A 111,276-nucleotide genomic window follows, 5' to 3' on the forward strand; every position below is an offset into this window, starting at 1 on the left:
CCTTTTCCTTGCTTGCGGCAATGTCCTTGCGGATCGAGGGCCGTTCCTCCCGCTGCAACTTCTTGGCCGTGAACTCCTTGAACGCCTGTTCCATGTTGTCGGCGTCCTTGGCCTTGAAAATCACGATGTAGTGCGGGGGCTGGGTAGTGGCGTCTTTCCGCAGCGTGAAGTCCACGCCGTATTTCTTGGCGCAGGGCTTAAACAGTCCAATGTTGGCGTCGGTGATCTCGATATTGGACAGGGCCGCCCCGTGCTTTTTGAGCTGCTTTAGGCTCTGCTGGCCGTGGTGCAGCTTGGTCTTGCCCTTGTTTTGGGTTTCCAGAAACTTGCGGGCCGCCGCTTGCAGCACTTGGATTGTCAGCTTGGCCGATTTGATGGAAAAGGCTATTGTCTTTTGGGTTACTTCCTCCTGCAATCGCTATCCCTCCTTTCGCAGAAGTGCGGCGGGACGGTTAAGGTGGCACCGTCAGCCGCCGCAGGAAACAGAAAAGGGACAGCCGCTTGCGCCGGTTGTCCCCGATTAAATCCTCACCCGCAGGCCGGAAAGATCGTCGGCACGGATGCCAACCAGATACCAGTTGGCCCCGTACTCAATGCGGGTGGGCTTCCACCTGCCGCCCACCATCACATCAAAGGTTTCCCCACAGTGCAGGCCGCCGTAGTAGTCCGCCAGATCAAAGCGAATGTCGTAACGGTCGCTGCGCTCGTCGAAAATCAATGCACCCTGTTTCATAGGGCCGTCCTCCTTTCAGATTTTGCCGGTGTTCATGTCATGGGCCACCAGCGCGGCATAGTAACCGTTGATCGTGCTGGGCGCATTGAACAGCATAGCCAGCAGGTATTTCTTGATGTTGCGGATTTCCGAAGTGTTCTTGCTCAAACAGTCAAAGACAAACTCGATGTGAGAGCTGTCCAGTTTCATAAACTTGGATTTCACCAGCTCTGCCGGGTAATCGTCCCCGGCAATGCGGATAGTCTTGCGGGCGCTGCATACGGTTTCCACCAGCAAGTCCACAATCTCGTCCAGCGTTTCCCGGTCAATGCCCTTGACGTGCTGGCAAAGGTGTTCGTACTCAATGTTGTCCATGATGATTTGACGATAAATCTCTATGGCGCTCTGTGATTTCGCTTCCGTTCCTTTCCGTTCCGGCGGCTGTGCCGCCTCGTCCTCCAAAGGAGAGGGTCGGGAAAGGATAGGAATGGGATCGGTAATTGATACATCAGTAATTGATTTTTCTTTACTTGATATATCTTTATTTAATTGCGTTGGTTTTCCCAACGTAGGCTTTTCCTGCGTTGGATTATCCAACATTGGATTTTCCAACGTAGGTGAATCCGGCACAGGCTGGGGCTGTTCATAGATCACATAGTCCGCGCCGCGCAAGCGCCCTTGGCTGTCGCGCTCACGGGATCGGACGATGTACCCGGCCTGTTCCAGCTCCCGGATTGCGGCCCGGATCGCGTCGATCTGCTCCCGGTTGATAAGGGACAAACCTTTCAGCGTATAGTCCCAATCTTCCGGCAGGGAGAGCATTTGCGATAACAGGCCCTTGGCTTTCAGGGATAAGTCCTTGTTCCGCAGGTGGTGATTGGACATCACCGTGTAGCCCTTGTTACGCTCTACACGAAATACTGCCATATTCTCAACTCCTTTCACTCGAAATGTCACCGCGTCGTAGGCGGTCAGCTTGCCCGGCTGGTAGGGACATTCCGCATAGACGCAGAATTGATATTTCCAGTGCGGGCGATAAAAGCGGCAGGTGCCGCAGTCCTCCGGCGTGACCGCCTCGCCGCTGTCGTAGTGGTCAAAACCGGGCTTGCCCTGCATGAGCTGTTCAAAGGCCCGATCGCTGCCGGAAGTGAAGTACATAGGCCGTCGCCTCCTTTCTGCTTTTGGGCAAAAAGAAAAGCCGCAGACTTTTTTCAAAATCTGCGGCTTGGCCGGGGAACAGAAAAGGGCGCTGTCATGCTTGACAACACCCTGTTTCTGTCTGATTATTCAGTTGTTTTGACCTGCCCCGTTTTCCGCTGCCCTAAAAAACATTGATTTTACTGGGTTTTTTCATGTTTTCTTATGGCACCACGGTTAAAGGCCCTCCTTTTTTGGCAAACCGTTCTTTATGAACTGAAAATAAGAACAGCTACCATTGTTAATTTGATTTCTATTCTAGCATAAAAATTTTCTTTATACAACGTATTGTGGTAATGACTTCCATATCTGAAAATGTGAAGTTGACAGCAAAATCAAAGAAATACAGGGGATTTTCTTTGCTCTTCCCGGAGAAGGCGCGGAAGCATATGAACAGGCTGACATGAAGTATGGAAAAGAGGGAAAAGCAGACAGAAAGAATTGTTTATTTTTTATCAAACTTTTCGTTAAAAGTTTAACTATTTTGCGCTTTTGTCTATTGCTTCTGAAGGGGAAGGTTCGTATAATAGTAGATGTTAAAAGATTAACAAATTCTGCGCAGTCAGAAATGATAGAAACAGGAGGCATACCACAATGAAAGATAAAGGCGAGAACAAAGTGGAAATAAAGGTGGATGAAGGAGATAAAGTACAGCAGATGGTGGACCGTCTGGTACGCAATGCGGAGCAGGCACTGAAGGAGTATATGGAGCTGGACCAGCGGCAGGTGGACGAGATCGTCAAGGCGATGGCGCTGGCGGGTTTGGACAATCATATGCGTTTGGCGAAGCTGGCGGTGGAAGAAACAGGCCGCGGCGTATATGAGGATAAAATCATCAAGAACCTTTTTGCCACAGAGTACATCTATCATTCCATCAAGGCCCAGAAAACGGTGGGTGTGGTGGAAGAAAACGAGATGGAAGGCTATGCCGAGGTAGCGGAGCCGGTAGGTATTGTGGCGGGCGTTACACCGGTAACCAACCCCACCTCCACCACCATGTTCAAGACCCTTATCTGCACCAAGACCCGGAATCCTGTTATTTTCGCCTTTCATCCTTCGGCGCAGAAATCCTCCGCTGAGGCGGCCAGAGTGCTGCGGGATGCCGGTATTGCGGCAGGAGCGCCCCAGAACTGTGTCCAGTGGATCGAGCTGCCCTCGATGGAAGCCACTCATGCTTTGATGAATCATCCCAATATTTCGCTGATTCTGGCCACCGGAGGCTCCGGCATGGTACGTTCCGCCTACAGCGCCGGAAAACCGGCATTGGGCGTTGGCCCCGGAAACGTTCCCTGCTATATCAACAGCAACGTGGATGTGGAACGGGCCTGCACCGATCTGATCCTCTCCAAAACCTTTGACAACGGTATGATCTGCGCCAGTGAGCAGGCGGTCATTGTGGACGAGGCCATCCAGCAGCAGTTTGAAACTTATATGAAGAAAAACCGCTGCTATTTCCTCAATGAGGAGGAGACCCAAAAGGTCTCGGATTATGTGATCAACAGCGAAAAGCAGGCAGTCAATTCGGCGGTGGTAGGCAAGCCGGCCGCCTGGATCGCCGCCCATGCGGGGATCAGCGTACCGGAAGATACCAAAATCCTTCTGGCCCGCCTGGCTGATGTTGGCCCTGACTATCCTCTTTCCCGGGAGAAGCTTTCTCCGGTGCTGGCCTACTATGTGGTCAAGGACTATCGGGAGGGCTTCCAGAAAGCGAAGAAGATGCTGGAGCTGGGAGGTCTGGGACATTCCGCTGTCATTCATTCCAATGACCTGGAGCTTTGCTCCGCTTACGGTGAAGAGATGAAGGTGGGGCGTGTCATCGCCAATTCTCCTTCCTCTCAGGGCGCCATCGGTGATATTTACAACACCAACACCCCCTCCCTGACCCTGGGCTGCGGTTCCTTTGGACGCAACTCCACTACCGCCAACGTCTCCTCGGTCAATCTCATCAACAAGAAACGCATCGCTTTCAGGAAGGTCAATATGCAGTGGTTCAAGGTTCCCAGCAAGATCTATTTTGAGAAAGATTCCGTTCAGTACCTGGAGAAGATGGCCGGCATCACCCGGGCCTTCATCGTCACTGACCCCACCATGGAAAAGCTGGGTTATGTGGACAAGGTACTTTACTATCTCCGCAAGAGGGCGGAATACTGCCATAGTGAGATCTATTCCGACGTGGAGCCGGATCCCTCCGTGGAGACCATCATGAAGGGCGTGGAGGCAATGAACCGCTTCCGTCCCGATGTGATCATTGCTTTGGGCGGCGGTTCCGCCATCGACGCGGCCAAGTGCATGTGGCTGTTTTATGAGCATCCCGAATCCTCTTTCAGCGGCATGAAGCTGAAGTTTATGGACATCCGCAAACGGGCCTTCAAGTTCCCCACCCTGGGCAAGAAGGCGGCGCTGGTGGCCATTCCCACCACCTCCGGTACAGGCAGTGAAGTTACCTCTTTCAGTGTCATTACCGACAAATCCAACGGCAACATCAAATATCCTTTGGCGGACTACGCTCTGACCCCCACAGTTGCCATCATCGATCCCCAGTTTGTGATGAGTATGCCTCGCACCATCACCGCCGATACCGGTATGGATGTTCTCACCCATGCCATTGAAGCCTATGTTTCGGTATTGGCCTCCGACTTCACAGATGGTCTGGCCATGAAAGCCATCGAGCTGGTGTTCAAGTATCTGCCCAGAGCTTATGAGAACGGCAGAGATGAGCTGGCACGGGAAAAGATGCACAACGCCTCCTGCATTGCAGGTATGGCTTTCACCAACGCTTTCCTGGGCGTGAACCATTCTCTGGCCCATAAGCTGGGCGGAGAGTTCCATATTTCTCATGGCCGGGCAAACGCGGTGCTGCTGCCTTATGTCATTGCCTACAACGCCTCCACTCCCACCAAGTTTACCATTTTCCCCAAGTATGAGAAATTTATCGCCGATGAAAAATACGCCCAGATCGCCCGTTACCTGGGACTGCCTGCCTCCACTACAGAGGAAGGGGTCCAGAGCCTCATCAAAGCGGTGCTGGAACTAGAAGCCAAGCTGAACATCACGCCCACCATCCAGTCCTGCGGCATTGATGAGAAAGAGTTCCTTTCCAAAGTGGATCTGCTGGCAGATCACGCTCTGGAGGATCAGTGCACCACAGCCAATCCCAAATATCCTCTGGTTCGGGAACTGAAGGATATCTACCTGAAAGCCTATTACGGCAAATAAAAATTGCGTTCTTCTCTACTTCCCCCTTTTTCTCTCTCCGGCTTTCGCCGCTTGCAGGGGCGAAAGCGGGAGGAAGGGTGGGCAGTCTGTCAGACTGCCCACCCTTCCTCTTTTGTATGGCTTACCCTTCATAGGTCCACCGGGGGAACATTAAAAATGGACACAGGTAGGAGGGAAGGAAAATTTTCAGCGCCTCTCAGGAGTGCTGTTGCAAGCAATTTCAGCATTTGCAAAAACAGCTCAGCAGGCAGCAAATCTTTGTTTTAAACTGCAAATTTCCGGGAGATATATTTTCGCACAGTTCTTACACCATCTCTGGCAATGACAGGAAGAAAAATGATATAATAAAATCAAAATATTGTTCTGAAATTCAGAACAGCAAAAATCAAAGCAGCCCCCCTTTCCATACATAGCTGCCCCTCTGGATAAAAATGAGATCATCTGCAAGCGTGTTATTTTTGAAAAAGGCTGATGGATATACCGAAACAAACAGGAGGTAATGAATGATGGAGTTTTGTTTTCCTTACGGTAAGCAGCAGCTGACACTGCAGCTGGAAGAACAGCACATACAGGGAGTTTTGCTCTCTCAGATTCATCATTACAAAGCAGCCAAAGGCCCCGCTGAATTGGTGGAAGACGCCTTGAAGCATCCTGTTGGAACGCTCCCTCTTTCCCAGCTTGCAGAGGGAAAGAAAAATATTGTTGTTATTGCCAGCGACCATACCCGCCCGGTTCCCAGCAAGGTGATTATTCCGGCCATGCTGCGGGAAATCCGGAAGGGAAGTCCTGATGCCCATATTACGATTTTGATCGCCACAGGCTGCCACAGGGGGACTACGCAAAAAGAACTGGTGGAAAAGTTTGGCCCCGAAATCGTTGCCTCAGAAGACATTGAGGTTCATGATTGCGATCGCTCGCCCATGGTTTCCATCGGTACTTTGCCCAGCGGAGGGGACTGTGCTGTCAACCGCCTTGCGGTGGAGGCGGATCTGTTGGTTTCTGAAGGATTTATAGAGCCCCATTTCTTTGCCGGTTTTTCCGGCGGACGAAAGAGTGTGTTGCCTGGTATTGCAAGCCGTTCTACAGTGCTGGCAAACCATTGCTCCGAGTTTATCGCGGATCCCTGCTCCCGCACCGGAATTTTGGAAAACAACCCCATTCATAAGGATATGCTTTGGGCCTGTAAAAAGGCCAGGCTGGCCTTTATTGTCAATGTGGTGCTCAACGCGGAAAAAGAGGTCATTTACGCTGTGGCGGGTGATGCGGAGCAAGCCCATCAGGAGGGATGCCGTTTTCTGTTATCCCTTTGTCAGGTCCAGTCCAGGGCGGCTGACATTGTGATTTCCACAAACGGCGGTTATCCTTTGGATCAAAATATCTATCAGGCGGTAAAAGGGATGACAGCCGCGGAGGCTACTGTCAAGCCGGGAGGAGTCATCATCATGGCGGCCAAATCCGATGACGGGCATGGGGGAGAGCATTTCTATCATCAAATGGCGGATGAGAAGGACATAGGCAAAACACTTTCTCTGTTTTTGGAACGCGGCCGAAATGAAACACAGGCCGATCAGTGGCAGAGTCAGATATTCATTCGTGTCCTTCATCGAGCCACCGTTATCTACGTGTCCGATGCGCCGGATGAGATGGTGCGGGGGCTGCATATGATTCCGGCCCATTCTCTGGAAGCGGCGATGGAATTGGCCAAAGATATCGTCAGAAAAGAAGACTATACAGTTACGGTCATTCCCGACGGCGTGTCCGTGATCGTTCGGTGAGTGTTGTTTTTCCCTTTGCTGGTATCAGGGGCAACCCCGAATACTGCCTCTCAATTTGATTGATACGCCGATATTTTGGACGATATCATTTGCGGAAAAGCTGTCGCTGCCTCCTTGCCGGAAGGCGAGGAGAAGGGCGACAGAAAAAATAAGGCTGGTAAGCAGATGGGCATTCTGCAAAAGCATCCAGCAAATCTCTGCAAGGGATTTTGAGGACCTTGCCGGCAGCATTGTACAGTATGATTTCATAAGAGAGCATAATCTTTGATCTAAGTTTTTTGACCAAAAAGAAAGCGGATGGGTTATCGAACCATCCGCTTTTCCTTTGCTGTAAACGCAAAGACAATTTATTAATTTTAGGGTGAAGATGGAAGGGGATGAGCCCAGCAGGATCAAGACAAAGATCCAAGACGCTCCATGGCAGCTTTTACTGGTAACGGCGCAGTGTTTCCTGGTAGGATTCCACAAGGTCATGGAGAATGTCGGTTTGGGCGAAATCGCTTTGATAGGCCAGATTGATTTCCCGCACCATACTCAGATTCTCCACCGGCAGCACCGCAATGGACTTTTTCTTCAGTTCTCCCAGACAGACGCTTCTGGGAAGAATGGATACACCAAAATCCCTTCGGATCAGGTCTTTGATGGTGGCGATGTTGTCCAGCTCCAGAATCACGTTGAAGTCGTTGATGCTTTGGTTATTGCTCTCCAGATGGGCCGCGAAGAGATTACGGGTGCCGGAACTGGGCAGACGCAGGATCATCCGTTCCTTTTTCAGCTCTTCCAGGGTGACCATGGCACGTTTGGCAAATGGATGATGCACCGACACTGCCAGCACCAGATAGTCGGTGTCCATCAGCAGGTAGCGGATCTCCGGGTCGGGAATCCTGCCCTCCACAATGGCCAGATCGATTTCATAGGACTTCAGCTTGCTATAAAGTTTATTGATAGTCCCTGTAATCATTTTAATCATAACATGATCGTTTTGGGCGCCGTAGTTTGCCAGAGCCTCTGCGATGGGATTGCTCTCCGCTGTATGGGTCACCCCCACGGTCAGGTGAGAAACCAAGCGGCGGCTGTCGCTGAGATCCTGCCGAAGGCTGTTATAGAGGCCAAGCATCTTTTTTGCGCAGTTGATGACTTCTTCACCTTCCCGCGTCACAACTACTTTCCCGTTGCTTCGGTCAAAGATACAGACATTCAGCTCTTCCTCCAGCACTTTGATGTGGTGGCTGACGGCAGGCTGGGTGATGGAAAGCTTGCGAGCCGCGCCTACAAAACTTTTGCATTTATAAACTTCCAGCAGCGTGTACAGCTTCGGATCCAGCATCTCAAAGACCTCCTATTATGATTTTTTATAGGTGCTTTCAAAATCTTCATTTTACATAATGGGTATCTGAGGCTATAATAACCACTATAACTAAATTCACCCCTGAAATCAAGAGGAGTAAATGATATGTATATCAGCAATGGATTTGAAGGTGTATACAGCTCTCCGGCAATGCAGTCGGCCCTTCGGCTGTATCTGCCCCGACAGGAAAAGACGTTTTCCCAGCCCCATCTGGATCTGAGCCCTCCCCAAAAGGCTTCCCCTAAAAGCGCCTGTCAGAAAAAGAAACAATAAAGCTTGTTAAGGAGAGTTTGCATCATGACCCTGACCCAATATATCAACAGCCAGTTTTCTGTGATCCAGGAACTGGATTTTTTTGCGCGTATTATTTTGGCCTGCATTTGCGGCGCGTGTATCGGCTTTGAAAGAAGCCGCCGCTTCAAGGAAGCGGGCATCCGCACCCATATCATAGTCTGCTGCGCAGCGGCGCTGCTGATGATCGTGTCCAAATATGGCTTTGCGGATCTGACCGGCTCTTTGGGAGATGTGTTCAACGGCACCAGAGGAGCGGACCCTGCCCGTGTTGCGGCTCAGGTGGTCAGCGGCGTCAGCTTTTTGGGCGCGGGGGTCATTTTTAAAAATGGCAATACCATCAAGGGCCTTACCACTGCTGCCGGACTTTGGGCCACTGCCGGTATCGGTTTGGCCATCGGTTCGGGGCTGTTTGTTTTGGGGATTTTTACAACAGCTGTAATAGCTGTGCTGCAGATCATCATGCACCGTTACACTGTAGGGGTGGACGCCATGGCGCTGAGCCGGTGGAGATTCAATGTTTCAGGACATGTGAACTTTATCCGCCAGTTGGAGGACTATGCGGCAAAGCATAGGCTTCAGATCGTGGAGAGCACTGTTACCCAGGAGGATAACGGTACCACCAGATATGAAATCGTTCTTCGTTCCCCTCATGATATGGATTTGGGAGATTTGGAGTTTTTCATCCAGTCCCATGAGGTTTCCAGCATCACCTGTGTTCCGGTGGGATAAGCAGAGAAATTTTGGGGACAGGAAGCAGCAGAAAAAGGGGGCCCTTTGTATAAGTTTGGGATATGGTTTCTTTTGTGGGCCGCAATTTGCACGGGGGATAATTTTTTAGATAAAAGAAGTTGTTTGGAAAAAAACAGCGTGTCCCTTTAGTGGGTTCCCCACAGATGATAAGTGGAGAACAGCATTAATGGCACCGTCCTGAATCAAAACAAATTTTCCCCTTGGCCCCCCTAAATATAAAAGGTGCCTGCTGTGACTGAAGCGGGCACCTTTTATACTATAGAAAACCCTGGTTTCAGGAACAAATGAAATTGAAAATCATAAAAATCAGGACATGCGCCTGATTTTTATACCACGACCCGCGCCCACCGGGGCGCGAAACCGGGGGTATCGCCGCTGGTTTCATCAGGAACCAAGCGGCGTATCCAGGGGGTATGGGATACCCCCTGGAAGCGTGTCGAACTTTTTCGACACGCTCAAAGGTGCCTGCTGTGATTGAAGCGGGCACCTTTTTAAGTTTAGGGTGTTGTATAGCAAAGGAGGCCGTTTTGGGGTATCTTCACATCGCTTTCTTTTGCACATTTTTCTATAAACTGGGCGCAGCTTGCTTTCAGGCCTGCGCCCAGATTTTTTCTGATGTCGGGAACATCATATCAGCCGGATAAAGCGGGAGGCGGCATATCCAGGCTGTCCGCCATCCTGCACTACATACCAGTCCGGAAGGGTTCCTACTACTGTCAGCCGGTGACCATTGGGGACGCAGCGGAGGATGGTGGACTTGGTATTGGGGCGGGAGCGGATATTCAGGCAGCCGGAGGAGACCTGCACCACGGCGGAGCGGGGCGGCTGGGCCTGGACGAAGGGAATGCCGAAATATTCCGTCAGCGCTTCCACGGTGGTTTTGGCGAGAAGGGGGATGTTGTTGCGGATCCAGGTGGCGTCCTGGCAGTTGTCGTGGAAGGCATATTCGATCAGTACACCGGGGGCTTTGGTTTTCAGCACCTCACCCAGGTAATCGGTGGGTTGGGCAGAAACCAGGTCCGGCTGGGGATAGATCTGACGAAGGTAATCCGCCAGAATTTCGGCAGCCCTCTTGCTTTGAGACCGGTCGGGATTGTAGAAAACGATGCTCCCTTGAAGGGTTCCAGCCAGGGCGGGCGGAGCGGCGTTGGAGTGAAGGGCCAGATGCAGGTCGTAGTTGCCCTCATTGGACTGAGCGATGGAACTGGCGGCAGTCATATCCGGCGTGTTGCGGGTAAAGGAGATGCCGTTGGAAATGAGCCAGGGCTCCATTTCGTCCGCGATGAGGTTCATGTACATTTCCTCATTGCCGCCGCAGATGTAAGGGTTGTATTCCTGTGTGGAGGGACTGAGATAAATGCTGGGCATAACCATCTTCCTTTCCGTGATCTGGAGTGTTTTCCTTTCATCTTATGCGGGGTGGGAAGGGTGAAGTCCATGAAACAGGGATAAATGGTGAATTTTGCTTCTTTATCAGTGGGGAGTGTTCCATCAGCGGCAAATAGCGGAAATCTGTGACCGGTTCATCGTGAAAGTTGGAAATATATGGTTCCCCTCTTTTAACAGGGCTCGGTGGAAAAAATCCATCTCTCCCATGTCAAAATAACTCGCCTGCGCCGATTTTTTGGTAAAACGTTCTTTTATGGGAGAATATGGTGCGCTGGGTGCCTTCTGGTTTGTCGCAGCTGATGTTTTCGCCTGTTTTCAGGAGAAGGGGATGGATTTTTTGTTCCGCAGGGCAGCGGAAGACCAGGAAGGTTCTTGTATAAAATCTGGTTTTGCGGTATCATTAAAGAATCGACACAATTCATTCCGGCTCCAGGCCGGCGGAAAGGAAGGCGAGCGGCTGTGAACAGAAAAACCGGTTTTTACCCCGCTGACATTTTGCTGCCAAAAACAGAGCTGGAGCGCTGGAGCGTGGTGGCCTGCGACCAGTTTACGTCGGACCCGGATTACTGGAGAGAGGTGGAGGAGCGGACTGAAGGCGTCCCATCCTCCGCCCATATTATCTTTCCGGAAGCAAAGCTGGGAAAAGTGGACTTTGAAGCCACGCTCCGGCAGATCCGCCGGGAGATGGACCGGTATCAGCAGGAGGATGTGTTCCGCCTGCTTCCTCAGGGAATGATCTATGTGGAACGCACTTTCGCCAGTGGAGCGGTGCGTCATGGGATTCTGGGGCGGCTGGACCTGGAGGAGTATGATTATCACACAGGTTCCGGCTCCCTCATCCGGGCCACGGAAGGAACGGTGCTGGACCGGCTTCCCCCCCGGGCGGCCATCCGGGAAGCGGCTTCTTTGGAGTGCCCTCATATCCTTACCCTCATTGATGACCCCGCCTGCTGTATTGTGGAAGGCTTGGCGGCGGAGAAGGACCAGATGGAGCTCCTTTATCATTTTCCCCTGATGATGGGAGGGGGTTCGGTGGCCGGCTGGCTGCTGACCACCGGGCAGCAGGGGCGGCTGATGGAACAACTGGAGCAGCTGGCAGATCCCCAGGTGTTTTCAGAAAAATATGGTCTTACCGGCGCTGCGCCCCTGGTTTACGCCATGGGGGACGGCAACCATTCCCTGGGAGCCGCCAAGAACTGCTGGGAGAAGATCAAAAAAACTCTTGCCCCACAGCAGCGTCAGACCCATCCCGCCCGGTATGCTTTGGCAGAGCTGGGAAACCTTCATGACCGGTCCCTGGTGTTTGAGGCGATCCATCGGGTGGTGTTCGGAGTGGATCACCATCATTTTCTGGAGGCGCTGGAAAAGTGGACAGCATCCCGGAATGGAAGCTTTTCCCCTCAGCGCTTCACCCTTTTGGCTGACGGCCAAGAGCGGGAGATGACCATTTCTGCTCCGGAGCATAGCTTGACCGTGGGCAGTATTCAGCGGTTTCTGGACGATTACCTGGCGGCCTACGGCGGTACGGTGGACTATATCCACGGCAGGCAGACGGTGGAGCGGCTGGCCCGGGAAGGGGCGGTGGGGCTGCTGCTGCCGGTAATGGATAAGGAGAGCCTGTTCCCGGCGGTGATTCAGGACGGAGCCTTGCCCCGAAAGACCTTTTCCATGGGGGAGGCGGAGGAAAAGCGCTATTACCTGGAATGCAGGAGGATTCTCCCCTGAAAAATGAAAAAGGAAGGCACGGAATACAGCAATGATCAATCAAAACTTGGAGCCTTTTTTGCAATGGGCAAAGGAGCGGGGCTGGCAACTGCGGCGCAACCGGACAGGACAATGCCAGCTGGACGGGAGCGTAACAAAGCGCTATCAGGTGCCTGAAAGCTACCTGGAGTTTCTGGGGGCTGTAAGGAGCTGCATCAGTCCCCAGGATACGGCGTGGTTTCTCTGTGAGGAGGATTATGCAGGAGGACAGGAGCTGATGTTCCGCTGGAATGAGCTGGAGCTGATGTCTCTGGCTGCCGCGGAGGACAAGGGGAACAAGGCGCGGATGGAGCGCATCGTCCGCTTCTGGGATGGCGCCATGCCCTTTTTTGTTTCTGTGGGAGGGGGCTACGGCTTTTTCGCGTTGGACACAAAGGAGCATCCCGGAGCGGTGCTTTATGGCTGTGAGCCTTATTTTGAGAAGGCGCAGCAGGTGGCGGAGGATCTGGATGGATTTCTGTCACTGCTGATGAAGGGTGAGATCGAGCTGGCGGAATGACCGCATGATTTCAGGAAAGGAAGGGGATTTCAGATGAAGATTTCCATTCTCTATTACAGTAAAACCGGTAAAACAGCAGAGATGGCACGGGAGATCGCCGCGGGAGTGGAGCAGGAGCCCGGCTGTCAGGCGGGCGTCTTTTCCCTGGAAGAAATGGACCTGGACTTTGTCCGGGACAGTGCCGCTGTGATGGTGGGGACCCCCACCTGGGTGGCCAGCACCACCTGGCATGTGAAAAAGTTCTTTGATGAGGACAGCAAGGATTGCGCGCTGGCAGGCAAGCTGGGCGGCGCTTTCGCTACCGCCAATTATCCTCAGGGGGGAGCGGACATCGCGATCCAGACCATTCTGGAGCATATGCTGGTAAAGGGAATGGTGGTTTATTCCAGCGGCGCGTCTTTGGGCCAGCCCTATATCCATCTGGGACCTGTGGCACTGAAGGACCAGTTTGAAGAGAGCCGGGAGCTGTTCCGGATTTATGGACGCCGTATGGCCCAAAAGGCCAGGGAGCTGTTTGGAGAATGATGGGGCAGGCGGAGAACCGTTTTTCCGGTGGATTTGACAGCTGTCAGGAGGCGGTGGAGTATATCCACAGCCTTCACCGCTTCAGCCGCAAGCCGGAACTGACCCGGATGGCCATGCTGATGGACAAGCTGGGGCATCCGGAGAGAAAATGCCGCTTCATCCATGTGGCCGGCACCAATGGAAAAGGGTCGGTTTCCGCTTTTCTGGCTGCGATGCTGCGGCAGGCGGGATATCGTGTGGGGCTGTATACCTCCCCCTTTATTGTGGATTTCCGGGAGCGCATCCAGTTGGATGGCCGGATGATCCCGCCGGAGGTTCTGGCGCAGCTGGCCGGAGAGGTCCGGATGGCTGGGGATCAGGTGGCCGAGGAGCTGGAAAGCCCCCGGGAGTTTGAGTTTATCACCGCTGTGGCGCTGCTGTACTACAGCCGGACGCCCTGTGATGTGGTGGTGCTGGAGGTGGGCCTGGGAGGGCGTTTTGACGCTACCAACATCATTCCGGCCCCATTGGCGGTGGTCATTCCTTCCATCGGCCTGGACCATACCCAGCTGTTGGGGGATACCATCCAGGAGATTGCCTTTGAGAAGAGTGGTGTCATCAAAGGGGGACATCCGGTGGTGGTAGGTCCGGGGATGGACCCTCAGGCGCTGAAAGTGATTCGCCGCAGATGCCGGGAAACAGGCAGCCCCTTGGTGGAATCCACTTGCGCCCATCTGTGCCGGGTGGTCTGTGACCGGGAGGGCAGCCGGATGCGGTACCGGGGGATGGACCTGACCCTGGGGCTGCGGGGCTCCTATCAGACCGGCAACTGCATGGCTGCCGTGGACACCGCTTTATGTTTGGAAAAGCAAGGCCTCCCCGTATCGGTGGAGGCGATTAAGGCGGGAGCAAAGACCGCCTTTTTGCCGGCGCGGCTGGAACAGATGGGTTGTGCTCCTTTGGTTTTGCTGGACGGGGCCCATAATCCTCCCGGCGTGGCGGCTCTCCGGGACAGTTTGATGGAGATGGGCGCCCGGAACATCATCGCTGTGGTGGGGATGATGGCGGATAAAAACTGTCAGCAGGCGCTGGACCAACTGACCCCTTTCCTCAAGGGATGTATCGTGACCGCACCCCCGGATAATCCCCGGGCGCTGGAGCCGCAGCAGCTGGCGGTGCTGGCAGAGCGGTGCTGCAGCCGTTTGGAGGTGGAGCCGGATTGCCGCAGAGCGTTGGACCGGGCGCTGTCTCTGGCGGGGCCGGAGGATACTGTACTGGTATTTGGTTCCTTGTATCTTGCTTCTGCGCTGCGTCCCGCCCTTCTTGAGCTGCGGGACGGTGGAAAGGATGATGGGCGATGAGAAACAAGCTTTTACGGATGGGTTTTGCCGCGGTGATGGCGGCTGTTTTGGCCGGATGCAGTTTTGGCCCTCAGCCCGCTGCGGTGGAAGAATCCGTTTCAAGCCAGATGACAGAAGAGGAGTTTGTGCAGGAGCTGGAGGAACTGCCCTTGCTGGTGGCGGCCAACGCCCTGCCGGAGGATCAACTGTTCCAAACGGCGGATTTTCGCTTTTATACCCAGCAGGATTCCTTTGCCACCTATGATATCTGGCAGCTGGAGCAGTGTCAGCAGGAGCTGGCGGCGCTGGTGCTGGGAGAAGAGGTTACTGATCCAGCCCAAATGGAGCGTCTTTCCCAGGCCAGCCAGGAGGTCTGGATCTATGGAGACCGGATGGACGGCTACAGTTATCAGATTCTGCTGCTGCAGGATGGGGAAGAGTATTTTTTGGTTACTGATATCTGGGGTGGGGAGGAATTCCGTCTTTTCCCGCTGGAAGATACAGATAACTTCCGCCGTATGGTGGAGGAGGCCCGTCAATCAGCTCAGCGCTTTGTACAGGGGCGGGATGTATTCACCGCTCCTGCGGGAGAGCTGACAGCCATTGGGGAGACGGGGATTCTTCACTGGATGGAGGCTTATACCAGCCAGGATGTGGTTACCTGGTATCGGATGGACAACTGCCAGGCTCAGCAGGTATCCCTTGTGGCGGGAGATGCCAGTGAATTTTGTGTTTCCGCCCATCTGAGCTATCAAAGCTACAGTCCCGCTCATCTGAGCGCCAACGGCCTGGGACAGCAGCTGGAGGGCGGAGCGATCCAGTGGGATGACTGCTATACCGAGTTCCGCATTGTCGCCAGAGGCGGGGATCAATATGAGATCCTCACGACTGGTACCGGCGGTGGGGGACAAGGCCTGGTACCGGCGGATGAGCAGGGTAATTTGATACCGCCCGCGGCGCCCACAGTGATGAATGAACAAAAAGCGGCACAGCTGCTGGCAAAGCCGGAGGAATTTCAGAGCCAGGCGCTGGCATATGGTTACGTTACCGAAGTTCCGGGAAAGACGGTAAATCTGGCGCTGGCGGAGCAGTGGGCTGATGGGTCGCAGCCAGGTGAGCTGGTGTATCTGTCGGCAGGAGAGAAGCCGGCGGTTTATGTCTTTGTTCGGGACGATCGGCCGGGTTATACCATCTGCTGGTACAATGCGGAAGGCTTCGGAAGCAGAAGATGCCTGTGGATCACAGAAGGAGGACAGACACTGCTGTTTGGAGCGGGGCTTTCAGGGGAAGGAGCGGAGGTATCCATCTCCAAAACAGGCAGCTGATTGCCGGGAGAGAACGGTTCTGTGACGGCGCCGTTTTCTTCAGCAATATTCCTTTGAAACTTCAGGCGGGAAAGAGGAACAAGATTGGAACAAAAACAGAAAAATGATTTTTCTCAGGGCAGCGTTGTGGGCAATATCATCCGGCTGGCTGTCCCTATGACTTTGGCCCAGCTGGTCAATGTGCTGTACAATGTGGTGGACCGGATGTACATCGGGCGCATCCCGGAAAACGCCACACTGGCGCTGACTGGTTTGGGGCTGTGCCTGCCCATCATCACCATGGTCATCGCCTTTGCCAATCTGTATGGTATGGGCGGCGCTCCTTTATGCTCCATCGCCCGGGGACGGGGAGAGGCAGAGGAAGCGGAATCCATCATGGGCAATTCCTTTACGCTGATGATGCTGACCGGCGTGGCGCTGATGGTTTTTTGTTATCTGTTCAAAAAACCAATGCTTTATCTCTTCGGCGCCAGCGATGTCACCTATCCTTATGCCAATGACTACCTGACCATTTATTTGCTGGGCACCCTGTTTGTCATGACCGGCCTTGGCATGAACAGCTTTGTCAATTCCCAGGGCTTTGGCCGTGTGGGAATGCTGACAGTGGTGCTGGGAGCGGTAGCAAACATCATTTTGGACCCCATCTTTATTTTTGTACTGGATATGGGAGTGCGGGGAGCGGCTATCGCTACGGTCATTTCCCAGATGCTTTCCACCATCTGGATTCTGACCTTTCTCACCGGTCCCAGGGCGATTTTACGCCTGCGGCTGTCCGCCATGCGGCTCAAGCTGGACCGGGTGCGGCGCATCGTCACCCTGGGCACTGCCGGCTTCATGATGTCTGTGACCAACAGCCTGGTGCAGATTCTCTGCAACGCCACCCTTCAGTCCACCGGCGGCGACTTGTATGTGGGAGTGATGACCATTCTCAACTCGGTGCGGGAGGTGATCCAGCTGCCCATCAGCGGTTTGACCAACAGTGCCCAGCCGGTGATGGGATTCAACTACGGCGCCGAGGAATATGGCCGTGTCAAACAGGGCATTCGTTTCCTGTCGGTGGCTACCATCGGTTATACTGTGACCGCCTGGGGGCTGGTTCATCTGTTCCCGGTGTTTTTCATTCACCTGTTCAACCATGAAGCGCAGCTGGTGGAGGCGGCGGTGCCTGCCATGCGGATCTATTTCTTTGGATTTTTCATGATGGCACTGCAAATGATAGGCCAGAGCGTCTTTGTAGCGTTGGGAAAATCCCGTCAGGCCATCTTCTTTTCCATGCTCAGGAAGGTGATCATTGTAGCGCCGCTGACGATTTTGCTGCCGATGATTCCCGCACTGGGGACAAATGGTGTTTTTCTGGCGGAGCCTGTTTCCAATTTTATCGGCGGGGCCGCCTGCTTTTTGACCATGCTGCATATTGTCTGGAGGGAACTGACCAGACGGGAACAGCTGGCCGGTCAGGTGTAATTCGGCCTGTTTGGGAGAGCGTTTTTTGCCGGGGGAACTTTCCCTGAAATAAAATCTGTTACAGTAAAATAGACAAAAGTGATAGGAGAGCCTGTATGGAACCATCCGTCAGTATCATTGTCCCCGTTTATAACGCGGGTAAAACCATCTCTCGCTGTGTGGACAGTATTTTGAAACAGACCTGCCGGGATTTTGAGCTGCTGCTGATCGATGACGGCAGCACGGATCATTCCGGCGCCATTTGTGATGATTACCAGGCCAGAGATTCCCGGGTCCGGGTATTTCATCAGCAGAATTCAGGGGTTTCCGCTGCGCGGAATTTGGCGCTGAGGGAAGCGAAAGGAGAATATCTCCAGTTTGTGGACAGCGACGACTGGATCACCCCCGATGCAACCGCTTCCCTGCTGCGGGCAGCCAGAGATAATGACTGTGATATGGTCATTGCGGATTTTTACCGGGTAGTGGGGGAGCGGGTCTCTCCCAAAGGGGATATTGAGGAAACCGGCGTTATGACCCGTCAGGAGTTTGCCTCCCATATGATGGAGAATCCGGGGGATTATTACTATGGGGTGCTGTGGAACAAGCTGTACCGGCGGCAGCCTGTGATGGAACACCGGCTGGAGATGAATCCCGCCATCAGCTGGTGTGAGGATTTTATGTTCAACCTGGAATATATCCGTTATACCCAGCGAATCATCGCTCTTCAGGTTCCCATTTATTATTATGTGAAAACCAAGGGCTCTTTGGTCAGCCAAAGTGTCAGCCTGTCCAGAGTGGTTCGCATGAAGCTGGCAGTGTTTGAGTACTACAATCAGTTTTACCGGACAGTGCTGGATGAGGAAGCCTATGAGAAAAGCAAGCTGAAAATTTACCGCTTTTTGGTGGACGCGGCTGGAGATGGCGTGGTGCCTCCGGGGATTTTACCTGGTTCTGCCAAGCTGGGAACAGAACGTTTCCATGTGAATAATGATATTCTGGCGGGAGAGGGACCGCTGTTTGATCAGTTCCGGCGGCGCAAGCTGATGGACCGCTACCTGGAGACCGCCGCCCTCAAGCATGGGCTGACCCTTGCGGAGATGCGGCTGATGCTGTATTTGCGGCAGATTCCGGCAGAAATCACCAGAGGAGATCTGGCAGACTTTGTTTCCCTGCCCCTTCGTACTTGCTGGGCGCTGCTGCAAAAGCTGGTTTCACGGGGCCTGGTGGATGTGTCCCCGGAGGGAAGCACCCGGGAAAAGGGTGGGAAAAAGCTGTTTCGGATCACCTTTTCCTCTCAGGCGTCCCCCATTCTGGCGGATTTGGCCACCACCGTGTTGGATTACCGTATGACGATGATGGCGGGGCTTTCTCAGGAGGAGATTGGGGCTTATAATGCCACCAGTGAAAAAATCCAAAATAACATCCGGCAAGTGCTGTAATGCCGCTGTGGAACTGTTTCATAGTTCCAATGGAGTTGTCAAAGCTCCGGTCCTGCTCATCAAAAGGTGAAAGGGACCGGGGCTTTTTTGCATCTGGCGAAAGCCATGAGCGTGGCAGAATGATGCGAATTCAGGACCAATGACAGCTTGGCGAAGCGGGTGAAAATAACTTTCTGTGGAAGAGGGATCCTTTTAATAAAGGACGCGCGTTTTTAGATATTTCCCTTCCCCCTTGCTTCGACCAATTTTTCGCCGGTCCTCCGTTATCCTTGAAAAAGGGACGGAGGACCGGCTTTTTTTGCGGAATCGGAGCTCCGCTCAAAGAAAGGACGACGAAACGATGGCAGTCAAAATCACAGTGGAGGAAGAACAGATGACCGCGCGCCTTGCCGGTGAGATCGATCATCACGCGGCCCAGCAGCTGCGGGAGGAGATCGACAGCCGGGCGCAGCAGTGCAGGCCGCAGCGGCTGGTATTGGATTTTGCCCGGGTGGAGTTTATGGATTCCTCCGGTATTGGTCTGGTACTGGGGCGCTACCGGTTGATGGAGGAGCTGGGGGGACAGCTGATCGTCACGGGACTTCCCCGGCACCTGAGAAAAGTGATGCGTGTGGCGGGCATTGAAAGCCTGCCGATTCAGCTTCGGGGAGGTGAGGACGAATGAAGGCGCTCAACAGTGTAAAGGCGGTATTTCCAAGCCGTTCGGTCAATGAAGGCTTTGCCCGATCAGTGGTAGCGGCGTTTGCCTCCACCGTGGACCCTACAGTGGACGAGCTGTGTGATATTCGTATGGCGGTGTCCGAGGCGGTGACCAACGCCATTGTCCATGGCTATCGGGATACATTGGGAATGGTGTACATAACCGTTTCGCTGTATCCAGGAGGGCTTTTGAGGATCAAGGTACAGGACAAGGGGTGCGGCATACCGGATGTTCAAAAGGCCATGGAACCGCTGTATACCACCTGCCAGACTGGAGAACGGGCGGGCCTGGGCTTTGCGGTGATGGAGGAAATGATGGACCGGGTACGGGTGAAATCCCAGGTGGGCAAGGGAACCACCGTAACCCTGGATAAGAAACTGACCACCCGGGGCGAGTGAAAAAACAAGGCAGGAAGGGGGAGACAGAATGGCGGCGGAAGCAGCTCCGGTGCTGGAACGTTCAGAGCTGGTGGAACAGAATCTGGGGCTGGTGCACGCCTGCGCCCATCGCTTCAAGGGGCGGGGAATCGAGTATGATGACCTGTTCCAGGCGGGATGTGTGGGACTGGTGAAGGCAATCGATGCCTTTGATTCCGGGCGGGGGGTCATGTTCTCCACCTACGCGGTGCCGGTGATACTGGGAGAGATCCGCCGGCTGTTCCGGGATGGAGGAACGGTCAAGGTCAGCCGCAGCATCAAGGAGCTGGGGATCAAAGCCCTGCGGTGCAGGGAGCGGCTGAGCGGCGCCATGGGGCAGGAGCCCACTGTTTCCCAGGTAGCCGACGCCATGGGCAGGCCGATGGAGGAGGTGGCCCAGGCCATTGCCGCCACCACGCCGCCGGTTTCCCTCACGGAGCAGGAGGATGAAGGGGGAGGACAAATCGATCTGCCCACAGAATCGCCTGAGGAGCGTGTGTCCGACCTGCTCACGTTACAGCAGCTGTTGGAGGAGCTGGAGCAGCGGGATCGGGAGCTGATCCGCCTGCGGTATTTTGGCTCCATGACCCAGAGTGAGACCGCCCGTCGGCTGGGAATGACACAGGTGCAGGTTTCCAGAAGGGAAAAGAAGCTGCTGGAGTATTTCCGGGGCCGGATGCTGTGAAAGGAAAAGACCATGGACCAAGGGCGTTTTTTCTGAAAAGCAGACTGCATTTTTCTCTTGTCATTTTTAAAAGCGAGGTTTTCCAGGCTGAAACCGGTTTGGAAAACCTCGCTTTTTGTGGTGTTTTGATTTTGGGTAAGACTGCCTAATTGTTGAGGATGGAAGTGGAGGTGCTCTCCTGGATTTCAAAGGAAGCGGTGGAATGTTCCTGATAGCGTCCGGGCCAGAGGATGGGATTGCCGGAACCATCTGTGCAGGAGAGAAAGGCTTGGTAGAGAAAATGCTCCTTGCTTTCCAGAGAAATGGAGAAAAGAAAATAGGTATGTCCATCTCCGGCGGTGAACAGGGCGTCCTGCCCCACAGTCTTTTGAATGGTGCCGGCGGGGATCCATTCTTGCCCACCGTCTTCCGATACAAGGGTCAGGGTGCAGGTGAAAGTGGATACATTGGGATCGTCTACCCTGCCGTAGAGATATACCATTTTTCCGCTCCGGTCCGATACCATATGGTAGCCGGGCTGTACCGGCAAACCTTCTTTCACTGCCACAGCGCCCTTCCAAAATCCGGACCATCCCATCAGAGGATGAAAGCGGGAAGCGGTCAGCAGCAGAGCGTCTTCATTGGCCATCAGATAAATTCGGCTGGTGCGCATCCCCACCAAAGTGGGGTCGTAAAAGGACTTCACCACTTCCATGGGGGCGATTCCCGCACACTGGCGCATATATTCCGCTCCCTGTCGGGGCAGCAGGGGATAAATGCCGCAGACACTGAAAAAGAGCATCAGCGACACCAGGGCGCCCAACCATTTTAAGGCGGTCCGGCGGCGGGAGGGAGGAGTTTTTCTTCGCTTTTTCATGACAGCACCTCCCACTTGAGGGGAATTTCCGTGGACAGTTCCATGCCGTACCAGGATAGTTCCAGGGTAGCCGACGGGATATCCGGTTCCACCTGGATCACATTGGTCCAATAGGCGGCGCCCCCGCTGCTGCTTCCGCCGCCACCTCCGCTCCGTCCATTGACGGTAATGGATTGCCGGAGGTTATCCGGTGCGGGTCCCAGGGGGTTTTTGTTATACACACAGGAGGAAACACAGATGTAAGCGCCGTTTTCATCCTTTCCCAAACCGATGCGGTAGATGGATATCATATACTCTCCTCCATCCAGCAGGATGGGCTCCCACTCCTGCCAGACTGCGTTTTGGGTGCTGCCCAATTGGTAATCGCCACCCTTGAGAGGGAAGAAGCGGGCAGTAAGGTTATCCACCAGAATGCTGCCGGAAAGCAGAAGAGGCATGATCAGCGTCAGCACCGTCAGCAGCAAAAGTCCCTGGCAAATCCTTTTCAGCCACAGCCAGAAGCGGGAAAGCTGTGCGTTCCAGTCACGGCCGATGGCTGCCGGGTCTCCCATGGCTTCCACCGCCCGGTTTCGGGCCTCCTCCACAGGCCAGCCGCTTTCAGTGAGGGCCTCAGTATGGTCCTCCAGATGGGCGGCCAGTTCCTCCAAAAAAGAAGCTGCCTCTTTTTCCGTCGCACGGTTCAGCTGATGCTTAACAGCGTCCAGAAAGGCTGCGAAATCTTCCATAAAAGCCGCCTCCTAGTCCAATACCGCCAGCTTTACCACGCTGCTGACCCCCTGCTGATAAGCTTCCCACTGCCGTGCTTCCTGCCGCAGCAGCAGCTTTCCGGAAGCGGTGAGGTGATAATACTTTCGGATCCGCCCGGAAGGAGCCTGCTGCTCATAGGAGCGGACAGCGCCCTGGTTTTCCAGCTTCCGCAGAACCGGATAAAGGGTGCCCTCCTGCATGGAAAAGGTGCTGTCAAACTTTTGCTCCAGTCTGGAAATCATTTGATAACCGTACATATCCTCCGTTGACAGCAGCGACAACACCAACAAAGCGGTATGCTCCACAGCCTTTTTGCCCATAAAGATCCTCCCTTCAGATATACCTGGAAATTCTATGCTTCTGCCATTAGTATACCTGGAATATCAAGGTATGTCAAGACAGGAAAATCATTGCATTTCAGCTGTGAGCGCCATATAATAAAAGTGGAAGAAGAGATAAACCGTCAAAGGAGGGAAAAGGATGCGCTGTCAACGCTGTGGTCATCAGGTACAGGAAGGAAATTTTTGTCCTGTCTGCGGGGCTCCCCTCAGAGAAGCTCCCTTTGGGCCAGGTGGAAGTTTTTATCAGCATGTGCAGCGGCCGGATTTGGGAAGCAGATTTTCTCCGCCGCCGCCTCCGCCGTCAAACAGCTGGTGGAGGAGAGACAACCAGAAAAAGAGACTGCCGGTTGCGGTAGTGATTTTGGCTGCGGCAGCAATCATTTTGATGGTGCTTGTGGGATGGGCTGTCAGTTTCCGCACCGCATGGGAAGCTTTTGAGTATGAAATGGGCGGAGGCTACAGTGACGAATATGATGGGGATCTGTTCCGCTACTATTATGATTACGGCTATGGCTTTGACGACGGTGATGATTACGGTTACGGCTTTAATTACGGCTATGGCTTTGATGACGGTGACGATTACCGTTATGAAGATGATGATGGCTATGGTTGGGGAGAAGATTCGCACCAAATGTGTTCTTTTCGGGGAAATTCAGGCGTTATTTACAATATAGCCCTTGATTTTGAAGATGCTTTTTGATATGTTTAAAAGCGATGACAGAATAATCCCTTGATGTCTGCGAAAGGCGGCGTAGGGGCGAGAGAAAGAGGTGACGTCGGTTGAGATTTTGTCATAAAGTAACGGCGGGGATACTGCTTTCGGTGCTCTTTGCCACCAATGCCTGGGCAGTGGAACCCAGGACGCCATCTCCGGCGCAGACGGAAGTGGAGCCGGAGGCCATCACTGCAACCTGGTCCGGACGGGAAAAGGATGAGGTCTGGAATACGACTTTTCACCGCATTCAGGCGGCGGACAGCAGTTTGATCATTGATGTCAACGCTTCCGGCTGTTCGGGATTGCCCTGGAGCGTGATGGAGGCGATCCGTCTTAAAGGGGTAGGCTTGGACATTACATGGAGCGGTGGAACCATTATTATACCTCCCGGTTCTGCCAGGGCGCCTGAAACAGGGCGGATCTATTGGCCTTTTGAACTGTTGGGGAGTATGTACCGCAATACCAGTACAACGGTTTATGCTCAGGTGCGCAATCCGGAAACCGGGGGACCTGGTCCGGAGGCTTGGATGGAGAACCTTTGAACAGCAGAATTTAAAAAGACACCTGAAGAACAAATACAAAAGAGGGATGACACGGTTTGCCAGTGTCATTCCTCTTTTTATATGTGGAAGGATATGGTAAAAACGGCGTAAGCTGCTCCAGACAAAAGGAATGATCTGAACGATTTAACGGCATTTTTGAATACAAAAGTCCTTGTATGATGGATATTACGCTCAAAAACACTGCACAATAGGGGCTCCTTTTTCGGAAAAAACGGAGAAAAATCCTTGTAGATTGGCTTTTTAAGCGGATTTGTGCTATAATAAACAATAACAGAAGAAATATCGCGGCATTTGGTGAAGCAGCTCCGCAAGGGAGAGGCGGAAATTTTTGTCGCTGTATTTTTCTGGGATCAAGTGTGGCAACGGTTCAAGCAAAGAAGAAAAAAGGAGGGCTTTCCAATGGACAGTACGATGGAGCTTGTTCGGATGAAGAGCAAACTGGCAGTGTATCGAAATGGCCTGCACCGTGCAAAGGAAAAAGGTGACATGGACGCGGCGAGAGACTGGCTCAATAATATGGTCGAGCTGAAAAAAGAGATCGCCCGCCTTTCCTCCCAGTAACGATTGACAGAGTGTGGGCACAATATCAAAATCCAGGTTTGCAGCCTGGATTTTTTCTTTTGCAGTCAAGTCAAAAGAGAACGGCCGCCCTTTTGTCAAAGAGTTGAAAAGGACCTTTCATCACAGCTGCCTGGGGAAATATGAGCGGAGGATCCCGGCGAAAAGGATATTGGGAAAGGGTGGCTGCGTTCTTCCCATTACTTCCCGGTGGCGGGAGCGCGTCCTGTGCGGTATACTGAAAACAGCCCCTGTTGGGCAGAAACAAAAAGGAGGGAATGTATATGGAGCGCAGCTCATTTTACAGTGAGATAGAGATGGATGGACAGCTGATCCGATGCAGCTACCGGGTGATTGAGGAAAGAAAGGGTACATATGGTTTGCTTTGCAGCCAGGAAGGTATGGAAAAGGGAGAACTATGCCGCTTGCGCAGTGTCTTCCGGAATGAGGAAACAGCAGAGGCTATGGCGGAATTTTTGGCTCAAAAACAGGTGATGCCGGTACATATACGGGATGTGCTCCAGGATCTGCTGCCCTGAAGACTTTGACATACTGTGATTCCAGCCTTTGGCAGGGCGGGAGAATATGATTTTCATAAAGCATACAAGAAAAAGCCCCCGACAGGCCGGCAGTATAACCGGTCTATCGGGGGCTTTGCAGTGACGGAAAGGGAGCTTCAGGAGAAACTTAGTCCTCCTCTTCCTCCTCAGGAGGATTGCCCCAGTTGTTCCAGACGTTCTGAACATCGTCGTTGTCGTCCAGCAGGTCCAGCAGCTTGCTCATCTTTTCCCGCAGCTCAGGATCGTCGATATTGGTGGTGGTAACAGGCAGATACTCCACCTCGCCGGAAGAGAGTGTGTAACCTTTGGCTTCCAGACCTTCCCGGACGGCGCGGACGTCGTTGACGCCTGTGAGGACCTGAACGGAACCATCAGCAAAATCCACATCCTCGGCGCCTACATCGAAGCAGTCCTCCAGTACCTTTTCCTCATCCAGTTCACCGTCGGGATCGTCGATGACCACAACGCCCCGGGGATTGAACAGGAAGGAAACGCTGCCGGTCTGTCCCAGATTGCCGCCGCATTTGTCGAAGTAATGACGCAGATCACCGGCGGTACGGTTGCGGTTGTCGGTGAGGGTCTCCACGATCAGGGCTACGCCGGAAGGTCCGTAACCCTCATACATCAGTTCCTCGTAATTGTTCTTGTCATCGCTGCCCGCGGCCTTTTTGATGCAGCGGTCGATGTTATCGTTGGGCATATTGACGCTCTTGGCCTTGGCGATGCAGTCCCGCAGCTTGCCATTGACGGAAGGATCAGGACCGCCCTCCTTTACCGCCACGGAGATCTCACGGGCCACTTTGGTAAAGATTTTGGCGCGCTGGGCGTCGGAAGCGCCCTTTTTCCGCTTAATATTGTTCCATTTGGAATGTCCAGACATAGGTTACGTTCCTTTCTCGTTGGTTTCCGCCCAAACAGCAGGCTTCACAAGGTTTTATTTTAGCACCGTGTCCATAGCCTTGTCAAGGCGGCAAAACGGCTTTCCATGCCGCCGCAGAGCAAGTACAGGGAGGAAAAAGCCCCCCTCGCCTTTGCCGGAATGGAAGGGTCAGCCCATGATGTTTCTGGGATGCCCCTCCATCCACAGCCGGACATTTTCAAAGACCATCTCGCCACGGATTTCCATGCTCTCCGCGGTGGCGAAAGCCACGTGAGGGGTTAGAATGGTGTTGGGCGCGCCGGTGAGAGGATGATCGGCAGGAATGGGAGGCTCCATCTCAAAGACGTCGATACCGGCCCCCGCCAGTTTTCCTGCCTTCAGCGCATCCGCCAAAGCGGCGTTATCCACCACCACGCCCCGGGCGGTGTTGATCAGCAGGGCGGTGGGCTTCATCAGCGCCAGCTTTTCTTTGTCAATAAGACCTTTGGTCTCTGCGGTGGCGGGAACGTGGAGGCTGACGATATCGCTCTGGGTCAGCAGCTGTTCCAATGTCAGGTATTCCACGCCATCCACTGTTGTACCGGCAGCCACAGAACGGCGGTTGGCCACCACACGGCAGCCGAAAGCTTTGGCCAGCTGGGCCACCCGGCCACCGATGGCGCCGGCGCCTACCACGCCGAAGGTCTTTCCCTTCAGTTCAAACCCTACCAGACCAGCCTTGGTACCGCAGCTGCGGGCCGCGGTATCGCAGGCAGAGATACGGCGCAGCAGGCCGAAAACCAATCCGAATACCAGCTCTGCCACCGAATCGGTGGAGTATCCGGCACAGTTGCATACCAGGATACCTTTTTCCTTGCACAGCTCCATGGGCACATGATCCACGCCGGTAAATGCCACCGAGATCAGCCGCAGTCTGGGACAGGCATCCACCACCTGGGGCGGCAGGGGAGAATTGGCGATCATCAGCACATCGGCGTCCTTGGCCCGGCGGATCAGCTCATCGGTATCCCGACAGCCGTCGTCATAGGCAGTAAACTGATGGCCCTGAGCCTCAAAGGGAGCGGCCAGCTGAGACAATTTTTCCCGGCTGATGGCCAGGGATTCCAGCAAAACGATATTCATGGCAAAAGACCTCCAGCACCGGTATCCCGGTACATATTTTCAGGCGGCTACCGCCGCAGCAGTTCCAGCATAAGGCTTCCCGCAGGGAAAGTCAAGAAATGTTCCCGATGAAAAAAGTCCTTTTCGCCGGGAGGGAAAATCAGTTGTTTTCTTCAGAAGGAGGCATCCGGTATCCCACCCCGTTTTCTGTGAGGATATAACAGGGCGTACCGGGACAGGCCTCCAGCTTGCGGCGAATATTGGTGACATTCACCCGGAGGATTTTATTGTTTTCATTGTGATAGGGGCCCCAGATCCGCTCCATAATGAGCCTGTGGCTGAGGACCCGGCCGCTGTTGCGGGCCAGAAGCTCCACAATGCGGTATTCAATGGGCGTCAGGCGGACAGACTTGTCCCCCAGCTGAACCAGACGGCGGTGAAAGTCGATCAGTAGATCTTTGTAACGGTAACCGCCGGTGGGATTGTCTGCCTCCATCAATCTGCGGCTGAGACGAATGGCAGCACGGATATAGGCAGGAAATTGGAGAGAATCCCAGGGAGAGGAAAGAATGCTGTCCACGCCAATATCCAGCAGCAGAACGGTTTCTGTTTCCGACAAAGGAGAAGAAAGGATCAGAATGGGACGCAGATACCATTCCCGCAGTTTTTCCACCAGCCATCGGGGATCCATAGAGGTCATCTCCAGGTCCAAAACAATGGCGTCCGGCAGATGGGAAATGGCCAATGTCAGCGTCTCCTGGCCGCTTTTTGCACAGATGGGAAGAAACTTCGCTTCCTCCAAAAGTGCGGAAAGACACTGAAGCTTATGGGGATTTTCAGACGAAAGAAGGATTTTTCCTGTAACCATAGCTGAATTACCTCTCATCGGGCCTGCTTTTGTTTACTTTCGTGGTCGCCTCGGAAAAGGGGAAAAAATAAATCAGCTTCGCTCCATGGGCAGAGAAAAAGGATAACAGAAAGAATGGATCAATAAAGTTGCCGGTTTTTTAATCAAAAGGCTCTGGGCGTCTGTTTTTTTGGTTTGGACATAAGAAATGATTCTTTTTATATTAATATTATATCATCAGAAAAGGTTTGGGGGCAATGTTTTCCTGATGGAAAGGGGAGAATGTCTTCCAATCGGAGAAAAAATAGAGGTTGGAAAACAAAAACTTGCATTTTTAGCAAATTCTTAGCGTTTTAGGGCTGTACGAGGGCAAAGTTTTCCACTATAATTGATATCAAATATTTCTAAATCTTGTTCCAAATATGAAAAAACAATCGTTATTATATGACAAAATCAGATATATTTTGTTTTCACTGTGGCCTACGAGACCGCGATGAAAGAATAAAGAACCCTGAAAGAATTGAAGGAGGAACCTGAGTATGACCAAGAAGCTGATTTGCCTTGCAATGGCTGCCATGATGATTTTCACAGGCTGCCGCGGCGCTGAGGCTCCCGCTGAATCTGCCCCTGCCTCCACCCCTGCTTCCAGCACCGGTGAGGCCCCTGCTGAATCTGCCCCTGCCGCAACCGAGAACTTCAAGATCGGTATCATCACCGGTACCGCTTCCCAGGGTGATGAGGAGATCACCCAGGCCAACAAGATGAAAGAGAAGTATGGCGATATGATCGTTACCGCCACCTATCCGGATAACTTCACCACCGAGACCGAGACGGTTATTTCCAACGCGGTGGCCATGGCTTCCGACCCTGACGTCAAGGCCATTGTCTGGTGTCAGGCTGTTCCCGGTACCGCCGCTGCCATCGATAAGGTGCGGGAGACTCGCCCCGACATGATCTTTATCGCCGGTACCCCTGGTGAGGACCCTGGCGTTATCGATCCCAAAGCGGACATTGTGCTTCAGGTAGATGAGCCCGGCTGCGGCATCACCATTCCTCCCCAGGCCAAGATCCAGGGTGCCAAGACCCTGATCCACTACTCTTTCCCCCGGCACATGAGCTATGCGCTGATCGTTGCCCGCCATGAGAACCTGAAAAAGTACTGCGCTGAAAATGGCATCGAGCTGGTGGACGTCACCGCTCCCGATCCCACCGGTGACAGCGGTGTCCCCGGCGCTCAGCAGTTCATCCTGGAGGACGTTCCGCGCCAGATCGAGAAGTATGGCAAGGACACCGTGTTCTTCACCACTAATTGCAGCATGCAGGAGCCTCTGATCCGCAAGGTCTTTGAGGAAGGCGCCATCTACACCCTCCAGTGCTGCCCCTCTCCCTTCCATGCCTTCCCCGCGGCGCTGAACATTGATATGTCCGGCCACGAAGCGGATGTCAACTACCTGCTGGAGCAGCTGAAGACCAAGGTGGATGAGGCTGGTATGACTGGTCGTGTTTCCACCTGGGGCGTTCCCTGCAATATGCTGTTCATTTCCGCCGGTGTTGAGTATGCAAAGAAGATCCTGGAAGGCCAGACCAACGGCACTCTGGATGACGCGGTCCTCCGCTCCACCATTCAGGAGTGTGCTGAAGAGTTCTATCCCGGCATCCAGATGACTGTGGAGAACTATGAGGAGAACGGAAACTCTGTGGCCAATCACTATCTGGTTATGTCCGACTTCGTTACCTTCTGATCCATTGGCGTATATCCTGAACTCAAAACAGATCTGAACAACAGGACCCGCCAGCTGGCTTTTACAGGCTGGCGGGTCATTTTGTTGGAGGGTCTGCATGAATAACAGAAAAGCAAGTGATAAGGGAGGTATGACATTGGAGCGAAGCTACGTCCTGAAGATGGACAATATCTCCAAGGAATACAGCGGCAACCGGGTGCTCAAGGGGGTCAGCCTCCAGGTGCGGCCCGGTGAGATCCATGCCCTCATGGGAGAAAACGGTGCGGGCAAATCTACGCTGATGAACATTTTGTTCGGCATGCCGGTGATCCATTCCACCGGCGGCTTTGAAGGCACCATTGAGGTGGATGGTCAGCCGGTGAAGATTGATACGCCTGTCAAGGCCATGGAGCTGGGCATTGGCATGGTCCATCAGGAATTTATGCTGATTCCCGGTTTTACCGTCACCGAGAATATCAAAATTGGCCGGGAACTGAGCCATCCCAATCTGGTCAGCAGGCTGGTGGGAAAAAGTATGGAGATCCTGGATCGGGCAGCCATGAAAAAGGATGCTCAGGCGGCGCTGGACACCATTGGCCTCAAGCTTTCCCCCAGTCAGAAGGTGGGAGGGCTGCCGGTAGGCTATATGCAGTTTGTGGAGATCGCCCGTGAAATCGACAAGACCGGTATCAAGCTGCTGGTATTCGACGAGCCGACGGCGGTGCTTACCGAGAGTGAGGCTGCCCGTTTGCTGGAGACGATGAAAGTGATTGCCTCCCGGGGAATCGCCATTATCTTTATCACCCACCGTCTGGATGAGGTGATGGAGGTGGCAGACAGTCTGACGGTATTGCGTGACGGCGAGTTTGTGGCCCGCCGGGAGATCGCCGAGACCAGCGTGGTGGAGATCGCCGAGCTGATGATCGGACGCAAGGTGGAGAAACTGGTGGAGGACCAGGGGGAGGATACCCGTGTCCTTTCTGACGACAACATTGCCGTCAGCCTGCGCAACTATGTGGTACATATGCCCGGCGAGCTGGTCAAGGGCGTTGATCTGGACATCCGCAAAGGGGAGATCTTCGGCATCGGCGGTCTGGCAGGCCAGGGCAAGCTGGGTATTCCCAACGGCATCATGGGATTATATACCGCGTCAGGTGAGGTGCGGGTCAACGGAGAGCTGCTGGATCTGAGCCGTTTGGGTGAAGCGCTCCACCATAAGGTGGCCTTTGTTTCCGAGGACCGCCGGGGCGTGGGCCTGCTGCTGGATGAAAGCATTGAAAAGAATATTGTTTTCTCCGCCATGCAGGTGAACAATGACTTTTTCCACAAGTATGGATGGATTCGCCTCCACAATGGCAGCGCCACCCGGCGTCATGCCGAGGAAATGGTCAAGAAGCTGGATATCCGCTGCACCGGCATCCGTCAAATGGCGGGACGCCTTTCCGGCGGCAATCAGCAGAAAGTATGTCTGGCCCGGGCGCTGACCTTGAATCCCGAAATCCTGTTTGTATCGGAACCTACCCGAGGCATCGATATCGGCGCCAAAAAGCTGGTGCTGGAATATTTGGTGAAGCTCAACCGGGAGCAGGGAATGACCGTTATTGTTGTTTCCTCCGAGCTGGCGGAGCTGCGGTCAGTCTGTGACCGGATCGCCATTGTGTCCGACGGCCGCCTGGCCAGCATCCTGAAGCCCGATGATTCCGACGCCGATTTTGGCCTGGCAATGTCCGGCGGTCTCAAGCAAGGAGGTGGACAGCGTGCGGGATAACGCAAAAGTATTGGTCCGGCAGGTGGGTCTGCCCCGCATTATCATCGCGGGATTCTTCCTGCTGCTGCTGGTGGCGGCAGGAGGCTTCCAGATGGATCTGCTCCAGCTGTGCAGCGACTTCCTCCGCCGCTGGGGTATGTATGGCGTGCTGGTGTTGGCGATGGTGCCGGCTGTTCAGTGCGGCATCGGCCTGAACTTTGGTATCTCCATGGGTATTGTGGGCGGCCTGTTGGGCGGACTGATCGTCGTTGAGTTCCGTCTGGCCAACATTCCCGCCCTGGTGGCGGTCCATCCGCTGCTGGCCCAGTGGGTGGGTATTCTCATCGCCATCCTCATTGGCGTTGTATTGGCTGCCGGAATCGGCTGGCTGTATGCTCTGCTGCTCAACCGGGTCAAGGGGTCTGAAATGACGGTGACCACCTATGTAGGCTTTTCCATCATCGCCTTCATGAATATCCTGTGGACCATCCTTCCCTTCCAGAGTGGTGAGCTGATCTACCCCAACGCCGGTCAGGGACTGCGGAATACCATCTCCCTGGCGGATTCCTATTCCGGTGTTATGAACAACACCTTCGCCATCACAATCGGTTCCCTCACCATTCCAACCGGCTTGCTGCTGTTCTTCTTCCTTATGTGCCTGCTGGTGTGGCTGTTTATGCGCTCCAAAACCGGCGAGGCCATGAGCGCCGCCGGCGCCAACCCCAATTTCGCCCGGGCCAACGGCATCAATGTCAACCGGATGCGGTTGGTAGGCACCATTCTTTCCACCGTTCTGGCGGCTGTGGGCATTCTGGTTTATGCCCAGGGCTTCGGTTTCATGCAGCTGTATAACGGTCCCATGATGATGGGCTTTACCTCTGTGGCAGCGGTCCTCATCGGCGGTGCTTCTCCCCGCAAGGCCCGCATTTCTCATGTGCTCATCGGTACCTTCCTGTTCCAGAGCATCATGGCTCTGGCGCTGCCGGTGGCCAATCAGTTCATCCCCGAGAGCAACCTCTCCGAGGTGATGAGACTGATCATTTCCAACGGCATCATCATCTATGCCCTCACGCAGACAGGAGGTGGCGACCGTGAATAAAAGAAAGATCATGGATCAGCTCTTTGAACAGAAGGTAGTCATTCTGTTTGTGATTTTGTGTGTGCTGACCATCATCGCTTCCAAACAGCCGCTGACCTTTGTGGCAAATGAGCTGTTTACCCGTATCGCCCGAAACTCTTTTTTGGTGCTGGCTCTGATCATCCCGGTGCTGGCCGGTATGGGACTGAACTTCGGCATCGTCATCGGCGCCATGGCGGCGCAGATCGCCGTTTTCCTCACCACCCACTGGGGCTTTGTGGGCATCGGCGGATTTTTGCTCACCGCGCTGCTGGCTACTCCTATGGCGGTATTTTTCGGTTTCCTGGTAGGCAAGCTGTTCAACAAAGCCAAGGGCTCCGAGATGATCTGCGGTCTGGTGCTGGGCTACTTTGCCGACGGTCTGTACCAGCTGCTGTTCCTGTTCATCTTCGGCGGTGTTATTCCCATCAATAACCCCAAGCTGATGATCGCTACCGGTGTGGGCGTCAAGAACACCATCGACCTGAAGGATACCATCAAGTATTCTCTGGACACCGTTCCCATGCTCACCATTGTGGAGATCGGCTTTTACATTGTGGTGGCGGCCATTGTCCTTTCCGCCCTCATCAAGCTGATTCAGAAACAGCCGGTCAACTGGAAAAAATCTTTGATTTCCCTGGTGGTGGCCGGTGCGGTTTATGCCGTTACCTTTATCCCCGCGGTGGAGAGCTTTTTGGCCGCCGACCGTCTGCTGCTTCTGTGGGCGGTGGAACTGTGGATCGCCATTGTGCTGGTTTGGCAGATTGCAAAATTCCTCTGGCTCAAGGTCATCCGCAAGGAAGACGTGAATGTCAAACGGACTTTGGCCATCTGCGTTGCGGCGGTGCTGGTTTATGCCATTACCTACATTCCCGCTGTATATGAGATCCTCATCTATGTGCGGCTGCCTGTGATGACCTACCTGTGCATTGCCGGCCTGTGTCTGTTCAATACCGTTCTGATGCGTACCCGTTTGGGCCAGAATATGCGCACAGTGGGACAGAGCCGCGTGGTGGCAAACGCGGCGGGCATCAATGTGGACCGTACCCGTATCACCGCTATGATCTTTTCCACCGTTCTGGCCAGCTGGGGTCAGCTGATTTTCCTGCAGAACGTGGGTACCTTCTCCACCTATGGCGCGCACACCCAGGTGGGTCAGTTCGCCATTGCCGCGCTGCTGGTGGGCGGTGCTTCAGTCCAGAAGGCCACCAACAAACAGGCGATTCTGGGCGTGGTGCTGTTCCATACCCTGTTTATCGTGGCGCCGCTGGCAGGCAAGGAGCTGTTCGGCAACGCCATGATCGGTGAGTATTTCCGCGTCTTTGTCTCCTATGGCGTTATTGCTCTGGCTCTGGCCATGCACGCCTGGAAGAAGGTGGCCAAAGTGGGACCCTCCACTGAATTTGCCCCCGCTTCTGCCGGTGCTCTGGGTGGCGGATCTTCCGCTTCTGCCGCCTCCGGTGGAACAGCGGGATAAGGTGCTTTTTGGGACCCGTTTTAACACCATATTCCAAAAGTAAAAACCAGCCGCTGCTTTCCAAAAAGGAAACAGCGGCTGGTTTCAGTGTCGGTATGCTTTAGTGAAACAGTACTCCCAGCTTAGCTGGGGGCCCAGACGGGCAAAGACCTTTGTGAAGCAGGCCCGACTTTTCTCCGTCAGCGAAAAAGCCTGACGATTTTTCACAGTGAGCCTCAGCCCTTCAGACCCCGTGCCTGACGGTCCATGTCCTCAATAACGATATCATAGATTTCTCCCAGGGTAGCGCAGTATTCCAACACCTTCCAGGGTTCGTTGGTGTGGTAATGAATCTTGATCAGATCCTCATCACCTACTGCCAGCAGACAATCTCCCGCAAAATTTTCTGTAAAGTAGTCGTTGATCGCGTCCTCATCAAGATTTTCGCCCTCAATGAGCAGCTGAGTATCATATTTATATTGGAGCATACTGTTTTCCCCTTTCCATGATTTTTTCTTTATCTTACAACATCGTATGGTACTTTTCAAGATGAATCCTGCCGGAGAGGCAGTCTGGGAGCAAGAGAAAAGAGAATATGAGGCGGACAGCAGCAGACCCCGGACTAAAGTGCAAAAAGGGCAGTGATGAATCCCATGGAAAAAAGCCTGAAGCAAAAGGGAAAAGGCTTGACAATAAAAGTTTGCAATGATACAATATACAAGCACGTTATGAGACGTGTTCCAATAAAATGTGGGCCCGTAGCTTAGCTGGGAAAGCGCTGCGTTCGCATCGCAGAGACCGAGGGTTCGAATCCCTTCGGGTCCACCATAAAATCAAAACGGTATAGATGCCACTGGCGAAAAGCCAGTGGCATCAACCGTTTCCGGGCTTTTTCAGCTCAAAAATTCACGGATGATTCCATAGATGCCAACCGCTGTTTCCCCCTAACTGGTGGGATTCGAACCCCCTCTTCTCGGAGGTTGGCAAAACCAGAAACCATGTAGCGCCCTTTTTGAAGCATCAATTTTCAAAAAGGGCGCTATTTTTCTATCAATAGAATACACAAAATTTGAGGCGTCAATTTGTTGGTCACGACGGGCCATCAGATTGGCGCCCTTTTTGCTTTCAGACAAATTCAAAAAGGGCACTAAATATCAGGAGGTAGTAAATGAACCGAGAACAGTTTTTTCAGGAGCTTCGCACCGCTCTCCACCGTGAGGGATTCACTCCGCAGCCGGAACAGGATGAATTGCTTCCTGTGGAGTGGGATGGTCTCCCCCTCTGCCGGATCACAGCGGACGGAGGCGTTCGCTACTGGCAGGAGGATGTAGCGACGCCGGAACGGGAACGAGCCTGTGAGCGAGCCACCGATCTGGCCTGCACCGTGCGGGAGTACATGACGCTGCTGGAACAGGCTCCGCCCCTGCAAGCCCAGAGCCTGACCGGTGACTACCGCCTGCTGGCTGACTTCAACGGAGCCGTGCTGGCTGCCCATCCCACCCGGCTTGGCGTCCAATTCGTCACATGGGACTGGAGCTTCGACCGCACAGGTCTCAACCAGGGCAATTACTTTCAGGAAAACTATGCAGGTGCCAAGCAGGACTTCGCCATCCGCGCCGGCCTCATTTCCAAACAGCAAATCTTCAATCAGGAGCAGCTTATCGAAATCTACCGGTGCTGCTCTGACACCTTAGACGCTGGTTATGACTTGACTGCCGAGCAGGAAAAGTGCATACGGGGCGTTCAGGAGCAGATTGCCATTGCAGCTCCCGATGCTCTGGAGCGCATAAGAGAGCAGGAGCAACACCCCATGGAACCCTACAACCAGGAACCGATCATGTAATATTCAGGCGCCGGAGTTTTAGAAATAAGACTCCGGCGCTTTTTTATTGCCTCAAACCAGACAGGAGGATTGAAGATTGGATCAAAAGAACGAACAAAAAGCGCCGCTGCGCATCAAAAACCTGGCTGAGTTGAAACGCTGTATCCGCCCCGGGACAGAGTTGGTGGCAACCAGCCATAGCAAGCACCCTACCCTGGTCGGGCTTGTACGGGTGGTGACTGAGGTTCAGACCAACGCTTACTATTCCGTGGTCAAGGATCAGCCGACTCATCAGTATTCGACCTGTAATTACGGGAAGGGATTCCGCTCTGATTTCGAAAAGGCATCCAACTATTTATTTGAGGGCACGACCATCAAGGTTCTTGACCGTAGAAGCGGTGATAACAGCGTGCTGTACGAAATGGAGCTTTATCCGGGCGAATGCCTTATGCCCGGCCAGAAAAGCGATACGGAGGAGAATGAGGGAATCAGGGAAGACGATTGCGAAATCAAGCAGAAAGGGATGGGCATGACCTTATGACACGCTACTTCATGCGGGATACACCGCTGTGCCAGATGGAACAGCAGATGATGACCCCGCCCTATTTCAAGCCCAGAGGCCATGGCCGATACTATCCCGGTTTTCAATATAGCAGAGATGACATGGAGTGCCCATACTGCATGAACTTCAGACGCAATCATCCCTGCCCTTTGGAGCAGTGCGTCTGTCTGGATGAACGGATCGTGGCTGGTGCGATTGACCTCAACGAGTTTGTCAGGGATTGCTTCTTCCCTGAAGCTGGAGCGCAGCTTCAGGCCCGGTTAGAGAGGAGTTTCAATGGCTGCTCCATTGAATTTTTCCTGAGCGATAGTCATCGTGAGCGCTGGCAGCACTGGCGTGAGCGCTGTTTTCGAATGCCGAACCGTAACCTGGCCGCACTGTTTCTTCTCACGGCGTATGGGGACATCTGGCGCAGGATGATCTGGAAGTTTGATGCCAGTGGGTTTGACTTCCAATCTGTCCAGCTCGCCGGCATCCAACCGGAGCTGTACAGTGTTTATCAGGCGGCCAAAGCCATCTCCACCGGCAGCCGCAATATCACTCTTGCCGATCTCGCATCCCCCGAATTGGTCACAGATGAGGCGTTCCACCTGATTGTCTGCGCTCTGCTTCTGGCCAAGTACGGAGATGCGATTTTGAATTTTGAAGGAAAGTAACTATGTGATGCATCAGTCCTTCAGCATAGTGTTCTGCCTTGGCGCTGTAGTCCTCGATGGCCTGCTGAAAGGCCTTGAAGGAGTACACGGTCTGCTGAAAGATCTTGACCACCGGAATGCCGCGCACATACTCCGTGCCGGATTTGGTCATGCGGTCCTGAGCCGCCTGGTATTCTGCCATCAGTGCGGCATTCTTGCCGCCCATCATGCTGCACATGGCGAGTATGGAAATCACCGCCGCCAGCAGGCAGGCCGCGCCCATGCGCCAGTCAAACACGAACATCAGCACCAGCATGGCGAGAAACAATGTAATCGTGCCTACAATGTCCGCCAGATTGTGGGCCAGCAGCGTTTCCGTGTCGGCGGCCGCCGCATCCAGTTTGCTACGAATCAGACCGGAGGCATTGGCGTCAAAATAACCCAACGGTGCCTGCATCACATGGGCCATGCCCTGCTTGCGGATGTTGGCTGCCGTGCGGAACGCAGCCAAGTGGGTACACATCAGGCCAAGGAAGTAGATGAGGATACCGCCTACCGCAAAAGCGAAGGCGATCCAACCGTAGTCCGTCACACTCCGGGCCTGAGTCCAGTCCGGCGCCACAGCGATCAGATCTCGTGCCGCCAGCCAAATGCAGAGGTACGGGATCATGCTGCACACCATGGACACCGCCGACAGTCCCAGCCCCAGAAGGGTAAGCCGCCGATGGCTGCCTGCGTATTCCAGCAGGACAGACAGCGCGTTTTGCTTCTTTTGCTTCACAAATACTCCTCCTTTTAAGGTTAGCATTAACTAACTAATTGCGTAAAAAGAAAGGGGCGAAGCCCCGATCTTCCAAAAAAGATTGGCGGTATGTTACTGCCCGATCAGCTTCAGCCACCCGGCAGTGTAGAAATCCCGCAGCTGATCCACATAGTGCATGGCCTGCTCCTTGGGCATGTCGTGGACGACGATCTCAAAGATGCCATTGAACATCCCGCTGGCGATGATGTGGCACAGCTGGGCATCCAACTGGGGGGACTCATGCCCCAGACGGTGCAGAACCTCCAGGTATTGGAGGGTGTATTCCACTTCGACCTCCACCATATTGTGGACGAAATGCTCATAGCTGGTGCCCTCGGCCTTGCACAGCAGCAGCTTCACGGGCTCCCGGTGGTCGCAGATGTAGTCCACCATCCAATGGACGCACTGGCTGGACTCCAGTCCCATGTGTTCCGGCTGCTCCTGCTCGGGCATCTCGGCAAAGGCGGTCTGTGCCTCCATGAACCGGCCCATCAGCGCAGCGGCGTGAGGCTCCACGATGGAGGCAAAGAGCGCCTCCTTGCTGGAGAAATAGCCATATAGTGCGCCGGTGGTGACACCGGCCTGCTTCACGATCTGCCGCAGGGAGGCACCCTGAAAGCCTTTCTCCGTAAACTCCTCCATGGCGGCCCGCTGGATTTTTTCCAGGGTCGCGGTAGACTTCTCTTCCATCTGCGCCTCCATATAACAGTGATATATAACACCGTTATAATAGAGCCTACGGGATGATTTGTCAAGGGGAAACGGCCACCTCCGTGCAAAAGCCGACCGGAAAACTCCGGCCGGCTTTTGACGAAGGCATCATTCGGCTGCCAGATGGACCATTTTGACCATCCAAAACCGGTCCGAAACCGACATACTGATCTTTGTGGACAGCTTCAATCCGGTTCGGGGGATATAGCGGTAATAAGGCTCCTCAGCCAGCACCCTGACCCCGCTGCCGATTTTTCCGGCCAGCACCGATGCGGAATCCACATAGAAGAACATCTGCGCATCCCCGTGGCCCACTTGCTTCATGTACTTTTTTCGCATCATGGCCATACCGCTTTTACTCACGGAGTCAAAGACGATTTCAATCTCTCCAAACCCCGTGAGCATCCGCAGGAGGCCCACAACCTTGCTTTCCTCAAAATAGTGGAACAGGCCTCCGGCGGTGACCAGAATAGGAGCATCCGGCACATCGGCACGGATCTGCCTGATCCAGTCCTCAGCAAAGGCATCTCCGGCAAGATAGGTCTCCCGCTCCGGCTCCGGCAACAGCTCCCGCCGGTACTCCACCACATGGGGCAAATCCACGGCATACCAGCGCGACCTTCCGTTGTCGCAGCGGGAATATGTCGTCTCCAGACCGCAGCCGAGCTGAACGACCACGCCGTTCGACCTGTGCTCCAGAAAGGTCCGGATGATCCGATCCATATTGGCAGACCGAGCGGCGGAAGCCAGCAGGGTATACTGACTCTGGCCGTTCTGCTCCGGCAAGCCGGATGGCAACCTCTTTTTCAGTTCCAGCGCCTTTGGATCGTACAGGATCTGCGGGCAATACTCGCTGGCATAGATCCTACCCAGCATGGGGACAAACAGCGTGTCCTCTACAACGCCCAACTTGGACATGGTCAACCCTCCTATTTGGACGAATTACTTTCTGCCCACAAGTAACCGGGATGAGCCCAGCATCATCATAGCTGCCCGCCGGCGGGAGCCAAAGACTTCTTCGGCTGTATCCACCAGCCGTACCTCCTGATAGCCCATGTCCCGCAGCTCCTGGGCAAATTCCTCCACATCCCCATACATCCGGGGCTTCATCTCATCGTTCAGCGCAAACACGCCGCCCTTTTTCAGAACCCGCAGCGTTTCCATCAGAAGCGCCCGCTTGTCCGCTCTGTTGATGTTGTGATACACATAGTTGCTTACCACGGCGTCAAAGCTCTCATCCGGAAAATTCAGATGGTTGGCGTCCCCATGCTGAAACTGGCACCGGGCCGCTACGCCTTCACCGGCGGCATTTCTCTCGCACATGATCTGTCCGTAGCCATAGGCTGCACCCCAATAGTCGATGCCTGTGACTTGGGCATCCGGCCAGATGAGCGCCGCCCGGATGGACAGTGCGCCGGAGCCGCAGCCCACGTCCAGAAGCTGTCCCTGTCCGTCAAAATCCAGATAGGAAAGGACGGTGTGGTGGACGCGCTCCATCATTCCTCCACCGCCGAACGCGTACTGCCGCCGGATCCAGCCGCACCAGCAGAGCAACAACAGCAGTGAAATCGCGGCGATTAACGCCAATCCGCTCAGCACCGTGACATGAAACACTGTGGATGCCAGGGAAGCCACCGCTCCCGTCACCACGAGAAGCCCTCCGATTGTATATAAGACCGGGTTTGACATCCAGTTCCCGTAATCTTCACCATGGGTGCCAAGGTGGATCATGTTTTGCTGCTTTTGCTTTTCTTTCATTGGGAACATCTCCTGTTCATCCTATTTTTTGCAACAGCAGGCCCAGCCCCGCCTGAGCCGCCGCCAGGATTGGGCAAAGGATGAGCGGCCACTGGAGCAGGTGCTCCGGCAGAGCGTAGCTCTTCATCCATGCCTTGAACCCATAGCCGGGATGCCCCTCCGTACCGGGGATGACAAACCTGGCTTTCACTTTTCCCTGGATCAGCCAGAAATCCAGAAAGAACAGGTCACAGAAATTGACCATCATCCACTGGATATAGGCCCTCAGAACCAGAACCCAGAATCCGGTTTTCCCGCCCTCCACAGTACTGACCGCACCATAAAGAAGGAGAGGCAGCAGCTCTCCAAAGCAGATCCATAGCCAGTAAAAACGGTTTTCCACCCCGGTGGGCGGATCTTTCGCCGCCTTGATGATGGCGGGCGGATAACAGGGGAACATCAACCGGGGTTTATACAGCGCCACAAATCCGGCAAACAGGTTAAAGTAGGCCGCCATAGCAAACCCGTCCAAAACGGTGCGCGTCCAGTTCATACACATCCCCTATCACGATCATCTGCTCGTATTCCGGGTGGAAAAAATCGGTTAGGTATCATCATTCCGCAAAGTCGATCCGGACGATCTGCAGATGCATCGGTCCGTCAGCCAGCCTTGCCAGCAGCCGGTGGACGGGCCGGACCGCCGGATCGTGAAGGGATTGATAGCCCAGCATATAGCCCCGGCTGGAAACAGAAAAAAGCGGCGACCAGGGCTCCAGCTCCCCCTTGGCGTCCTTGACGGAGAAATAGGCGCCCACATCCCGGATGCCCGCCTGCTTCACCCAGGTTTTCAGCATCAGCCGGACAGCCCTTTGCCCGGCCGCGTCAAAGACCAGCCGCCCTCCTGGGAAGCGTTTCGCGGCGCCTGCGGCCAGAGCTTTCACCTCTTCCGTCGTGAAGTAGTAGAAGACCCCGGCGGCAAACAGCACCGCTCCATCCTCAGGATCAGTGCGGACGGCATCCATCCAGCGCGGGTCTTTCAGATCAAAGGCCAGGTTTTTCTCCCGCTCCCCGGCGGGAAGCAGGCGATCCCGCAGCTCGATCACATCCGGCAGATCGATGTTCCAGATGCTGCACCGGCCGTTGTCGCAGGCCCGCCCGGTGTTGTCCAGACCGCAGCCCAGATTGATGACAGCGGCTCTGGGATGGGCATTCAGATAGTCCTGCACCTCCCAGGCAAGGTCATTCTGGCGCATGGCTACCTCCAGCGCACCGAAGGTCTGCATCAGGCCGTTTGCCTGCCGCTCCAAAGGGGAGAAGTCGTAGTCCACCTTCTCCATCAGCATGGCCGCCGTCGTATTCTGATACAGTCCGGGAAACCGCCGCGAGCAGAGCCGCCGGCCATACAGCGGGATGATGAGCGTCTCCTGCACGGAGTCCTTCTCGATTTTGTACTTCTCCATAGGCCCTCCTCAAAAGGAACGGTACTCTATGTTTGATTATAGTTAGTAATCGCTAACCGGTCAAGTCATTTTCGCTTTGAAGTATCAATTACCCTCTCAAGCGCAATCTCCCGGACACAACAGGAGTGCCGCCACCGGAATGTACCCGGTGACGGCACTCCTCTTTTCATGATGGTTTAGGCGCTCCTCCTCTTAGAGCTTCCACTGACCGGACTCTTCACGGCCGGATACGAACGCTTGATACAAGCCCTCCTGGGCCATGAGCTGGCTGTGTGTGCCTCGCTGAACGATCTGTCCGCCGTCCAGCACCAGGATCTGGTCGGCGTTACGGACCGTCTTCAGCCGGTGAGCGATCATCAGAATGGTCTTGTCCCGGGTCAGGGCTTCGATGGCCTTTTGCAGCCGGTCCTCATTCTCCGGGTCTACATTGGCGGTAGCTTCATCCAGAATCACGATGGGAGCATCCTTCAGGATAGCCCGGGCAATGGAGATGCGCTGCTTCTCGCCGCCGGAAAGACTGGAACCGCCCTCACCGATGACGGTGTCATAGCCTTGGGGCAGGGTGAGAATGAAGTCGTGGCAGCAGGCCTTCTTCGCCGCAGCCACCACTTCCTCGTGGGTGGCATTGGGGCATCCAAACTTGATGTTGTTTTCCACCGTGTCGGCAAAGAGATAGACCTTCTGGAATACCATGGAGATCTGATCCATCAGGCCCTCCAGGGTATAGTCCTTCACATTCTGACCGCCCACAAGGACGGCGCCGCTCTCCACATCCCAGAACCGGGCGATGAGATTACACAGTGTGGTTTTCCCGGAGCCGCTGGGGCCCACGATGGCGGTGGTGGTTCTGTCCGGGATGGTGAAGGATACATCCCGCAGGATGGGCCGCTGGTCATAAGAGAACGAAACATGGTCGAAGGTGATGCCGTGCTCCCTGGGCGTGCCGGCCCGACCGGTCTCTGCCAGCTGGGGCATGGCGTCCGTCTCATCGGCATGGGCCATGCAGCTGCTGACGATACGCAGCAAGGACATGCCGCTGCCCGCCGAGGAGATCTGGGCAAAGACCAGGAAGGACATGATGACCACCATCAGAGCATTGGCCAGAATCATCGTTCCGGAGAGATAGAACCATACCGCCGCAAGCATCATGGCCACGCTTCCCAGCTGGAGCGCGATCCCCTGCGCCATAATATAAGGGGTGAACATCTTTTCGATGTTCAGGTTGCTGCGGCAATTGTATTCCAGGGCTTCCTGCAAGGTGCGGTCACCCCGTCCGGTGAGGTTGAAGGACTTCACCACGCTCATGCCCTGCACATACTCCAGTACCGCCTCAACCAGCTTGGCCTCGGATTTCTGACGGTGCGGGGCGAGGGCGGCGGATTTTTGCTCCATGGCAGAGGTGATGAACAGATAAACCACGGTGGCCGCCACCACAATAAGACCGATCCGCCAGTCAAAAATCAGGATCATCACCGTAAAGACCAGAGCGTTGAGCATCCCGCCCAGCATGGTCACCAACACCATGGGGGCCACAGTCTCCACATTGTCCAGTACAGTGGTGCAGACCCCGGTGAGCTCTCCCAGGCTGTTGTCGTTGAAGTAGCCCATGGGGACGGATTTCATCCGCTGCCCGATGGCCACGCGCTTATTGGCCGCCATGAAGTACCCGGCGTGGGTCTGCTGGAGTTGGGAGAAATACTTGGTCACGGCGCTGCCCAGAATACTGACTGCCAACAGACCCAGCGCCTGCCACGCCGTGGCAGGGCCGGTTTTTCCATCCAGCAGAGCCAGGATGGTGTAGTAAATGGCGGCGATCTCAAACATATGGAACACCGCGTTGAAAAAGCAAGCGATCACCGAGCGCCGGATGTTGCGCTGTTCCTCACCGGCAAACCGCCAGATACCTCTGAATGTCTCGATCATACCGTTTCTCCCTCCTTTACACCCATGTGAGCCTGCCACAGATCGGCGTACAACGGGCAATGGCGCAACAGTTCTTCATGTCTGCCCTGTGCCTCGATGCTTCCGTCCTTCACCACCACGATCTGATCCGCGCCGGTGATGGTGGACAGGCGGTGGGCAATGACGATGACCGTCTTACCCTCCACCAGTTTTGCCACTGCCCGCTGGACCACCGCTTCATTCTCCGGATCAATGTAGGCGGTGGCCTCGTCCAGAATCACCACAGGGGCGTTTTTCAGCATGGCCCGGGCGATAGCGATACGCTGCCGCTCTCCTCCAGAGAGATGGGCGCCTCCGCCGCCCACCCGGGTGTCATAGCCATGATCCAACTGGCGGATGAAGCCGTCGCATCCGGCGGCTTTGGCGACTTGTTCCACTTCCTGATCCGTGGCATTTACCCGGCCCATACGGATATTTTCCCGGATGGTATCGTCAAAGAGGTAATTGTCCTGAGAAACAAAGGCCACCTGGTCGTAGAGTTGTTCCAGCGGGATACGGCTTTCCTCCACGCCGCCCAGGGTAATGCGGCCCTCGGTCACATCCCAGAAACCGGCGATGAGCTTGGCAATGGTGGACTTGCCCGAACCGGAGGGTCCAACCAAAGCGGTGAGGCTGCCGGCCGGAATGGTGAGGGAGATGTTGTGGAGGATCTCCTTGTCCTGAGCATATCCAAAGGAAACATGATCCAAGGCGATATCCGGTTTTCCCAGCTGTGCCGGCTGTGTTCCGTGATCCTGCTCCGGCTTCAGGAGGATCTCGTCCACCGAGCCCACGATGGTACCTACCTTGGCAAGATTATCCACAAAGCCCATGGCGGCAATGAGAGGTCCCACAATACTCATGGACAGGATGATGGTGGTGAGAAATACCTCTGCGGACAAACTGCCGTCCGTGTAGAAGCTCCAGCCCACAGGCAGCACCGTGATAAGGGTGGTGGGAGCGATGGCATAGGCCAGCGCCATTCCAAACTGGCATTTCTTCATCCAGTTGTAGTAGTAGGTAGCATTGGCCCGTACCCGGGAGGAGAACTTCTCATAGGAGTTCTTTCCCTGATTGAAGGCCTTGATGACCTCAATGCCGCCGATGTACTCCACAATGGTCTCGTTCATAGCCTGGGTCGTCTCCACCGCACCCTGATAGTCCTTGCCATAGCTGCCCATAATGGCCATCATAAAAGCCATGCCCACAGGAATGGACACCAGACTCAGCAATGCCATACGCCAGTCCAGCGTAAACAGATACACGAGAACGCATACCGGCGCCAGCAGATTGGAGGTCATCTCTGGCAGCAGGTGAGCCAGCGTCGTCTCCATACTCTCCACCTGATCTACCACGATCTGTTTGAGCCGTCCGCTGGAGGTATCCAGAATGTCACCCAAGGGTAAGCGAGGCATTTTGGACAGAACCATCTTCCGGATGTCCCGCAGGATTTGGAAGGTGGCCTTGTGGGAGAGGGAAAGTGCCAGATTGTAAAGCAGGGTTTTGGCCAGATAGCCCCCCAGAGCCACCATACACCACAGAAGATAGAAGTTCCAGTCCTGCTGCCCGGTCAGAAGCGCTACCAGGATGTGCCCCGCCGAGAGATACGGCAGCAGCCCCAGCAGGACACCCGCCACCGCGCAGAAGATGGCGGCGATCAGGCCGCCGTGATGTTCCCTGCCCAGCTGCCACAGCCGCAGCAGCGGGCTTTGCGTTTTCTGCATAAATAAGCCTCCTTTAGTTAGTTATTGCTAACCTTTGGTTCTATGAAAAGGCCGCCGGGAAAGCGGCCTTTTGCACTACCGGAAGTTTTCAGGATGAAAAATCGTTTCAAATCCTGCCATGTGATAGCGGTTGAGCTGGCGGATATAGTGGAGCGCCCGGGCCTTATCCATGCGGTGCCGCACCGGCTCAAACATTCCGTTGAAGTAGGCGGTGGTAACGATATGGATCAAGTCCTCGGTGACCTGACCGGAGCGGACGCTCTCACAGCCGATGACCTCCATGTATTTGTAGGTGTAACTGACTTCGATCTCCACCAACTCGTCAATATAGTGGGCATATTCCGTCCCGGCGGCCCGGCGGAGCAGCAGTTCAAACTCCGGCAGGTGCTCATAGATGTAGTCAAACAGTCCCTCCTGGGCATGGGCAGTGTAACGCCCCATCTCCTCCTGCTGGGTTTGGCCGTCAAACCGGTGAAAAGACTCCTGAATCTCCAAAAAACGGCGCTTCAGCTCTCCGGCAGCAGGCTCCACCAGGGCCCGGAACAATCCCGCCTTGTCGGTAAAGCGGGTATAAATGGAGCCGGTGCTGGTTCCCGCTGCCTTGGCGATGTCCCGCAGGGAGGCCAGAGCAAAGCCTTTTTCCAAAAATTCCTGACGGGCGCAGTGGAGTACATTTTCATAGACCCCTTCGATCTGCTTTGCCATGGTATCGCCTCACAATCAAAACAGTGTTTCATAACGATGTTTTGAATATACAACCAAAAAGCGAGTTTGTCAAGAGAGGATTTCCCCTTGACAGGGGCAGAAAGGGATGCTATATTGATAATCAGATTATCGGTAATCAAATTATCATTTGTCGGGAGGGGTGTTATGGCAAGACCGGATACTTCCATCGACCCTCGGATCATGGACAGTGCCAGAGAGGAGTTTCGGACGCTGGGCTTTGAGCAGGCTTCCCTGAAATCCATCTGCCAGCGGGCTGGGGTGACAACCGGCGCCCTTTATAAGCGTTACGCCGGAAAAGAGGAGCTGTTTCGCGCTGTGGTGGCGGATACGGTGGCGGATTTGGATGCTGTTTATGAGGAGCGGACGGCGGTGCCGGCATCCGCCCTCTCCGACGAAGACCTGATCCGGGCGTGGTATATGGATGAGGAATACATGCTGTGGTGGTTCCGCTTTCTCAATGAGCGGCGGGATGGCTTTGTGCTGCTGCTCACCGGAGCGGAGGGCACCGCTTACGCCAACTTCCAGCACGACTGGGTGGAGAAAATGACGGAAGGCACCTGGACCTACTACGCCGAGGCCAGACGCCGGGGCTTGTGTACTGTGGATATGACGCAGGAGGAGCTCCATGTAGTCCTGTCCGCCTTCTGGACCACCATTTACGAGCCCTTTATCCACGCCTTCGCCTGGCCGGAGATCCAACGCCACTGCACTTTGGTCTGCCGTCTCTTTGACTGGTACGCTGCCCTGGGATTCCCCAAGGGATGAAAAAACGCCTCTGCGGAGGCTTTTTTCTCGCTAACAAGTTAGCAATAACTAACTAAAAAGGAGTGATACTGTGTTTCAAAAAGTCCTGCGCTACACTGGACGCCACCGGAAGACGACTTATGCCTCCATTCTGGTACTGGTGGCCGGCGTGGCCATGAGCGTGCTGCCTTATTTCTTCCTCTACCGCCTGCTGAGACCCCTGCTGACTGGGGGCAGTCTCACATTGGAGGAAACCCTGACGAGCGCCGGGGCCATGGCTCTGTGCATGGTCCTCTACGGCCTTCTCTATGTGGAGGGGCTGGCTCTGTCTCATCGCTCCGCCTATCATACTTTGGAAAACCTCCGGCTCCATCTCCAGAGCAAGCTGGAAAAGCAGCCCCTGGGCGCAATCCAGGAGAAGGGCGTTGGAGTCTGGAAGAAGATGTTCATTGACGACATTGAGAGCATGGAACTTCTGCTGGCCCACGCCCTGCCGGAAGGGCTGTCCAATCTGGCGGTGCCGGTGGTGGTATTTGCGGCCATGTTCCTCACGGACTGGAAGCTGGGTCTGCTTTCCCTCTGCTCCCTTCCGCTGGGCGTGCTGGCCATGGGCATGATGTACCGCTCCGGCATGAGCAAGATGGGAGACTACTACGCCGCCGGGCAGAAAATGAACAACACCATCGTGGAGTACATCAACGGCATGGAAGTCGTGAAAGTCTTCAACCGGGACGGAGAGTCCTATCACCGCTTTGAGACCGATGTAAAAAACTACCGTGATTTTACTCTGGATTGGTTCCGGGCCTGCTGGCTGTGGATGGCCCTCTACACCAGCATTTTGCCCTGCGTGGCGCTGGTGCTGCTGCCGGCCGGCGGCTATCTGGTACTCACCGGCGCCTCTACCTTGCCGGATTACGCGCTGGTATTGTGCATGTCTTTTTCCGTGGGACCGCCTCTGATCCGAGCCATGAACTTTATGTCGGTGCTGCCCCAGCTGAGCTACAAGATCGATCAGATGGAAGCGCTGTTCAACATTCCGCCCCTGAAAGAAGGAAAAACGGATTTCAACGGAAACGATTTGCAGATCCGCTTTGAGAATGTGCGGTTTTCTTATGAAAAGGACGAAGTCCTCCACGGCGTCTCCTTCTCTGTCCCACAGGGGAGCCTCACTGCTTTGGTGGGAGAATCCGGCAGCGGGAAATCGACCCTTGCCAAACTGCTGGTTCACTTTTACGACGTGACGGACGGACACATCACACTGGGAGGGCAAGACCTGCGAGAGATGTCCCTCGCCTCTCTGAACGAGCAGATTTCCTTCGTTGCTCAGGAGCAGTTCCTGTTCAACACCAGCCTGTTGGAGAACATCCGGCTGGGAAGACCCGGCGCCACCGACGAGGAGGTGCTGGCGGCGGCGGAACGGGCCCAGTGCGGAGAGTTCCTGGAGCGGCTGGAAAAAGGGATCTATACCATGGCCGGCGACGGCGGCAAAGGGCTTTCCGGCGGGGAGCGACAGCGGATCGCACTGGCCCGGGCGATTTTGAAGGACGCTCCCATCGTGGTGCTGGACGAGGCCACCGCCAGCGTGGACCCGGAGAATGAGGAAAAAATGAACGCCGCCATTGCCGAGGTGATCCGGGGCAAGACGGTCATCGTCATCGCCCACCGGCTTCAGTCCATTGTAGGCGCCGATCAGATTGTGGTGCTGGATCAGGGCAATGTGGCAGGGATTGGCCGCCACGATACATTGCGAAAGACTTGCCCCGCCTATGAAAAACTGTGGCGGGCTGCCGAGGGAGCCGCTGCCTGGCGTGTCTCTGCGGAGAAAGGAGGCGACGAGGCATGATCGCGCTGATGAAACGAATCCTGTCCGTATCCGGCCCCTATCAGGGGCGGATCAAGCTGGCCTTTGTCTTTGCGTTCCTGAAGGCCATGCTGTCCAAGGCCCCCATCGGTCTGTCCTTCTTGGCCCTGAGCGCTTTTCTCCAGGGAACCATGACGGCACGGCTGTGCCTGTGGCTGGCGGTGGGCACGGTGGGCTGCGTTCTGCTGGAGTGCCTGTGCCAGAACATCGCCGACCGGCTCCAGGCCGCGGCGGGCTATATGGTATTCGCCGATCTGCGCATGGAGCTGGGACGGCATCTGCGCCGCCTGCCCATGGGCTATTTCACAGAGGGCAACATCGGCAAAATCAGTTCCGTTCTGTCCACCGACATGGTGTTCATTGAGGAGAACTGTATGCACGACATTGCCAACATGATGAGCTATACCTTTGCCCAAGCCATTCTTGTGCTGTGGCTGGCCTTCCTGAATCCCTGGCTGGGACTGGCCGCCTTGGTGGTGGTAGGGATCATTTGGCAGCTGGGCCGCGCTTCCCTGGGGAGCACCCTGGCTCACTCTGATGTCCGACAGGAGCAGAGCGAGGCTCTCACACGGGCAGTGCTGGACTATGTGGAGGGCATTGGTATTGCCAAGACCTTCAACCTGCTGGGAGAGCGTTCCGAGCAACTCACCGAAAATTTCGCCCGGAGCCGCAAGGTCAGCATCGAGTTCGAGGAGAGCCAGGCTCCCTGGATGCGGGCCCTCTATCTGGTGTGCGGTCTGGGCTCGGTGCTGATAATTCCCCTGTCTCTCTGGCTCTATGGCCGGGGGCAGCTCTCCATCACCTTCCTGCTGGGTGTCCTGCTCTTCGTCTTTGACCTCTTCGGCCCCATTAAGGCACTCTACAGCCAAGCCACACGCCTGACGGTGATGAACGCATGCATGGATCGGATCGAGGCGGTACTGGCCCAGCCGGAGCTGCCCGACCGGGGCCGGGAGGCCTTACCCAAAGCCGGCAGTGCCCCAGAGGTAGAGTTCCGAAATGTCACCTTTGCATACGGGGAGAAAGAGGTGCTGCATGATGTCTCCTTCACGCTGGAGAAAAACCGGATGCTGGCCCTGGTGGGTCCCTCCGGCGGCGGCAAGAGTACGGTAGCCAACCTGCTTTCCCGGTTCTGGGATGTGAAACAGGGGCAGGTTCTGGTACGGGGCAGGGACATCCGTGATATTCCTCTCTCTGATCTGATGGATCAGATCTCCATGGTGTTCCAGCGGGTCTATCTCTTCCAGGATACCGTCTATAACAATATCGCCATGGGACGGACAGACGCCACACGGGAGGAGGTCTATGAGGCAGCCAGGAAAGCCCGATGCTATGACTTCATCATGGAACTGCCCGACGGCTTTGACACTGTTATCGGCGAAGGTGGAGCCAGTCTCTCCGGTGGAGAGCGGCAGCGGATCTCCATTGCCCGCTGCATCCTGAAGGATGCCCCCATCGTCATTCTGGATGAGGCCACTGCCAGCGTGGACGCCGACAACGAGAGCTACATCCAGGAGGCCATCACCCAGCTGTGCCGGGGCAAGACCCTGCTGGTCATTGCCCACCGGCTCAATACCATTCGCCACGCCGATGAGATCCTGGTTATCGACCAGGGGCGCATCGTTCAGGCCGGCGACCATGACAAACTCATGGCGGAGGAGGGCATTTACCGCCGCTTCATCACCGCCCGCTCCAATCCCACCGGTTGGTGCCGGTAAACACAGTGAGCCGAACGAAACGGAAAGAATGGCCGGGAGATGTATCCCGGTCATTCTTCGTTCTCGCTTCTTCCCTTAATTTATCCCAGAGAACATGCAAAACCAATATGGCGGCATCTTGCAATTTCGTGCGACAAAGAGTATGATGTAGTTAGCAAATGCTAACCATTGTTGAGGTGACCATATTGATGGATGACAATAAGCAGTTTTGGGAGCGGTTTTCACGGCACTACTCTGGTTTCATGCGCCGCTCTCAGGCAACCTATCAACAGATATGCAAAGCAATGCGTCCTTTTCTGAAACGGGACATGGATGTGCTGGAGTTGGCCTGCGGAACAGGTCAGCTGTCTGTGCCGCTGTCTCCATGCGTTCGGAGCTGGGAGGCAACCGACTTTTCAGCTGAAATGATCCGTCAGGCCAAAAAGCAGGTGCATTCGTCCCGGCTCCATTTCTCCGTCCAGGACGCCACCAAGCTGCCCTACGGTCCGGAGAGCTTCGACGCAGTCGTGATCTCCAACGCCCTCCATGTCATGCCTCACCCGGAAAAAGCTCTGACGGAAGCCTGGCGGGTTCTGAAGCCGGGGGGATGGCTGTTCGCCCCCACCTTTGTCTGGGGCAAAAGCCGAAGCGCCAGACTCCGGCTCTGGTTCATGGGGCTGTCAGGCTTTCGGGTGTACCACGTCTGGACTGCCGGGGAGCTGATGGCATACCTGTCCGAGCGGAGATATTCCATCGTTCGCCATCAGCTTCTCGGAAGTTCGTTGGCGCCGCTGTGCTGTCTGATAGCCAGGAAGATCCCGGATGAACGGACTGCGGCACGGCAGGCTACCGTCCGGTCCGCGCAGCTCGATGATCCAAAAGTCAAGAAGGAGTGAGAGAACATGTGGAAGTACACAGTGGAAGTCAACGGAATGATGTGCGGGATGTGCGAGGCTCATGTCAATGACACCGTACGCAAAGCCTGCCCGGTCAAAAAGGTAAACTCCTCCCGCAGCAAAAACCAGACTGTAATCCTCTCTGAAACAGAGCTGGACACGGAGGCTCTTATGAATGCTATTCGCAGTACAGGGTATGAGGTCGGCACGATCCAGAAGGAGCCGTACAAAAAAAGAGGATTGTTCGGTTGAGTTCGTTGGCGGCAGCGGTCAGAAAAGAGGCGTGAATATGAACACGGCAATGCAGTCGTTTGGATATGGATTAGTGGCTCTGCTGTTTTGCATCGCTATTTTTAGCGTGTGCCATAAAATCAAAAAAGCTGCCCGAAAGGTTTTGAAAAGCCAGCAGACACATAAGGGCGATCTATCGCAAAAGTTTTGATTTATGGCACAAGATTGCTTAGTTGTGAACTTACCCCTATCAAAAAATAAGCGGTGGATGCGTTGTTGCATCCGCCGCTTTATATGTTGCTTATCATCCTTCCCGGTGGTGTTACCCACGCACTTGCGGGATGTTGCATTGCTGCTATTATTATTCCAGTAACTCCAACGGCACCACGCAAAGTTAAAAAGCCGCCTTTGATCAATCTGTTCCATGGTTGGTCTCCTGATAAAAGCATGATCGGTATCGAATGTCATTTCAACGCAGAGGACAAGCAGCCCTTTCCACAGTTTAATCGGCACAGGTTCCCCCAGTCGAATGGTTGGTATATTCTTTTTTGAGCCGCTTTAATCTCTCAAAGGATTCCGTGCTGATTGCGTGTTCGATGCGACAGGCTTCCTTTTCCGCGGTTTTTGGGTCAACACCGGCCTCCATCAGCATCGCAGAAAAGAATTGGTGCTTTTCCAGTGTGATTTCGGCGACAGAACGGCCCGCTTCTGTCAAAATCAGGAAACGACGCTGGTCCATTCGCAGGAATCCTTTCGCACGCAGAGAGGCAACCGCGTGGCATACACTTGGCTTCGATACCTCCAGATGCTGTGCTACATCCACAGAACGTACCACCCCCATTCTCCTCTGAAGGAGTAGGATAGCTTCCAGATAATCTTCCGCTGACGCACGCACTTCCAATTCCATCACTCCTTGTCTATCCGGCAACCACTATGGTTTTGAGCCAAGTCCAGACCATCTTTTTATGGGAAGACTGTTGTCTGAATTCAATATAAGCAAAAGAATCCAATTGGTTAGCAAACGCTAACCAATTGGATTCTATCATACACCGATACTGTTGTCAATGTGTGTATCCCGTCTGCAACCCCTTGTCCTCTCAGCAGGGGGCGGCCTGTAACCTGGGAGTTCAGAACGCCTGTCAGCGGTGTGGCTTTCTGAGAATCAGTTCTGCACTTCTAAGGATTCCACATCTGATGTTTTTGCCTGATTCAGGTGAGCCCGCATAGCGGCGAAGGATTTTTCGCTGATCACATGCTCGATCCTGCAGGCATCCTCTGCGGCCGTTTTTTCATCCACGCCAAGACCCTTGAGCATTTCTGTCAGTACCGTATGCCGGGTATACATGGTCTCAGCAATGGCGAGACCTTTTGGCGTCAGGGTGATTGCTCCCTCTCCGTCCACCTCCACATAGCCGTCTTTTTTCAGAATAGACAAGGCACGGCTGACACTGGGCTTGGTATAGCCCATTTGTTCTCCTACATCAATAGCCCGCACAAAGGATTTTGTTTGCCTTAAAATATAAATGGTCTCCAAATACATCTGACCAGATTCATGGATTGCCATATAAGACCTCCATTGGATAAAGCATTTTGATTATTATAGCATAGTCCGGAAAAATGAACCAGCCTGTTTATCGGAAACGGAGATTTCTTTGCTGAATATAGGTTCCCGCTTGACAATTGATTGGGCATGGTATATTATAGCAGAGGGTTAGATGCTGCTAACCTGATTTTTTCGCGGTCTGGTTTCCTATCGCTAACCAGACCATGAGCAAATGATTGAATCAACTCTGAAAAGGTGATGGATATGACATTGTTGGATGCTCTGGATGGACAGGAATATATCATCAAGCAAATCAATACGGATGATGAGGAGCTGAATGCGTTCCTTTTTTCTTTAGGTTGCTATGTGGGAGAGCCGGTGACCGTGGTGTCCCACCTCAAGGGCGGCTGCGTGGTTTCCATCAAGGATGGCCGCTACAATATTGATAACCAGCTGGCCTCAGCCGTTGAGATATAAGATCTGGAGACTTAGTGCGCCCCGGAGCCCCATATCTAAGGTATTCATTCATGTTTATTCTGCCAAACGGTTAGCGTAGGGCAACCGCTGAGTTGTGAATAAAGTACATCGCACACATAGAGAAGGAGGAAATGTCATGCGTATTGCCTTGACTGGCAACCCGAACTCCGGCAAAACCACCATGTACAACGCCCTCACCGGGCGAAATGAGAAGGTGGGCAACTGGGCCGGCGTGACGGTTGAAAAAAAGGAGCACCACATTAAGAAAGCCTACTGCAGTGGGACGGAAGATTTGATCGCCGTGGATTTGCCCGGCGCCTACTCCATGTCCCCGTTCACATCGGAGGAGAGCATCACCAGTTCCTATGTAAAGCACGAACACCCCGATGCTATCATCAACATTGTGGATGCCACCAACCTGAGCCGCAGTTTGTTCTTCACGACTCAGCTGCTGGAATTGGGCATCCCCGTGGTGGTCGCCCTGAACAAGAGCGATATCAATGCAAAAAAGCAGACCGTCATTGATGTAGCGTCTCTCTCCGCCAAACTGGGCTGTCCCGTGGTGGAAACCGTCTCCACCGCCGCGGAAGGGCTGAAGGCCGTAGTGGATGCCGCTGTTGCACAAAGCGGTAAAATCCAAAGAGCTCCTTATGTCCAGGGCGACATTGATCTGACTGACAAGAAGGTTGTGGAGGAAGCCGACCGTAAGCGTTTCGCGTTTGTCAATTCCCTGGTCTCCCAGGTGGAGAAGCGGAAGGTCCTCACCAAGAACAAGGGCACGGGGGACGCCATTGACGCCGTGCTGACCAACAAGTTCCTGGGCATTCCCATCTTTGCCGTGGTCATGTTCCTGGTGTTCCAGATCTCGCAGGTCTGGGTGGGTCCGCTGATTGCGGACACGCTGGTGGCCTGGATCGAGACCTTCCAGGGCTACGTCGGCGAGGTGCTGCTGGCTGACGCCAACCCTCTGCTGACCGCGCTGCTGGCCGACGGCATCATCGGCGGCGTGGGCGCCGTGGTTGGTTTCCTGCCCCTGGTGATGATCATGTATTTCCTCATCGCCCTGCTGGAGGACTGCGGCTATATGTCCCGCGTGTCCGTAGTGCTGGACCCCATCTTCAAAAAGGTTGGCCTGTCCGGTAAGTCCGTCATCCCCTTCGTCATCGGCACCGGCTGTGCCATCCCCGGCGTCATGGCCAGCCGCACCATCCGCAACGAGCGGGAGCGCCGGGCCACCGCCATGCTGACCCCCTTCATGCCCTGTGGCGCCAAGATCCCCGTCATCGCCCTGTTTGCCGGTGCTTTCTTTGACGATGCCGGCTGGGTAAGCTTCCTCATGTACTTCACCGGCATCGTGCTTATTTTCCTGGGTGCCCTGCTGGTCAACAAGATCGCCGGCTACAAGAACCGGAAGTCCTTCTTTATCATCGAGCTGCCGGAGTATAAGGTACCCTCTCTCTGGTTCGCCTTCAAGGCCATGTGCGCCCGGGGCTGGGCCTACATCGTGAAGGCCGCCACCATTATTCTGCTGTGCAACACCGCCGTGCAGATTATGCAGACCTTCAACTGGAGCTTCCAGGTGGCGGAGACCGCCGACAGCTCCATTCTGGCCTCCATCGCTCATCCCTTTGCCTATCTGCTGGTGCCCATCGTGGGCGTTCTCAGCTGGCAGCTGGCAGCCGCCGCCGTCACCGGTTTCATTGCCAAGGAAAATGTGGTGGGCACGCTGGCCGTCTGCTTTGTGGGTCTGGAGAACCTCATCGACACCGATGCCCTGGAGATGATGGAGGGCGCCGGCGCCGAGGTAGCGGGCGTCATCGCCATCACCAAGGTGGCGGCCTTGGCCTACTTAATGTTCAACCTGTACACACCTCCCTGCTTTGCCGCCATCGGCGCCATGAACTCCGAGATGAAGAGCGCGAAGTGGCTGTGGGGCGGTATCGGCCTCCAGCTGGGTACCGGCTACACAGTGGGCTTCCTGGTCTACCAGATTGGCACCCTGATCACCACCGGTTCCATTGGCGCCGGCTTTGTCCCCGGTCTCATCGCTGTAATTGTGTTCGCCGCAATTCTGGTGTGGCTGTGCCTGAAGGCGGATAAGGATCTGAAGCAGGAGTATGCGCTGAATGGAGCGAGAGCCTAATGATCGACTATATCGTAATTGGCATTCTTGTGGTAATCATTGCAGCCGCCGCATTCTATGTCTATAAGGCAAAGAAGAGCGGCAAGAAGTGTATCGGCTGCCCGGATGGATGCTCTTGCAGTTCCAAAAAGGCAGACCAGCATCACTGCTGCTGCAGTACCCATGAGAAATAGAAAAGATGCGGGGGCCTTCCGTTTGGATGGCCCCCGCTAATCATTTCATGTATCCATGAACTTTCCTATTGACAAACACGATGTGATATATTAAAATCAGAATACGGGTTAGCTATTGCTAACTGCCGGGAGAAATCCCGATTATTTTTTGAATATAGGTTAGCGTTTGCTAACTTCCTACTTTGGAAGCGACGTACCATACAAGGAGGCGTGTTATGTCAGAGGATCTGCTGATTCGTCACTGCTCTCCCACCCTGGCGGGAATCAAGACGGGAAACCTCTTTTCCTGTGCCTGCCCCAGCCGGAAGGATCTGACGAAAGACTTGTGTCGACTGAACAAGAAACTGGTTCCCAGAGGAATACGCGTCCTTCCGCTTCGGGTTCGCAAAGGCCGCGCTTTGATCTATGCCTACCGGCCCAATGCATTGGAGAGCGATCTGACCGACCAGCGGGCCAGAGCCTTGCTTCTCAAATACGGCTATGTGCCGGAAAACCCCAATGGCTGCGTGGTTCACCTGATCCACCGGCTCCGGAGCGAGGGGGAATTCCCCCATGAGATCGGACTGTTTTTGAGCTATCCACCGGAGGATGTGCTGGGCTTCATCTGCAATCGCGCGTGTAATCACAAGTGCGTGGGCTGCTGGAAGGTCTACGGCGACGAGCAGGCCGCCAGAAACATCTTTGAGAAATACGAGATGTGCAGCAAAATCTACTCCCGGCAGTGGCAGCAAGGGAAATCCATCGAGCAGCTCACCGTGGCTGGTTGATGTTTCTACCATAACAAATCCAGAAAGAAAGGTCGCTAAAGTCTTATGAGTAAAGTTGCAGTTGTGTATTGGAGCGGCACGGGAAACACCGAGGCCATGGCCATGGCGGTGGCCGAAGGCGCCAAGGGCAAGGGCGCCGAGGTGTCTGTGATTGCTGCCGCGGAGTTCTCTCCGGAGCAGGTCGGCGAGTATTCCGCCATCGCTTTCGGCTGCCCCTCCATGGGGTCGGAGCAGCTGGAGGAGAGCGAGTTCGAGCCTATGTTCACCGCCTGTGAGGGCAGGCTGAGCGGGAAGAACATCGCTCTGTTCGGCTCCTACGGCTGGGGGGACGGCGAATGGATGCGCAGCTGGGAGTCCCGCTGCAACGATGACGGCGCCAATCTGGCCTGTGAGAGCGTGATCTGCAACGAGGCTCCGGACGATAACGCTCTGGCAGCCTGCCGCGAGCTGGGCGCATCTCTGGCCTGACAAAAACACCGCAGAAGGCAGGAGGATCTCGTCTCCTGCCTTCTCTCTGTATCCCCAGCCAGCATAGGCGAAACCAATTTCGAACTCAGAGAAACAGGTCGTGAGAAATCATGCTGAAGGAATATTTATTGAGCCAGGGCTCCGGCACGGGCCGTTGGGGCCACGGTATGCCGGGGGTGGAGATCTGCCGCTTTTCCTTGCCGGAGCAGGAACCTCTGCGACCTATCCCAGTGTGCGGCGCACCGCTCCAGTTTGAGGTGCTGTTCTGCCTGACCGGCCGCCTTACTGTCCGAGCGTTGCAAGGTACTTCCTACACGGTGGAGGCTCCGGCCATCTTCCTCCTCTCCGACAGCTCCGCTCTCCGCTCGTGTCAGTATAGCGGAAATCTGGGCGGCATTTTGATCGCCGTAGACGCCAAAGCCGCAAAAGAAAGCCTTGTGACGGTCTGCTCCACCCTGGGGATGAGGTTGGACACCAGGATCGTCAAGGAGAAGATGACGGCGAGGAACGGCTGCATGGCCCTGTGCGGCACACCTTGGACGCAGTCATTTTTTGAAACGGTTCGCTATCTGTCCGAGCAGGAGCAGGAACGCTACTCTGTTTTCAAGTCGGTGGAACTGCTGTATCTGCTCTGCACCGAGGTATCTGAATCGGACGAATCTTTCTCCGGCTCAGGCTGCCCAGTATCCCACAGTCTGTTGGAAGTCAAGGTATACATCCAGACGCATCTGTCTGATAAGCTCACCATTGCGTTCCTCTGCAAACAGTTTTCCCTTTCCCCGACCTTCTTGAAAGAAGGTTTCCGCCGCGCCTATGGCATGCCGATTCACAGCTTTTTGGTTCAACAGCGCCTCCGTCGGGCACAGGAGCTGATCTGCACCACCCGGATGCCCATTCAGCAAATTGCGCAGGCTGTGGGGTATGAGGGTATGAGCCAGTTCAACGCAGCGTTCAAGCGGGAGTATGGCATGACCCCCGGCCAGTACAGAAAAATGTCGGAAACCGCAACTCTGCGTCCGTTTTGACAGCGACAAACACCCACCTTTTCTGCTACAATAATCAGACATTCCAAAGCATTCAAAGGAGTGACAGCGATGAAACAGCATCGTTTTTGGGCGTGGGGCGCTGTGATCTGCATGATTATGGTCATGGTCACCGGCTACAAACGGAAATAAGGGAAAGGAAGGATCACAATGAGCGTTTATACGAAACTTGCCTGCTTTGCGGGTGGTGCGTTGTTTGGTTCTTTTGGCATCAAGCTGCTGTCCAGCAAGGACGCCAAGAAAGCCTATGTCCATGTCACGGCCGCCGGCCTGCGGATGAAGGACTCGGTCATGGGGACTGTGACCACGGTGCAGGAAAACGCCGCGGACATTCTGGCCTCCGCCAAGGAGCTGAATGAGGACCGGGCTGCAAAGGAAGCGGAGGAAGCCGCCGCTGCCAATCTGGAGAGCGAAGAAGCCTGATTGACCCAGAGGGAGCCGCCAGCGGCTCCCTCTTTTCGTGAAGGAGGAACCTATGAACGCAACCATATTGCACGAAAGCCGGGGGCGCATCCGGTTCCGGCTGCGGCAAAAACAGATGACGCTCGCTCAAGCGGATCTGCTGGAGGCATGGATTCAGGGAAAGTCCTGGTGCCGGCAGGTCACCGTCCACGAGCGCACCTGCTGCGTCATCCTGTACTACGACGGGACTCGCCAAACCGTGCTGAACGAAATTCGGCATTTTTCTTGGCAGGAGGCGGAGCAGACCACCGCGCTTCCCGCCCACAGCAGCCGGGCGCTGAACCGGGAATTTGAGGAGAAGCTGGTGGCAAAGGTGGTGTGCAAGGCCGCCTGCACCCTGTTTCTCCCACCTCCATTGCGGATTGCCCGCATACTCTGGCACATGATCCCCTTTGTACGGCGGGGACTGCGCTGCCTGCTGCGCCGCCGCGTCAAGGTGGAACTGCTGGATGCCCTGTCTATTTCCATTTCCGCCTGCAGAAGGGACTTTGGAACCGCCGGAATGGTCATGTTCCTGCTGGAGGTGGGCGAACTGCTGGAGGAGTGGACAAGAAAGAAATCTGTGGCGGATCTGGCCCGGTGCATGTCGCTGAATGTGGACCGGGTCTGGCTGCGCACAGCCCAGGGCGAAGTGCTGGTTCCTGTGTCCCAGATCCAGCCGGGGGATGCGGTAGTCGTCCGCGCCGGCGGCATCGTCCCCGTGGACGGGCTGGTGCTGGAGGGGGAGGTCACCGTCAATCAGGCGTCCCTCACCGGCGAATCCATCCCGGTACCCAAGCGCCCCGGAGGCGCAGTCTATGCCGGCACCGTGGTGGAGGAGGGCGAGTGTGTGCTGGAGGTGAAGCAGGCCTCCGGTCAGAGCCGCTATGACCAAATCGTTCACATGATCGAGCAGTCGGAGCAGATGAAGTCGGAGGCTGAGAGCAAGGCTGCCAATCTGGCGGACAAGCTGGTGCCCTATACCTTTGTAGGGAGTCTGCTGAGCTTCGTCCTCACCCGGAATGTGGCACGGGCTTTGTCGGTGCTGATGGTGGACTTCTCCTGCGCACTGAAACTGGCTATGCCTCTGGCCGTCCTCTCCGCCATGCGGGAGGCGGGACGGGCCCATATCACCGTCAAGGGCGGCAAGTTCCTGGAAGCGGTGGCTGCCGCCGACACCATCGTTTTCGACAAGACCGGCACCCTGACCCACGCCTGCCCCCGGGTGGCTCAGGTGGTGTCCTTCGGCGGCAAAGAGGAAGCCGAAATGCTGCGGCTGGCCGCCTGTCTGGAGGAGCACTTCCCCCATTCCATGGCCAACGCCGTGGTGGAGGAGGCCAAACGCCGGGGCCTGCGCCACGAGGAGTACCACTCCAAGGTGGAGTATCTGGTGGCTCACGGCATCGCAAGCACCGTCGATGAGGAGCGAGTCCTCATCGGCAGTGCCCACTTTATTTTTGAGGATGAGGGGTGCGTCATTCCAGAGGACGAACAGGAACGCTTTGACGCCCTGCCGCCGGAGTATTCCCACCTGTATCTGGCAGTAGGGGGGCAGCTGGCCGCCGTGATTTGCATCTCCGACCCGCTGCGGGAGGAGGCGAAGGAAGTTCTGTCCACCCTCCGTGCTCTGGGGGTCACCAGTACCGTTATGCTCACCGGAGACAGCTACCGCACCGCCGCAGCCATTGCCGCCCAGGTGGGAGTGGATGACTTCCGCGCCGGAGTCCTTCCGGCGGACAAGGCGGAGTATGTGGCACGGCTCCGTCGGGAGGGGCATACTGTCCTGATGGTGGGCGACGGCATCAATGACTCACCGGCCTTATCCGAGGCGGATGCGGGCATTGCCATCAGCGACGGCGCCGCCATCGCCCGGGAGATTGCAGACATCACCATTGCCGCCGACAGCCTCTGGGAGCTTGTAGAGCTGCGTCGGATCGCCATGGCGCTGATGGCGCGCATCCACTCCAACTATCGCTTTGTTATCGGCTTCAACGGCGCCCTGATCGCTCTCGGCGTGGCCGGTGTCCTGCCGCCTGCCACCTCCGCCACGCTGCACAATCTTTCCACCCTGGGCGTCAGCTTACGGAGTATGAGTGCATTACCACTTAGCAAAAAGAATACACCATGACGAATAAGGAGAGGCAATCTACAGAGATCGCCTCTCCTTATTTTACTTCTTTCTAAATGGGTAATTATTTTCCTGATACATGCCTCTATATACCCAACGCCTGTGCATGGAAAAAACCGTGCTGCTTGTCACGCATGATCCCACAGAGCTGGATATGCTGGGTGTGCCGAATTGCTGACAGGACTGGAATAAAAAACTGGCTTTACAAATGTCAAAACGCTTCTATAGAATCCGTTCTTATTCTGTCAGCAGGACGGGATCTTCACGACCACCAGGTACATCTTGAACGCTGTCACCGCCTGTACCGCATGAGGGATGCCGGCAGGCATGATAACGGCTTCTCCTGCGTTCAAGGTGTGGGGAACGCCGTCAATGGTAATTTGTGCCGTTCCTTCCAAAATAGTCGCCATAGCGTCTCCGGGAGCAGCGTGGGTGCTGATGGTCTCACCCGCATCAAAGGCAAATAGGGTGATCCCCGCACCGGGCTGTTGGGCCAGGGTCAGGCTGACAACCTTACCCGCTTCATATTCCACTTGCCCCTTCAAGGCAAAGGGCTGCGCATGAGGGACATTCTTAATCAGGGTTTCCATGAATTATTCCTCCTAAATCATTATGAAAGCGTGATCTGCAGCAGCTTGCAGCCATCCGGAGCAACTACTGCGTGGGGAGTATGGGCGGGAACAGCCAAGCAATCGCCCATTTGAAGACAGCGGCTGTCCTCACCCGCAGAGACAAAAAGCGCCCCCTCCAGAATGTAGTAGAGGGTATCGCCAAAATAGCATTCCTCACTGATACTCTCCCCGTCGCCGAAGGCCAAAAGAGTCATTTGGCAGTGTTCCTGCCGGCTCATAGCCATACTGACCACGCGGCCAGGTTGAATCTGAATCAGCTGGGTGAGCTGCTGGGGCTGCTGTGTGGGCAGGTTGCGTAAAAAGTCCATTACTCATACCTCCATGGGTCGTTTTATCCTTATGATACCCCAGGAAACGGGATCATTCCATTGCCACAGCAACAACGATCAGGCTGTGATGCGACCAATAATTTCCCGCCGGATCTCAGTCAGCTCCGGTGCCGAGGCATCCCGGCCTTCCCGGCCAGGCAGGGTGATCCATGTTTGAATGGTGGTTGGCCTGGGTGTCAGGACAGCAATTCGGGTGGCCACGGTCAACGCCTCATCAATTTCGTGGGTGACAAACAGAACACCCGGCTTTTTGATCTGCCAGATCTCCAGAAGCATATTCACCATCTCCATGCGAATGCCGTAGTCCAGCCCCTGAAAGGGCTCATCCATCAGGAAGAACTTTCCGCCAAAATGGAAGGCCCGTGCCAGCGCGCAGCGACGGGCCATGCCCCCGGAGAGCTGCGTGGGGTAGTATCCCTCAAAGCCTTTCAGCCCTACATCTGAAATGAGGGTACGCACTGCCTCCGGCTCAGCATCCTCACGAACCAGACGAATGTTTTCTTCCACTGTTCGCCACGGCAGCAGGCGTGGACTTTGAAACATATAGCTCAGCCGAGTATTGGTTCCCTCGATGGTACCCGTGTCAGGTGTTGCCAGGCCTGAAATCAGGTTAAGAAGCGTGGTCTTTCCGCAGCCGGAGGGACCGATCAGGGCCACGATCTCCCCCGGAGAAAGAGTCAAAGACAAGTCAGACAGGACAGGTAATCCGTCATAGGACTTGCTAATACCACTCAGTTTCAGCATGTCACACCTTCTTTCCCGCAAAAAGCCATCCTCAGCAATCTCTGTGTAAGATAGCATCCCAATACCAACAGCAACGACCAGGCAATGATGGCATCGGGCTCAATGTTGAGCCGGGCTGTGGTGATGGCTCCTCCGATTCCGCTGTTTGTGGTAAGAACCTCTCCCATAACTGCCAGCTTCCATCCGCCTCCGATCACGATTTCCAGCGCTGAGCGGAAATAGGGGCGGATAGACGGAAGGGTTACATGGCGCAGCGTCTTCCAGCGGGAAAATTGGTAAAGGCGCGCCATCTCCAACAGCCGTGGATCTACGCTGCGGACGCCGTGACTAAGGTTGATCACCACAGTTGGAACTGTGGCTGTGGCTACAATGAAGACGCAGGGCTTTCCGTTAAATCCGAACCACACCAGTGCCAGAACCACCCAACATACGGGCGGAATGGCTTGGAGTACATGGATCAGTGGGGTTCCCACGTCCTCTATCTTGGGACACAGGCCAAACAACAGTCCCAGAACAGCGCCAACTCCCACACCGATGGCCAATCCGGCAATCAGCCTCAGGATTGTTGTTCCTATGGTGGCTCCGAAGTCCGACTGCGTCATCAACCTAACCAATGTGGAAAGGACCTGGGCAATGGGGGGCACCACCAGCGGCGGGAAAAAGAGAGCGGCCAACTGCCAGGCTCCCAGCAGTAGGCACACTCCCAAGGCACGGCGGAACCATAGTCCCGTCTTACCCTGCATAGAACAGTCCCTCATCGGGCAACTCTCCGCCGATCATAGAGGGCTCAAAGTTGTAAAGAAGGTTATAGAAGGTATCCAGCTCCTCCTTGGCATCCTGGGCACTCTTAAAGGTCAAGCCCATATTGGGAATGGCAGCTTCTACCACAGCAGCGTTCATATCCAGATACTCCTCAGCCAGAGCAGCAGCCTCGGTCGGGTGATCCAGCACCCACTGCACGCTCTCCTCATAAGCCGCCTGGAACTGGGCGGCCAGCTCCGGGTTCGCGTCCAGGAAGGTCTGCGTGGTGCCGAAGCCCGCGTTGGGGATCATGGTATCGGTGCCGGTGGATCGCTGCCACTCGGTTTCAAAGCTGAGTGCCCGGCGCACATTCTCATTCTGTACCATGGCGGAAGTAACCTGGGGCTCGATCAAGGTGGCGTATTCCGCCTCCCCGGAGGCCAAAAGGGCGGCTACTTCTGCAGTACTGGCGTAGACCACCTGGACATTTTCACCCACCGTCAGGCCGGCTTCACTCATAAAATACTGGGTGAGCGCATCCGGAGGAGAGGACTGAAGCGGGATATATACCGTCTTGCCCTCCAGGTCACTCCAGGTTGTGAAATTCGGATCGGTGGTCATAAAGTACGTAACGCCCCAGGTGTTCACATTCATCAGACGTACATCAAGTCCCTTATTATAGAGGGTGGATATCACGGTCAGGGGAAATGCGTACAGGTCATGTTCTCCGCCCTGGACCATAGCCAGAAGTTCTTCCGGGGCATTCCACACATTCAGGTCAATTGTCACATTCTCCCCCAGCAGCTGCTCCTCCATCATGTGAAGAACCGGCAGAGCAGGCGGGGCAGTGGGCACGCCTACAGAGATGGTAATCGGTTCGGCGGCCTGGCTGGATTCCTCTGCTGTGTCGTTTTGGTTGGTGCTGTCCGCAGGCGCATTGCCCCCGGCACAACCAGCCAGGGCAAAGAGCATCATAGCAGAAGCCAGGATGGAAGCAAGGGTGCGTTTCATTTGAGATCCTCCAATCTGAATCAATATAATCCTGCTTGTGGTTAGACATAGCTAACCACAAGCAGGATTATTACATAAAACAACAGGACCGTCCGTTGCTATGGCAACGGATAGCCCTGATTTTTGTGTAAAGAAAACCACGCGATAGTCGCGTGGTTCAAAAGAGCTTAAGCGGTGAAAAAGATAAAAAAACTCCTAATGTGTTAAAGTAAAAACGTGACCTGCCAGTTACGCTGAAAAACACATTAGGAGGACATTAAAATGCCAGAGCAAAATAACGTCACAAACAGTCTAGCACATACGAAGTGGAATTGTAAATATCATGTGGTATTTGCGCCAAAGTATAGAAGAAAAGTATTCTATAACGAAAAAAGAGCAGCAATAAGAGATATCATCAGAACACTGTGTCAATGGAAGGGGGTTGAGATTATAGAGGGAGAAGTATGTCCAGATCACATCCATCTGCTTCTAAGTATCCCCCCAAAAATGAGTGTATCGGGATTTATGGGATACCTCAAGGGAAAAAGCAGTTTAATGATATTTCAAAAGTTTGGGAATATGAAGTTTGCATATCGGAACCGTGAATTTTGGTGCAAAGGATATTACGTGGACACAGTAGGAAAGAATACAAAAGCAATAAAAGAGTATATCGAGAACCAATTAAAGATGGATCGAGAAAGTGATCAAATAAGTCTTTACGATCCCAGAGACCCGTTTACGGGTAGCAAGTAATCCTATGCGTGGCTGGCAGGCCAATAAAAAACGCACTTGTGCGTTGCCTGTAGTATTAGGGCTATGCCCGAAACGGAAATACCCCCCGCTTTGCGGGGGGATATTTATTATTCTGTCTATGCGGTTAAAAACTTACTGTCCAAAATTTGAATAACCTGTCCCTGATAAGTAAGAATACCCTCTTTCTGCATTCGGCCCAGTTCTCGGGAAAGGGCGCTGCGATCTACACACAGATAGTCCGCCATCTCTCCACGTCCCATCTCCAAGCGTATCTCACCATTGGAGGCAACTGGCAAACCTTGAAGATAGACCTTAATCCGATTGCGAAGCCGGTTCTGTGCCAAAATACGCATTTTCTGGTTGAGGAATAAAGCTCCTCTTCCCATTTCCTGCAACAAATTGGCGGTTACCCGCATCCGGTATGGACACCCGTTCTCTTGCTGCAGCAACAAAGGGTCAAAGTCCAGATAGAGCACCTCTGTATCGTTAAGGGCATCAATTTGAATGGGGCTGTCTTGGGACATGGAGCAGACCAATGTCTCCCCAAACACGCGCCCCCTACTCAGGCGATCAATGGTTAGTAGATTTCCGTCCTCGCTGTAAAGTGAGATCCTTAAGGTGTCAGACATAACAACGCCGGGGCGCTTTTGGCAATCACCGATCCGCAGCAGAATTGTGTCCTTTGGAATTGCCCGCACTTCTCCATGCAGGCAGTTAAGAACATTCTGATACTTTTCTTCCGGAATACCGTCGAACAGCTGGCAACGGCGCATCGCCGCAAAAATCGAACCCATGAGATCCCTCCGTGTTGCTGTGGCAACCGACAAAAACAAAAAGCTTCTTTATAGTTAGCAATAACTAACCATTATTATACTGCTTAGACAATGAAATGTCAATGTAAGGAGGTTGTCTATGAATGGGATCGGTTTAGATTGCGGAACTGCTACTGTCAAACTGGCTATGCTCTCACAGGAGAGGGAGCTTTTGTGGTTCAAATCCTCCGCGCATCATGGTGCCGCAGTTCAAACAGTTCGGGCACTTCTCGGCGAACTACTGCAGGCGGATAGCAATGCTTGCGGCTATCCAGTGATGCTTACCGGAAGCATAGGAAATCGACTTTTAGATGTCTGTCCCGGACTTTTAACTCTGGGCGATATTCCCGCCATCCATCGCGGCATCCATCTGCTGGCGCCGGAAGCGAAATCTGTCATTGAAATTGGAAGTCAGAGCGCCCGTTTCCTCACCGCTCTGGATTGTGGCACTCCGCCCAGATTTGCAGTGAATGAACACTGTGCCGGGGGCACTGGTTCCTTTTTTGAAGACCAAATGTCCCGGCTGGGCCTGCGGATCGAAGACTATTCCGAACTGGTAGCAAAGGCTCGCTCCATTCCACGCCTCTCTGGCCGATGTGCTGTCTTTGCCAAAACGGATATCATTCACCGACAGCAGGAGGGAGTGCCTACTCCTGACATTCTGCTGGGGCTCTGCTACGCAATGGTCCGCAACTATAAAGCAGTCATTGTGCGGGGACTTTCTGTGGAGAAGCCTGTGGCTTTATGCGGCGGAGTTGGCTACAATGCGGGGGTTCTTCGGGCTATTCGGGATGTTTTTGGTCTCACGGAAGAAGAATTGATTTTACCGAAGAATTTCCTCTACGCCGGCGCCGCCGGGGCTGCGCTGGCTGCTCAGGAGGCAGGCACCTGTTCCATGGGAGAACTACTGGCCTCTCTGTGTGGGCAGGATTCAAACACGGAAGACCGGCTGCACCGTCGTCAGCCACTGGGGCCTGATCCCAAGGTTTTTGTATCTGATCCGCCTGTTTCCGGCCATATCCCACCACAGGGCTGCGCTTTGGGCATTGATGTAGGTTCTACCAGCACAGACCTGGTTCTCACGGATCAATTCGGAGAACTGGTGGACTTCCAGTATCTTCGCACCGCCGGAGACCCGGAGGCAGCGGTGCGAAAGGGCCTGGAGAATATCCGCTCCCGTTTTGGGCGGATTCCCCTTCTGGCAGTTGGCGTCACTGGCTCCGGACGAGAGCGGATCGGCCGGCTCATCGGTGCGGATGCCGTGCGAGATGAGATTACAGCCCAAGCAAGAGCTGCCATCCAATGTATGCCCAAAGCAGATACCGTCTTTGAGATCGGCGGTCAAGATTCTAAATACATCTCCCTTCAGAATGGGCAGGTTGCAGACTTTCAAATGAACAAAATCTGTGCTGCCGGAACCGGCTCCTTTGTGGAGGAGCAGGCTGCACGCATGAACATCCCTTTGAAGGACTTCGGCCGCCTGGCACTTACTGCAAAGTCCCCTGTGGAATTGGGAGAGCGATGCACCGTGTTTATCGAGACCGCTATCCAATCTGCCCAGGCACAGGGAGCCACCCAGGCAGAGGTCGCAGCCGGTTTGTGCCAGTCCATTGTCCGAAATTATCTCCACAAAGTAGTTGGGAGCAAGCCAGTAGGACACCATATTGTGCTCCAGGGCGGTGTGGCCTATAACCCCGGCATCGTGGCCGCTTTCCGCCAGGAATTTGGAGATCGGCTCACAGTCTCTCCCTGCTTCTCCATCAGTGGAGCACACGGCGCCGCCCTGCTGGCACTGGAATCCAAGAAAGGCCCTACCCGCTTCCATGGGTTCGACAGGCAGCCGGAAGCGGAGGTCGCCCTGTCCGCGGAGATTCAACGCAACATCGCCTTTTACCAGCGTGGCCCACGGTTGCTGTTGGAAGGTTATGATCCAACACCTGTCCCCGGAAGGAAAACGGTGGGTGTACCTTTTGCCCTGATGATCCACAAGTTCTTTCCTATGGCAAATGCCTTCTTCCGGCAGTTGGGATTCAATGTACTGCTCTCGCCGTCTACCAACGAGGAGATCATACGCCTCTCCCAACAGACAGCCCAGGCGGAGACCTGTTACCCGGTAAAGCTGATCCATGGTCATATGGCCTGGTTGGCAGAGCGCGGTGTTGACTATATCTTTCTCCCCTCCATCCATACCATGAGGCATGAGACCTCCAAGGTTGAGCACAACTACGGCTGTGTCTATATGCAGACCGCACCTCAGTTGGCCGCCCGTGCCCTTCGTCTGGCGGAGCGGGGCATTGAGTTGCTCAACCCTGTGTTCGATCTGGACTTTGGGCAGGAAGCGATGGCATCAGCTATGCTGGGCCTTGGAAAACAGCTTGGCATCCCCAAACTGCGGTGTCTGCCTGCCCTGATGGCCGGAGCCCAAGCGGTACGCCGGCATACAGCAGCAGTAGAGCGGCAGGGTCGTGAACTGCTTTCCTCTCTGAATCCTGAGGACAAAGTACTTGTACTGATCACCCGGAACTACGGTCTTTCCGATCCGGTGCTGAATATGGGAATCCCTCGTCTGCTGCTGGAACGGGGGCACAAGGTAATTACTCTCTCCCATTTACCTGCTCACGACCTGGATCTGTCAGCGGACTACCCCAATCTGTACTGGCCCTTCGGACAACACATCCTCTCCGGGGCGAAACTCGTGGCCCATCACCCTAATCTGTACGCCGTCTATCTCACCAATCACGGCTGCGGACCGGATACGATGCTCTCCTATCTGTTCCGGAAGGAGATGGGCGAAAAAACCTATCTGCACATCGAAGTGGATGAGCACTTCTCACCAGTAGGCGTTATTACTCGCATCGAGGCATTTCTCCAGAGTCTGGAAAGCCGTTCCTCTCAGCCACTGCCGGATCACTTTAAGCTCACAGCTGTGGAACACTGCTCTACCAAAGTCGTTGATATCCCAGAATCAAACCACGGCCCTTTATATGTTTTGGATCTGCCGCCGTTTACCACATATCTTAGGAAATATGCTGAAATGGTATGGAATGTGGAAACCCATCCCATGCCTCTGGGCGGCACTTCCCTGGTTTTGGGCCGGGGGGAGACCAGTTCCAAAGAGTACCTTCCCTTCCCCGCATTACTGGGTGGTATTCTGAACGCAGCGGAGAAGGAATCCGATTCCTTTCAGATGCTGATTCCCTCCACCCAAGGCGCGGAGGCCGACGGCCAGTACCCGTGGGCGGTGGAGGCAGTGCTTGCCAACCGGGGACTGGAGCGGGTAACACTGGTTTCCCCGGAACTGGAAACTTTGCCGGAGAACATCCCAGATCCAGACCTGTTGTTCCGAGCTGTGTTGGCAGGAGATCTCATACTGTGCGCCCCGCCTGAGCAGCGCAGCGCACTAAGTCCAGACGACATTCCAAATTGGGACAGCCTGAGCACGTTGGCGGCGCAAATCGGAAGCATCCCTGTCAAAAGCCAGCCTCTTGCCGCGGTGGGAGAACCCCTTACGCTGTTTGCTCTAAACGACGGGGTGCTGGGAACGCTGGAAAGGCAGGGCCGGCCTCTGTATCGTGCCCCCCTGAGCGAGTACCTCTGGTTTCTCTGGCGAGATTCCGGAAGTGTCATAGCCGCTTCCTGGACGGATCAAATGACAGAACTGGGGCGCCTATTGGGGGCGAGAAGCAGCTTCTCCAAAGATCCAGAGGGGATGCGTACTGCAGCGGATCAGCTGCTGCCGAGATTTGCCGGAGCCAACGGTCGGTACCGTTCGGCCAAGGCACGGGAACTTGGCCGAACATCGGCTGGTGTGCTGACGCTGGCTCCCCGGTATGAAAACACAGCAACATTGTTGGATATGACTGGTGAAATGGGTGGAATCCCCCACTTACATCTTGCCATGGACAGTGATTGGGACGAGAGCGCCTGGTCCCGCCTAAACTCCTTCCTCTATTACCTGAAATAAACCCCAGAATCATACCCTTTGTCCGTGCAGGCAGTTTATAGAAGCCTCTTTTGTTTTTATCGACCGAGGCTGTAGAAAAAGCACCGGAGGAGTGGTGAAGGAAAAAACCTGTTGTTGATTTGACCCGATGTATGTCCCTGAATATGGATTGTGTCTGGTGGAGCACAGCTCAGGATGGGTGCTGCTCCCCATGCCCCAATCCAGCCGGTAGATGCCATGGTGGTCCGGGGAAGCGGCATTAGTTGCGGCGTAGCCAAGGAGCGGATGGACAACCAGAGCGAGAATCAGTATTGCCTGGACTGGTTCATGTGCTTCCGCAAAGAGTCGAAGTAATATAAGTTAATTCCACAATAACAGAAAACCGGTCGAGATCTCATGAGCAATATCTCGACCGGTTTTTCATGTTATCTGCAGTTTGCAACGGTGCACAAAGGCAACATAATAAAAAACTTAATAATGGCTGCCAATCTTACACAAAGTATTACCCAAACGAGACTACGGGCTGTATTTTTGTATCTTGGCAGAGAAATAAATCACTACAGAACAGCACTGTTGGTACAGTTACAGGGACTATTTTTCTCATACCTGCCCATATAATACCTTTAGTACAGGGACAGGGACGGTGAGAGGAATTGAAGCTGAATCAAGCAGTCAGCGAACGCCTTTTGCAGTTACTGGCAGAGCGCAACATGACACAGTATCAACTGTATATGAAAAGCGGTGTCCCTAAGTCTACAATAAGCAATATTATCAACTGCTCCTATGATTCGGTTAAGCTACGAATTATTCACGAAATATGTCAGGGCATGGAGATCGGTTTAGACACTTTTTTTGTTTCACCTCTTTTTCAGGAAGACAATTTAGATCCCTAAAACCTCCGACATTCGCCGGAGGTTTTCTATCATGTCTTAAGATTGGAACAGCACCAGCCAGTGCGGCATAGAATTGGGAATCAGGCGCACCAATGTAGAAAACTGCATTGGTGCCTTTGTCTTTTTTAGAGGAGTCTGCTCCCATAACGTTAAGATATCATCAAGGATCAGAATCCAAAGGAATACGCAGTCTATAAACGTCTGTTGGCGCAGTCGCTGATTGCGGTTCCTTTCATGCCGAAGCCAACGGGCTTCCTGGTCATCCGAAATCCATCTCGTTATCTTGAGAGGTCCAGTATGCTCAGCGCACTTGCCTATGTGCTGCAACGTGCTATGGCTCAGCAGAAAATGATTGAAAGTGCGAAGTTGGCACCGATGCCTGATTTGGTACAGAGCAATAAAGATGTAGCCATTAACTTCTTCGGTGATATGGAGATATGCACCAGAAAGGGCGTTCTGAGTGAGCGTTTTTTCAATTCGCCTAAGAGCAGCCGAGTTGTCACCTACATTATTCTCAACCCCAAAACCGCCCACCCCCCACTGGAGATCTATCATGCGCTGTGGCCGGAGGAGTGTGTCGAACCAGAGGTGGCCAGCAGGAATATTCGCGGGTATATTTATCGATTCAGGCAGACATTTTCCTTGATCTGTGATTTCCCCCTCATTGAGTCAACGCCCAGTGGCTACCGCCTTAATCCAAACCTGAATATCATCACCGATGTACAGCAGTTCGACCGTCTAATTGACGGGGCCAGGCAGGCAACCTCTGTGGTGCAAAAAATTAATCTCATGAAGAAAGCTGTAATGTTATATCGTGGTCCCATATTTCGTGGCGCGGAGGATGAACATTGGATCATCAGCCAGGTCAGTCTATACCGCCTTCGATATGTTTCTCTGATAAATGAACTGCTGAGCAGTCTTTCTGAGATACGGGACTATCACTGGGACATCGGCTGAAAAGCGTGAGGACTTCCAGCGGCTCTTGGCAGATTGCCGCAGAGGGCTGATCGACAGGGTGCTGGTAAAATCCATTTCCCGCTTTGCCCGCAATACCAAGGAATGCCTGGAAACCATCAGAGAGCTGAAATCACTCGGTGTCGGCGTCTACTTCGAGAAAGAGAACATCGATAGTGCCGTCGACTCCCGCGAATACGAAACGGTTCGTCTGCGCAGAGTGTTTTCCGGGCGTCAGCCCATGACTGCGTTGGATGCAGAACTGCTTCAAAGTTCCGTATCCGCCATCCATTGTCATAACGATGGAAGTCTGAATATCAAGCTGAAAAACGGTCAAGTAATTGGGAAGGAGTGAAACAGCATGAAAGAAAGCCCACCCAAAGTCATCACCATACCCGCAAAGCCGGAGGTCGCAAGCCGGCAGGCGATCCAGCGCCAGCTTCGCGTGGCTGCCTACTGCCGGGTATCCACTGATGACGAGGAGCAGCTCACCAGCTATGAGGCGCAGCAGAACTACTACACCGACAAGATCATGACCAACCGGGAGTGGACCATGGCCGGGATCTTCGCAGACGAGGGCATCACAGGGACATCGGCTCGGAAGCGGCCCGAATTCCTGAAGATGATCCGGCTGTGCAAGCAGAAGAAGATCGACATCGTCCTGACCAAATCCATCTCCCGCTTCGCCAGAAATACGGTGGACTGCCTGAATTACATCCGGGCCCTGCGGGAATTGGGCATTGCGGTCATCTTCGAAAAGGAGAACATCAACACACTGGAAGCCGACAGTGAGATCCTCATCACCATGCTTGGAGCCTTCGCTCAGGCAGAAAGCGAGAGCATCAGCGCCAATGTCCGCTGGGGCAAGCGGCAGGCCATGCGCGAGGGAAAGACAATCATACAGTATAACCGGCTGTACGCCTATGAAAAAGGCGAGGACGGCAAGCCGAAAATCATCCAGGAGCAAGCAGATGTGGTTCGTTCGATCTATGACCAGTATTTGAGCGGAGCCAGCCTTCGGATGATCAAAGACAGGCTGGAAGCGGAGCAGATCCCCAATGTGACCGGCGGCTCCCAATGGACGATCACGGCGATCCGAAGCATCCTGACCAATGAGAAGTATTGCGGAGATGTCCTCCTCCAGAAGACCTACATCAGCGACTGCATCAGCCGCAAGGTCATCCGCAACACGGGGCAGCTCCCCATGTATCTGGTCCAGAATCATCATGAGGGCATCGTGGAGCGCAAAACCTTCGATGCGGTACAGGCAGAGATGGCGCGGCGCAGTGCCGGGAAAAGCCCTTCCAAAAAGAATGCCCCCACGGGGATGACATCCTATGCCAGCAAATACGCCTTGTCGGAGCGCCTTGTCTGCGGCGAATGCGGCACCCTGTACCGCCGCTGCACCTGGTCCAAGCAAGGCAGGAAGCGCATCGTGTGGCGCTGTGTCAGCCGGTTGGACTACGGCACCAAGTACTGCCACAACTCACCAACGCTGGACGAGGAACCGCTCCAGAAGGCAATCCTCGCCGCAATCAACTCCGTCATGAGTCAAAAGAGTACGCTGATCCGACAAATCACCTCCGCCATGGAAATGGAGCTGGCTCCGGTTCCCGGCGAGAGCATGAGTCTTGCCGATATTGAAAGGCGGCTGGGCGAGCTGAACGACCAGACCCGTGAGCTGGTGGCAGAATCCGCCCGAGCTGAGGACGCCTCCGCCTGCACCGCCCAGCTGAGAGCTATCATGAATGAGGCTGCCATACTAAAAGAAAAGCGAGCCCTGATTGAAGAACAGCGTCAGAGCAACGCTCAGGCTGTACGGCGCATTGAAGATGCGGCTGCCGCGATGGCTCAGGCGTCCACCCACATCAGCGAATGGGATGAAGCTCTCATCCGGCAGCTGGTGGATACGGTCAAGGTCAACTCAGCGGAGAAAATCACGGTCTTCCTCCGCGGCGGCATCCAGGTGGAGCAGGATATGATATAATAGGCAAAAGAAGGTGAACCGATATGATCTACGCAACCGGCGATACCCATGGCAACTTTCAGCGGTTCGCACCCGAACACTTCCCCGAGCAGGCCGGAATGACCAAGGAAGATTATATGATCATCTGCGGAGATTTTGGCGGCGTATGGGACGGGGGCAAGAAGGAGGAGCGGAACCTGGACTGGCTGGAGGACTTGCCCTTTACCACGCTGTTCATCAGCGGCAACCATGAAAACTTCGACCTGCTGAGAAAATACCCCACAGAGGAATGGAACGGCGGAAAGATCCAGCGAATCCGTCCTCATGTGATCCATCTGATGCGCGGGCAGGTCTTTGACCTGCAAGGATACTCCTTCTTTACCATGGGCGGTGCCAGAAGCCATGATATCGAGGACGGTATTCTGAACCCCAAAGCACCCGATTACGAAGAACAATACTGGGCCCTTCGCAGAATGGGCGCCCGATTCCGGGTCAACCACCACTCCTGGTGGAAACAAGAGCTTCCCGATAAATCCGAGTATGAGGAAGCTCGGCACAGCTTGGAAAGCATTCACTATGAGATGGACTATGTGATCACACACTGCGCCCCAAACAGCATCGTGGACATACTGGGAAACGGTGGATATGTTCACGACCACCTGACCGGCTTCCTGGAGGAAGTCAAAGAACGAGCCAAGTTCCACTACTGGCTGTTCGGACATTACCACGACAACAAAATCATCAATGACCGCTTCGTCCTGCTCTGGGAGCAGATGGTACAAGTGGTGTGAACAGGCCAAAGAGAAACGCAGGAGGCGCCTCCTGTGCTTCTCTTTGGCCTGTTTCTAAATAAGGCAGGTTCTGCCGGAAAGGAGAAGCCATGAACATCCGCAAAAATATCGATTATTCCGCCATGTTTGCAGCCCTGGACGCCGCGCTGAACGCTGAGCTGCCCCAGATGAAACTCTGCTGCGAACTGGGCCGCATCGTCTGTTCCCGGCCGGAGAAAGGCGCGGCAGTGGCCGCAGCCGAACACCTGCACAGCCGTTTCCCCGATGCTTCCGGCTTCTCCCCACGGAACCTCCGCCGGATGCGGGCGTTCTATCGGATGTATGAGGACGCCCCCGAATTACTGACGCTGGCCATGGAGATCAGCTGGACACAGAATGTAGTCATCCTGGAAGCAGACATGGAGCCGGATGAGCGGCGCTGGTATCTTCGTGCCGCTGGTCGTTTTGGCTGGTCAAAGGCAGAACTCCAGAGAAAAATCGATTCTGACGCCCATCTGGAAATCCAACTCGACGAATCTGAGATTCAGTGCTATACTGAGCGTGATAGTAATGAGTTGGAGTGTACGGAGCATGATCAGGATACTTTTTCTCTGCCACGGCAACATTTGCAGAAGCCCGATGGCCGAGTTTATCATGAAGGATCTGGTGAAGAAAGCCGGTCTGGAGCAGAGCATTCAAATCGAGTCGGCAGCTACCAGCACCGAGGAGATTGGCAATCCGGTGTATCCGCCAGCCCGCCGCAAGCTGTCCGAGCATGGCATCGACTGTTCCGGCAAACGAGCCCGGCAGCTTCTGAACAGCGATTACGAGAAGTACGACCTTCTGATTGGCATGGATCGGGCCAACCTGCGGAGTATGTACCGGATCTGCGGCGGCGATTTTGCCGACAAGATGCACCTGCTGATGGACTTTACCAACCGTCCCGGAGAGGTGGCCGATCCGTGGTACACCGACGATTTCGACACGACCTGGCGGGATGTGGAGGAAGGCTGCCGGGGATTGCTACAAAAAATAATCAGCAAGGAGGTGCGGACAAGTGGACAAGCTGGTTGTCAAGGGAGCGGAAATTAGTGTACAATGGAATTCCGAGCGAGATGATTTTATCAGCTTGACTGACATCGCCAAGCTGAAGGACAGCGACAATCCTCGCTACATTATCCAAAACTGGCTGCGGAACCGGAACACGATTGAGTTCCTGGGTGTTTGGGAATCTCTATACAACCCGTCTTTTAACCGTGTCGAATTCGATGCATTTAGGCATCAGGCCGAGCGGCTGGCAAAGCTCAATGCCATCGCCATCAGCCAGATGGAAATCTTGATACAGGATCACCGCATCGAAGCTCTGGAGGCTCATAGCGGAAAACTATCTCCTATGGAGTAAAAAATAATAGGCAGGACGCTTGCGAACGGGCGAAGGCCGTGGCATCTATAGTGTTGCGATGTTCCACCAGGCAAGGGCCTGGAGCCAAGTCGTGCTCCGGCTCTGTTTTTTTATCCCAATAAGCGGCCTGGGTCAAGTCGGGATGAAAACAACCGGTTTCTTTATAGGCTACTGACAGAACTGCTCCGTTCTTATTTTCATCTGTGGTATATGGGAGTCTTTGACCGATATGCAATGGGGAGATAGAACAGGAATGGAATGTTATTTTACTGCTGCGGCTGGATTTAAATGGATCATGATATGCTTTACATCCGGAAACTGATGCTCTACATTGGTATGAATCTGTTCCGCCACCCCATGGGCGTCTCTCAGGGATTGTTCACCGTCCACCTGGATTTCCAGATCGATATAGACCCTGTTGCCGAACATTCTGGAACGAAGCATATCAATGCACATCACGCCGCTTTGAGCAAAAATGTACTCCCTTAACTGCTTTTCATAATCCTCCCCACAGGAAGTGTCCAGCAATTTCATGACAGCGTCTTTGAGAATATCATAGGATACCTTTACGATAAACAGGGAGATCACAACGCTCGCTGCCGGGTCCAACGCTGGAAATCCCATCATTGCTCCCCCGATACCAACCAGGGAACCAATGGAGGAAAAGGCGTCTGACCGATGATGCCATGCGTCGGCCAGAAAGGCACTGGAGTTGATCAGTTTTGCGTAGTACCGGGTGTACCAGTACATTGCTTCCTTTCCGGCAATGGATATCACAGCCGCCGCCAAAGAGATCGTGCTGGGGATGGCCAAAGCATTATTGCGGGGCAAAAGAATGTTCTCAAGCCCCACTTTACCGATCCCCAGACCTGTACCCATCAGAACCACTCCAAGAATCAGTGAGGTGATGCATTCCAGCCGCTCGTGCCCATAAGGATGGGCTGAATCCGGCTCTTTTTTGGAAAGCTTGACGCCGGCCCATGCAACCAGTGTAGTCAGTACATCGGAAAAAGAATGGATGGAATCAGAGATCATTGCGCTGGAATGGCCTGTGATTCCTGCAAACAGTTTAAAGGCGGACAGAACGGCATTGCCAATCACGCTGACCAGGGAAAGTTTTCGAATAATCCGCGCTTCGTCGATTCTTATTTGTGAAGCGGTTGGGGAAAGTCTTTTTTCGTTCATTATCATAGAAAGAATCCTCCTGTTTCTGTCTGAGAAAACAGCGCTATTTTTCTCTTATGCCCACCTTGTGCAGATAAGTTGCTTCCATGTCCATAGAAAAAGACGCCTGCGGAACATACAACTGTCCCACAGACGTCTGAAAAACATCTGCTGCCGCCATCGGCGGCCCGGTCCCACACCCATGTTGGGTATTGCCTGCTCAGTTTGTACTGTTGTGTAATTTCACGTTCCCAGACAGACAAACCCAGGACAGGGAACGAAGCCGCCTTTTACGGGCTGATACAGTTCCAGAGGTGTTTTTCGCCTTGTGTTCCCGGAGAGGAACGATGCGCCATCCGGGCCTCCCTCAATACCAGATAAGACCATGGATGGCAGTGGCCAAGGCTGGAGATCAAAGCCTTTCAGACGCAGCCAGCGAAGAAAAAAGCGGGAACAGCGTCTGCGTTTATCCCATCCAGCACTTTTGGGGATGTGAAGCTTTTTATAGCCGGTTAAAGGCAGGTATAGTCGGTGTCAATATTGTTTGCGATGAAGCGGGCTTTGAATTTGCGGGGGCTGCACATGGTTTCCCCCGAGACATTTAAATCCTCCGGCACTACAAATTTGATTCCTTTGACCAGTACATCCCGGCACATGGGAAAGTTATGGGCGGGGATAGTCATGGCTTTCATGCCTCTCTGATGCTCCACATTCTCCTGATCCACCTCTGTGAGGATGGCTGCCAGAGCTACCCGCCTTCCGGGACAGACGTTTTTAATGGTCACATCCAGCTGAAGAATCCGGCCTTAGGATTCCAGATAGACGTCCCCAAAATCGGCCAGAACAGCATCGTTGTAGCCTTCCACGGTCAGATCCATTGGTTGAGGGCAGTCCTCGGGCTGAACTACGATATCACATTCTACTGATACAGTGGGCATGGGGAAAGAGACGATGTTCCCCTCGTTATCACTGTAGGTGATGGACTGGTTGACCAGCTTGGTTCCAGGCTGTTGGCTTACATGGCGGATAAAGAAGTCCAGCGACGCGCTTTCCCCGGCAGACACTCCCAGTTCCGCGATATTCCATCTCAGCGAGTGAGTGTCCAGCATAGCAGCGGAGCCCTTGGTGGGGGAGGAAATGCTGGTGATCACAAAATCCGGCTGAACAACCTCATTAACCACGATATCTGTAGCGCCGGTCTTGGAAATATTGGCAGCCAGTTCTGCAAACAGCGCTTCCAGATCAGCGGCGTCAGGTGTAACAGCTACATGAGAAGCATCCGGATCGGTGGCCCAGTTATTGAGCACATTGACATCCAGGCCGTCGGAGCCGATGAGGCCAATACAATAGATGGTGATTCCCTAAGCTCTGGCGACGGCGGCCACAGGAGCGGGAGGGATACCGGCGGTGGTATTGCCGTCTGTAAACATGATGATGACTTTGGCGTTGAGAGAAGCGGGATCAAACAACTGGATGGCTTTGGTAAAGGCATCCCCGTGGTTGGTGCTGCCTGTGGCGATCAAATTGTCCACAGCAGTTTTCAGTACATCCACAGAAGTGATCAGCTGTGTATCCGCTGTGGCGGTATTGGAGAAGCTGACGATTCCGATCCGGCTTCCTGAACCAATCTGTCCGTCCTTGATGTTGTCGGTAGCTTCGTCCATCAGGTCGATAAAGGATTTTGTACCCAGCTTCAGATCAGCAAGGGGTGTACCGGTCATGCTGCCGGAACGGTCCAATATCAGCACGATATCGGTGGGGTTGGAAACGATATCCGGCGCTGCTGTCAGCGCCAGGGTGACCCGAAGCGCACCATCACAGGCGATGCGGTCGGTATTGATTACTTTGTTGGAATTTGTAATCCCCATGTGTATTACCTCCTTCTGGGAATAGCCCCACTGTATAGTATGAATGGAATGGCGGATTTGCCCCCCCTTGCCGTTGACACAGCAGGGGAATAGGGGAGAGACACTTTTTCCTCTCATGCATAGTATCTGCACCAGTTGCGCGCCGGTTCCCCCTGTGCCGGAAGTAACACCGCCTCAGGAGTGATTTTTTAAATAAAACAGCTCCCCATTACAGGAAGTGTTCTGGAGAAGTTTTGGCAGCGTAAATGGTTTCCGCTCTCCGGTGAACAAACCTGTAATGTATAGCAGCCAGAGGGCCGGCGTCTCTATGGACGCCGGCCCTCTGGCTGTGAAGCAGGATTTTTGTTTTAAAAGGCGGAAAATTTGCAGCGGTGAGGGGATGCAGCAGGCAGCCCCCCACCGTCTATATCATTGGAGCTGATGGCTTGGACAAAAGCAGAGCTTTTTGCGGCTGTGAAAACCAATCAGACAGAAACGCTTTTTTGGAAGGTGGTATATTCAAAAGAGCCGATGGCGTGGCATACATCGCAAACATCCGGCTGCTTCTCATAGGTGGCGCCGCAGAACATACACCGATAGCCGGAAACAGTAACCGTTTTTGGTGTAGGGACGGGGGAAGACACCGCAGGGGAAGGCGCGTTATTCGCTTCCTTGGGAGCGGCGGAGGAAGTATGAAGCTGGGCCAGGGCGCTCATGAACCGAAATTCATGGTCCTTTTCGATCTTGGTGATTTGATCGAACAGAACGCCGATTGCCTCAAATCCTTCTTCCCGAGCGATCTTGGCGAAGGAAGGATACATGCTGCTCCATTCCCCGTATTCTCCTGTAATAGCCTCCTGAAGATTAGCGGTGCTGCTGCCTACCCCTTTGAGGCAGTCATAAAGGAGCTTGCCGTGAACACCCTCGTTTTTCGCCATCTGTTCAAACAGTTCAGCCACCTGGGGATGACCCTCCTGGCGGGCTTTGTCAGCGAAAAAGAGATATTTATTTCGGGCCATGGATTCGCCGGAAAAAGCGGCCATCAAATTTTGTTCTGTCCGGGAGCCTTTGAGATTCATCAGGATACCTCCAATTTCAATAACAATAATTATTATTGTTGTTGATTAAATATATTCCTTTTTTCTCCTTTTGTCAAGGAGAATTTTTCTATCCAAAGCCCCTGTGGATGAAAGAGAGAAAAGAAAGGAAATTTAGGCTGAGGCGTCTTTTTTTACTCTTCTTAAATAGCGATGAATATTCTGTCGTCTTCGCCACTTGTCCTGGGCACATAAACAGGCGGTCATTTTCTCCTTGTTTTTGCCCAGGCTTTTCACAGCATTCTCCTTCGATTGCAACGGAAGCTTTTCGTGCGCTCCGGCAAAGAAGAGAGTTTTCTGCCCAAAACCAGAAAACAACAGCCCGAGGGGCGTTGTGAAACCCCCTTGGGCTGTTGTTTGACAGAAATATAATAGCTGATTGGGCGGGATGGAAAACTGATTTGGAACCTTCTGAGTGCCTTACAGTTTTCCGTCCTGCTTTGACATCATTTCTCAGAAATCAGCCGGCAAACCTTGTTGGTATAGGCGACAGGATCTTCCACCGGTAGCCCTTCAATGAGCAGAGCCTGGTCGTACAGAACCTCGGCGTAGTCCTTCAGCTTCTCCTGATCGCTTTCATACAGCTTGCTGAGAACCGAGAAAACAGGATGATCATAATTGAGCTCCAGCACCCGCTCAGCCTTGATTTTTCCAGCCTCGCCGGAGGGCATGGCGTTGAGGACCTTTTCCATCTCCAGGGAAAGGCCGCCCTCACTGGTGATGCAGACAGGATTTGTCTTGAGGCGATGGGAGATCCGCACTTCCTTGACCTTGTCGCCCAAGCTTTCCTTGAGGAAGGAAAGGAGGTCTTTGTTTTCCTCGGTCTGCTGCTGGCTGGCCTTTTTTTCTTCCTCGCTTTCCAGATTCAGGTCGCCGTCGGAAACATTCTTGAACTCCTTATCCTGGAAGCTGTGGAGCATCTTGAGGCAGAACTCATCCACATCCTCGGTCAGATACAGGATCTCATATCCCTTCTCCCGCACCAGCTCGGTCTGAGGCAGGTGCTCCACCCGGGCAATGCTTTCTCCGCAGGCGTAGAAGATCTGCTTCTGATCCTCCTTCATCCGGGAGACATATTCCTCCAGTGTTACCAGCTTGTTTTCCGCGGAGGAGTGGAACAGAACCAAATCCTGGAGCAGGTCCTTGTTGGCGCCAAAGCCCTCATAAAGGCCGAATTTGATCTGACGACCAAACTGCTTCCAGAAGGTTTCATACTTCTCCCGGTCATTTTGCAGCAGCTTGAGCAGTTCCGCCTTGATCTTCTTTTCCAGGCTCCGTGCGATGAGGCGAAGCTGACGGTCATGCTGAAGCATTTCCCGGGAGATATTCAGGGACAGGTCCTGGGAATCCACAAGGCCCCGGACAAAGCTGAAGCAGTCAGGCAGCAGATCGGCGCACTTGTCCATGATGAGCACGCCGCTGGAATAGAGCTGGAGGCCCTTTTCGTAATCCTTGGAATAGTAATCATAAGGAGCCCGGCCGGGAACGAAAAGCAGCGCGTCATAGGTAGCGGTGCCCTCGGTCTTGGTGTGGATGACCAGAAGGGGATCTTCGTAGTCCATGAACTTGCTCTTGTAAAATTCGTTATATTCCTCGGTGGTGACTTCGTTTTTATTCTTCCGCCACAGGGGGATCATGGTGTTGAGGGTTTCGGTTTCGGTGACGGTTTCGTACTCGTCGGAATCCTCCTTCTTGCGGCTGCGGCTCATCTCCATCTGAATGGGATAACGGATGTAGTCGGAATACCGTTTGACCAGATCGGACAGCCGGTACTGGTCCAGAAATTCGTCGTAGTTGTCCTCCTCCGTATTGTCCTTGATGTGGAGGATGATGGTGGTGCCGGCCTGCTCCCGCTGGGCGGGAACGATATCATAGCCCTCAGCGCCGGTGGAGTTCCAGCGCCAGGCCTCCCCGCTGCCGAAAGCCTTGCTGATGACCTCCACCTCTTTGGCCACCATAAAGGCGGAGTAGAAGCCTACGCCGAACTGGCCGATGATATTGACGTCGTCACCGGTATCATTTTCTTTCTTGAAGCTGAGGGAACCGCTGCGGGCGATGGTACCCAGGTTATTTTCCAGCTCCTCCTTGCTCATGCCGATGCCGTTGTCGGTGATGGTCAGGGTGCGGGCTTCCTTATCCGGGGTAAGGTGGATACGGAAATCCTCCCGGGACAGCCCCACAGTTTGATCGGTGAGGGAACGGAAATAGAGTTTGTCGATGGCGTCGCTGGCGTTGGAAATCAGCTCCCGCAGAAAGATTTCCCGATGAGTGTAGATGGAATTGATCATCATTTCCAGCAAACGTTTGGATTCAGCTTTAAATTCTTTCACAGGATGACACCTCGAAATAAAATAGTACAATTTTGGCACTCTCTATATATGAGTGCTAATATAGTATAACCTTCCCGACTTGGAAAATCAAGAGAAGGAAAGGGAAATTCACAATTTTTCCATAATTTTATCCTTTCCACAGGAAAAAAGATTGTTATGATAACTTTACCTTGACGAAAAAAAGATTTCAGGCTATGCTTTTTTCAGAGGAGCTCCCCAAAACCAGGGAGCGTTTTAAAATAAAAGAAAGCAGGTGCGAGCAGATGGACAACAAAGAACTGGCAATGAAAAAACATTATGAATGGCAGGGAAAAATTGAAGTGATTTCCCGGGCCGAGGTAAAGGATAAAGCGCAGTTGGCGGTAGCCTATACGCCCGGTGTGGCGGAGCCCTGCCTGGCCATTGAAAAGGATCCCAATCTTTCTTATGAACTGACTCGCCGGGGCAATCTGGTGGCGGTCATCACCGACGGTACAGCGGTACTGGGTCTGGGGGATATCGGCCCCGAGGCGGCTATGCCGGTTATGGAAGGAAAATGCGCGCTGTTCAAAACCTTTGCAGGCGTGGACGCTTTCCCCATCTGCATCGATTCCAAGGACCCGGAAACCATCATCAACACCATTCTCCTCATTTCCAAGAGCTTTGGCGGCATCAACCTGGAGGATATTTCCGCCCCCCGCTGCTTCCAGATCGAAGCGGAGCTGAAAAAACGGTGTGACATCCCTGTTTTCCATGATGATCAGCACGGTACCGCCATTGTGGTGGGGGCTGCCTTGCTCAACGCCGTCAAGGTGACCGGCCGCAAAATGGGAGAGCTTCGCCTTGTGATCAATGGCGCCGGCGCAGCCGGAATCTCCATCGGCAAGCTGCTGCTCCAGATGGGATTCGGAGATATTATCCTGTGCGATATCAAAGGCGCTCTTTATCGGGGAGCCGACTGGATGAATCCGGCCCAGGCCGAGATGGCGGAAAAAACCAACAAGGACAACCGTCAGGGAACCCTGGCGGAAGTGCTCAAGGGAGCGGATGTTTTTATCGGCGTTTCCAAGCCCGGTCTGGTAACGGCGGAAATGGTCTCCACCATGGCCAAGGACCCCATTGTTTTTGCCATGGCCAACCCTGTTCCTGAGATCATGCCTGATGAGGCGAAAAAGGGCGGCGCGGCGGTCATTGGTACAGGCAGATCCGATTTCCCCAACCAGATCAACAATGTTCTGGTTTTCCCCGGCATTTTCAAGGGCGCTCTGGCTGTGCGGGCCCGGGAGATCACCGAGACGATGAAAATCGCCGCTGCCCATGCCATCGCTTCCATTGTTTCAGAAGAGGAGCTGCGCCCCGACTATGTTCTGCCGGATTCCTTCAACCCCCGGGTCGCTGACGCGGTTGCCGGCGCTGTAGCGGAGGAAGCGGTGCGTCTGGGGCTCAACAGAAGATAACAGCGGCCTTCTTTAGGGGCGGCACTTTCAAAGGATAGCAATGAGCTTCCCACACAGGGCGGCAGTCAGTGTGAAAGAGGCAGCCGGACATGATGCTGTTCCGGAAGTAACATAGAAAGAGAGCGTCAATGATGGAATATCGAATTGAACACGATACCATGGGCGAGGTGCGGGTCCCCACGGACAGATACTGGGGAGCACAGACCCAACGGAGCTTTGAGAACTTCAAAATCGGCGGTGAGAGGATGCCGGTGGAGATCATCCGCGCCTTTGCCCTGCTGAAAAAGGCGGCCGCTCTTGCCAATCATCAGCTGGGACGTTTGGATGAGCGCCGGATGCAGGCCATTGTGCAGGTCTGCGATGAGATCTCCCAGGGAAAGCTGGATGAACATTTTCCTCTGGTGGTATGGCAGACCGGCAGCGGTACGCAATCCAATATGAACGTCAATGAGGTCATTGCCAACCGGGGCAACGAACTGTTGGGGGAGAAGCTGCTCCATCCAAACGATCATGTCAATATGTCCCAAAGCTCCAACGATACCTATCCTACAGCCATGCACATTGCGGCGGTGACAGTGATAGAGGACCACTTGCTTCCGTCCCTCAACCGCCTGGAGGAAACCTTTGGCCGGCTGTCGGAGGACTATCGGGACATTATCAAAACCGGCCGTACCCACCTTCAGGATGCCACTCCGCTGACTTTGGGACAGGAGATCAGCGGCTGGCAGCAGATGCTGGTCCAGTGCAGGGAAATGCTCCGGGCCAGTTTGGGAGGTCTGCAGCAGCTGGCTTTGGGAGGTACTGCTGTGGGTACTGGCCTCAACGCTCCGGCGGAGTTTGGAGAGTTGTCTGCCCGGATTCTGTCGGAGCTGACAGGAAAACGGTTCGTCACCGCCCCCAACAAATTCCACGCGCTCACCAGCAAGGATCAGATGGCCTTTGCCCATGGGGCTATGAAGGCCCTGGCCGCCGATCTGATGAAGATCGCCAATGATGTCCGGTGGCTTTCCAGCGGGCCCCGCTGCGGCATCGGGGAGCTGTTGATCCCTGAAAATGAACCGGGGTCCTCCATCATGCCCGGCAAGGTCAATCCTACCCAGTGTGAGGCGCTGACTATGGTGGCCGTGCAGGTGATGGCCAATGATGTAGCGGTAGGCATGGCGGCCAGCCAGGGAAATTTCCAGCTGAACGTTTTTATGCCGGTGTGCGCCTATAATTTCCTCCAGTCGGCCCGGCTGCTGGGGGATGCGATGGAATCCTTCCGGGTCAACTGCGCCCAGGGAATCAAGCCCAATCTTCCCCGAATCCGGCAAAACCTGGAGAACAGCCTGATGCTGGTGACCGCCCTCAATCCTCACATCGGTTATGAGAACGCCGCCAAGATTGCCAAAACCGCCCATCGGGAGGGGCTGACCCTCCGCCAGGCGGCAGTCAAGCTGCAAATTTTGTCCGAAGAAGAGTTTGACCGCATTGTTCGTCCGGAACAGATGATCGGTCCGCTGAAAAAGTAAGTGAATCCTTTTGGTACGAAAAAGGCCCTCTTTCCATCCGCTGGAAAGGGGGCCTTGGTGTGTCGAGAGAGTGGGCGCATATCCCTTTGAGTGTGCCGAAGGGGTTCGGCACACTTCCTGGGGGACCAAGTCCCCCAGGACACGCCGCTTGGTTCCTGACGAAACCAGCGGCGATACCCCCGGTTTTTCGCCCCGGTGGGCGCGGATCGCGGCTTGATTTTTATGATGATCGTTTTGAATTTTGTGTGCCTAAAAAATGGTTTTTATAGTTTGAGGCCCTCTTTCTACTGAATAGAAGGAGGGCCTCAGATTAAACAATTGATTTTATGATTTCAAATATCCCAACAGGTAGGCTTTTGCTGTATAGGAGGAGGAAAAGTGTACTGGTTTTTGAGTGAAATATTCCACCGCGTCATTCCATTGATTGCAGGGATAGCTCTGGGGGGAGATCTCTTTCAAAGTTTCCGCCAGCTGATGGTGAGACAGTTCGCCATATTTCAGGTCGGACAAATAAAGCAAACCCAACTGATTTGCCCAATCGTCCAACAAAGAGGAAGTTGTGCCAGAAAGTCTCATAATCCACCGCCATTCTTTCTATTATGATACATTTTTTAACCAATTATACACCTGGAGAGATCAATAATCAATTATCTTGGGTAAATTGCGCTTTTCATTCAGGTAAAATTGTGTCCATCAGCGCCCATTTGACACAATAGAGAGGAGAAATAATGGGATGAAAAAGGACCTTAACATCCAGCTTGAGGAGACAATCCGACAACAGCGGGAACTTTTAAAGCCGACCCAGGAAGAACTGGCAGAGCTGGCAGGAGCCAATTCCCTTTTTATGAGCTGCATTGAAACGAGGCGGAAGAGGGTGTCTTTGACCACCCCGAAAAAATGATGCGAAATACGGTACCTGTCGGCGGACGAGGTTTTGCTGGGATGGCGGAAAGAGAAGCCAGAGGAAATTTATCAGCTGCTGGAATGGCTGGAACCACAGTTTCATCCTATGGCCGAGGAGATGATCTGAATACAGGTCAAAACTGTCGTCAGAGCCCCACGGGAGGAAGAGAATATGATGGATTTGAGCTGAAAACATGATCCCCGCCTGATTTTTTCGGCAGCAGTAAAGAAAATATGTTCGCCATCCTTGATTCTGCCAATGGAAAAAGCTATGATAGAAACATAGTTTCAAGGAGATGGGAACAAGTGATGCAGCAGAGTTTGTTTGATCGCCCGAATATGGATGGTACCCCTTTGGCCAGCAGGATACGCCCCAGGGATCTGTCGGAATTTATAGGGCAGGAGCATCTTTTGGGAGAGGGAAAGGTACTGCGGAATCTCATTGAGCGGGATCAGATCTCCTCCATGATTTTCTGGGGACCGCCTGGGGTGGGCAAAACCACCCTTGCCAGGATCATTGCCCGGCGCACAAAGGCACACTTTGAGGACTTCAGCGCAGTCACCAGCGGAGTGAAGGAAATCAGAGAGGTAATGGCCCAGGCGGAAAAGAGACGGCAGCTGGGGGAAGTGACCATCCTGTTTGTGGACGAGATCCATCGCTTTAACAAAGCCCAGCAGGATGCCTTTCTTCCTTTTGTGGAGCGGGGAAGCATCATTCTCATCGGCGCCACCACTGAAAATCCTTCCTTTGAGATCAACTCGGCTTTGCTGTCACGGTGCAAGGTGTTCGTACTTCAGGCGCTGACAACTGAAGATGTGACCCGGTTATTGGCCCATGCATTGGAAGATCCCCGTGGCTTTGGAACGCGCCGGGTGGAGCTGGAGGAAGGCTCGCTGGAGCTGATGGCTGCCTTTGCCAATGGAGATGCCCGCACCGCCCTCAATACACTGGAAATGGTGGTCCTCAACAGTCCTCAGGAGAATGGTGTCATCCGGGTGACCCGGCAGGTGCTGGAGCAGTGCATCAATAAAAAGTCCCTTTTGTATGACAAAAAGGGGGAGGAGCATTATAATCTGATCTCCGCCCTTCACAAATCCATGCGCAACAGTGATCCTGACGCAGCGGTTTACTGGCTGGCCAGAATGCTGGAAGCCGGAGAAGATCCCCTGTATGTGGCAAGGCGATTGATCCGCTTTGCCAGCGAAGATGTGGGTTTGGCGGACAGCAGAGCGCTGGAGATCGCTGTAGCAGCTTATCAGGCGAGCCATTTTATCGGTATGCCTGAATGTACAGTCAATCTGACCCATGCGGTGGTTTATTTGTCCATGGCCCCCAAGTCAAACGCCTTGTATACAGCATATGAAGCAGCCCGGCAGGATGCCCAGAAAATGATTGCGGAGCCGGTTCCATTGCAGATCCGCAACGCCCCCACGGAACTGATGAAGGAACTGCATTATGGGCAGGGATATCAGTACGCTCACGACGCGCCGGACAAGCTGACCTTGATGGACTGCTTACCCCCCAGTCTGCTGGGGCGGGAATATTATAAGCCTACCGCACAGGGTTCTGAAACCCGGGTAAAGGAGCGTTTGGAGCAGATCAAAGAGTGGAAACGCCGTAACCGCGTTGCCGACAGAACAGAGGAGGAACAGTCATGACGATTCAGCAGCGGCTGCGGCAGCTGGCAGAAAAACAAGGTTTGGCCGACATGGGCTTTTTCCGGACCGACCATCCGGGAAGCGGGGGACTGGGTTATGGTATTACTTTGGTAGCCCGCTTATCCGATGCTGTGGTGGATGAAATCACAGACCGGCCTACCCACAGTTATTTTCATCATTATCGCACGGTTAACGCCTATCTGGACCGTTGTATGCTGGAAACAGGGCTGTTGCTGCAGCAGCAGGGATGGCGCTATATTCCGGTGGGGGCGTCTCAAAGTATTCCAACTGCGGAGGATCCTCACGGTTTTCATGGGCGGTTTCCCCACAAGCAGGGAGCCTGTTTGGCTGCGTTGGGAGTAATGGGTACCAACGGATTGTTTCTCCATCGGCAGTACGGCCCCAGAGTGCGCTTGGGGACGGTGTTTACCGATTGCCCTTTGGTGGGGGAGAATCCGCAGCCGTTGGAAAACAGAGTTTGTGAAAAATGTGGCCGCTGTGTTTCCGCCTGCCCTGCCAATGCCATCAAAGGGGTGGTATATCAGAGGGGTATGCCGGAAATTTCCCTGATAGATCCACAGGCTTGCAGCCAGTATATGAAACAGGCCTTTCAAAAAATTGGACGGGGAGCGGTATGCGGCATCTGCATGAAGGTTTGTCCCTATACGGGGGAAAAGGCGGTTCCATGATCAGGCAGAACGATCTTTCACAGATGAGGCAGATAAAGAAAAAGTAAAAAGAAGCGGCAGGGGAGCATTTCTGTTATCGGGAAATGCTCCTCTGCATTTTCCGTGTGTTTTACCGCATTGAAAGTGCTTTGATGCAACGCAGTTTTAAATAGCGGCTATAATGGCTGCTGTTCAGTCCAAACTCAAGCTTATCATATGCCTTCAAAAAGGGGGAGTGCGCCCGGTTCGGCCGGTATGCCGTATATGATGGATTTCTGGAACAAATACACTGTGATTGAAATTTATAATGCAAAAGACTGTCTGCATATGGTACAATAAATGTGTTTGATGAAGGTTTTTCCAAGAAAACGGAGCAATAAGACGAAAAGTCCAAGGGCTGTCAGAGAAGGCTTTCAGGAAGAGGGAAAGCCTCAAAAATTTCGCAGGCCCGATGCTCTTGTCTTGATTCAAAAGAGAATGACAACCCATGTTGTTCCGACATACCTTTTGCACTAACATGGCGAGTGCGGGTATGGATATCAAGAACTTGCAGTATGTGATGGGCCACTCCGATGTGGGGGTCACACTGAATGTCTACACCCACGCCAGCTTTGACCGGGCAGCCGAACAGATGGCAAAAATCCTTGTGTTCTCCGCTGTGACAGCTTGAAAAATCAGATCAAATCCGCAGTTGGTACTACACCAATTACTACACCATTTGCCGGTGAAATTGCGTAGAAATCCGCAGATTTGCGTGGGCAGCATGGCAGCCGCCGTGAAAGGAAAACGTCCAAAAGTCAGTGATGCCAACGGCTTAAAAGCTTATGAAGGGATAGATCAGAGATGACAAAAATACTGTTTGTTTGCCATGGCAATATCTGCCGTTCCACCATGGCTGAGAGTGTAATGACCTGGCTGGTCCGGCAGAGCGGAGTGGAGAAAAAATATCAGATTGCCTCTGCCGCTACCAGCACCGAGGAATTGGGCAACGGTGTCCACCATGGCACAGTGGCTCAGCTGCGGAGGATGGGGGTGCCGGTGGTGCCTCATCGGGCGGTACAGATGACCAAGACGGATTATGATCGTTACGATCTGCTCATAGGGATGGATGAATGGAACCGCAAGAATATGCTGCGTATCACAGGAGGCGATCCTGAGGGAAAAATCCACTTGCTGCTGGATTGGTCAGAACACCCCCGCGCCATTGCCGATCCATGGTACACAGGAGATTTCCAGGCCACCTGGGAGGATGTTCTGGAAGGATGCCGGAGCCTGCTGCTGGAGCTGGAGAAGGAAAGGTGAGACAAAAGCTTTTCTCACCCAAAAAGATCTGGTATACTGAATGAAGTTTCAAAAAATTTTCAGCTTTTCTTATCTATAAATCTGAGATTGAAGGTGGATAACAGATGGAGCGTGAACGGTTTGGCTCCCGGCTGGGCTTTTTGCTCCTTTCCGCAGGCTGTGCCATTGGAATTGGAAATGTATGGCGCTTTCCCTATGTGGTGGGACAAAATGGGGGCGGCATTTTTGTTGTGTTTTATCTGGTGTTTCTGGTGATTGTGGGAGTGCCCATTTTGACCATGGAGCTTGCAGTGGGCCGCGCCAGCAAAAAGAGCATCATCAGGGAATTTGAAACGCTGGAGCCGGCCGGTACGAAGTGGCATTGGTACAGCCCCCTGGGGATGCTGGGCAATTATGTGCTGATGATGTTTTATACCACTGTAGCAGGCTGGATGCTGGCGTATTTTCAAAAGTTCGCGGCGGGAGACTTTGAGGGCCTGTCCCCGGATGCTGTGAAGGCGGCTTTTGACCAGATGCTGGCGGAACCATTGCCCATGGCGGCCTGGATGGTGTTTGTGGTGGTCTTGGGCTTTGTCATTTGCGCTCAGGGTCTGCAAAAAGGGGTGGAGCGCATCTCCAAATGGATGATGCTGGCATTGCTGCTGCTGATTTTGATATTGGCGGTGCGGAGCGTTACTCTGCCGGGCGGCGAAGAAGGGCTGGCCTTTTATCTGCTGCCGGATGCGGGACGTCTGGGAGAGGATGGCTTGCTGGGAACAGTGGTGGAAGCGATGAAACAAGCCTTTTTCACCCTTAGCCTGGGCATTGGCGCTATGGCGATCTTTGGCAGCTACCTGGACCGTGACCATCGACTGATGGGAGAAGCTGTGAGCATCGCGGCGCTGGATACCTTTGTGGCGGTGACTGCCGGTCTGATCATTTTCCCCGCTTGTTTTGCCTTTGGGATCAACCCCAACAGCGGGCCGGAGCTGATTTTTATTACGCTGCCCAACGTGTTCAACAATATGGCGGCAGGCAGATTGTGGGGCGCTCTGTTTTTCCTCTTTATGAGCTTTGCCGCCCTGTCCACGGTCCTTGCGGTGTTTGAAAATATTCTTTCCTGTACCATGGACCTGACCGGTATCAGCCGGACAAAGGCCTGTCTGATCAATGGCGCTCTCATCATCCTTCTCAGCCTGCCTTGTGTGCTGGGATATAATCTTTGGAGTGATTTTCGTCCTTTGGGACCAAAGACAAGGGTGCTGGACCTGGAAGATTTTGTAGTCAGCACAGTGCTGCTGCCGCTGGGTTCGCTGATCTATCTGCTGTTTTGTACCCATCGTTTGGGCTGGGGCTTTCGTGCCTGCCAGAAAGAAGCCAACCAGGGAAAGGGCTTGGCCATGCCTTCGTGGCTTCGGGGGTATCTGACCTGGGTGCTGCCGTTTTTGGTGCTGATCGTGCTGCTGTTGGGGCTTTACAGCTCTTTATCGCCTGTGTTGTGACAAAGAGCTTCTGAAGAGAGGGGCAAGTCCGGCGGCTTCCGTTTGATGGAATACGGGGGCCGCCTTCGGCTTATACAAGGACGAAAGTCTCACTACAAATCCAGCCAATGTAACAACCGGCCGGAACAGGAGGAGAAAAAAGAAATGAAATATCGGATCGGTGTGGTAGCCAAGCTGCTGGGAATCTCCCCTGAAGGGCTGCGTTTGTATGAGCGGGACGGGATCCTGGCATCCCGCAGAGAGGAAAATGGCAGCGGATATCGATATTATGAGCGCTTGGATATTACAGCGTTGCTGCGGGCCCGGGCCTACCAAAAATACGGCTTTTCCCTGAAGGAAACCGAGAGCCTGATCAATACAGATGATATTGATCAGATCGTGGACGGCTATACCCGCCGCAGTCAGCAGCTGGCGGAGGAGATCGCCCGGAAGAGGCGAATGCTGGATTATCTGAACAAAACTTCCGCCATCATTGAGCGCTTGCCGGAAGAGCTGTGGCAGATCCGTCGGGACACAAGACCGGGCCTGTACCGGTTTGAGTTTATGAAGGGGGATGAGCTGATGCTCAAGCCGGAATCCTATGGCGATTTTCAGCGCTGGGTGTCCATGGCTCCCTTCACCTTTCCTTCCCAGCGCAATGAATGGGAGGCATTGACGGAAGGCCGTGACCGCAGCTTCTCGGCGTTGGGAATGATGGAGGAGGACGCGGCTGCCCTGGGGGTACGGGAAAGCGAATTGGTGCGCTATTTTCCGCCATGCTCCTGTTTGTACACTGTAGTGCGTATCTCCAGAGAGAATGCCAGCTGTGACAAATACCTTGCCCACCTGCGGGAGTTTGTGGAGAGAGAGGGGATACAGGTGACGGGTGACCCTGTGGCCAGAACTTTTTTATCCATGAACAAGCGGGATGATTACACCCGGTACCGCCAGATCTGGCTGCCGGTGGAGTAATAGAAGCCTCAGACCGCCAAAGCCAAAAACAGGAAGGTGAGCAGGCCCGCTCAGGAAAAATGTCCATGCCCTCTCACGGTGAGAATGATCTTCGGCTCATGAGCATCGCAAAAAGCTATTGACCTTACATAAGGTTGAAGGTGTAAAATAAATAATATGCAGGGAGGGGAGAAAATTGAGCAATTGGAAAAAAGCGTTGATTTTGTTTGGACAGTTTTTCAAGTTTGGCTGTTTTACCTTTGGAGGCGGATGGAGCATCATCGCCCAAATGCAGAAGCTTTATGTGGAAAATGAAAAAACCATGACCTCTGAGGAATTATTGGATATCACCAGTGTAGGGCGCAGCCTGCCGGGAACCATGATCGGCAATGTAGCCATGCTGTACGGTTATCATGTAGGCGGCGTCGTTTGTGGGCTGGCTTGCCTGATTGGCATGATTCTGCCGCCGCTGCTTATTTTGACGGTGATTACTTATTTTTACAGCCTGGTCCAGGACAACCCTTGGGTCATGAGCGCTATGGTGGGGGTTCGGGCTGCCATCGTTCCCATTATTGCCAGTGCGGCTGTCAGCCTGCTCAAGAGCGCTTTCCGTTATCCCCTTTGCTATGCGCTGACCATTATGGCGGTGATACTGTACCTGGCGGTGAACATGAGCTGTGTGACACTGGTTGTCATCGGCGTGGTGTGCGGCCTGCTCATCAGCGAATATTATGAGCGGAAGGAGCTGAAAAAGAATGGTACTGCTTGAATTGATTTGGAGTTTTACCAAGATAGGCTTTACCAGCTTTGGAGGCCTTTCCATGATCCCGCTGATTACCAGCGAGGTGCTCTCACACGGCTGGATGACCGCCAGCGAGGTGTCGGATATTGTGGCAATTGCCGAAATGACCCCTGGCCCGTTGGGGCTCAACTGCGCCACCTTCGCAGGAATCAAGGCGGCGGGGATCCCCGGAGCCATCGCGGCAAATTTGGGCGTGCTGATGCCCACCCTTACCCTGTGCTTGGTGGCTGCGGTATTCTTTGAAAAGTTCAAGACCAGCCGCCGCATGGGGCAGATCATGGTAGGTGTGCGTCCCATCTGTGTGGGACTGATCGTGGGCGTTATGATCTCTTTGAGCATGACCAACTATGTAGTGGAATCTGCCGTCAGTTTGCCTGCCATTGGAATTGCGCTGCTGGATCTTTTTCTGCTGCTGCGTTTTAAACTGAGCATCCCGAAAGTGATTCTGATCAGCGCTGTACTGGGTTTGGTCTTTTTCCACTGATATATTTTTGCTGATGTATCCCTCCGTCTGCCAGGCGGGGGGATATTTTGTATGGCTGTGTTTTTAAAAGAAAAATGCTTGTACAGAGTATGAAGGCGCCGATGGATGCTTTTGTATTTTCGGTGTATTGGCAAAGGAGCTGTTTGGCGTTACAATAGAAGCTGGCAGCCGGAATGATCCGGTCCCGCTGATAAATGATAAAGGAGGATCACCCTATGAGCAAAATTGACCGTGAAGCGCTGGTGGAGCGGCTGCTTCGTTATGTGCAGATCGACAGTGAGACGGGAGATGAAGGGGAAATGGCCCGGCGTCTGGAGGAGGACTTCAGAGCGTTGGGATGCGTCGTCACCACGGATGACGTTCATGAGGCTGCTCAGACCACAGGCAGCAACATATATGCCACCCTGCCCGGCGATCCGTCCCTGGAGCCCCTCATGCTCAGTGCTCATATGGATACTGTAATTCCAGGCAAAGGCGTGCGTCCCAGGGTCTGTGAGGACGGCTATATCCGCAGCGACGGTTCCACCGTTCTGGGCGGAGATGACAAAGCAGGTGTCTGTGCCATTATGGAAGCTATGAAGGCTGTATCGGCCACTACACACCGGACGGTGGAGGCAGTCATTACGGTCCGGGAGGAAAGCGGACTGGTGGGAGCTAAAAATCTGGATTACAGCCGTATCCACGCCAAAAAGGCGGTGGTGCTGGATACAGGAGGCACCGGCGGAGACATTATCACCAGGGCTCCCGGTCAAAACAAGATCGTGGCGGTCATTCATGGTAAAAAAGCCCATGCAGGTTCCTCCCCGGAGAAAGGAATCAGCGCGATTCAGGCAGCGGCCCATGGCGTGGCGGCCATGAATCTCCTCCGGGTGGATGAGGAAACCACCTGCAATATCGGCACCTTTATGGCGGAAGGCCCCACCAATATCGTCAATGCCACTGCCCGTCTGGTACTGGAGGTACGCAGCCGCAGTGAGGAAAAGCTGGAGGCGCAGACGAAGCATTTGGTGGATTGTTTTGAAGAGGCGTGCCGGAAGTTTGGCGCCCAGTTGGAAACAGAGGTGACCACCAGTTATTTGGGCTTCAGCCTCAGTGAGGAAGAGCCGCTGGTCCAGTGGCTTTTCCAGGCTGCCAGAGAGGTGGGCCTGGAACCCAAAACTGTAGGAAGCGGAGGAGGCAGTGACGCCAATATTTATAACCGCCACGGCATTACCGCCGTCAACATCGGCGTGGGTATGGAAAAGGTTCACACCACCGAGGAACAGTTATCCATCAAGGATATGACCAATACCGCGGAGATGATTTGCCGGCTGCTGCAGCCGTGATAAGCAAAAGATTACCCATGGCAACGAGATCGGATAACGGATCGGTTTGTTAAGAGGGTCAAAAAGAGGCTTGGAAACTTTCTGCAAAGTTTCCAAGCCTCTTTTATCATGTCTATACGCTTTTCCTCCTGAAAGGATAGGGTCATTCTTCTTCGCTAAGCTCCACGAACCAGTACAACAGCTGTCCATCCCCGCTGTCAGCCTCCAATGTAAAGGAAAGCCGTCCATCTGCAGAAACAGCAATGTTTTGAGGGATAGATACCGATCCGTGATCTCCGCCGTAGGAGAGAGGAACCACCGTTTGGAAGCTGTTCTGGAGATTCCCTTCCAGGTCGTAGAGAGCAATGTGATAATAGTGGTCACTGTCGTGATTGTCCCGGCTGTAAACCACACCGGGCGGAGTGGTATAGTAGATCTCCACCAGATGCTGGCGGGCCGCGTCCGGGAAAGCACAGAGGAATCTGGTTACTTCATCCTCCGGTACAGTCAGCCGGGAACGATCAGCCTCGGCATATTCCTCGGGAGGTGTGGACAGACGGTAAAAGGATGTGCCGGATTGAGAGGAGGCAAACAGCACATCATCTTCCAGCAGCCCCAAAGACTCCTGGCGGCCATAATACAGTGTTGGAAGAACGCCGTAAAGCTGCCCGTTGGAGGGATTATCCACTACCGCCAGGGACAGGTTGGAATCCGGAATCCTGCTGATGTTGGACAGATAAAGCCGGGTGCCTTCTTTATTTTCCTGTACAATTTCAGTAACCTCAGGATACAGCAGCTGTTCCAGAATACAGCGGTTACGCTGACAGATTTCCAGCAGCGAGGAGGTATACCCCATTTCCTCCAGTTGCTGGAGGGCTTCTTCATCATCGTAAAAATCCAGACTGTAACGCTCTGGGTCAATGATCGCGGGGGAAGGGCTTTCGGCCTGCAAATCCATTTCATATTCCCGCAGGTCCCCCATACCCGCCATGGGACCATAATAATCAAAGGTGAGAACACCATTGCTTAGCCGGATGACATCATCCTCGGGGGACAGGGTGAGCTGTCCGCCCCGGACAGTCAGGCCGGTATCCGCCTGATGGATGACGCCGGTTTCTCCATCCAGCCAAGCCACCTGCCAGGTAAGACCGGAGGGTACGATCCAGGGGAAGCTTTCCCGTTCTTCCTGGGTGAGCCAGCAGAAGAAGACAGCAAAGCCGCCTGTCCGCTGAGAGTCGCCCACAGCGGGAGAAAGAAACCAGGGAGAGCGCTCTCCTTCAGGGTCGGACAAAGAGGAAAGCCCTACCGGGATCTCAGGTGTACTGCTGCCCAGATCGTAAACAGATAGTCCGCCTGTGGAAGTGAACAAAGCCAGCATCTGCCGTCCCACGGCCTGAGGTTCCGGCAGACCCTCCGGTACTGATTCCAGAGGCAGAATTGTATGGCTTTCTTCCTGGTAGAGGGCACAGTGATATTGCTGTCCATCCTCCGGCTCTGACAGAAGGAGCTGCCATCCGGAAAAAGCCGGAAGAATATCCCACAGAAAGAAGGTCTGGTCTTCCGGCAGCCCTTCCAACAGCAGCAGATCGCCGGTGCGGGGGGAGGCGGCGAGACATTTCTCGCTGTTTTCGCTTCGCAGCAGGATGCCGCTGCGCCAGTCAGAGGAAAACTGGATTTCTCCGGCACTGTAATTACCCAAGCCTATATTTTCCTCCTGGTAGGAAAACAGCGCCACCCGCTCCGCAGTGTCCTGCTCCCCATTGGTGGAAGTGATCAGGCCGTAAAGCAGCAGCAGCCTGTCAGCGCCGGCAGATTCCCCGGAAAGGGAGGTACATGGATAAACCACCGCGCTGATGCGCATGGTATGATCCTCCTGCTGGTTTGGAAGAACGACGCCGCCGGCCAGGAGAGGATAGGCGCCCTCGGGAATACTGAGCCCCTGCTGGAGCAGCCGCTGCTGAACAATGTCGCGCTCCAGAATCGTGCTGTCCCAGGGGATGTGCTCCACAGAGGGCAGGGAAAGCCCCACAGGAAGACTGGAGGAAGACGGATTGTCCGGTACTGAGGCAGGAACGTTGGACTGGCTGCAGCCCGATTGGGTCCACAGCATCATCAGCGCGATAACGACAGCGACAGGCCGAAAAAACCCTTTCATTTCATTCCCTCCAGTTGATATGGCTGCGGCAAAGAATACTGCATCGTGATGAAAATACAATTTTATAGTACAACGGTGTTCCGTCCGTTGTCAAGGACAGATTGACCACAAACTGGAAGGCGCTTTTCCCTCTGTACAGCGTCTGTAATTTATGGTAAAATAGGTGTGCAAAATATCGTCAGGTGCCCGGGGCCGCAGGCTGGCCGGGAGAATAGGGAAGCGGGTGAAAAGCCCGCGCGGGACCGCCGCCGTAAAGGGGGAGTTCCGGCGCATGAATGTCACTGTGCGGTACGGCATGGGAAGGCGCGCCGGGGCGTGGACCTCTGAGCCGGAAGACCTGCCTGATGATGGATACTGCCGGAAAGGGGCAGAAAATCCGGACGGGGACGGACAAAACGCCGGACGGATGCTGAAGCGGAGCGGGACCAGGTCCGGCGTGCCGCTGTGCTGCCTTTTCCTCGGTGGATGGAAAAGGCTTTTTCTTTTTCTCCCGGGGAAAAGGGTCAGACGGCTGGGGCGGACAGAGCGGTTTTGCGCGCCTCCTTTCCCGGCAGGTCCGGTCAAAAAGAAGGAGGAGTTTTTTATGAGCAAATGGGAAATGTCTTTACTGCGCCTCTCCGCCTTGCTTTCCGGTGTTCTGGCCGTACCACAGACCGCCTGGGCGATGCATATTATGGAGGGCTACCTGCCGGGGAGCGCCTGTGTTTTGTGGGGAGCGTTGTGCCTGCCCTTTGTGGTGGGCGGGGTATTGGCCATCCGCCGGACGGCGGCCCGTCAGCCTCGTGGTATGCTGCTGCTGGCCATGGCGGGAGCCTTCATTTTCGTCATTTCTTCCCTGAAGATCCCTTCGGTCACCGGCAGCTGCAGTCATATGACCGGTACCGGTCTGGCGGCAATCCTTTTCGGGCCTCTCCATGCCACAGTGCTGGGGCTGATTGTGCTGCTGTTCCAGGCGCTGCTGCTGGCTCATGGCGGGCTGACCACCCTGGGGGCAAATACCTTCAGTATGGCTGTAGCCGGGCCGGTGGTGTCCTGGGCTGTGTGGCAGCTTTGCCGCAAAGGTGGGGTAAACCGTAAGGTTTCAGTCTTTCTGGCGGCCTTCCTGGGGGATCTGCTGACCTACTGCGTCACCAGTTTGCAGCTGGCTTTGGCTTATCCCTCTCCGGAGGGAGGCGTGGCTGCCAGTGCAGTCTCCTTTTTGGGGGTATTCGCTCCCACTCAACTGCCTTTGGCGGTTATCGAAGGAATTTTGACTGTTCTCATCATCATGGGCATGGAAAGCTATGCCCAGCCGGAGCTGCGTGAGATTGGATTTATCCGGGAGGGAGCCTGACATGAGTAAAAATTTGAAACTGACCCTTGTTTTGCTGGCGGTGGTGGCGCTGCTGATTCTGGTTCCCTTTGTTCTGGCCCCGGGAGCGGAGTTCGGCGGCAGCGATGACGCCGGAAGCCAGATGGTGGAGCAGGTGACGGGTCAGCCTTATGAGCCATGGTTTACCCCGGTGCTGGAAACCGCCCTGGGCGGGGAACTGCCGGGGGAGATCGAGAGCCTGATCTTCTGTGTCCAGACGGGAATCGGCGTGGGGATCATTTCCTTCGCCTTCGGCTATCTGGTGGCCCGGAAGAAGTATAAAAAGGATGATGCGCACACCCCCTTGAAGAAGGACTGAAAAAGTCCTTTGGAAACTGCCGGAACGCAATTTGTCTCTGGCGCTGATGATTTTATGGTGCTGTAAAATGATGCCGCCCCGGTCAGGAGGATTTTCCCGGCCGGGGTGGTCCCGGGTGTGACTGGAAACAAGGGACTGTCCTTGTTTTCAAAGCGTAGGGAGAAAAGTGGCTGAGGCCGCAAAAAACGTGCCCACAGAGGTTGGAAATCTGGAATGTCGAACCTGACTTCCGCAGCAACAAGGTTCGTACCCAAGGTATACCCAATACATCCAGGAAGCGTGTCCAATTTTTGAGGTGCGCTCATCTGCAAAGGAATTCCCCACAGAAAGGAGAGAAGTAGGATGATAACCGGAATTTTGACGGCCCTGGCCCTGTTCTCCCTGTTGGCGGGACGGATTCCCTTTCTTCCTCTGGCGCTGCTGTCGGCGGCGGGGGGGCTGGTTTTGGCCCTTCTTTCCCGGCACCATAGCCACGGCCCGGTAGTGATCGATCAGCTGGCTCACCGTTCTGCGCTGGGACAGGCTTCCACCGGCTGGAAAGCCCTGGTTTGCTGCCTGCTGCTGGTGATGGCGCTGAATATCCGTCATCCGGCGGCTGCGCTGCTGTTGGGACTGATGGCAGCGGTCTTTACCATCTTGGGGGCTGGAGTGCCCTTGGGGGAATACCTTTCCCTGCTGTCCTTGCCCCTCAGCTTTCTTCTCCTCAGCGGCCTCGCTCTGCTGTGGGGCTACAGTACCGCTCCCACGGGGATGCTGTCGGTGCCGTTTGGGGGAGGATTTTTGACAGTGGCAGCGGAAGCTCAAACCCGGGCCGCTCTGGTCACCGCCCGTTCGGTGGGAGCCCTCAGCTGTCTTTATCTGCTGGCGCTGACTACCCCCCTCTCCCGGCTGGTGAGCCTGCTGCGGCGGCTGCGGATGCCGGAGGTGCTGCTCCAGCTGATGACCCTCATTTACCGCTATCTCTTTTTGCTGCTGGAACTGCATCGCACCATGGAGGATGCCGCCGCCAGCCGGTTGGGTTACGCCGCCTTTCCCCAGGGGGTGCGTACTACAGGAAAGGTGTGGGGGGGCCTTCTCTTTCGCAGCCTCCACCGGACCCGGCAGTATTTTGACGCCATGGAAAGCAGATGCTATGACGGCAGGCTGGAATTTTTGGAGCGCCCCCTGCCTCTGCGGGGCAGAGACTTGGTGTGGGGGCTGGGGCTGATGCTGACAGGACTTGCCCTGATGGTTTTCAGTTGGAGGTGAAGAAAATGGAGGAACTGCTGCGTCTGGAACAGGTTTCCTATTCTTATGACCACGGCGCTCCGGCTTTGGAGGCCCTTTCCGTCACCGTTTCCGCCGGGGAGAAGATCGCTCTGGTGGGGGAAAACGGCGCGGGAAAATCCACCTTTCTTCTCTGCTGCAATGGGGTCCTCGCACCTACCTCCGGGAAGATTTATTGGCAGGGACAGCCGGTGGGACGGGACCGCCGGAGCCTGACCCAGCTTCGTCAGGGGGTGGGGTTGGTGTTCCAGGACCCGGACGCCCAGCTGCTGGCGGGGACAGTGGAGGAGGAAGTGAGCTTCGGCCCCATGAATCTCCGCCTTTCCAGAGAGGAGACGGCACAGCGGGTGGACCGGGCTCTTGCGGCTTTTTCACTGGAGGATTTCCGCTCGCGGGCCCCCCAGTATCTTTCCGGCGGCGAGAAAAAGCGGGTGACCCTGGCGGACGCTTTGGCTATGGAGCCACGGCTGCTTCTGCTGGATGAACCGGCTTCCAGCCTGGACCCGGGGAACGCCCGGCTGCTGGAGGAGAATCTGGAGCGGCTGTCCAGCCAGGGAATGGCCCTGATGGTAGCCACCCATGATCTGGACTTTGCCTGGCGCTGGGCCGGACGGGTGCTGGTGTTCCATGGGGGACGCCTGGAACGGGACGGAACGCCGGAGGAAGTGTTCGGGGACGCGGAGCTGCTCAGCCGGTGCGGCCTTGCCCAGCCGGTACTGATGGAGGTGGGGCGGCTGCTGGGAATGACCCCCTTGCCCCGGACGATAGAGGAACTGAAAAAGGAGTGGAATAGATGAAAGAAGGAATCCTGGCTGTCAGCTTCGGCACCTCGGTGGAGGAGGCCCGGCTTCGGCAGATTGAGCCGGTGGAACAGGCCATTGCCGCCGCTTGTCCTCAGGCGGTCTTTTACCGGGCCTACACCAGCCCCACTATTCGCCGGATTCTGGCGGAGCGGGGGACGATGGTGCAGGACCTGGAGGGGGCACTGGAACAGATGGCGGCGGAAGGCATCACCCATGGTGGGGTGCAGCCCACCCACCTGTTGTACGGCTATGAATATGACCGCATCCGCCAGACGGTGGAGAAATGGCGGCCCCGGTTTGAGCGGCTGACATTGGGCCGTCCTCTCCTGGCGGATACCGATACCCTTTTGGAGATGGGGGAGCTGCTGGACCGGATCTATCCCCGTCAGCCGGGCCGGGCAGTGGTGCTGATGGGCCATGGCACCCATCATCCAGCCAACATGGCCTATCCTGCCCTGCAAACGGTGCTGAACATGAAAGGCCGCCCCGATCTGCTGGTGGGAACGGTGGAGGGCTGGCCCTCTCTGGAAGAGCTGCTGCCGGTGCTGAAAGCGGGTGGTTATCAGAAAGTCACCGCTGCCCCCCTGATGCTGGTAGCCGGGGACCATGCCCTCAACGATATGGCCGGGGAGGAGCCGGAAAGTTGGAAAAGCCGTCTCACACAGGCGGGATTTTCGGTGGACTGCCGCTTGCAGGGCCTGGGGGAGCTGGAGGAAGTGCAGCGCCTTTATGCAAACCGGGCCCGGATGCTGCTGGAAGGAGAAGAATAAGGAACATCCTTGACGGAGGAGATTGGATGAGAGCGTTTGCGTTTTTCTTTGGGATCTTTACCTGTCTGCTTGGGATCGGCTGCGTGGTTTTTCAGTTGTCCATGGCCTTTCGGGTCCTCACAGTGGGATTGGTTTTCATTGCCCTTTGGATGATGCTCAAGTACGCCAAATGTCCGGTGTGCCATGAATACGGTGTAAACATCAATCCTTTTTCCAGAAAATACGGCATTTGCAAAAAGTGCGGCCATCAGGAAGCAAAATGACCTTTGATGGATCAGGGAGTAAAACAGCCTTTCAAATCCGGACCGGCCCTTTCGGGGACTTTCCCCTTTGACGGCTAAATGAGTAACAAACCAGTTTATCAGTTGCTATCACCAGTGAAAGGAGGTGGGGCCATGGCCCTGGAACGGTATGTGATCGCTGACGGTAAACGGCTGCGGTGCGGCTATACCACCGGTACCTGCGCGGCGCTGGCGGCAGGCGGGGCAGTCCGGCTGCTTTTTACCGGGGTATTTCCCCAGACGCTGCATCTGACCACCCCCGGCGGCGTGGCGGTGGAAGCAGCGGCGGAACAGCCCTCTTTGGGGCAGGGCTTTGCCTGCTGCGCTGTGCGAAAAGACGGGGGAGACGACATAGACGCCACCCATGGAGCTCTGATCTTCGCCCAGGTTTCCCGGAACAGCTCCGGGACCATCCACATTGATGGAGGCCGGGGTGTGGGTCGTGTCACCCGTCCGGGGCTGGACCAGCCGGTAGGAGCTGCCGCCATCAACCGGGTTCCCCGGGAGATGATCCGCCGCCAGGTGAGGGAAGTGCTGGCGGAGCTGGGGGAGGAGACCGGCGTGGATGTGGTCATTTCGGTGCCCGAGGGGGAGGAGATCGCAAAGCGCACCTTTAACCCCCAGTTGGGTATTGTGGGGGGCATTTCCATCCTGGGCACCACCGGTATCGTGGAACCCATGAGCGTCCAGGCTTTGGTGGAGACCACTGCTTTGGAGCTGCGGCAGGCCTTTGAGGCAGGCAGCCGACGGGTCATCCTCACCCCCGGCAATTACGGTCTGGATTTTCTCAGGCGGGAGGGCCTGCCGGGGAAGACGGGAATTCCGGTGGTCAAGTGCTCCAACTATATCGGAGAGGCCCTGGACCGGTGCGGACTGACCGGCTTTGAGCAGGTGCTGCTGGTGGGCCACGCAGGCAAGCTGGTGAAGCTGGCCGGGGGGATCATGAACACCCATTCCCGGGCAGCGGACTGCCGCACTGAGCTGTTCTGCGCCCACGCCGCCATCATGGGCGGGGGGCAGGAGCTGTGCCGGGCGCTGTTGGAAGCTCCCACCTCTGACCGGTGTGTGGAGCTTTTGCGGCAGGCGGGACTGCTGGAACCGGTTTTGGAAAGCCTTCTGGCTGCTATCCAGGATCATCTGGAACGGCGGGCGGCGAAAAAATATGCCGTGGGGGCTGTACTGTTTTCCAATGAGTATGGTAAACTGGGAGAGACACAAAAAGCAAAGGAGATCATGGAGCAATGGCGGAACAGACGGTAAAGCGGGGAGTTTTTTACGGCGTGGGTATTGGTCCCGGAGACCCGGAACTGCTCACCCTGAAAGCGGTGCGGGTGCTGGAGGCCTGCCGGGTCATCGCCGCCCCCCAGACCCACAGTGGAGAGACCCTGGCCCTGGATATTGCCTCCCGGGCGGTGGACCTGACAGGGAAAAAGATTCTTCCCCTTTACTTTTCCATGGCCCGTGACCGTCAGCAGCAAAGACAGGCCCATCTGGAAGCGGCCCAGGCAGTCCGGGAGGAGCTGGACCGGGGGGAGGATGTGGCGATGCTCAACCTGGGGGATGTGTCCATCTACGCCACCTACAGCTATCTGATGGAGATACTCCGGGGGGAAGGGTACGAGACGGTGATGATTCCCGGTGTGCCCAGTTTCTGCGCTGTGGCGGCCCGTCTGGGTGTGAGCCTGACGGAGATGAACAGCCCGCTGCACATCGTTCCCGCCGGGGGCGGTCCCCTGGAGGAAACCCTGGAGCTGCCGGGGACCAAGGTGCTGATGAAATCCGGCCGGAGGATTCCCCAGGTGCTGGAAGCCCTGGAAGCCCATGGCCTCACTGAAAAGAGCGCTTTGGTGCGGGACTGCGGCCTGCCCACCGAGGAGGTCTGTGAGGATCTTCGCCATCCCCCGGAGGGAACCGGCTATTTCGCCACCATCATTGTAAAGGAGTAACACTGCCATGGTACATTTTGTAGGGGCGGGCTGCGGCGCGCCGGATCTCATTACGGTGCGGGGGCTGGAGCTGCTGCGCCGGGCCGATGTGGTCATTTACGCCGGAAGCCTGGTCAATCCCGCCTTACTGGGGACCCTGCGGGAGGGGTGCGCCGTTTATAACAGTGCTGAGATGACCCTGGAGCAGGTACTGGCGGTGATGGAGGAATCTGAGGGAAGAGGCCTGGAACTGGTGCGTCTGCACACCGGGGACCCTTGCCTGTATGGAGCCATCCGGGAGCAGATGGATGCTCTGGACCGCATGGGCATCCTTTGGGATGTGTGCCCCGGTGTTTCCAGCTTTTGCGGAGCCGCCGCTGCCGTGGGCGGGGAGTACACCCTGCCGGGGGTGAGCCAAAGCGTCATCATCACCCGAATGGCAGGGCGGACGCCGGTGCCGGAGAGGGAGAGCATCGCTTCCCTGGCTTCTCACGGGGCCACCATGGTCATCTTCCTTTCTGCCGGAATGCTGGAGGGCCTCCAGACGGAGCTGTTAAAGGGGGCCTATACCCCTGATACTCCTGCCGCTCTGGTGTATAAGGCCAGCTGGCCGGAGGAGCGGGTGGCCCGGTGTACCGTAGGCACTTTGGCCGAGACCGGCGCCAGGGAGGGAATCAAAAAGACCGCCCTGGTGCTGGTGGGAGACTTTTTGGCTGGTTCCTACGACCGCAGCTGCCTTTATGACCCCGGCTTTTCCACCGAGTTCCGGGAGGCCAGCCGATGAAAACGGCATTTGTGGCCTTTTCCCCCAGGGGGGAGGCGCTGGCCCGGCTGCTGGCGGAGGATTTCCCCGGCGCGCCGGTGGAGCGGGGCTATGGCCGGGAGGAATTCTCCCTTTCCCTCTGGACGGCAGAGGCTTTTTCCCGGTATGAGGGACTGGTTTTTGTAGGAGCGGCAGGGATCGCCGTGAGGGCCATCGCACCTTTTGTTCGGGACAAGACCCGGGACCCGGCGGTGGTGGCGGTGGACGAGACGGGGGCCTTTGTCATCCCGCTTCTCTCAGGGCATCTGGGGGGAGGAAACGACCTGGCCCGGCTGCTGGCAGCCCGGTGCGGCGGGGTCCCTGTGGTCACCACGGCCACCGACCGGCGGGGCGTTTTTCCCGTGGACCAGTGGGCCAGAACCCAGAAGATGGCGGTACTGGACCCCAAAAAGATCAAGGGCGTTTCTTCCTCTCTGCTGGCAGGGGAAAAAGTCACCTTTTGGAGCCGCTGGCCCATTGCCGGTGAGATGCCGCAGGGACTGAGAGCCGTTTCGGACCGGCAGCAGGCCCAGATTGTGGTGGACCTGTCCCCGAAGGCTGCCCCTGGATTGCGGCTGGCCCCCAGAATCCTCACCCTGGGGGTGGGCTGCCGGAAGGGAACTTCCTGTGAGGCGCTGGAATCTGCCTTTTCCCGCCTGATGGGTGAGCGGGATCTGGCGGAAGAGGCTGTGGCGAAGGTTGCCACCATCGACCTCAAACAGGAGGAGCCGGGGCTGCTGGCGTTCTGTGAGGCCCGGCGGCTTCCCCTTAAAATCTTCACCGCTCAGGAGCTTTTGGAAGCGGAAGGGGATTTTTCTTCCTCGGCCTTTGTCCGGCAGGTCACTGGTGTGGACAATGTCTGCGAGCGAAGCGCGGTGCTGGGGGGCGGCAGGCTGCTTGTCCCCAAAACAAAAGGGGATGGGATCACCATGGCTCTGGCTGTGGGCGACTTCCATCCGGACTGGAGGATCTATCCATGAAGCAGTTGTATGTGGTGGGCCTGGGCCCCGGCGGGGAGGAGTTTCTCACCGGGCAGGCACGGCAAGCCCTGGAGGAAAGCCAGGTGCTGGCCGGGTACACCGTTTATATTGATCTCGTTGCCCCTCTTTTTCCGGGTAAGGAGATCCTCACCACCCCCATGACTCAGGAGCTGGAGCGGTGCCGCATGGCTTTGGAAGCGGCGGACAGCGGCAAGACCACCGCCATGGTGTGCAGCGGCGACAGCGGGGTTTACGGCATGGCCGGACCCATTCTGGAGCTGGCGGAGCAGTTTCCTCAGGTGGAGGTCATCGTGGTGCCCGGTGTGACGGCGGCCCTGTCCGGCGCGGCGCTGCTGGGGGCTCCGCTGATGCATGATTTCGCCGTTATTTCCCTGTCAGACCTCCTCACCCCTTGGGAGAAGATTGAAAAGCGTCTGAGGGGCGCCGGGGAGGGAGACTTCTGTCTCTGTCTTTATAATCCCGCCAGCCGCAAGCGCCAGGACTACCTCAAGCGGGCCTGCGACATCCTGCTGGAAAGCCGGAGCCCAGAGACGGTCTGCGGCTGGGTGCGGAACATAGGCCGGGATGGAGAGGAAAAAGAGATCACCACCCTGGAACAGCTGCGGGAAGCCCGGTTGGATATGTTCGCCACCGTTTTTATCGGCAACAGCCAGACCAGAAGGCTGGGGGAGCGGATGGTCACTCCCCGGGGCTATGAGGCCAAAGGATGAGAGTAGTATTATTCGGCGGCACCACTGAGGGACGGCAGCTGGCCCGGGAGTTGGGGGCGCTGCCCCTGACCCTTCAGGTTTCGGTGGCCACCCCTCTGGGAAAAGAAGAGTTGGCGGGGCTGGAACAGGTGGAAATCCTCACCGGGCGTCTTGGCGCCGAAGAAATGGCGGAACTTTTACGGGGTGCGGGCCTGTGCATCGACGCTACCCATCCTTACGCCGTGGAGGTGAGCGGCAACATCCGTCTGGCCTGTGAAAAGGCCGGGATTCCCCTGCGGCGGCTGGTTCGTCCCCAGGCAGCCGGTGAGGAAGCTTTGACGGTGGACAACTGCGCCCAGGCGGCCCGGCTTTTGGCGGCGGAGGAAGGAAATATCCTGCTGACCACCGGGGCCAAGGAGCTTTCCGCCTTTGCCGGGGTGGAAAAGACCCGGCTGTACGCCCGGGTGCTGCCTACGGCGGCCAGTATCGCCGCCTGCGAGGCGTTGGGACTTGCCCACCGGAATATCATTGCCATGGAGGGACCCTTTACCAGGCGGATGAATGAAGCGATGCTGGAACAGTATCACATCCGCTGGATGGTCACCAAGGATGGGGGAGCTCCCGGCGGCATGGAGGAAAAGCTGGAGGCTGCCCGGGCCATGGGGGTCCGGGTGGTGCTGGTGCGCCGTCCTCAGGAGCAGACGGATGGGGTGGACAGCATCCCGGTGCTGGTGGAAGAAGTCCGAAAGATGTTGGAGGAGGAAGGCAAGTGAAGGTCACATTGGTGGGCATGGGCAGCGGGTTTCCCCTTACCCTGACACAGGAGGCAAAGGAAACCCTTCTGGGGGCGGACTGCCTGTTGGGAGCCCCCAGGCTGCTGGAGGATCTGGGGGAGGAATACCCTTCCCGGCGCTTTGCCGCCATCCATCCCCGTCAGCTGGTGGAGCTGCTGGAGCGGGAGCGGCCGGAGCGCCCCTGTGTCCTCTACAGCGGGGATACCGGCTTTCATTCCGGCGCTGGCGGGCTGCTGCCCCTGTTGCGGGACCAAGGTTGGAAAGCAGAGGTCCTGCCAGGCATTTCCAGCATCCAGCTGCTGTCCGCCCGGCTGGGGGAGCCCTGGCAGGGTTGGCATCTGGCCTCGGCCCACGGAGCGGACTGTGACCCTGCTGCCCTTTTGAGGGAGCATCAAACAGTGTTTTTCCTCACAGGCGGACGGCAGGGACCGGCGGAGCTGTGTGGGCTCCTGACCCAGGCGGGCTTTGAACAGGCGGTTGCCGTGGTGGGGGAGAACCTGGGCCGCCCGGATGAAAATTTGGTCCGGGGGACGGTAGGGGAGCTGACGGAAAAAACCTTCGCCTCTTTAAGCGTTCTGCTGGTGCGCCGTCCTGTGGACGTAACCCCTTTGCGTCAGGTGGTGACCCCCGGCATCCCCGACGGGGAATTTTGCCGCTCTGAGGGGAAAACCGTGCCGATGACCAAGCGGGAGGTGCGGGCGGCGGCGATGGGGCTGCTGGAAATCCGTGCCGATGACCTGCTGTGGGATGTAGGGGCCGGGACCGGTTCGGTTTCGGTGGAAATGGCGCTCCTTGCCCGCCGGGGAAAGGTGTTTGCCGTGGAGGAAAAGCCGGAGGCCTGCGCCCTGATCCGGGAAAATGGCCGCAAATTCGGTGTGAGCGGCAATCTGGAAGTGATGGAGGGCCGCGCCCCGGAAGCGCTGGAACAGCTCCCCACCCCTGACGCCGTCTTTGTGGGAGGTTCCGGAGGAGAATTGCCGGAGATTTTGCGTCTCATCCGCCGTCTGAGCCCCAGGGCCCGGATCTGTGTTTCCGCCATCGCCCTGGAAACGGTCCATTTGGCCCTGGAGACCCTGACAGAGCTGGGGGATGAGGTCCATGTGACCCAGCTGGCGGTCAGCCGGGCCAAAGGGGTGGGGCGGCTTCACCTGATGATGGCCCAGAACCCCATTTTTCTCATTACAGGAGGGTGCCATGAGTAGAATCATGCTGGCCGCCATGAGCAGCGGCAGCGGCAAAACCACCGTCACCTGGGGCCTGCTGGCCGCTCTGAGGGATCGGGGCGTGGATGTGCGGGCCTTCAAGTGCGGCCCTGATTACATAGACCCCATGTTCCACACTCGTCTCTTGGGGATTCCCAGCCGGAACCTGGACCTGTTTTTGCAGGGGGAGCGGGCGGTGAAGCGGACCCTTTCCCGCCACGGCGGTTCTTTGGCGGTGCTGGAAGGGGCCATGGGCTTCTATGACGGGGTGGGAGGCACCCATGAGGCCAGCGCCTGGGATGTGGCCAACCGCACCTCCACGCCGGTGATCCTGGTGGTTTGTCCAGGCGGCAGCAGCCTCACCCTGGCGGCTCAGGTGAAGGGCCTGCGTCAGTTCCGCAGGGCCTCCCGCCTGGCAGGAATCATCCTCAACCGCTGCACCCCCCGGATGTACGGCCACCTCACCCCCATCCTCCAGAAGGAAACAGGGCTTCCGGTGCTGGGGTACCTTCCCCCCATGGAGGAAGCGGTGATCCCCAGCCGTCACCTGGGGCTTCTCACCGCCGGGGAGGTGGAGGACTTTACCCGCCGCAGCGCCGCTCTGGGACAGCAGGTGGAGCGGACAGTGGACCTGGACCGGGTGCTGACCATCGCCCGGAGAGTGCGTCCCCTGCCGCCGGTGGAGCCTTATTTTTCCGCCCCGCCCCGGTGTGTCATCGCCGTGGCCCGGGACGAAGCCTTCTGCTTTTATTATGCCGACAGCCTGGAAGCCCTGGAGGAAGCGGGGGCGCAGCTGGCCTTTTTCAGCCCACTGCGGGACAAAACCCTGCCGGAAGGGGTCCAGGGGCTTTATCTGGGCGGGGGCTATCCGGAGCTGTACGCCCGGCAGTTGAGCGAGAACAGCTCCATGCGCCGCTCCATCATGGAGGCCATCTCCGCCGGGATGCCCACTGTGGCGGAGTGCGGCGGCTTTCTCTATCTCCAGCGAAGCTTGGAGGACCCGGAAAAGAAGTCCTATCCCATGGTGGGGTTCTTTTCCGGCAAGGGCAGCGGCACCGGAGCGCTGCGGCGGTTCGGATACATCACCCTTTCAGGGGAACAGGAAAGTATGCTGTTCCGCCCTGGGGAGCAGGTTCCCGCCCATGAGTTCCATCACTGGGACACCGACTGTAACGGGGAGAGCCTGGAAGCGGTGAAAGCCTCTGGACAGGGAAGCTGGCGGTGCGCCTTTACGGGAGAAAACCTGTATGCCGGATTCCCCCATCTCCATTTGGGTGGAAAGCTGCCCCTGGCTGCCCGGTTTGCCGACGCCGCCGCCCGGTGGCAGCCCAAAAAGGAGGGAGAAGAATGAAAATTTATCTCCTGCGCCACGGGCTGACGGCCTATAATAAGGAAAAACGGTACCAGGGCACCCGGGATATCCCGCTGTGTGACGAGGGCAGGCGGCAGCTGGCCCCGGCCCCCATTTGTCCGGACCGGGTGTATGTTTCCCCCCTGGTGCGGGCCAGAGAAACCGCTGAGATTCTCTTCCCCCACACTCCCCTGACGGTGGTGGAGGACCTGCGGGAGATGTGCTTCGGTATCTTTGAGGGACGCAATTATATTGAGATGGAACATGACCCGGATTATATTTCCTGGGTGGGGGAGGATTGTACCGGACGCTGCCCCGGCGGGGAGACCCGGGGAGAATTTTCAGACCGCAGCTGCGCCGCCTTCGCCCGGCTGGTGGAGGAGAGCCTTGCCGCAGACTGTAAGGAAATCGCCGTTATGGCTCACGGCGGGACCCAGATGGCGGTGATGGAGCGGTTTGCCCTGCCTCAGAAGGAGTATTATCACTGGTGTTCCGGCAACGCGGGAGGGTATCTTCTGGATACCACCTCTTGGAAAAGCCAGGGGAAGCTGACGCTGGAAGGGGAGGTATCGTTCCTGGTATGCCCCCAGGCGGTCACCTGAGCAGAAGCAGCGGGACAGGCGGCTGATGTTTTCTGGGGGACGGTCTATCCTGATACATTCCCTATGTTCCGATGAAAATCTGAATTTTGGAACCCTTTTCCCACCGGAAGAACGTAAAGGATGAAGAAGTATGGAAATTTTACTGGCGGCGGCCCTGGGCTGCCTGCTGGACGCACTGCTGGCGGACCCTGCCTGGATGCCCCATCCGGTGGTGCTGATGGGCCGGTGTATCACTGCTTTGGAAAGAGGACTGCGGCGGATTTTCCCTCAAACCCCGGAAGGGGAGCGGCGGGCGGGAGCCTGTCTGGCGGTAATTCTGCCCCTGGGTACGCTGGCGGTCTGCGGCGGGGCCATTTTTCTGGCGAATCTGATCCATCCGGCGCTGGCTTTTGTTCTCCAGGTCCTTTGGTGCTGGCAGGCGCTGGCAGCCAGGGGCCTTGCGCAGGAAAGCTGCCGGGTACTGGCGGAGCTGGAAAAAGGGGACCTGGAATCGGCCCGGAAGGCGGTCAGCCGCATTGTGGGCCGGGATACCCAGGCATTGACAGCCCAGGGAGTGACCAAGGCCGCTGTGGAGACGGTGGCGGAGAATTTTTCCGATGGGGTGGTGGCCCCGCTTTTTTATTTGATGATCGGGGGCGCGCCTTTGGGGATGATGTACAAGGCCGTCAACACCATGGACAGTATGGTGGGGTATAAAAATGACCGGTATCTCCACTTTGGCCGGTATGCCGCCAAGCTGGATGATGTGGCAAACTATCTTCCCGCCCGGCTGTCAGCATTGCTGCTGTTGGCGGGAGGGGTTCTCACCGGAGGAAATGGGAAAAACGGCTGGCGCATCTGGCGGCGGGACCGCCGGAACCACGCAAGCCCCAATTCCGCCCAGACGGAAGCGGCCTGCGCGGGTCTGCTGGAAATCCAGCTGGCGGGAAACGCCTCCTATTTTGGCAAGGTGGTGGAAAAGCCCACCATCGGGGACCCTGTCCGGCCAGTGGAGCCGGAGGATATCCGCCGGGCAAACCGGATGATGATGACGGCCTCCCTGCTGGCGCTGCTGCTGTTGGGCGGAGTCCGTTTGGCGGCGGTGACGCTGCTGGGATAGTGGGATAGAAAGGAGCAAGGAATGGAACTGATGCACGGTGGGGACTGGGCGGGCTATGAAGCCCGGTATGGTCGTCCCCCTTTGGATTTCAGCGCCAATGTCAGCCCTTTGGGGCTGCCGGAGGGAGTGCGCCGGGGAATCATTGCCGCTTTGTCGGAGGCCCACCGGTATCCAGACCCTCTGTGCCGGACGCTGCGGCAGCGACTGGGGGAGCGGGAAGGACTGCCTCCGGAGCAGATTCTCTGCGGCAATGGAGCGGCGGACCTGATTTTCCGGGGGGTG

At 55.1% G+C, this 111,276-nt stretch carries 114 protein-coding genes, 1 tRNA gene, 2 pseudogenes and 2 riboswitches (2 of these 119 running past the window's edge); of the genes and pseudogenes, 79 read left to right on the plus strand and 38 right to left on the minus strand.

The genetic code is table 11. From position 1 onward, the window contains the following. From BQ5383_RS11165 to BQ5383_RS11175, 3 genes are all read right to left on the minus strand, one after another. On the minus strand, positions 1 to 415 hold the 5' portion of the coding sequence (locus tag BQ5383_RS11165) for a PcfB family protein (protein ID WP_069988615.1). Its footprint begins 62 nt before the window's first position; 415 of the gene's 477 nt are visible here — the first part of the coding sequence; it begins with the start codon at positions 413 to 415; its stop codon lies off the left edge, out of view. Between the two features lie 105 nt (positions 416 to 520). Next, positions 521 to 733 (minus strand): DUF5348 domain-containing protein, encoded by a 213-nt coding sequence (locus BQ5383_RS11170; RefSeq protein ID WP_002574007.1) that lies wholly within the window; start codon positions 731 to 733, stop codon positions 521 to 523. A gap of 15 nt (positions 734 to 748) precedes the next feature. Further along, the gene (locus BQ5383_RS11175) at positions 749 to 1,870 is read right to left on the minus strand and encodes a DUF6017 domain-containing protein (RefSeq protein WP_071432006.1); all 1,122 of its coding nucleotides are present in this window, start codon (positions 1,868 to 1,870) and stop codon (positions 749 to 751) included. Positions 1,871 to 2,503: 633 nt separating this feature from the next. Between BQ5383_RS11175 and adhE the strand changes: the two genes are divergently transcribed. Both adhE and larA read left to right on the plus strand, forming a co-directional pair. Further along, a complete protein-coding gene (gene adhE / locus BQ5383_RS11180) occupies positions 2,504 to 5,125 on the plus strand; it encodes a bifunctional acetaldehyde-CoA/alcohol dehydrogenase (protein ID WP_071432008.1) in 2,622 nt (873 codons plus the stop codon). A gap of 503 nt (positions 5,126 to 5,628) precedes the next feature. Then, the gene (gene larA, locus BQ5383_RS11185) at positions 5,629 to 6,900 is read left to right on the plus strand and encodes a nickel-dependent lactate racemase (protein WP_071432010.1); all 1,272 of its coding nucleotides are present in this window, start codon (positions 5,629 to 5,631) and stop codon (positions 6,898 to 6,900) included. Positions 6,901 to 7,327: 427 nt separating this feature from the next. On the opposite strand, the gene BQ5383_RS11190 is transcribed toward larA, so the two are convergent. Continuing rightward, complete coding sequence (locus tag BQ5383_RS11190; RefSeq protein WP_071432012.1) at positions 7,328 to 8,227, minus strand: LysR family transcriptional regulator; 900 nt, start codon at positions 8,225 to 8,227, stop codon at positions 7,328 to 7,330. A gap of 126 nt (positions 8,228 to 8,353) precedes the next feature. Here BQ5383_RS11190 and BQ5383_RS21130 point away from each other — a divergent pair, with 126 nt between their 5' ends. Together BQ5383_RS21130 and BQ5383_RS11195 are read left to right on the plus strand one after the other, a co-directional pair. Next, on the plus strand, positions 8,354 to 8,521 hold the full coding sequence (locus BQ5383_RS21130; RefSeq protein ID WP_172724620.1) for a hypothetical protein: 168 nt from the start codon (positions 8,354 to 8,356) through the stop codon (positions 8,519 to 8,521). Positions 8,522 to 8,545: 24 nt separating this feature from the next. After that, positions 8,546 to 9,271 carry an MgtC/SapB family protein gene (locus BQ5383_RS11195; protein WP_071432015.1) on the plus strand — a complete coding sequence of 242 codons (726 nt, stop codon included), beginning with the start codon at positions 8,546 to 8,548 and terminating at the stop codon, positions 9,269 to 9,271. Positions 9,272 to 9,919: 648 nt separating this feature from the next. Here the strand turns inward: BQ5383_RS11195 and BQ5383_RS11200 are convergent. Then, a complete protein-coding gene (locus tag BQ5383_RS11200) occupies positions 9,920 to 10,660 on the minus strand; it encodes an SH3 domain-containing protein (RefSeq protein ID WP_071432017.1) in 741 nt (246 codons plus the stop codon). Positions 10,661 to 11,140: 480 nt separating this feature from the next. Between BQ5383_RS11200 and BQ5383_RS11210 the strand changes: the two genes are divergently transcribed. From BQ5383_RS11210 to BQ5383_RS11255, 10 genes are all read left to right on the plus strand, one after another. Then, on the plus strand, positions 11,141 to 12,406 hold the full coding sequence (locus tag BQ5383_RS11210; RefSeq protein WP_071432021.1) for a DUF1015 domain-containing protein: 1,266 nt from the start codon (positions 11,141 to 11,143) through the stop codon (positions 12,404 to 12,406). 31 nt (positions 12,407 to 12,437) lie between these two features. Beyond that, positions 12,438 to 12,944, plus strand: coding sequence for a hypothetical protein (locus tag BQ5383_RS11215; protein ID WP_083389938.1), 507 nt, complete (start codon positions 12,438 to 12,440; stop codon positions 12,942 to 12,944). A 33-nt stretch (positions 12,945 to 12,977) separates the two neighbouring features. Beyond that, positions 12,978 to 13,469, plus strand: a complete 492-nt coding sequence (locus BQ5383_RS11220) for a flavodoxin family protein (protein ID WP_071432023.1) — start codon at positions 12,978 to 12,980, stop codon at positions 13,467 to 13,469. Beyond that, on the plus strand, positions 13,466 to 14,809 hold the full coding sequence (locus tag BQ5383_RS11225; protein WP_083389939.1) for a bifunctional folylpolyglutamate synthase/dihydrofolate synthase: 1,344 nt from the start codon (positions 13,466 to 13,468) through the stop codon (positions 14,807 to 14,809). The genes BQ5383_RS11220 and BQ5383_RS11225 overlap by 4 nt, the downstream gene beginning before the upstream one ends. Continuing rightward, a complete protein-coding gene (locus tag BQ5383_RS11230; RefSeq protein WP_071432025.1) occupies positions 14,806 to 16,113 on the plus strand; it encodes a hypothetical protein in 1,308 nt (435 codons plus the stop codon). Before BQ5383_RS11225 ends, BQ5383_RS11230 begins: the two co-directional genes overlap by 4 nt. A gap of 156 nt (positions 16,114 to 16,269) precedes the next feature. Continuing rightward, positions 16,270 to 17,577: an MATE family efflux transporter gene (locus BQ5383_RS11235; RefSeq protein ID WP_083390114.1), complete on the plus strand. Its 1,308-nt coding sequence runs from the start codon at positions 16,270 to 16,272 to the stop codon at positions 17,575 to 17,577. 95 nt (positions 17,578 to 17,672) lie between these two features. Then, positions 17,673 to 18,995, plus strand: coding sequence for a glycosyltransferase (locus BQ5383_RS11240; RefSeq protein WP_071432028.1), 1,323 nt, complete (start codon positions 17,673 to 17,675; stop codon positions 18,993 to 18,995). 340 nt (positions 18,996 to 19,335) lie between these two features. Beyond that, positions 19,336 to 19,659 carry an STAS domain-containing protein gene (locus BQ5383_RS11245; RefSeq protein WP_071432030.1) on the plus strand — a complete coding sequence of 108 codons (324 nt, stop codon included), beginning with the start codon at positions 19,336 to 19,338 and terminating at the stop codon, positions 19,657 to 19,659. Beyond that, the gene (spoIIAB, locus tag BQ5383_RS11250; protein ID WP_071432031.1) at positions 19,656 to 20,093 is read left to right on the plus strand and encodes an anti-sigma F factor; all 438 of its coding nucleotides are present in this window, start codon (positions 19,656 to 19,658) and stop codon (positions 20,091 to 20,093) included. The genes BQ5383_RS11245 and spoIIAB overlap by 4 nt, the downstream gene beginning before the upstream one ends. Before the next feature lie 28 nt (positions 20,094 to 20,121). Continuing rightward, positions 20,122 to 20,796, plus strand: coding sequence for a sigma-70 family RNA polymerase sigma factor (locus BQ5383_RS11255; RefSeq protein ID WP_207646811.1), 675 nt, complete (start codon positions 20,122 to 20,124; stop codon positions 20,794 to 20,796). A 145-nt stretch (positions 20,797 to 20,941) separates the two neighbouring features. Here the strand turns inward: BQ5383_RS11255 and BQ5383_RS11260 are convergent, their stop codons facing one another. The 3 genes from BQ5383_RS11260 to BQ5383_RS11270 are packed head-to-tail and all read right to left on the minus strand — an operon-like array spanning position 20,942 to position 22,719. After that, the gene (locus BQ5383_RS11260; RefSeq protein ID WP_071432033.1) at positions 20,942 to 21,652 is read right to left on the minus strand and encodes a hypothetical protein; all 711 of its coding nucleotides are present in this window, start codon (positions 21,650 to 21,652) and stop codon (positions 20,942 to 20,944) included. After that, the gene (locus tag BQ5383_RS11265; RefSeq protein ID WP_071432035.1) at positions 21,649 to 22,377 is read right to left on the minus strand and encodes a permease prefix domain 1-containing protein; all 729 of its coding nucleotides are present in this window, start codon (positions 22,375 to 22,377) and stop codon (positions 21,649 to 21,651) included. The genes BQ5383_RS11260 and BQ5383_RS11265 overlap by 4 nt, the downstream gene beginning before the upstream one ends. 12 nt (positions 22,378 to 22,389) lie before the next feature. Beyond that, positions 22,390 to 22,719: a PadR family transcriptional regulator gene (locus tag BQ5383_RS11270; protein WP_071432037.1), complete on the minus strand. Its 330-nt coding sequence runs from the start codon at positions 22,717 to 22,719 to the stop codon at positions 22,390 to 22,392. Between the two features lie 160 nt (positions 22,720 to 22,879). Here BQ5383_RS11270 and BQ5383_RS20770 point away from each other — a divergent pair, with 160 nt between their 5' ends. The 4 genes from BQ5383_RS20770 (at position 22,880) to BQ5383_RS11295 (ending at position 25,115) form a co-directional block, all read left to right on the plus strand. Then, positions 22,880 to 23,440, plus strand: a complete 561-nt coding sequence (locus tag BQ5383_RS20770; protein WP_139193409.1) for a zinc ribbon domain-containing protein — start codon at positions 22,880 to 22,882, stop codon at positions 23,438 to 23,440. 80 nt (positions 23,441 to 23,520) lie between these two features. Then, complete coding sequence (locus tag BQ5383_RS11285) at positions 23,521 to 23,997, plus strand: hypothetical protein (RefSeq protein WP_071432043.1); 477 nt, start codon at positions 23,521 to 23,523, stop codon at positions 23,995 to 23,997. Between the two features lie 420 nt (positions 23,998 to 24,417). Further along, positions 24,418 to 24,579: a hypothetical protein gene (locus BQ5383_RS21135; protein WP_172724621.1), complete on the plus strand. Its 162-nt coding sequence runs from the start codon at positions 24,418 to 24,420 to the stop codon at positions 24,577 to 24,579. A gap of 281 nt (positions 24,580 to 24,860) precedes the next feature. Further along, positions 24,861 to 25,115: a DUF6514 family protein gene (locus tag BQ5383_RS11295; RefSeq protein WP_071432047.1), complete on the plus strand. Its 255-nt coding sequence runs from the start codon at positions 24,861 to 24,863 to the stop codon at positions 25,113 to 25,115. Between the two features lie 148 nt (positions 25,116 to 25,263). On the opposite strand, the gene BQ5383_RS11300 is transcribed toward BQ5383_RS11295, so the two are convergent. The 3 genes from BQ5383_RS11300 to BQ5383_RS11310 form a co-directional block, all read right to left on the minus strand. Then, on the minus strand, positions 25,264 to 26,016 hold the full coding sequence (locus tag BQ5383_RS11300) for a YebC/PmpR family DNA-binding transcriptional regulator (protein ID WP_071432049.1): 753 nt from the start codon (positions 26,014 to 26,016) through the stop codon (positions 25,264 to 25,266). A 168-nt stretch (positions 26,017 to 26,184) separates the two neighbouring features. Continuing rightward, complete coding sequence (locus BQ5383_RS11305) at positions 26,185 to 27,138, minus strand: 2-hydroxyacid dehydrogenase (RefSeq protein ID WP_071432051.1); 954 nt, start codon at positions 27,136 to 27,138, stop codon at positions 26,185 to 26,187. Positions 27,139 to 27,277: 139 nt separating this feature from the next. Next, positions 27,278 to 27,985, minus strand: a complete 708-nt coding sequence (locus BQ5383_RS11310; protein WP_071432053.1) for a winged helix-turn-helix domain-containing protein — start codon at positions 27,983 to 27,985, stop codon at positions 27,278 to 27,280. A 518-nt stretch (positions 27,986 to 28,503) separates the two neighbouring features. Here BQ5383_RS11310 and BQ5383_RS11315 point away from each other — a divergent pair. The 4 genes from BQ5383_RS11315 (at position 28,504) to BQ5383_RS11330 (ending at position 34,026) form a co-directional block, all read left to right on the plus strand. Then, on the plus strand, positions 28,504 to 29,706 hold the full coding sequence (locus tag BQ5383_RS11315) for a DUF3798 domain-containing protein (RefSeq protein WP_071432056.1): 1,203 nt from the start codon (positions 28,504 to 28,506) through the stop codon (positions 29,704 to 29,706). A gap of 97 nt (positions 29,707 to 29,803) precedes the next feature. Continuing rightward, positions 29,804 to 31,453 carry a sugar ABC transporter ATP-binding protein gene (locus BQ5383_RS11320; protein ID WP_235821972.1) on the plus strand — a complete coding sequence of 550 codons (1,650 nt, stop codon included), beginning with the start codon at positions 29,804 to 29,806 and terminating at the stop codon, positions 31,451 to 31,453. Continuing rightward, positions 31,443 to 32,531, plus strand: a complete 1,089-nt coding sequence (locus BQ5383_RS11325; RefSeq protein ID WP_235821973.1) for an ABC transporter permease subunit — start codon at positions 31,443 to 31,445, stop codon at positions 32,529 to 32,531. Before BQ5383_RS11320 ends, BQ5383_RS11325 begins: the two co-directional genes overlap by 11 nt. After that, positions 32,524 to 34,026: an ABC transporter permease subunit gene (locus tag BQ5383_RS11330; protein WP_071432060.1), complete on the plus strand. Its 1,503-nt coding sequence runs from the start codon at positions 32,524 to 32,526 to the stop codon at positions 34,024 to 34,026. The genes BQ5383_RS11325 and BQ5383_RS11330 overlap by 8 nt, the downstream gene beginning before the upstream one ends. Positions 34,027 to 34,241: 215 nt before the next feature. Here BQ5383_RS11330 and BQ5383_RS11335 read toward each other — a convergent pair whose 3' ends face one another. Beyond that, positions 34,242 to 34,493: a kinase to dihydroxyacetone kinase gene (locus tag BQ5383_RS11335; RefSeq protein ID WP_071432063.1), complete on the minus strand. Its 252-nt coding sequence runs from the start codon at positions 34,491 to 34,493 to the stop codon at positions 34,242 to 34,244. A 264-nt stretch (positions 34,494 to 34,757) separates the two neighbouring features. Between BQ5383_RS11335 and BQ5383_RS11340 the strand changes: the two genes are divergently transcribed. The 4 genes from BQ5383_RS11340 (at position 34,758) to BQ5383_RS11355 (ending at position 37,045) form a co-directional block, all read left to right on the plus strand. Further along, positions 34,758 to 34,833: transfer RNA gene (locus BQ5383_RS11340), tRNA-Ala, on the plus strand. A gap of 340 nt (positions 34,834 to 35,173) precedes the next feature. After that, positions 35,174 to 35,848, plus strand: a complete 675-nt coding sequence (locus BQ5383_RS11345) for a hypothetical protein (protein ID WP_071432065.1) — start codon at positions 35,174 to 35,176, stop codon at positions 35,846 to 35,848. 76 nt (positions 35,849 to 35,924) lie between these two features. Continuing rightward, a complete protein-coding gene (locus BQ5383_RS11350) occupies positions 35,925 to 36,368 on the plus strand; it encodes a hypothetical protein (RefSeq protein WP_071432067.1) in 444 nt (147 codons plus the stop codon). Beyond that, complete coding sequence (locus tag BQ5383_RS11355) at positions 36,365 to 37,045, plus strand: hypothetical protein (protein WP_071432069.1); 681 nt, start codon at positions 36,365 to 36,367, stop codon at positions 37,043 to 37,045. Before BQ5383_RS11350 ends, BQ5383_RS11355 begins: the two co-directional genes overlap by 4 nt. Here BQ5383_RS11355 and BQ5383_RS11360 read toward each other — a convergent pair. The 9 genes from BQ5383_RS11360 to BQ5383_RS11400 form a co-directional block, all read right to left on the minus strand. Further along, complete coding sequence (locus BQ5383_RS11360; protein ID WP_235821974.1) at positions 36,960 to 37,805, minus strand: ABC transporter transmembrane domain-containing protein; 846 nt, start codon at positions 37,803 to 37,805, stop codon at positions 36,960 to 36,962. The genes BQ5383_RS11355 and BQ5383_RS11360 overlap by 86 nt on opposite strands. 93 nt (positions 37,806 to 37,898) lie before the next feature. Beyond that, the gene (locus tag BQ5383_RS11365) at positions 37,899 to 38,516 is read right to left on the minus strand and encodes a TetR/AcrR family transcriptional regulator (RefSeq protein WP_071432071.1); all 618 of its coding nucleotides are present in this window, start codon (positions 38,514 to 38,516) and stop codon (positions 37,899 to 37,901) included. A 129-nt stretch (positions 38,517 to 38,645) separates the two neighbouring features. Beyond that, positions 38,646 to 39,455, minus strand: a complete 810-nt coding sequence (locus BQ5383_RS11370; RefSeq protein ID WP_071432073.1) for a class I SAM-dependent methyltransferase — start codon at positions 39,453 to 39,455, stop codon at positions 38,646 to 38,648. 24 nt (positions 39,456 to 39,479) lie between these two features. Next, positions 39,480 to 40,295 carry a class I SAM-dependent methyltransferase gene (locus BQ5383_RS11375; protein WP_071432075.1) on the minus strand — a complete coding sequence of 272 codons (816 nt, stop codon included), beginning with the start codon at positions 40,293 to 40,295 and terminating at the stop codon, positions 39,480 to 39,482. 16 nt (positions 40,296 to 40,311) lie between these two features. Further along, the gene (locus tag BQ5383_RS11380) at positions 40,312 to 40,827 is read right to left on the minus strand and encodes a hypothetical protein (RefSeq protein ID WP_071432077.1); all 516 of its coding nucleotides are present in this window, start codon (positions 40,825 to 40,827) and stop codon (positions 40,312 to 40,314) included. A 61-nt stretch (positions 40,828 to 40,888) separates the two neighbouring features. After that, positions 40,889 to 41,734 carry a class I SAM-dependent methyltransferase gene (locus BQ5383_RS11385; RefSeq protein WP_071432078.1) on the minus strand — a complete coding sequence of 282 codons (846 nt, stop codon included), beginning with the start codon at positions 41,732 to 41,734 and terminating at the stop codon, positions 40,889 to 40,891. Positions 41,735 to 41,926: 192 nt separating this feature from the next. Continuing rightward, a complete protein-coding gene (locus BQ5383_RS11390; protein WP_071432080.1) occupies positions 41,927 to 43,657 on the minus strand; it encodes an ABC transporter ATP-binding protein in 1,731 nt (576 codons plus the stop codon). Beyond that, a complete protein-coding gene (locus tag BQ5383_RS11395; protein ID WP_071432082.1) occupies positions 43,654 to 45,399 on the minus strand; it encodes an ABC transporter ATP-binding protein in 1,746 nt (581 codons plus the stop codon). Before BQ5383_RS11395 ends, BQ5383_RS11390 begins: the two co-directional genes overlap by 4 nt. Before the next feature lie 75 nt (positions 45,400 to 45,474). After that, positions 45,475 to 46,104, minus strand: coding sequence for a TetR/AcrR family transcriptional regulator (locus tag BQ5383_RS11400; protein ID WP_071432084.1), 630 nt, complete (start codon positions 46,102 to 46,104; stop codon positions 45,475 to 45,477). A 165-nt stretch (positions 46,105 to 46,269) separates the two neighbouring features. Here BQ5383_RS11400 and BQ5383_RS11405 point away from each other — a divergent pair, with 165 nt between their 5' ends. From BQ5383_RS11405 to BQ5383_RS11425, 5 genes are all read left to right on the plus strand, one after another. Continuing rightward, positions 46,270 to 46,890, plus strand: a complete 621-nt coding sequence (locus BQ5383_RS11405) for a TetR/AcrR family transcriptional regulator (protein ID WP_071432086.1) — start codon at positions 46,270 to 46,272, stop codon at positions 46,888 to 46,890. Between the two features lie 70 nt (positions 46,891 to 46,960). Further along, positions 46,961 to 48,712, plus strand: coding sequence for an ABC transporter ATP-binding protein (locus BQ5383_RS11410; protein WP_071432087.1), 1,752 nt, complete (start codon positions 46,961 to 46,963; stop codon positions 48,710 to 48,712). Further along, a complete protein-coding gene (locus tag BQ5383_RS11415; RefSeq protein ID WP_071432089.1) occupies positions 48,709 to 50,448 on the plus strand; it encodes an ABC transporter ATP-binding protein in 1,740 nt (579 codons plus the stop codon). Before BQ5383_RS11410 ends, BQ5383_RS11415 begins: the two co-directional genes overlap by 4 nt. Before the next feature lie 188 nt (positions 50,449 to 50,636). Then, on the plus strand, positions 50,637 to 51,323 hold the full coding sequence (locus tag BQ5383_RS11420) for a class I SAM-dependent methyltransferase (protein WP_071432091.1): 687 nt from the start codon (positions 50,637 to 50,639) through the stop codon (positions 51,321 to 51,323). 6 nt (positions 51,324 to 51,329) lie between these two features. Further along, positions 51,330 to 51,575: a heavy-metal-associated domain-containing protein gene (locus BQ5383_RS11425; protein ID WP_071432093.1), complete on the plus strand. Its 246-nt coding sequence runs from the start codon at positions 51,330 to 51,332 to the stop codon at positions 51,573 to 51,575. A gap of 18 nt (positions 51,576 to 51,593) precedes the next feature. Here BQ5383_RS11425 and BQ5383_RS21140 read toward each other — a convergent pair whose 3' ends face one another. The 3 genes from BQ5383_RS21140 to BQ5383_RS11440 all read right to left on the minus strand — a co-directional run bounded on the left by BQ5383_RS21140 (position 51,594) and on the right by BQ5383_RS11440 (position 53,118). After that, positions 51,594 to 51,980, minus strand: coding sequence for a hypothetical protein (locus tag BQ5383_RS21140; RefSeq protein ID WP_172724622.1), 387 nt, complete (start codon positions 51,978 to 51,980; stop codon positions 51,594 to 51,596). 76 nt (positions 51,981 to 52,056) lie between these two features. Then, a complete protein-coding gene (locus BQ5383_RS11435) occupies positions 52,057 to 52,455 on the minus strand; it encodes a metal-dependent transcriptional regulator (RefSeq protein WP_071432097.1) in 399 nt (132 codons plus the stop codon). 261 nt (positions 52,456 to 52,716) lie between these two features. Then, positions 52,717 to 53,118 carry a metal-dependent transcriptional regulator gene (locus BQ5383_RS11440; RefSeq protein WP_071432099.1) on the minus strand — a complete coding sequence of 134 codons (402 nt, stop codon included), beginning with the start codon at positions 53,116 to 53,118 and terminating at the stop codon, positions 52,717 to 52,719. Between the two features lie 243 nt (positions 53,119 to 53,361). Here BQ5383_RS11440 and BQ5383_RS11445 point away from each other — a divergent pair, with 243 nt between their 5' ends. The 8 genes from BQ5383_RS11445 to BQ5383_RS11475 all read left to right on the plus strand — a co-directional run bounded on the left by BQ5383_RS11445 (position 53,362) and on the right by BQ5383_RS11475 (position 60,737). Continuing rightward, the gene (locus tag BQ5383_RS11445; RefSeq protein WP_071432102.1) at positions 53,362 to 53,574 is read left to right on the plus strand and encodes a FeoA family protein; all 213 of its coding nucleotides are present in this window, start codon (positions 53,362 to 53,364) and stop codon (positions 53,572 to 53,574) included. 136 nt (positions 53,575 to 53,710) lie between these two features. Then, on the plus strand, positions 53,711 to 55,717 hold the full coding sequence (gene feoB, locus BQ5383_RS11450) for a ferrous iron transporter B (RefSeq protein WP_071432104.1): 2,007 nt from the start codon (positions 53,711 to 53,713) through the stop codon (positions 55,715 to 55,717). Then, complete coding sequence (locus tag BQ5383_RS20775; protein ID WP_139193410.1) at positions 55,717 to 55,890, plus strand: FeoB-associated Cys-rich membrane protein; 174 nt, start codon at positions 55,717 to 55,719, stop codon at positions 55,888 to 55,890. Before feoB ends, BQ5383_RS20775 begins: the two co-directional genes overlap by 1 nt. Before the next feature lie 215 nt (positions 55,891 to 56,105). After that, positions 56,106 to 56,657, plus strand: a complete 552-nt coding sequence (locus BQ5383_RS11455; RefSeq protein WP_071432106.1) for a DUF3793 family protein — start codon at positions 56,106 to 56,108, stop codon at positions 56,655 to 56,657. 45 nt (positions 56,658 to 56,702) lie between these two features. Beyond that, complete coding sequence (locus BQ5383_RS11460; protein WP_071432108.1) at positions 56,703 to 57,125, plus strand: flavodoxin; 423 nt, start codon at positions 56,703 to 56,705, stop codon at positions 57,123 to 57,125. Positions 57,126 to 57,235: 110 nt separating this feature from the next. Continuing rightward, entirely contained in the window at positions 57,236 to 58,150 is a 915-nt protein-coding gene (locus tag BQ5383_RS11465; RefSeq protein WP_071432110.1) for a helix-turn-helix domain-containing protein, read from the plus strand. 168 nt (positions 58,151 to 58,318) lie between these two features. Then, positions 58,319 to 58,591 (plus strand): DUF6110 family protein, encoded by a 273-nt coding sequence (locus tag BQ5383_RS11470; protein ID WP_006575244.1) that lies wholly within the window; start codon positions 58,319 to 58,321, stop codon positions 58,589 to 58,591. Positions 58,592 to 58,643: 52 nt separating this feature from the next. Then, on the plus strand, positions 58,644 to 60,737 hold the full coding sequence (locus BQ5383_RS11475; protein WP_071432112.1) for a heavy metal translocating P-type ATPase: 2,094 nt from the start codon (positions 58,644 to 58,646) through the stop codon (positions 60,735 to 60,737). Positions 60,738 to 60,982: 245 nt separating this feature from the next. Here the strand turns inward: BQ5383_RS11475 and BQ5383_RS11480 are convergent, their stop codons facing one another. From BQ5383_RS11480 to BQ5383_RS11500, 5 genes are all read right to left on the minus strand, one after another. After that, complete coding sequence (locus BQ5383_RS11480) at positions 60,983 to 61,327, minus strand: cupin domain-containing protein (protein WP_071432114.1); 345 nt, start codon at positions 61,325 to 61,327, stop codon at positions 60,983 to 60,985. A 20-nt stretch (positions 61,328 to 61,347) separates the two neighbouring features. Next, positions 61,348 to 61,677, minus strand: coding sequence for a cupin domain-containing protein (locus BQ5383_RS11485; RefSeq protein WP_071432116.1), 330 nt, complete (start codon positions 61,675 to 61,677; stop codon positions 61,348 to 61,350). Between the two features lie 78 nt (positions 61,678 to 61,755). Then, complete coding sequence (locus tag BQ5383_RS11490) at positions 61,756 to 62,442, minus strand: ABC transporter ATP-binding protein (RefSeq protein ID WP_071432118.1); 687 nt, start codon at positions 62,440 to 62,442, stop codon at positions 61,756 to 61,758. After that, positions 62,436 to 63,185 carry an ABC transporter permease gene (locus BQ5383_RS11495; protein ID WP_071432120.1) on the minus strand — a complete coding sequence of 250 codons (750 nt, stop codon included), beginning with the start codon at positions 63,183 to 63,185 and terminating at the stop codon, positions 62,436 to 62,438. The genes BQ5383_RS11490 and BQ5383_RS11495 overlap by 7 nt, the downstream gene beginning before the upstream one ends. Then, on the minus strand, positions 63,175 to 64,194 hold the full coding sequence (locus BQ5383_RS11500) for an ABC transporter substrate-binding protein (RefSeq protein ID WP_071432122.1): 1,020 nt from the start codon (positions 64,192 to 64,194) through the stop codon (positions 63,175 to 63,177). Before BQ5383_RS11500 ends, BQ5383_RS11495 begins: the two co-directional genes overlap by 11 nt. 261 nt (positions 64,195 to 64,455) lie before the next feature. Between BQ5383_RS11500 and tnpA the strand changes: the two genes are divergently transcribed. Beyond that, on the plus strand, positions 64,456 to 64,926 hold the full coding sequence (tnpA, locus tag BQ5383_RS11505; protein ID WP_071428887.1) for an IS200/IS605 family transposase: 471 nt from the start codon (positions 64,456 to 64,458) through the stop codon (positions 64,924 to 64,926). A 116-nt stretch (positions 64,927 to 65,042) separates the two neighbouring features. Here tnpA and BQ5383_RS11510 read toward each other — a convergent pair whose 3' ends face one another. Next, positions 65,043 to 65,720 (minus strand): Crp/Fnr family transcriptional regulator, encoded by a 678-nt coding sequence (locus BQ5383_RS11510; RefSeq protein ID WP_071432124.1) that lies wholly within the window; start codon positions 65,718 to 65,720, stop codon positions 65,043 to 65,045. Between the two features lie 118 nt (positions 65,721 to 65,838). Between BQ5383_RS11510 and BQ5383_RS11515 the strand changes: the two genes are divergently transcribed. The 10 genes and pseudogenes from BQ5383_RS11515 to BQ5383_RS11550 all read left to right on the plus strand — a co-directional run bounded on the left by BQ5383_RS11515 (position 65,839) and on the right by BQ5383_RS11550 (position 75,666). Beyond that, positions 65,839 to 69,702, plus strand: coding sequence for an acyl-CoA dehydratase activase (locus tag BQ5383_RS11515; protein ID WP_071432126.1), 3,864 nt, complete (start codon positions 65,839 to 65,841; stop codon positions 69,700 to 69,702). A gap of 174 nt (positions 69,703 to 69,876) precedes the next feature. Beyond that, positions 69,877 to 70,035, plus strand: coding sequence for a hypothetical protein (locus tag BQ5383_RS20115; protein WP_235821975.1), 159 nt, complete (start codon positions 69,877 to 69,879; stop codon positions 70,033 to 70,035). Between the two features lie 332 nt (positions 70,036 to 70,367). After that, complete coding sequence (locus BQ5383_RS11520; protein WP_256439439.1) at positions 70,368 to 70,574, plus strand: helix-turn-helix domain-containing protein; 207 nt, start codon at positions 70,368 to 70,370, stop codon at positions 70,572 to 70,574. 297 nt (positions 70,575 to 70,871) lie between these two features. Next, positions 70,872 to 71,531, plus strand: a complete 660-nt coding sequence (locus BQ5383_RS11525; protein WP_139193411.1) for an AfsR/SARP family transcriptional regulator — start codon at positions 70,872 to 70,874, stop codon at positions 71,529 to 71,531. Further along, positions 71,512 to 71,709: pseudogene (locus BQ5383_RS21570) on the plus strand (recombinase family protein); the annotation flags it as partial. The gene BQ5383_RS11525 and the pseudogene BQ5383_RS21570, both read left to right, overlap by 20 nt. Positions 71,710 to 71,889: 180 nt before the next feature. Then, positions 71,890 to 73,515: a recombinase family protein gene (locus BQ5383_RS11535; protein ID WP_071432133.1), complete on the plus strand. Its 1,626-nt coding sequence runs from the start codon at positions 71,890 to 71,892 to the stop codon at positions 73,513 to 73,515. A 23-nt stretch (positions 73,516 to 73,538) separates the two neighbouring features. Next, complete coding sequence (locus BQ5383_RS11540; RefSeq protein WP_071432134.1) at positions 73,539 to 74,285, plus strand: metallophosphoesterase family protein; 747 nt, start codon at positions 73,539 to 73,541, stop codon at positions 74,283 to 74,285. 167 nt (positions 74,286 to 74,452) lie between these two features. Then, positions 74,453 to 74,767 (plus strand): annotated as a pseudogene (locus BQ5383_RS22005) (DUF1016 N-terminal domain-containing protein); the annotation flags it as partial. An 88-nt stretch (positions 74,768 to 74,855) separates the two neighbouring features. Then, positions 74,856 to 75,356: a low molecular weight protein-tyrosine-phosphatase gene (locus BQ5383_RS11545; RefSeq protein ID WP_071432135.1), complete on the plus strand. Its 501-nt coding sequence runs from the start codon at positions 74,856 to 74,858 to the stop codon at positions 75,354 to 75,356. After that, positions 75,322 to 75,666 (plus strand): KilA-N domain-containing protein, encoded by a 345-nt coding sequence (locus BQ5383_RS11550; RefSeq protein ID WP_071432136.1) that lies wholly within the window; start codon positions 75,322 to 75,324, stop codon positions 75,664 to 75,666. The genes BQ5383_RS11545 and BQ5383_RS11550 overlap by 35 nt, the downstream gene beginning before the upstream one ends. Positions 75,667 to 75,927: 261 nt before the next feature. On the opposite strand, the gene BQ5383_RS11555 is transcribed toward BQ5383_RS11550, so the two are convergent. From BQ5383_RS11555 to htpG, 6 genes are all read right to left on the minus strand, one after another. Further along, positions 75,928 to 76,857, minus strand: a complete 930-nt coding sequence (locus tag BQ5383_RS11555; protein ID WP_071432137.1) for a cation diffusion facilitator family transporter — start codon at positions 76,855 to 76,857, stop codon at positions 75,928 to 75,930. A gap of 113 nt (positions 76,858 to 76,970) precedes the next feature. Further along, positions 76,971 to 77,064, minus strand: a riboswitch (NiCo riboswitch). A 278-nt stretch (positions 77,065 to 77,342) separates the two neighbouring features. Continuing rightward, complete coding sequence (locus BQ5383_RS21575; protein WP_071432139.1) at positions 77,343 to 77,615, minus strand: hypothetical protein; 273 nt, start codon at positions 77,613 to 77,615, stop codon at positions 77,343 to 77,345. A gap of 21 nt (positions 77,616 to 77,636) precedes the next feature. Beyond that, positions 77,637 to 78,137, minus strand: coding sequence for a hypothetical protein (locus BQ5383_RS21580; protein WP_071432141.1), 501 nt, complete (start codon positions 78,135 to 78,137; stop codon positions 77,637 to 77,639). A gap of 54 nt (positions 78,138 to 78,191) precedes the next feature. Then, the gene (locus BQ5383_RS21585) at positions 78,192 to 78,698 is read right to left on the minus strand and encodes a VWA domain-containing protein (RefSeq protein ID WP_071432143.1); all 507 of its coding nucleotides are present in this window, start codon (positions 78,696 to 78,698) and stop codon (positions 78,192 to 78,194) included. Between the two features lie 464 nt (positions 78,699 to 79,162). Further along, positions 79,163 to 79,756: a rubrerythrin family protein gene (locus BQ5383_RS11575; protein WP_071432144.1), complete on the minus strand. Its 594-nt coding sequence runs from the start codon at positions 79,754 to 79,756 to the stop codon at positions 79,163 to 79,165. 464 nt (positions 79,757 to 80,220) lie between these two features. Then, positions 80,221 to 82,104, minus strand: coding sequence for a molecular chaperone HtpG (gene htpG / locus BQ5383_RS11585; protein WP_207646812.1), 1,884 nt, complete (start codon positions 82,102 to 82,104; stop codon positions 80,221 to 80,223). A 263-nt stretch (positions 82,105 to 82,367) separates the two neighbouring features. On the opposite strand from htpG, the gene BQ5383_RS11590 reads away from it, so the two are divergent. Continuing rightward, positions 82,368 to 83,540 carry an NAD(P)-dependent malic enzyme gene (locus BQ5383_RS11590; RefSeq protein WP_071435043.1) on the plus strand — a complete coding sequence of 391 codons (1,173 nt, stop codon included), beginning with the start codon at positions 82,368 to 82,370 and terminating at the stop codon, positions 83,538 to 83,540. A 131-nt stretch (positions 83,541 to 83,671) separates the two neighbouring features. Next, on the plus strand, positions 83,672 to 85,051 hold the full coding sequence (gene fumC, locus BQ5383_RS11595) for a class II fumarate hydratase (RefSeq protein ID WP_071435045.1): 1,380 nt from the start codon (positions 83,672 to 83,674) through the stop codon (positions 85,049 to 85,051). A gap of 324 nt (positions 85,052 to 85,375) precedes the next feature. Here fumC and BQ5383_RS11600 read toward each other — a convergent pair whose 3' ends face one another. Further along, entirely contained in the window at positions 85,376 to 85,627 is a 252-nt protein-coding gene (locus tag BQ5383_RS11600) for a hypothetical protein (protein ID WP_071432151.1), read from the minus strand. 157 nt (positions 85,628 to 85,784) lie between these two features. Between BQ5383_RS11600 and BQ5383_RS21145 the strand changes: the two genes are divergently transcribed. The 10 genes from BQ5383_RS21145 (at position 85,785) to BQ5383_RS11645 (ending at position 94,605) form a co-directional block, all read left to right on the plus strand. Continuing rightward, the gene (locus BQ5383_RS21145) at positions 85,785 to 85,952 is read left to right on the plus strand and encodes a hypothetical protein (RefSeq protein ID WP_172724623.1); all 168 of its coding nucleotides are present in this window, start codon (positions 85,785 to 85,787) and stop codon (positions 85,950 to 85,952) included. Between the two features lie 311 nt (positions 85,953 to 86,263). Further along, entirely contained in the window at positions 86,264 to 87,613 is a 1,350-nt protein-coding gene (locus BQ5383_RS11605; protein WP_071432153.1) for a replication-associated recombination protein A, read from the plus strand. Then, positions 87,610 to 88,302, plus strand: a complete 693-nt coding sequence (locus BQ5383_RS11610) for a 4Fe-4S double cluster binding domain-containing protein (RefSeq protein ID WP_071432155.1) — start codon at positions 87,610 to 87,612, stop codon at positions 88,300 to 88,302. Before BQ5383_RS11605 ends, BQ5383_RS11610 begins: the two co-directional genes overlap by 4 nt. Before the next feature lie 466 nt (positions 88,303 to 88,768). After that, the gene (locus BQ5383_RS11615) at positions 88,769 to 88,951 is read left to right on the plus strand and encodes a tyrosine-type recombinase/integrase (RefSeq protein WP_139193412.1); all 183 of its coding nucleotides are present in this window, start codon (positions 88,769 to 88,771) and stop codon (positions 88,949 to 88,951) included. Between the two features lie 173 nt (positions 88,952 to 89,124). Beyond that, on the plus strand, positions 89,125 to 89,583 hold the full coding sequence (locus BQ5383_RS11620; RefSeq protein WP_071432159.1) for a low molecular weight protein-tyrosine-phosphatase: 459 nt from the start codon (positions 89,125 to 89,127) through the stop codon (positions 89,581 to 89,583). Between the two features lie 104 nt (positions 89,584 to 89,687). Continuing rightward, a complete protein-coding gene (locus BQ5383_RS11625; RefSeq protein WP_071432161.1) occupies positions 89,688 to 91,064 on the plus strand; it encodes a sodium-dependent transporter in 1,377 nt (458 codons plus the stop codon). Between the two features lie 144 nt (positions 91,065 to 91,208). After that, positions 91,209 to 92,015 (plus strand): MerR family transcriptional regulator, encoded by an 807-nt coding sequence (locus BQ5383_RS11630; RefSeq protein WP_071432163.1) that lies wholly within the window; start codon positions 91,209 to 91,211, stop codon positions 92,013 to 92,015. Positions 92,016 to 92,190: 175 nt separating this feature from the next. After that, on the plus strand, positions 92,191 to 92,763 hold the full coding sequence (locus BQ5383_RS11635) for a chromate transporter (protein WP_071432165.1): 573 nt from the start codon (positions 92,191 to 92,193) through the stop codon (positions 92,761 to 92,763). Continuing rightward, positions 92,750 to 93,280 (plus strand): chromate transporter, encoded by a 531-nt coding sequence (locus tag BQ5383_RS11640; protein WP_071432167.1) that lies wholly within the window; start codon positions 92,750 to 92,752, stop codon positions 93,278 to 93,280. The genes BQ5383_RS11635 and BQ5383_RS11640 overlap by 14 nt, the downstream gene beginning before the upstream one ends. A gap of 215 nt (positions 93,281 to 93,495) precedes the next feature. Beyond that, positions 93,496 to 94,605 carry a M20/M25/M40 family metallo-hydrolase gene (locus BQ5383_RS11645; protein WP_071432169.1) on the plus strand — a complete coding sequence of 370 codons (1,110 nt, stop codon included), beginning with the start codon at positions 93,496 to 93,498 and terminating at the stop codon, positions 94,603 to 94,605. A 142-nt stretch (positions 94,606 to 94,747) separates the two neighbouring features. Here BQ5383_RS11645 and BQ5383_RS11650 read toward each other — a convergent pair whose 3' ends face one another. Next, on the minus strand, positions 94,748 to 96,739 hold the full coding sequence (locus BQ5383_RS11650; RefSeq protein ID WP_071432171.1) for a hypothetical protein: 1,992 nt from the start codon (positions 96,737 to 96,739) through the stop codon (positions 94,748 to 94,750). A 163-nt stretch (positions 96,740 to 96,902) separates the two neighbouring features. After that, positions 96,903 to 97,098: riboswitch (cobalamin riboswitch) on the plus strand. 224 nt (positions 97,099 to 97,322) lie between these two features. On the opposite strand from BQ5383_RS11650, the gene BQ5383_RS11655 reads away from it, so the two are divergent. From BQ5383_RS11655 to cobD, 17 genes are all read left to right on the plus strand, one after another. Then, a complete protein-coding gene (locus BQ5383_RS11655; protein WP_071435047.1) occupies positions 97,323 to 98,072 on the plus strand; it encodes an energy-coupling factor ABC transporter permease in 750 nt (249 codons plus the stop codon). Between the two features lies 1 nt (position 98,073). After that, positions 98,074 to 98,409 carry an energy-coupling factor ABC transporter substrate-binding protein gene (locus BQ5383_RS11660; RefSeq protein WP_071432173.1) on the plus strand — a complete coding sequence of 112 codons (336 nt, stop codon included), beginning with the start codon at positions 98,074 to 98,076 and terminating at the stop codon, positions 98,407 to 98,409. Between the two features lie 342 nt (positions 98,410 to 98,751). Beyond that, positions 98,752 to 99,657 (plus strand): cobalt ECF transporter T component CbiQ, encoded by a 906-nt coding sequence (cbiQ, locus tag BQ5383_RS11665; RefSeq protein WP_071432175.1) that lies wholly within the window; start codon positions 98,752 to 98,754, stop codon positions 99,655 to 99,657. Positions 99,658 to 99,662: 5 nt separating this feature from the next. Next, positions 99,663 to 100,472, plus strand: coding sequence for an energy-coupling factor ABC transporter ATP-binding protein (locus tag BQ5383_RS11670; RefSeq protein WP_071432177.1), 810 nt, complete (start codon positions 99,663 to 99,665; stop codon positions 100,470 to 100,472). Beyond that, positions 100,469 to 101,248, plus strand: a complete 780-nt coding sequence (locus BQ5383_RS11675) for a sirohydrochlorin cobaltochelatase (protein ID WP_071432179.1) — start codon at positions 100,469 to 100,471, stop codon at positions 101,246 to 101,248. The genes BQ5383_RS11670 and BQ5383_RS11675 overlap by 4 nt, the downstream gene beginning before the upstream one ends. A gap of 26 nt (positions 101,249 to 101,274) precedes the next feature. Next, complete coding sequence (locus BQ5383_RS11680) at positions 101,275 to 101,511, plus strand: hypothetical protein (protein WP_071432181.1); 237 nt, start codon at positions 101,275 to 101,277, stop codon at positions 101,509 to 101,511. 132 nt (positions 101,512 to 101,643) lie between these two features. Beyond that, the gene (gene cbiD / locus BQ5383_RS11685; protein WP_071432183.1) at positions 101,644 to 102,789 is read left to right on the plus strand and encodes a cobalt-precorrin-5B (C(1))-methyltransferase CbiD; all 1,146 of its coding nucleotides are present in this window, start codon (positions 101,644 to 101,646) and stop codon (positions 102,787 to 102,789) included. Further along, the gene (gene cobI, locus BQ5383_RS11690) at positions 102,771 to 103,475 is read left to right on the plus strand and encodes a precorrin-2 C(20)-methyltransferase (RefSeq protein ID WP_071432185.1); all 705 of its coding nucleotides are present in this window, start codon (positions 102,771 to 102,773) and stop codon (positions 103,473 to 103,475) included. Before cbiD ends, cobI begins: the two co-directional genes overlap by 19 nt. 7 nt (positions 103,476 to 103,482) lie before the next feature. Further along, positions 103,483 to 104,238 (plus strand): precorrin-4 C(11)-methyltransferase, encoded by a 756-nt coding sequence (gene cobM, locus BQ5383_RS11695; RefSeq protein WP_071432187.1) that lies wholly within the window; start codon positions 103,483 to 103,485, stop codon positions 104,236 to 104,238. After that, on the plus strand, positions 104,235 to 105,236 hold the full coding sequence (locus BQ5383_RS11700) for a cobalt-precorrin 5A hydrolase (protein WP_071432189.1): 1,002 nt from the start codon (positions 104,235 to 104,237) through the stop codon (positions 105,234 to 105,236). Before cobM ends, BQ5383_RS11700 begins: the two co-directional genes overlap by 4 nt. Further along, positions 105,233 to 105,967, plus strand: coding sequence for a precorrin-3B C(17)-methyltransferase (cobJ, locus tag BQ5383_RS11705; RefSeq protein ID WP_083389944.1), 735 nt, complete (start codon positions 105,233 to 105,235; stop codon positions 105,965 to 105,967). The genes BQ5383_RS11700 and cobJ overlap by 4 nt, the downstream gene beginning before the upstream one ends. Beyond that, on the plus strand, positions 105,964 to 106,719 hold the full coding sequence (gene cobK, locus BQ5383_RS11710) for a precorrin-6A reductase (RefSeq protein WP_071432193.1): 756 nt from the start codon (positions 105,964 to 105,966) through the stop codon (positions 106,717 to 106,719). The genes cobJ and cobK overlap by 4 nt, the downstream gene beginning before the upstream one ends. Beyond that, a complete protein-coding gene (locus BQ5383_RS11715; RefSeq protein ID WP_071432195.1) occupies positions 106,716 to 107,942 on the plus strand; it encodes a bifunctional cobalt-precorrin-7 (C(5))-methyltransferase/cobalt-precorrin-6B (C(15))-methyltransferase in 1,227 nt (408 codons plus the stop codon). Before cobK ends, BQ5383_RS11715 begins: the two co-directional genes overlap by 4 nt. Continuing rightward, complete coding sequence (locus BQ5383_RS11720; RefSeq protein ID WP_071432197.1) at positions 107,935 to 109,293, plus strand: cobyrinic acid a,c-diamide synthase CobB; 1,359 nt, start codon at positions 107,935 to 107,937, stop codon at positions 109,291 to 109,293. Before BQ5383_RS11715 ends, BQ5383_RS11720 begins: the two co-directional genes overlap by 8 nt. Further along, positions 109,290 to 109,895, plus strand: coding sequence for a histidine phosphatase family protein (locus tag BQ5383_RS11725; RefSeq protein ID WP_071432199.1), 606 nt, complete (start codon positions 109,290 to 109,292; stop codon positions 109,893 to 109,895). The genes BQ5383_RS11720 and BQ5383_RS11725 overlap by 4 nt, the downstream gene beginning before the upstream one ends. Positions 109,896 to 110,025: 130 nt before the next feature. After that, entirely contained in the window at positions 110,026 to 110,994 is a 969-nt protein-coding gene (gene cbiB, locus BQ5383_RS11730) for an adenosylcobinamide-phosphate synthase CbiB (RefSeq protein WP_071432201.1), read from the plus strand. A 21-nt stretch (positions 110,995 to 111,015) separates the two neighbouring features. Then, positions 111,016 to 111,276, plus strand: the 5' end (the start) of a protein-coding gene (gene cobD, locus BQ5383_RS11735) for a threonine-phosphate decarboxylase CobD (protein ID WP_071432203.1). It continues 792 nt past the right edge of the window; the window shows 261 of its 1,053 coding nt (coding positions 1-261); it begins with the start codon at positions 111,016 to 111,018; its stop codon lies beyond the right edge, outside the window.

Origin of the sequence: Angelakisella massiliensis (assembly GCF_900104675.1) — a bacterium.
Taxonomy (GTDB): domain Bacteria; phylum Bacillota; class Clostridia; order Oscillospirales; family Ruminococcaceae; genus Angelakisella; species Angelakisella massiliensis.

What these genes read in the sequence shown, in the direction of transcription:
- BQ5383_RS11170 (WP_002574007.1), bottom strand. Translation starts at nt 733, where the DNA reads ATGAAACAGGGTGCATTGATTTTCGACGAGCGCAGCGACCGTTACGAC.
- BQ5383_RS11175 (WP_071432006.1), bottom strand. Translation starts at nt 1,870, where the DNA reads ATGTACTTCACTTCCGGCAGCGATCGGGCCTTTGAACAGCTCATGCAG.
- adhE (WP_071432008.1), top strand. Translation starts at nt 2,504, where the DNA reads ATGAAAGATAAAGGCGAGAACAAAGTGGAAATAAAGGTGGATGAAGGA.
- larA (WP_071432010.1), top strand. Translation starts at nt 5,629, where the DNA reads ATGATGGAGTTTTGTTTTCCTTACGGTAAGCAGCAGCTGACACTGCAG.
- BQ5383_RS11190 (WP_071432012.1), bottom strand. Translation starts at nt 8,227, where the DNA reads ATGCTGGATCCGAAGCTGTACACGCTGCTGGAAGTTTATAAATGCAAA.
- BQ5383_RS21130 (WP_172724620.1), top strand. Translation starts at nt 8,354, where the DNA reads ATGTATATCAGCAATGGATTTGAAGGTGTATACAGCTCTCCGGCAATG.
- BQ5383_RS11195 (WP_071432015.1), top strand. Translation starts at nt 8,546, where the DNA reads ATGACCCTGACCCAATATATCAACAGCCAGTTTTCTGTGATCCAGGAA.
- BQ5383_RS11200 (WP_071432017.1), bottom strand. Translation starts at nt 10,660, where the DNA reads ATGCCCAGCATTTATCTCAGTCCCTCCACACAGGAATACAACCCTTAC.
- BQ5383_RS11215 (WP_083389938.1), top strand. Translation starts at nt 12,438, where the DNA reads ATGATCAATCAAAACTTGGAGCCTTTTTTGCAATGGGCAAAGGAGCGG.
- BQ5383_RS11220 (WP_071432023.1), top strand. Translation starts at nt 12,978, where the DNA reads ATGAAGATTTCCATTCTCTATTACAGTAAAACCGGTAAAACAGCAGAG.
- BQ5383_RS11225 (WP_083389939.1), top strand. Translation starts at nt 13,466, where the DNA reads ATGATGGGGCAGGCGGAGAACCGTTTTTCCGGTGGATTTGACAGCTGT.
- BQ5383_RS11230 (WP_071432025.1), top strand. Translation starts at nt 14,806, where the DNA reads ATGAGAAACAAGCTTTTACGGATGGGTTTTGCCGCGGTGATGGCGGCT.
- BQ5383_RS11235 (WP_083390114.1), top strand. Translation starts at nt 16,270, where the DNA reads ATGACTTTGGCCCAGCTGGTCAATGTGCTGTACAATGTGGTGGACCGG.
- BQ5383_RS11240 (WP_071432028.1), top strand. Translation starts at nt 17,673, where the DNA reads ATGGAACCATCCGTCAGTATCATTGTCCCCGTTTATAACGCGGGTAAA.
- BQ5383_RS11245 (WP_071432030.1), top strand. Translation starts at nt 19,336, where the DNA reads ATGGCAGTCAAAATCACAGTGGAGGAAGAACAGATGACCGCGCGCCTT.
- spoIIAB (WP_071432031.1), top strand. Translation starts at nt 19,656, where the DNA reads ATGAAGGCGCTCAACAGTGTAAAGGCGGTATTTCCAAGCCGTTCGGTC.
- BQ5383_RS11255 (WP_207646811.1), top strand. Translation starts at nt 20,122, where the DNA reads ATGGCGGCGGAAGCAGCTCCGGTGCTGGAACGTTCAGAGCTGGTGGAA.
- BQ5383_RS11260 (WP_071432033.1), bottom strand. Translation starts at nt 21,652, where the DNA reads ATGAAAAAGCGAAGAAAAACTCCTCCCTCCCGCCGCCGGACCGCCTTA.
- BQ5383_RS11265 (WP_071432035.1), bottom strand. Translation starts at nt 22,377, where the DNA reads ATGGAAGATTTCGCAGCCTTTCTGGACGCTGTTAAGCATCAGCTGAAC.
- BQ5383_RS11270 (WP_071432037.1), bottom strand. Translation starts at nt 22,719, where the DNA reads ATGGGCAAAAAGGCTGTGGAGCATACCGCTTTGTTGGTGTTGTCGCTG.
- BQ5383_RS20770 (WP_139193409.1), top strand. Translation starts at nt 22,880, where the DNA reads ATGCGCTGTCAACGCTGTGGTCATCAGGTACAGGAAGGAAATTTTTGT.
- BQ5383_RS21135 (WP_172724621.1), top strand. Translation starts at nt 24,418, where the DNA reads ATGGACAGTACGATGGAGCTTGTTCGGATGAAGAGCAAACTGGCAGTG.
- BQ5383_RS11295 (WP_071432047.1), top strand. Translation starts at nt 24,861, where the DNA reads ATGGAGCGCAGCTCATTTTACAGTGAGATAGAGATGGATGGACAGCTG.
- BQ5383_RS11300 (WP_071432049.1), bottom strand. Translation starts at nt 26,016, where the DNA reads ATGTCTGGACATTCCAAATGGAACAATATTAAGCGGAAAAAGGGCGCT.
- BQ5383_RS11305 (WP_071432051.1), bottom strand. Translation starts at nt 27,138, where the DNA reads ATGAATATCGTTTTGCTGGAATCCCTGGCCATCAGCCGGGAAAAATTG.
- BQ5383_RS11310 (WP_071432053.1), bottom strand. Translation starts at nt 27,985, where the DNA reads ATGGTTACAGGAAAAATCCTTCTTTCGTCTGAAAATCCCCATAAGCTT.
- BQ5383_RS11315 (WP_071432056.1), top strand. Translation starts at nt 28,504, where the DNA reads ATGACCAAGAAGCTGATTTGCCTTGCAATGGCTGCCATGATGATTTTC.
- BQ5383_RS11320 (WP_235821972.1), top strand. Translation starts at nt 29,804, where the DNA reads ATGAATAACAGAAAAGCAAGTGATAAGGGAGGTATGACATTGGAGCGA.
- BQ5383_RS11335 (WP_071432063.1), bottom strand. Translation starts at nt 34,493, where the DNA reads ATGCTCCAATATAAATATGATACTCAGCTGCTCATTGAGGGCGAAAAT.
- BQ5383_RS11345 (WP_071432065.1), top strand. Translation starts at nt 35,174, where the DNA reads ATGAACCGAGAACAGTTTTTTCAGGAGCTTCGCACCGCTCTCCACCGT.
- BQ5383_RS11355 (WP_071432069.1), top strand. Translation starts at nt 36,365, where the DNA reads ATGACACGCTACTTCATGCGGGATACACCGCTGTGCCAGATGGAACAG.
- BQ5383_RS11365 (WP_071432071.1), bottom strand. Translation starts at nt 38,516, where the DNA reads ATGGAAGAGAAGTCTACCGCGACCCTGGAAAAAATCCAGCGGGCCGCC.
- BQ5383_RS11370 (WP_071432073.1), bottom strand. Translation starts at nt 39,455, where the DNA reads ATGTCCAAGTTGGGCGTTGTAGAGGACACGCTGTTTGTCCCCATGCTG.
- BQ5383_RS11375 (WP_071432075.1), bottom strand. Translation starts at nt 40,295, where the DNA reads ATGAAAGAAAAGCAAAAGCAGCAAAACATGATCCACCTTGGCACCCAT.
- BQ5383_RS11380 (WP_071432077.1), bottom strand. Translation starts at nt 40,827, where the DNA reads ATGAACTGGACGCGCACCGTTTTGGACGGGTTTGCTATGGCGGCCTAC.
- BQ5383_RS11385 (WP_071432078.1), bottom strand. Translation starts at nt 41,734, where the DNA reads ATGGAGAAGTACAAAATCGAGAAGGACTCCGTGCAGGAGACGCTCATC.
- BQ5383_RS11390 (WP_071432080.1), bottom strand. Translation starts at nt 43,657, where the DNA reads ATGATCGAGACATTCAGAGGTATCTGGCGGTTTGCCGGTGAGGAACAG.
- BQ5383_RS11395 (WP_071432082.1), bottom strand. Translation starts at nt 45,399, where the DNA reads ATGCAGAAAACGCAAAGCCCGCTGCTGCGGCTGTGGCAGCTGGGCAGG.
- BQ5383_RS11400 (WP_071432084.1), bottom strand. Translation starts at nt 46,104, where the DNA reads ATGGCAAAGCAGATCGAAGGGGTCTATGAAAATGTACTCCACTGCGCC.
- BQ5383_RS11405 (WP_071432086.1), top strand. Translation starts at nt 46,270, where the DNA reads ATGGCAAGACCGGATACTTCCATCGACCCTCGGATCATGGACAGTGCC.
- BQ5383_RS11415 (WP_071432089.1), top strand. Translation starts at nt 48,709, where the DNA reads ATGATCGCGCTGATGAAACGAATCCTGTCCGTATCCGGCCCCTATCAG.
- BQ5383_RS11420 (WP_071432091.1), top strand. Translation starts at nt 50,637, where the DNA reads ATGGATGACAATAAGCAGTTTTGGGAGCGGTTTTCACGGCACTACTCT.
- BQ5383_RS11425 (WP_071432093.1), top strand. Translation starts at nt 51,330, where the DNA reads ATGTGGAAGTACACAGTGGAAGTCAACGGAATGATGTGCGGGATGTGC.
- BQ5383_RS21140 (WP_172724622.1), bottom strand. Translation starts at nt 51,980, where the DNA reads ATGGAACAGATTGATCAAAGGCGGCTTTTTAACTTTGCGTGGTGCCGT.
- BQ5383_RS11440 (WP_071432099.1), bottom strand. Translation starts at nt 53,118, where the DNA reads ATGGCAATCCATGAATCTGGTCAGATGTATTTGGAGACCATTTATATT.
- BQ5383_RS11445 (WP_071432102.1), top strand. Translation starts at nt 53,362, where the DNA reads ATGACATTGTTGGATGCTCTGGATGGACAGGAATATATCATCAAGCAA.
- feoB (WP_071432104.1), top strand. Translation starts at nt 53,711, where the DNA reads ATGCGTATTGCCTTGACTGGCAACCCGAACTCCGGCAAAACCACCATG.
- BQ5383_RS20775 (WP_139193410.1), top strand. Translation starts at nt 55,717, where the DNA reads ATGATCGACTATATCGTAATTGGCATTCTTGTGGTAATCATTGCAGCC.
- BQ5383_RS11455 (WP_071432106.1), top strand. Translation starts at nt 56,106, where the DNA reads ATGTCAGAGGATCTGCTGATTCGTCACTGCTCTCCCACCCTGGCGGGA.
- BQ5383_RS11460 (WP_071432108.1), top strand. Translation starts at nt 56,703, where the DNA reads ATGAGTAAAGTTGCAGTTGTGTATTGGAGCGGCACGGGAAACACCGAG.
- BQ5383_RS11465 (WP_071432110.1), top strand. Translation starts at nt 57,236, where the DNA reads ATGCTGAAGGAATATTTATTGAGCCAGGGCTCCGGCACGGGCCGTTGG.
- BQ5383_RS11470 (WP_006575244.1), top strand. Translation starts at nt 58,319, where the DNA reads ATGAGCGTTTATACGAAACTTGCCTGCTTTGCGGGTGGTGCGTTGTTT.
- BQ5383_RS11475 (WP_071432112.1), top strand. Translation starts at nt 58,644, where the DNA reads ATGAACGCAACCATATTGCACGAAAGCCGGGGGCGCATCCGGTTCCGG.
- BQ5383_RS11480 (WP_071432114.1), bottom strand. Translation starts at nt 61,327, where the DNA reads ATGGAAACCCTGATTAAGAATGTCCCTCATGCGCAGCCCTTTGCCTTG.
- BQ5383_RS11485 (WP_071432116.1), bottom strand. Translation starts at nt 61,677, where the DNA reads ATGGACTTTTTACGCAACCTGCCCACACAGCAGCCCCAGCAGCTCACC.
- BQ5383_RS11490 (WP_071432118.1), bottom strand. Translation starts at nt 62,442, where the DNA reads ATGCTGAAACTGAGTGGTATTAGCAAGTCCTATGACGGATTACCTGTC.
- BQ5383_RS11495 (WP_071432120.1), bottom strand. Translation starts at nt 63,185, where the DNA reads ATGCAGGGTAAGACGGGACTATGGTTCCGCCGTGCCTTGGGAGTGTGC.
- BQ5383_RS11500 (WP_071432122.1), bottom strand. Translation starts at nt 64,194, where the DNA reads ATGAAACGCACCCTTGCTTCCATCCTGGCTTCTGCTATGATGCTCTTT.
- tnpA (WP_071428887.1), top strand. Translation starts at nt 64,456, where the DNA reads ATGCCAGAGCAAAATAACGTCACAAACAGTCTAGCACATACGAAGTGG.
- BQ5383_RS11510 (WP_071432124.1), bottom strand. Translation starts at nt 65,720, where the DNA reads ATGGGTTCGATTTTTGCGGCGATGCGCCGTTGCCAGCTGTTCGACGGT.
- BQ5383_RS11515 (WP_071432126.1), top strand. Translation starts at nt 65,839, where the DNA reads ATGAATGGGATCGGTTTAGATTGCGGAACTGCTACTGTCAAACTGGCT.
- BQ5383_RS20115 (WP_235821975.1), top strand. Translation starts at nt 69,877, where the DNA reads ATGGGTGCTGCTCCCCATGCCCCAATCCAGCCGGTAGATGCCATGGTG.
- BQ5383_RS11525 (WP_139193411.1), top strand. Translation starts at nt 70,872, where the DNA reads ATGCTCAGCGCACTTGCCTATGTGCTGCAACGTGCTATGGCTCAGCAG.
- BQ5383_RS11535 (WP_071432133.1), top strand. Translation starts at nt 71,890, where the DNA reads ATGAAAGAAAGCCCACCCAAAGTCATCACCATACCCGCAAAGCCGGAG.
- BQ5383_RS11540 (WP_071432134.1), top strand. Translation starts at nt 73,539, where the DNA reads ATGATCTACGCAACCGGCGATACCCATGGCAACTTTCAGCGGTTCGCA.
- BQ5383_RS11545 (WP_071432135.1), top strand. Translation starts at nt 74,856, where the DNA reads ATGATCAGGATACTTTTTCTCTGCCACGGCAACATTTGCAGAAGCCCG.
- BQ5383_RS11555 (WP_071432137.1), bottom strand. Translation starts at nt 76,857, where the DNA reads ATGATAATGAACGAAAAAAGACTTTCCCCAACCGCTTCACAAATAAGA.
- BQ5383_RS21585 (WP_071432143.1), bottom strand. Translation starts at nt 78,698, where the DNA reads ATGGGGATTACAAATTCCAACAAAGTAATCAATACCGACCGCATCGCC.
- BQ5383_RS11575 (WP_071432144.1), bottom strand. Translation starts at nt 79,756, where the DNA reads ATGAATCTCAAAGGCTCCCGGACAGAACAAAATTTGATGGCCGCTTTT.
- BQ5383_RS11590 (WP_071435043.1), top strand. Translation starts at nt 82,368, where the DNA reads ATGGACAACAAAGAACTGGCAATGAAAAAACATTATGAATGGCAGGGA.
- fumC (WP_071435045.1), top strand. Translation starts at nt 83,672, where the DNA reads ATGGAATATCGAATTGAACACGATACCATGGGCGAGGTGCGGGTCCCC.
- BQ5383_RS11600 (WP_071432151.1), bottom strand. Translation starts at nt 85,627, where the DNA reads ATGAGACTTTCTGGCACAACTTCCTCTTTGTTGGACGATTGGGCAAAT.
- BQ5383_RS21145 (WP_172724623.1), top strand. Translation starts at nt 85,785, where the DNA reads ATGAAAAAGGACCTTAACATCCAGCTTGAGGAGACAATCCGACAACAG.
- BQ5383_RS11605 (WP_071432153.1), top strand. Translation starts at nt 86,264, where the DNA reads ATGCAGCAGAGTTTGTTTGATCGCCCGAATATGGATGGTACCCCTTTG.
- BQ5383_RS11610 (WP_071432155.1), top strand. Translation starts at nt 87,610, where the DNA reads ATGACGATTCAGCAGCGGCTGCGGCAGCTGGCAGAAAAACAAGGTTTG.
- BQ5383_RS11615 (WP_139193412.1), top strand. Translation starts at nt 88,769, where the DNA reads ATGTTGTTCCGACATACCTTTTGCACTAACATGGCGAGTGCGGGTATG.
- BQ5383_RS11620 (WP_071432159.1), top strand. Translation starts at nt 89,125, where the DNA reads ATGACAAAAATACTGTTTGTTTGCCATGGCAATATCTGCCGTTCCACC.
- BQ5383_RS11625 (WP_071432161.1), top strand. Translation starts at nt 89,688, where the DNA reads ATGGAGCGTGAACGGTTTGGCTCCCGGCTGGGCTTTTTGCTCCTTTCC.
- BQ5383_RS11630 (WP_071432163.1), top strand. Translation starts at nt 91,209, where the DNA reads ATGAAATATCGGATCGGTGTGGTAGCCAAGCTGCTGGGAATCTCCCCT.
- BQ5383_RS11640 (WP_071432167.1), top strand. Translation starts at nt 92,750, where the DNA reads ATGGTACTGCTTGAATTGATTTGGAGTTTTACCAAGATAGGCTTTACC.
- BQ5383_RS11645 (WP_071432169.1), top strand. Translation starts at nt 93,496, where the DNA reads ATGAGCAAAATTGACCGTGAAGCGCTGGTGGAGCGGCTGCTTCGTTAT.
- BQ5383_RS11650 (WP_071432171.1), bottom strand. Translation starts at nt 96,739, where the DNA reads ATGAAAGGGTTTTTTCGGCCTGTCGCTGTCGTTATCGCGCTGATGATG.
- BQ5383_RS11655 (WP_071435047.1), top strand. Translation starts at nt 97,323, where the DNA reads ATGAGCAAATGGGAAATGTCTTTACTGCGCCTCTCCGCCTTGCTTTCC.
- BQ5383_RS11660 (WP_071432173.1), top strand. Translation starts at nt 98,074, where the DNA reads ATGAGTAAAAATTTGAAACTGACCCTTGTTTTGCTGGCGGTGGTGGCG.
- cbiQ (WP_071432175.1), top strand. Translation starts at nt 98,752, where the DNA reads ATGATAACCGGAATTTTGACGGCCCTGGCCCTGTTCTCCCTGTTGGCG.
- BQ5383_RS11670 (WP_071432177.1), top strand. Translation starts at nt 99,663, where the DNA reads ATGGAGGAACTGCTGCGTCTGGAACAGGTTTCCTATTCTTATGACCAC.
- BQ5383_RS11675 (WP_071432179.1), top strand. Translation starts at nt 100,469, where the DNA reads ATGAAAGAAGGAATCCTGGCTGTCAGCTTCGGCACCTCGGTGGAGGAG.
- BQ5383_RS11680 (WP_071432181.1), top strand. Translation starts at nt 101,275, where the DNA reads ATGAGAGCGTTTGCGTTTTTCTTTGGGATCTTTACCTGTCTGCTTGGG.
- cbiD (WP_071432183.1), top strand. Translation starts at nt 101,644, where the DNA reads ATGGCCCTGGAACGGTATGTGATCGCTGACGGTAAACGGCTGCGGTGC.
- cobI (WP_071432185.1), top strand. Translation starts at nt 102,771, where the DNA reads ATGGCGGAACAGACGGTAAAGCGGGGAGTTTTTTACGGCGTGGGTATT.
- cobM (WP_071432187.1), top strand. Translation starts at nt 103,483, where the DNA reads ATGGTACATTTTGTAGGGGCGGGCTGCGGCGCGCCGGATCTCATTACG.
- BQ5383_RS11700 (WP_071432189.1), top strand. Translation starts at nt 104,235, where the DNA reads ATGAAAACGGCATTTGTGGCCTTTTCCCCCAGGGGGGAGGCGCTGGCC.
- cobJ (WP_083389944.1), top strand. Translation starts at nt 105,233, where the DNA reads ATGAAGCAGTTGTATGTGGTGGGCCTGGGCCCCGGCGGGGAGGAGTTT.
- cobK (WP_071432193.1), top strand. Translation starts at nt 105,964, where the DNA reads ATGAGAGTAGTATTATTCGGCGGCACCACTGAGGGACGGCAGCTGGCC.
- BQ5383_RS11720 (WP_071432197.1), top strand. Translation starts at nt 107,935, where the DNA reads ATGAGTAGAATCATGCTGGCCGCCATGAGCAGCGGCAGCGGCAAAACC.
- BQ5383_RS11725 (WP_071432199.1), top strand. Translation starts at nt 109,290, where the DNA reads ATGAAAATTTATCTCCTGCGCCACGGGCTGACGGCCTATAATAAGGAA.
- cbiB (WP_071432201.1), top strand. Translation starts at nt 110,026, where the DNA reads ATGGAAATTTTACTGGCGGCGGCCCTGGGCTGCCTGCTGGACGCACTG.